The sequence below is a fragment of the Actinoplanes sp. NPDC051388 genome (genome assembly GCF_055586225.1).
The window spans coordinates 268,676-383,473 of record NZ_JBVJIP010000006.1 but is presented as its reverse complement, the minus strand read 5'-3'; the positions used below and the strand labels follow the sequence as shown (position 1 = coordinate 383,473).

Genomic DNA, 114,798 nt, shown 5'->3' with positions numbered 1-114,798 from the left:
CGGGCGGCACCCGGTCGTGCAGGGCGATCAGCGAGCGCATCCCGTCGACCGCTGTGCGCACCGGATCGGACTGCCGGAAGACGTCGTTGAAGACCTCCAGCGACAGCGGTCCGGAATAGCCCGTGGCGAGCACCCGGCGCACGAAATCGGGCAGGTCGAAGGCGCCCTGCCCGGGGAAGAGCCGATGGTGGCGACTCCACTGCAGGACGTCCATGCTCAGGTTGGGGGCGTCGGCGAGCTGCAGGAAGAAGACCTTGCCCGGGGTGATCGCCTCGATCCCGGCGACGCTGACCTCGCGGGACAGCACGTGAAACGAGTCGAGGCAGAGGCCGAGCGCGGGGTGGTCGGCCGCCCGCACGATCCGCCACGAGTGGTCCCAGGTGGACACGTGGCGTCCCCAGGCGAGTGCCTCATAGGCGATCCGCATGCCTCGGCGGTGCGCGCGCTCGGCCAGCAGCGCGAGTTGCTCGGCGGCCAGCCCGTCGTCATCGATCGCCGCGGGCGAGACCGAGGAGCAGACCAGCATCGTGTCCGCGCCCAGTTCGGCCATCACGCCGAACTTGTGCTCGGCCCGGGCCAGGTTGGCCGCCAGCCGCTCGGACGGCACCGCCTCGAAGTCGCGGAACGGCTGGTAGAGGTCGATGGTGAGGCCCAGTTCGGCGCACCGGGCGCGCACCTCGGCGGGCGACCAGGGCGAGACCACCAGGTCGTTCTCGAAGAGCTCGATGCCGTCGAACCCGGCCCGTGCCGCGGCCGCGATCTTGTCGTCGAGCGTGCCCGAGACGCACACGGTCGCCATCGCCCGCTTCATGTGCCGCTCAGGTAACCGGCCACCATGTCGGCGACCATCGTGCGGTAGTGCTCGCGGGTGGCCGGGTCGAGCAGGTCGCGGCCGAAGATCGCGCCGAAGGTGTGCCGGTTCGCCACCCGGAAGAAGCAAAATGCGCTGATCATCATGTGCACGTCGAGCGGGTCGACGTCGCCGCGGAAGACGCCGTCGCGCTGACCCCGGTCGAGCACCTCGCGCAGCATGCCGACCGCCGAGCTGTTCAGGTCGACCAGCCGGGCCACGTGCGTCATGTGCCGGCCCTGCTGCGCGTTTTCCGCGCCGACCAGCTGGATGAAGGACGGATGCGCCTCGTGGTGGTCGAAGGTCACCTCGGCGAGGCGGCGGATCGCGGACACCGGGTCGAGGTGCTCGACGTCGACCGTGCGCTCGGCGGCCCGGATCTCCGCATAGGCCCGCTCCAGCACGGCCAGATAGAGCTGTTCCTTGCCGCCGAAGTAGTAATAGATCATCCGCTTGGTGGTGCGGGTGCGGGCCGCGATCTCGTCGACCCGCGCGCCGCTGAAACCGTGACCGGCGAACTCCTCGGTGGCTACCTCGAGGATGTCCGCCCGGGTACGGTCGGCATCACGACGGCGATCGGTCTGCGCCTCGGCTGCCGCCATGCCGGCCTCCCCCATACAAAACGGTCACTACGAACGTACCAGTCCGTTCATCGGACGCTACGTGGTAGTGGCCGTTCTGGGTTGAACTCTGGGATCGGCGGTCACCGTGCGGCCACGGTGACCGCCGATCTCCCAGGCCGGCGAAATCAGTCGGCCAACGCGCAGGGGGCGAGGGCGTCGAGTCCGACCGGCTTCGCCGCGGTGCGGCCGATGGCGGTGGCGATCCGGTTGATGGTCGCGAACCGCTTGTCCTCCAGCGGTCCGAGGATGGCGTTCTGCACGAAGTTCGGGCCACCCTGGCCCTTGGTGCTGATGATCCGGGCGTTCGCTTCGGCGATCTGGGTGTCGAGCAGCGCGAGGTTGCGCTCGACCTCGGCGGCGGCCGACGCCGGGATGGCGGGCAGCTCGGAGGCGACGTCGGGGCAGGCGATCGCACCTTCGGTGTCCACCTCCTCGGCCGGCGGTGCTTCCTCGGCCGGCGGGGCCTCCTCAGCCGGCGGCGCTTCGGCCGGCGGGGCCTCCTCGGCCGGCGGTGCTTCCTCGGCCGGCGGGGCTGCCTCGTCGCCACCCAGCGAGCACGGCGCGAGTCGTTCGAGGCCCTGCGGGCGTTCCGCGGCCCGGCCGATCGAGATGGCGATCCGGTCGATGGTGGCGGCCCGCTTGTCCTTCAGCGGTCCGAGGATGGCGTTCTGCACGAAGTTCGGGCCGCCCTGACCCTTGGTGCTGATGATCCGGGCGTTCGCCTCGGCGATCTGGGTCTGCAACAGCGCGAGGTTGCGTTCGACCTCGGCCTGGGCCCGAGCCGGAATGGCGGGCAGCTGCGACGCGACGTCGGGGCAGGAGATCGAGCCCGCGGCCGCGCTGTCGCTGCCGCCGTCGTCGGCCAGTGCCACACCGAGCCCGCCACCGGCCATCGCCAGCACCGCGACGCCGACCGTCACCGGCAGCCGCCACCGGCGGGAACTCTGGCTGCGGTTCATGCTCTTCACCTGACTTTCGCTCCGGGGATGTTCACCGGTCGATACGCGCGGCGAGTTCAGGGCCGATCAAGAATTCCCGGACTTTGCGAAGTGCCGCCGAAGGTTGCTCGCGGCTTCCTTAAGTTCGGCTGAAGTTGCCGTTCCAGGCGCCCTCGGACCGGTCCGACGTAGCATCAACCACATAAGAATCGTCCGCTTTGTCGCGGCCGGCCCGGTGCTCGAACTGAGCGGCGAACACCCAGGTGCCCGCCGCCAGCGTCGCGCCGTCCCTCAGCTTGAAGGTGTAGACCAGCGCCTTCGCCGTCTCCCGCACCGATATCTCGAGGTCGGTGTTCGGCACCGTGCTGAAGCGCCCGGCCGGACGCGACTCGCCGGCGCGCGGCACGGTGATCGTAACCTCGACGTCGTCGGCCTTCTTCTTGTTGTGCACCGTCACCGTGTTCTGCGTCCAGGTCGCCACCGAGTTCTTGTCCACCGTCCCGGCACACTCCATGAAGGACGGCCGGACGGTGGTGGCCTTCGACGGCGGCGCCTTGGTCCCGGGGGTCGTCGGCTTCGGCTTCGAGGTCGTCGGCGGCGACTCCGCCGGGGTGGTGGTCGCCGGAGGAGCGATGGCGACCACGGGTGGCGGGTCGGCCTCATCGCTCAGCTGTACGCCGACCACGCTCGCCACCGCGACGCCCAGCACCGCGGCAGCGGCCAGCACCGGGCGCAGCCGATCCCGTCGCTGGGCGGCTGCCCGGCGCGCGGCGGCACGACTCGCGATCGCGCCCCGGTCCGGCTGATAGGCCGACGCGGCCTCCCGCAGCTCGGTGCGCAGCCGATCCGGATCCGTCATCGCCCCTCCAGGGCCGGAACGGATGCCGACCGGAACCGCGGCCGGGTCTCCGGGGCCTGCTCGGACCGGCGGGTCGCCAGGGACTGGGCGAAGCCGGCCGGGGACCCGCCGCTCGGTGGCGTCGTGTCGGTCAGCATCGCCGCCAGTTGGTCGGCGCCACGTGAGGTGTGGCTCTTCACCGCGCCCACCGAGATGCCCAGGATCGCCGCCACCTCCTTCTCCGACACGTCGAACGCATAACGCAGGATCACGCACTCGCGCCGCCGCAGCGGCAACCGGCTCAGGGCCGCCCGCACGTCCAGCACCGCGGGCACGTCCGGGCCGTGGAACTCCTCGTTGCGGAAACGGCTCCGCAGCAGGCCCAGGCGTTCCCGGCGGTCCCGCCGGACCCAGCCGCGGGCGAGATTGGCGAGCACTCCGCGCGCGTACCCGAGGGGGTGCTCGGCCGAAGTGACCCGGCGCCAATGCCGCCAGATCTCCACCAGCGCGTCGGCGGCGAGGTCGGCGGCGACGTTGGGATCGCCGGTGATCAGGTAGGCCAGGCGCGCCAAATCGGCATGGTGCTGCTCGAAGAACGCCTGGTAGGCGGTCTCCTTGTCAGCACGACCGGACATCCGGCTCCTCGGCTCGTTCACCCACGGGACCTGTGACGGTCAGGCTGCCCCGGAGCCGTGGGGGGTTCACCGGGGCAGCCGAACCGTACATAGATAGGTGGCTCGGGGCCCACAAAAGGTTGCTCGATCTTTCGAAGAAATTTGGGCGGGGTGATCACGGACACATTCGATACGAGTCCGTTCCGTATTGGTGGCAGGCGTCGTAGTGTCCTCCGTGATACGGATCAGTTCCGTATCGTAATTGCACGGTCCTTCGGAAGAGAGCATCCACATGGACGCACCCGTCACGCCACAGACCGGCCACCCCCGGCGGTGGGCGATTCTGGGCGTACTCGTCATCAGCCTGCTGGTCGTCGTGCTGGACAACACCGTCCTGAACGTCGCCCTGCGGATCATCGCCGACCCGGAGCGCGGGGTCGGCGCCAGCCAGAGCCAGCTCGAGTGGGCGATCAACTCCTACACGCTGGTCTTCGCCGGCCTGCTCTTCACCGCGGGCGTGCTCGCGGACCGGCTCGGCCGCCGGATCACCCTCATCTCCGGGCTCGCGATCTTCGGGCTCGCGTCCCTGATCTCCGCCTATGCCGACTCGGCCGACCAGCTCATCTGGGCGCGGGCGCTGATGGGTCTGGGCGCGGCGGCGGTCATGCCCGCCACCCTGTCGATCATCGCCAACGTCTTCGACCCGAGCGAGCGCGGCAAGGCCATCGGCGTCTGGGCCGGCGCGGTCGGGCTCGGCGTGGCCATCGGCCCGATCGTCGGCGGCGTCCTGCTCGAGAACTTCTGGTGGGGCTCGGTCTTCCTGATCAACGTGCCCATCGTGATCGTCGGCATCGTGCTGCTCGTCATCCTGGTGCCGGAGTCACGCGACCCGAAGCCGGGCCGCATCGACGTGGCCGGCGTGCTGCTCTCCATCATCGGCCTCTCCCTGCTCACCTACGGCGTGATCGAGGGCGGCGAGGCCGGCTTCGGTGACCCGCGAGCGTGGGGCACCCTGGTCGCCTCGGTGATCGTGCTGACCGCCTTCGTGCTCTGGGAGCGGCGCGTCGCCTTCCCGTCGCTGGACGTGCGGCTCTTCACCAACCGCACCTTCTCGGCGAGCACGGCCGTGATCGGGCTGGTCTTCTTCGCCGCCATGGGCACCATGTTCTTCAGCGCGTTCTATCTGCAGCTGGTCCGCGGCTATGGCCCGCTCGCCTCGGGTGCGCTGTTCGTCCCGTTCGCGGTCGCTCAGATGATCTTCGCGCCACGCAGTGCGGCGATGGTCAAGCGGTTCGGTCCGCGCGCGGTCGGCACCGTGGGCATGCTGCTCGTCTCGGTGAGCATGCTGGCCTGGCTGTGGATCGACGCGACCACGCCGATCTGGATCGTCGGCGCGGTGTTCTTCGTGATCGGCGTGGGCACGGCGAACGTGATGCCGCCGGCCACCGAGTCGATCATGGCGGCGCTGCCGCGGGAGAAGGCCGGCGTCGGCTCCGCGGTCGGCAACACCATCCGGCAGATCGGCGGCGCGCTCGGCGTGGCCGCGGTCGGCGCGGTGACCAGCTCGCTTTACCGGGACAACCTGAACGGCGCGGCGAGTGCTCTGCCCGACGGCGCCCGGGAGACGGCCGAGTCGTCGATCTCCGGCGCCTACGGCGTGGCCGAGCAGGTCGGGCCGGCCGGCTCGGCACTGGTGCAGAGCGCGAACGACGCGTTCATCGTGTCGATGCACTACGCGGCCGTCGGCACCACCGTGATCGCACTGCTCGGAACCCTGGTCGCGGCCTTCTACCTGCCCCGCCTGCGGCCCGCCGCGGCGCCGGCGCCGACCACCGAGGAAGGGCTGGCCGAGGAGCAGGGCGTCGCCCTGGCCGAGGTCTGATCGCTCAGCGACAATGGACGACATGACGACCGTCAGCGCTGCTGCGGGAGGCGACCTGGAGCGAAAGGCTCCGGGTCGCCCCCGCAACGCCAAGGCCGATGAGGCCATCATCAATGCCGTGATCACCCTCCTGCAGGAGGGGCAGAGCGTCGACGCCCTGTCGATCGAGTCGGTGGCGGCGAAGGCGGGCGTCGGCAAGGCCACGATCTACCGGCGCTGGGCGAACAAGGACGCGCTGCTGATCGACACGGTGCGCACCATGAAGGGCCCGCCGCCCGAGCCGCTCGGCGAGTCGGTGCGCGAGGACCTGGTCATGCTGGTGCGCAGCAGCCGTAGCAAGCGCATGGAGCAGTACGGCCGGGTCACCGCCTGCCTGCTGCCCGAGTTGTTCCGCGACGACGAGCTGCGCAAGGCCTTCCAGACCGTGGTCGAGCCGCGCCGCAACGTGATGCGCTCGATCCTGCGCCGCGGCGTGCAGACCGGCGAGCTGCGTGCCGACCTGGACATCGAGCTCACCGTGCTGATGCTGACCGCGCCGGGGATGGCCCAGAACATGCTCAACATGGTTCCGGGCGCGCCCACCGACAACTTCGCCGAGGCCCTGGTGGACGCGGTCCTGGCCGGGGCGACACCTAGGGTTTGACGGCCAGGTTCTCGATGGTCAGGCCGCCCATGGTGATGCTGGTCCGGTTCGGTGTGGCGTCCGGATGCACCAGCGCGGCGTGCGTGACGCCGAGACAGTGCGCATAGGTGAACATCTGATAGACCTCGCCGGTGCTCGGCAGCTTCTTCCACTTCCGATACTTGGCGTCGAACACGGCGACGTTCCGCCCGGCGCGCTGCACGACGAAATCCGCCCGGCCGGTCAAGCCATCGGCCAGCGGCACCGGATACTGCTTCAAGATCAAATGCCCGGGCCATCGGGTACGCAGCCACGCGCCGACGTACTCCTCCCAGATCTGCGTCATGTTGAACAGCACGCTGACTCCCGCCGATCCGGCGCCGGTCGGCAGCACCGTGCGCTCGCCCAGGATCAGCCGTGCGAGCTGGTAGACCTCGCGATACCGGCGTGGCACCGCCTCGACTCGGGGCGGTGGCCCGGTCAGCGGGGTCAGCCGGTGGAAGACCGGGCCGAGCGCCCGCAGCCGCAGTCCGAGCCGCTTGTCGGGATAGCTCAGCGCGGACAGCCGCCGGTGCGCGGCGGCGACGATCCGGTTCACCGCCAGGTCGTCGGTGAGCCGGCTCGCGGTGGTGGCCAGGCGATCCGGCCGGCCGGCGTGCGCGCTGAGGTGGATGGCGGCGGACGGCACCCCGGCGTACGGCGGGCGGGTGAAGGTCCGGCGCTCGTACCCCTTGACCAGCCCCTGACCGGCCACCCGCTCGGCCTCGCGCGTGAAGGCCAGGGCGATCAGGTCGATCAGGCCCGTGCCGTGGTGGCCGGCCGGCGCGGCGGACTGATTGAGCAGCGTGGTGCGTTCGCCGAGCCCGAGCAGCGCGGCCAGATCGTCGAAGGCGAATCGGCTGGCCACGTTCACGATCCGGCCGCTGCGCAGGCGGAAGCGGCCGACATAGGGCCCGGGCTGAATCTCGAAGGCGCCCTTCTGCGGGGTCAGCCTCTCGATCACGCGTGGCCGGTCCTTGCTCGCGGTGGCGCCCTTGGTGAGCTCGCCGAGCTCCGCCGCGTCGTCCTCGCTGAGCACGTGCGAGCTGGTCCGGTATTCGACGAGGTCGATCACCTCAGGTGCTCTCGCCGATCAGGGCGCGGACCTCTTCGTCGAGCCGGGCCAGGTCGCCGGGCTGCTCGAACCAGAACTCCGCCAGATAGGGGTGCAGCTGATAGGCCCAGATCCGCTCGGCCACCGCCGCGTCCAGCCCCTCGGTCATCCAGTAGGAATGGCCCGGACTGACCGGCGCCTCGGGCCCGACCCGGTCCCGGATCAGCCGGAAGATCCCCAGCACGAGTTCGGCGCTGTCCACCGACCGCTGCTCGGCCCAGGCGCCGAGCACCTGCTCGCTGGGCTCCAGCGGGAAGGCGTGGAAGCGCCGCCGCAGCGCGAAGTCCATCAGGGCGAGGCTGCGGTCGGCGGTGTTCATCGTGCCGAGCACCAGCAGGTTCTTCGGCACCGACAGGCGCCGCTGCGAATAGGGCAGCGTGACCTCGGCCGCGTCCCGATATTCCAGCAGGAACAGCAGCTCGCCGAAGACGGCCGCGAGGTCGGCCCGGTTCATCTCGTCGATGATCATCACGAAGGTCTCGTCCGGCGCGGCGGCGGCCCGGGCGCAGAGCCTGGTGAACACGCCCGGCCGCACCTCGTAGCGCAGCCCGCCGTCCCCGGCGACCGGCCGCAGCCCCTCGATGAAGTCCTCGTACGAATAGGCCGGATGGAACTGGGTGATCTCGATGTGGTCCGGCGAGGTGGCCAGGTGCTGGGCGAGGAGCCGCGCGACGTAGGTCTTGCCGGTGCCGGGCGGACCGTGGAACACGGCCTGGCGCATCCCGGTCCGCAGCGCGTCCACCCACTGGTCGATCTGCTCGACCGTGAGATAACAGGCCGCCGCCACCTGCTCCGAGGTCAAGCTCAGCACCGGCGGCGCGATCGCCGGCGTTGTTGCTTTGTTCGCGCGCATGAGGTTGGTCAGGATCGCGTCCGCCTCCTGCGGCGCCACGCCATGCTGTGCGCGCCAGCCGCGAAGATCCGCGCAGAACCGGGCGTAGGCGAGTCCGCTGTTCGCCCGGTAGCGGGTGCCGGTCACCGACTCCAGGCCGCGCATGGTGGCGTTGACGCAGATTCCGAATTGATCGGGATCCCGCAGGTACATCAGGTAGCTCGGCAGCGACGACCCGGCGTGCGGAAACACCGACCGGTCGGCGAAGATGTCGCCGACCAGCGTCAGGGCCTTCTCGATCGACCTGCCCCGCAGGTAGGACACCGCGTCGTCGAACAGCTGCGGGTTGCTGCCCAGCTTGGCCATGATCGCGCCGGTGAACCCCGGGGTGAAGCGGTCGTAGCGGACGCGGCCGGCCTTCTCGTGCCGGTTGATGAGCCGGCCCAGAGCGACGATCTTCTCCGCGTCCATGGCGCCGGCGTTGTCGTCCAGGAACCGCCGCGCATCGGCCTCGGCCTCGACCCGGGCCGGCACGAACCGCGGACCGAAGCTCGCACGGACGTCATCGACGACAGTCTTCGCATCACCGGGCATGCGGGACGTTGTAACAGATCAGCCGCGCGGTGCGCGTGCCGATCTCGGGCCTACGCGGTCGGCGCGGCCTGTTCCGGGGCGCTGACCGCCTCGTCGACCGTCGGGAACGTGTGCAGCACCTCGACCAGGCCGCTCACCTCGAGGATGCGCAGCACCCCGCGCTGCGGGGCGGCGAGCCGCACCACGCCACCGGCGTCGTCCGTGCTGTTCTTCGCCCGGACGAAGACCGAAAGGCCGGTCGAGTCACAGAACGAGACCTCGGCCAGGTCGAACACCAGGCGGTTCCGACCCTTTTCCAGGAGATCGCTGATCTGATCCTGGAGCTGGGGGGCGGTGGCCATGTCGAGCTCGCCCGTGACCGAGACGACGACCATGTCGCCGCGTTGCTCGGTTTGTACCGTCAGGGACATTCAGGACCTCCAGTTATCTGGCAGACGGTACCCCACGGGCGGGCCGGCCTGCAGAACGGGGCGTTAGTTCCTCTACAGCAAGTAATGCGAATGTCCGGTGGTAAAGTCCGCCCGTCGTGCGGGATTTTGCAACAGGGGAGGCACCGATGGCGTTGAGTTCGGACGAGGCGAGCCGCTTCGCCGACCTGCTCAAGGAGCACGCCGACGATCTGGTGCGCACCTGGGCCGAGTCGGTGCAGCCCACGCTGCGCGGACGCCTCAGCCATGCCGAACTGGAACGCCAGGTGGCAGAGCTGCAGCGCGGTTTCGCGGCGGCGGCCAGTGGCGGCGCGCAGGACCTGGACGCGGACTCGGCCGGCGAGCTGCGGGCCCTGCTCGGCGACCTCTCCACCACCCGCGCCCGGCAGGGCTTCTCGGCCACCGAGACAGCGGTCAGCGTGTTCACCCTCAAGGATGCTGTTCTCAAGATCCTGGAGGACGGCCACGGCACCGACCTCGCTACCCTGCGTGACTTCGTCGCGTTCTCCAACTTCGTCGACCGGGCCGCGCTCTTCACCTTCGACAGTTATGTGCGCGCCCGCGAGGCGTTGATCGCCGACCAGGCCGAGCAGCTGCTCGAGCTCTCCACACCGGTGGTCAAGCTGTGGGAGGGCGTGGTGGCCGTCCCGCTGGTCGGCACGCTCGACTCGGCCCGCGCGCAGGTGGTCATGGAACGACTCCTGCAGACGCTGGTGGACACCGGCTCGCCGTACGCGATCATCGACATCACCGGCGTGCCGGCGGTGGACACCCAGGTCGCCCAGCACATCCTCAAGACCGTGGTGGCCGCCCGGCTGATGGGCGCCGAATGCATCATCTCCGGCATCCGCCCGCAGATCGCCCAGACCATCGTGGCGCTGGGCATCGAGTTCGGCGACATCGCCACAAAGTCTTCCCTGGCCGACGCGCTGCGGCACGTGCTCAAGATCAACGACAACAAGCGACAGGCGCGTTGACGTGGAACGCGTCCCGATCCTGAAGATCGGTGACACCCTCCTCGTCTCGATCCAGATCGACATGGAGGACCAGGTCGCCCTGCAGCTGCAGGAGGACCTGGCGGATCGGATCGTCAAGACCGGCACCCACGGCGTGATCATCGACATCAGCGCGCTGGACATCGTCGACTCGTTCGTCGGCCGCACCCTGGCCACCATCGCGTCGATCTCCCGGGTGCTCGACGCCGAGACCGTGGTGGTCGGCATGCGGCCCGCGGTCGCGATCACGCTGGTCGAGCTGGGCCTGTCCCTGCCGGGCATCCGCACCGCGCTGAACGTCGAGCTGGGCATGTCGATGCTCGACCGCGGCACCGACCGGCTCGAGCTGGAGGAAGACGCGGACGAGACGGCGGCGCACGCGCCATGACCGATCGCATCACGGTCGCCACCGACCAGGATGTGGTGCGCGTGCGGCAGCTCGTCCGCACCCTCGCGGTGTCCGTCAAGCTCTCCCTGGTCGACCAGACCAAGCTGGTCACCGCCGCCAGCGAGCTGGCGCGCAACACCCTGGTCTACGGCGGTGGCGGCACGGTCGACGTCAGCCAGGTGGACAACGGCCGGCGCAACGGGATCCGCATCGTTTTCGCCGACCAGGGTCCGGGCATAGCCGACCTGGGCCTGGCGCTCACCGACGGCTACACCACCGGCGGCGGGCTCGGACTCGGGCTCAGCGGCGCGCGCCGGCTGGTCGACGAGTTCGAGATCGACACCGCGGTGGGCCAGGGTACGAGCATCACCGTGACCAAATGGTGCCGATGAACGGAGGCGGGGTTGTCGTCGTTACCGGAGGGATTACTGGACGTCGGCACCTGGTTCCGGGTCGAGGAGGCCGGGTCGGCGTCGGGCGTGCGTCGGGCGGCCGAGCGGCTCGCCACCGAGCTCGCGATGCCCGAGCGACGCCGGGCGGATCTCTCCATCATGGTGGCGGAGGCGGCCGGCAACCTGGTCAAGCACGCCGAGCAGGGCGTGATGCTGGTCCGGGCGGTCCGCGACGTGGAGGTCGCCGGGGTCGAGATCATCGCGGTGGACAGCGGACCGGGCATGGCCGACGTCGCCCATTCGATCGGTGACGGCCACTCCACCACGGGCACGCTGGGCATCGGGCTGGGCGCGGTCCTCCGGCAGGCCAGCTGGTCCGATCTGTACTCCGTACCCGGGAAAGGGACCGTCCTCGCCGCTCAGGTCTGGCCCGCGGCGGCGCCCGCGCCCGCCTGGGCCGCCGGAATGATCCGGCCGCTGACCGGCGAGACGGTCAGCGGCGACGGCTTCGCGATCCGCGCCACCGATGGCCGGCGGCAGGTCATGGTGGTCGACGGGCTCGGGCACGGCCCGCTCGCGGCGGCCGCCGCACAAGAGGCGAGGCGCGTGTTCATGGGCGCCGCACCCGGCACACCCGCCGCCGTCGTCGAGGCACTGCACAAATCACTCGGACACACCCGCGGCGCCGCGCTGGCGGTCGCCGAACTCGATCAGGACAGGGGCATGGTGCGGTACGCCGGGCTCGGGAACATCTCCGGATCGATCTTCGGGCCGGACGGCAGCCGTCGCGGGCTGGTCTCGCTGCCCGGCATCGCGGGCCATCAGCGGCGCCAGATCCGAGCTTACGACTATGCATTTCCACCAGGATCGGTGCTGCTGATGCACACTGACGGGGTGGTGGACCGGTGGCACCCGGAAGACTATCCGGGCTTGCTCGGGCGATCCCCTCAGGTGATCGCGGCCAGCGTCCTGCGCGACGCCGGCATCCGGCGCGACGACGCGGGCGTATTGGTCGCCCACTCATGAACCGGCCGCTGTCGGAGCACCTGATCCGGGTCCGGCTGCGCACCCAGCAGGACATCTTCATGGTCCGGCAGCTCGGTCGCGAGGTGTCCCGCGAGGTCGGGATGGAGTCGCAGGACCAGACCCGGATCGCCACGGCGATCAGCGAGGTGGCTCGGATGATGCTGTCCCCGGGCAAGGACACCGAGGTGGTGTTCGCCGTGGGCCGGGATCGGGTACCTACCCTGCTGGTAGAGATGGTGCTTCCGGCGCCCGGCGACGAGGCCAGGCTCACCCCGAAGCTGGAAGCGGTCGGCCGGCTGGTCGACACGATGGAGGTCGGCGATGTCGAAACGGGAACTGTGGTGCGAATGTCACGGCGACTGCCGACTGGCGCGCAGCCTCTGACACCACGAGCCATGGACGACATTCGCGCACGCCTCGACAGCCATGTGCCGGGAACGCCGCTGGACGAGCTGGCCGTGCAAAATCAACAGCTGATCGCCGCCCTGGACGAGGTGCGCGCGCAGCGTGACGACCTGGCCCGGCTCAACGCCGAGCTGGAAGAGACCAACCGTGGCGTGATGGCGCTCTACCACCAGCTCTCCGACGAGCTGGAGGAGACGAACCGGGGCGTCGTCGCGCTCTATGCCGAACTGGACGAGAAGTCGGTGCAGCTGCGGGCGGCCAGCGAGGCGAAGACCCGGTTCCTGGCCAATGTCAGCCACGAGCTGCGCGCGCCGGTGACCGCGATCATCGGGCTGGGCCGGTTGCTCACCGACGACGGGTCCGACCGGCTGACCGATGAGCAGAGCCGCCAGGTCGATCTGATCCGCACCTCCGCCACCGATCTGCTGTCCCTGGTCAACGACCTGCTCGACCTGGCCAAGGCGGAGGCCGGCCGGCTCGAGCCGGACCTCGCCGACGTCGACCTGCGGGCGGTGTTCGGGCAGCTCCGCGGCACTCTGCGGCCGCTCGCCACCCGCCCCGAGGTGGACTTCGTCGTGGAGGAGCCGGGCATCGCCACGCTGCGCACCGACGAGGTCCTGCTCGCTCAGGTGCTGCGCAATCTGCTGACCAACGCGATCAAGTTCACCGCCGCCGGATCGGTGCGGCTGAGCGTCGCGCGCTCCGGCGACGACGCCGTCTTCGAGGTCACGGACACCGGCACCGGCATCCCTTCCGAGCTGCACGAACGCATCTTCGAGGAGTTCTATCAGGTGCCCGGCAGCACGGCTCTGAGCGGCAAGGGGACCGGCCTCGGCCTGCCCTATGCCCGGCGGCTGGCCGGCATCCTCGGCGGGGCCCTGCACGTCGTCTCGAAGCCCGGCACGGGCAGCACCTTCACCGTCAGCCTGCCGGTCGGGTCGCCATGACAGGCGCCTCGATCCTGGTCGTCGACGACAGCGCCACCAAGCGTTACCTGCTGGTGAGCTGGCTGACGCGGGCCGGTTTCGCGGTGCTCGAGGCGGAGACGGGCACGGAGGCGCTCGCCGTGCTTCCGGGCGCCGACGTCGACCTGGTGGTGCTCGACGTCAAACTGCCCGACATGAGCGGTTTCGACGTCTGCGAGAGGATCAAGACCGATCCGGTGTACGGCGTGCTGCCGGTCATCCACGTCTCGGCGCACGCGGTCGACGTGGTGGACAAGACGCAGGGCCTCAACCGGGGCGCGGACGCCTATCTGGTGGAGCCGATCGAGCCGGACGAGCTGATCGCGACCGTGCAGGCGGTGCTGCGTTACTACCGGGCCCGGCAGCGGGCCGAGTCGCTGGCCGCGCGCATGATCAAGCTGGCCGAGACCACACTGGAGATCAACTCGGCGTCCACCCTGCCCGGCCTGCTGTGCGCCGCCGCCGAGGGTGCGCACGCGATCTTCGGCGGTCCGGTGGTGGTGCTCTCCGAGTCGTCCGACGGCGACAGTCTGGCCGCGGTCGGCTCGCCGCCGACCGTCCGGCCCTGGTCGCTCGACGAGCGCATAGTGGCGGTCGGCTCGCTGGTGCGCACCGACGATCCGGCCGACTGGGACGTCGTCGAGTGGCCGGAGGGCGAGTCGGTGGCGGTCGCGGCCGCGCGTCTGCGCATCGACCGGCCGCCGGTCTATGTGGCCGCGCCCAACAGTGCCCAGAGCCCCGGCCATCCGGTGCTGCGGCAGCTCGCGCAGGCGGTCGCGGCCGCGGTCGAGGCGCAGCGGTCCTATGACGAGGAGCACCGGATCGCGGTCACCCTGCAGCGCAGCCTGCTGCAGTCGCGGCTGCCCGAGGTGCCCGGCATCGAGCTGGCCGTGCTTTATGAGCCGGCCGGCGCGCAGACCGAGGTGGGCGGCGACTTCTACGAGCTGACCATGCTGGACGGCAAGCTGCTGGTGGCGATCGGCGACGTGGCCGGGCACTCACTGCACGCGGCCACGGTGATGGCCGAGCTGCGGCACGCGGTGCGGGCCTATGCGGTGGAGGGTCACCCGCCGGGGGCGGTGCTCGATCTGGCAAACCACTTCATGCGTACGGTGCTGCCGACCGACTCGGCCACCGTCTGCCTGCTCACCATCGAACCGGCGACCGGCAACGTGCGCCTGGCCAGCGCCGGGCACCTGCCGCCGCTGCTGCGCACCATCGAGGGCGTGCGCTACCTGGACGTGCGCGGACCGCTGCTGGGCATCAACGCGAGCCGGCCGATCGATCTGGAGTTCACGCTGCCGCCCGGCGGCACCCTCGTGCTCTACACCGACGGCCTGGTGGAGCGCCGCGACAAGGACATCGACGTGGGTCTGGCCTCGCTGGCCCGATGCACGGTCGATGTCGAGGCCGACCTGAACGCCTTCTGCCGCCGCCTGCTCGCCAGCCTCACCGGCTCGGGCCAGCAGGCCGACGACATCGCGGTGGTGGCCCTGCGCCGGGGTTGACTTCCGCTATTCATTGAGTGAATAGTACCCCGCATGTCCACGCCACATGTGTTGCTCGGGCTGCTCGCCGCCGGTCCCCGGCACGGCTATGACCTCAAGCGCGCCCACGACGAGCGCCTGCCGCGGGCCAAGCCGCTCGCGTTCGGGCAGGTCTATGCGACCCTCGGCCGGCTCGAGCGGGACGGCTTCGTCACGCCCAGCGGGCACGATCGCGAGGGCGGGCCGGACCGCACGTCCTATGCACTGACCGAGTCCGGCCGCACCCAGCTCGACGACTGGCTGACGACGGTGGAGACCCCGGCGCCATATGTGGTGAGCACCCTCTTCACCAAGGTCGTGGTCAGCCTGCTGGCCGCCGACGAGCAGCGCGCCCGGGACTACCTGATCGCCCAGCGCGCCGCACACATGCACCGCATGCGCGAGCTCACCGCGCTGAAGACCACCCCCGGCGCCGGCCTCGCGGACGTCGTCGCCGCGGATTACGCCCTCGCCCACCTGGACGCGGACCTGACGTGGCTGAACACCACCCTGCACCGGGTCGCGGAACTCTATTCGGAGGTGCACGCATGACAGTCCTGCTCGAAGGCTCCGGCCTGATGCGGTCCTATGGCAACACGCCCGCCCTGCGCGGCGTCGACATCGCGATCGGCGAGGGCGAGATCGTCGCGGTCACCGGGCCGTCCGGCTGCGGCAAGTCGACGCTGCTGCACTGCCTGTCCGGCATCCTGCCGGTCGACGAGGGACACGTCCGCTACCGCGACAAGGACATCGCGCTCTGGCCGGAGGCGGCCCGGTCCACGCTGCGGCGCACCGAGTTCGGCGTGCTGTTCCAGTTCGGACAGCTGGTGCCGGAGCTGACCGCTGCGGAAAACGTGGCCCTGCCGTTGTTGCTGGCCGGCGCCCGGCGCAAGCCCGCCCGGCAGGCGGCGCTCGACTGGCTGGACCGGTTCGGCGTCGGCGCGCTGGCCGACCAGCGGCCCGGCGAGATGTCCGGCGGCCAGCAGCAGCGCTGCGCGGTGGCCCGGGCGATGGTCACCGAGCCGGCCGTGCTCTTCGCCGACGAGCCGACCGGTGCGCTGGACGTGCTCACCGGCGAACACGTCCTCACCGAGATCGTGACGGCGGCCCGCGCCCAGCGGATGGCGATCGTGCTGGTCACCCACGAGAGCCAGATCGCGGCGTACGCGGACCGCGAGGTGGTCCTCCGCGACGGCGTGGTCGACCCCAGTGGCCTCGGCGTCGGGGTGCGCTCATGACCCTGGCCACGCTGTTCCGGCTGGGCCTGGCGGGCAGTCGCACCGACCGCCTGCGCACCGTCCTGACCGCCGCCGGCTCGGCGCTCGCGGCCGTGACGCTGCTCGCCGCCGCGACCGTCGCTTCGATCCGGGGCGGCGCCTGGGCCTCCGTCGGCAACGATGGCGCGCAGGAGCTGACGCCCGGCTCGTCGCAGTATTCGAGCGCGCTGCTGGCCGAGTCCGGGCTGCGCCCCGGCGTGGTGGTCGCGCTGATCATGCTGGCTCTGCCGGTGCTGGCGCTGGCCGGTCAGTGCACCCGGCTGGGTGCGCCGGCGCGGGACCGGCGGCTGGCCGCGATCCGGCTGGCCGGCGCGACGCCGCGGCAGGCGGTGCTGGTGGCGAGCGCGGAGACCGCGGTGGCCGGCCTGGTCGGCTCGGTCGCCGGCTTCGGGTTCTTCCTGCTGCTGCGGGTGCTGCTGGACCGCCGTGACAGCGAGGGCAAGCTGGCCCTGCCGACCGATCTGCTGCCGGCGCCGGTGGTCATCGTGGTGCTGCTGCTGATCGTGCCGGTGCTGGCCGCGCTGATCGGCGCCGTGCTGCTGCGCCGCGTGATGATCAGCCCGCTGGGCGTGCTGCGGCGCCACCGCACCGGCTCACCGAAGCCGTGGCCGGGCCTGCTGATCGCCGCCGGCCTGGTGCTCTTCGACGCCCCCTCGCACCTGAAGGAAGGCACTCTCAGCCCGAAGGTAGCCGGCTCGATCATGGGCGTCGGGGTGCTGGCCACCATGATCGGCGTGGTCCTCGGCACCGGCTGGCTGTCCTTCACCGCCGGTCGCATCCTGCACCGCCTGGGCCGCCGCCCGGCGGTGCTGCTGGCCGGCCGGCGCCTCATGTCAGACCCGTGGAACGGCAGCCGCACCATGGCCGCGCTGCTCTTCAGCGTGGTGGCCGGCGGCATCGCGCTGGGCTACCGGCAGAACATGATGACCGAGTTCGAACTCTTCGCGAAGCTCAACGAGATGTCCGCGGCGGACGGCCTGGAGGGCGGCGTCGGCGCCGGCACGGACTCGTCCTTCTATCTGGGAGCGATGCGCCTGGTGCTGGTCGCGGTCGGCATCGGCCTGCTGGTCGCTGCGGCCGGCGTCCTGGTCGCGATGGCCGAGAGCATCGTGGCCCGCCGCCGCGCCTACGCGGCGTTGACGGCGGTCGGCGTGCCACGCCGGGTGCTGTCGGAAAGCGTGCTGTGGCAAACTTTCACGCCGCTGCTGCCGGCGGTGGCGGTCGCCCTGACGGCCGGCATCGGCATGGCCCGCCTCCTGGGCACCGAGGTGACGCATGCCGAGTCGGGAATGGTCTGCCGAGGCACCGAGGCCCGATGCGCAACCCAGGACTCCCAGTTCCTGGACTTCGTCACGATCCGCGAGGTGACGCTGCAGATCCCGGTGCCGTGGTCCGGCTTGATGACATTGGGAGCAATCGCCGTCGGCGCAATGCTGCTGGCGGCAGCCGCCGGAATGCTGGTCCTCAAATCAAGCACCGACCTGGAAGAACTCCGCGCCGGCTAACCCAGCTGCGCTTTTCACACCAGTGGGCACCGTCGAGGCCGGCTGCGCTGTCCGCACTAGCGGTCCCTATCGTGATCCCGCTGCGCCGTCTGCGGCTGTGCCGCCTCGCCCGCCGGGATTTGGTCGGCCGGACCTGCCTGGCGGGCCCGGCGGCCGGATGGCCGCCGGGCTTGGAGCGCGGTGGGTTGGGCGTCGTCAGGCGCGGCCGAGGACGTCCAAGGTCCAGGCCGTCATGAAGGCCTCTTCCTTCCAGGCGTCGTAGCGGCCACTCGGGCCGCCATGCCCCGCGCCCATCTCCGTCTTCAGCAGATAAGAACCCTCGGGCGCCGTCGCCCGCAGCTTGGCGATCCACTTGGCCGGCTCGTGGTACATCACGCGGGTGTCGTTCAGCCCGGTCATCGCCAGGATCTTTGGATAGCGCGCGGCGCGGACGTTTTCATAGGGGCTGTAGGACTTCATGTAGGCGTAGACATCCGCCGACTCGATCGGGTTTCCCCACTCCTCCCACTCGGTGACCGTGAGCGGCAGTGTCGGGTCGAGGATCGTGGTGACCGGGTCGACGAAAGGCACCTGCGCCACGATGCCGGCGAAAGCCTCCGGCGCCAGGTTGGCGATCGCGCCCATCAGCAGCCCGCCCGCCGAGCCGCCGCGGGCGACCAGCTTGTCGGCCGTTGTCCAGGCGCTCTTCACCAGCGCGTCGGCGCATGCCACGAAGTCGGTGAACGTGTTCTTCTTGGCCAGCATCTTGCCGTCCTCATACCACCGGCGGCCCATCTCGCCGCCGCCGCGGATGTGCGCGATGGCATAGACGACGCCGCGGTCGAGCAGCGACAGGCGAGGGATCGCGAAGTAGGGGTCGATGCTGTATTCGTAAGACCCGTAGCCATAGAGCACCAGCGGCGCGGACCCGTCCCGTGGCACACCCTTGCGCGCCACGATCGAGATCGGCACCTTGGTGCCGTCGTCGGCGAGCGCCCACTCGCGGAACTGCTCGTATGCCGACGGGTCGTAACCGCCCAGCACCGGCCGCTGCTTGCGCAACGTCATCTCGCGGGTCACCAGGTCGACGTCGAACACCGAGTCCGGCGTGACCATCGAGGTGTAGCCCAGCCGGACGGTCTGGGTCTCGTATTCCGGGTTGGCGGCCAGCCCGACGCTGTAGAGCGGCTCGGGGAACTCCATGTCATAGGAGTCCGTGGAACCGTCGGCCATCACCCGCAGCCCGGTCAGCCCGTCCGTCCGCAGCGAGATGACCACGTGGCGCTGGAACGCGTCGACCGCCTCGAGCCGGGTGCCCGGCTGCTCGGGGATCAGCTCGACCCAGTCGCCGGGGGCGTCGGCCGACGTGTACGACAGCGCGAAGTCCTCCGCGTTGTCGTTGTGCAGGATCAGGAAGCGGTGGCCGTGGTGCTCCACCGTGTATTCGACACCCTGCCGGCGCGGCGCGATGATCGTCGGCTCCGCGGTCGGGGTGTCCGCGGGAATCACCCGTACCTCAGAAGTGATTTTGCTGTGCGCGTCGATCACGATGAACTTCTCGCTGCGGCTGAGCCCGACGCCGACGAAGAAGCGCTCGTCGGGCTCGTCGAACACGATCACGTCGTCGGACGACGGCCGGCCGACCAGGTGGCGCCACACGCGGTTGGGACGCCAGGCGTCGTCGACGGTGATGTAGAACAGCGCGGTGGCGTCCCGCGACCAGGCGCTGCCATATGCCGTGTCGGACACCTCGTCGGCCAGCACCTCGCCGCTGCGCAGGTCCTTGATCCGCAGCGTGAAGCGCTCGTCGCCCGCGAAGTCGGTGGAGTAGGCCAGCCAGTTGCCGTCGGGGCTGACGTCGAACGTGCCCAGCTGGAAGAAGTCCTTGCCCTCGGCCAGCACGTTGCCGTCGAGCAGCACCTCCTCGCCGACACCGCCCTCGGTCGGCGGATCGGTCTCACCGGGACGGACCGGCACCCGGCACTGGATGCCGTATTGCTTGCCCTCCTCGGTGCGGGTGTAGTACCAGAAACCACCCTTGCGTGCCGGCACCGTCAGGTCGGTCTCCTGAGTGCGCGACTTGATCTCGCCGAACACCGTGTCGCGCAGCGCGGCGAGGTGCTCGGTCGCGCGCTCGGTCCACTCGTTCTCGGCCGTCAGATAGGCAATGGTGTCCGGATTATCCTTATCCGCCAGCCACGCATAGTCATCCGTCACGGTGTCACCGTGGTGGGTCCGCTCGGAAGGCTGACGCGCGGCCGAGGGTGGGCTGTCGGGCAGATTGGTCGTCACCCAGCACACGTTACCGGCGCGTCTGCGCAGCCCGAGTGCCACTGGCGCAAGCACTAGTCCCACGAACAGCCCTCCCCGGCCCCGTTCGAACATGTGTACGATACGCCAGAATGGACGATCTTCGGGATGTGACGCTCGTGTCAGTCTCGAGGGCCTTCGATGTCAGGGGAATGTGGAATGCCCGCGACCAATGGCTCGCCGCCGTTTCCGCCGGGGCCGCCGCTGCCCGGCCGGGAGCCGGTGCAGCGCGCCCTGGCCGACATCTGCGGGCCCGATTTCGCACGCACCGCGCGCTCGGTCGACGCGGTGGCCGGTCGGCGGGTCAGCTTCGTCGCCGTGCCCGCGACCGCCGGCCAGGTCGAGGGCACGATGTGGCTGGCCGCGCAGCGCGGTCTGGCCACGATGGCGCGGGGTTCCGGCAGCAAAATCGATTGGGGCACCCCGCCGCTCGGCGTCGATCTGCTGGTCGACACCGGCCGCCTGGGCGGCATGTGGGGGCACGTCCCGGAGCAGCAGGTGGCCGAGGTCGGCACCGGCACGCCGGTCCGGGCTCTGCAGGCCGCACTCGCCCTGCGCGGCCAGCGCCTGGCCGCCGACCCTCCATCCCGGACGGCGACGGTCGGCGGCATGCTCGCGGTGAACGAGTCCGGTCCGCTGCGCCATCGGTTCGGCGCACCGTCGACCCAGGTCTCCCGGGTGGGCTATGTGGACCTGGAGGGTCGTCGTCGCGAGGCGCCCGCCGCCTCGCTGCCCGAGATCGAGGGCGTGATCATGTCGGCGGCGCTGATCCTGACGCCACTGCCGGCCGCGCGCCGCTGGGTCGCCGTCGCGGTGTCCACCCCACTGCAGGTGCACAACCTGGTCGAGGAGGCGCTGGCCCAGGAGGTCGAGCCGAGCGCGGTCGAGGTCGACCTGCCGACGCCGGCGGCCGGCCGCCTCACCGAGCAGCCGCCGGGCGCCGTCGCGGTGCTGCTCGAGGGCAGCGGCACGTCGGTGGCCGAGCGGGCCGGCCGGCTGGCCAAGGCGCTGGGCAGCGGCGCCGAGATCACCGAGACGGCGCCGGCCTGGTGGGGGCGCTACCCGTTCGGACCCGGGGACGTGGCGATGCGCATCTCGGTGCGGATCGAGGACCTGCACGCGGCGGTCTATGCGCTGCGCGACGCCGCCCGCGGTCCGGTGCCGGTGCGCGGCTCGGCCGGCGTCGGCACGGTGCACGCGGTGCTGCCCGGCACACTCGGGCCGGAGCGCATCGAGGCGATCGTCGACTCGGTCCGCAGCGTGCTGATGGCCCGCAGCGGCCGCGCGGTGCTCATCGCGGCCCCGCCGGAGCTGGCCCGCGACCTCGACATGGCCGGCCGCCGCGAGCTCTTCTAGGGTCTGTTTCAAACAGACCCTAGGCAGCTCAGGGAACGATGAAGGCCGGCTCGGCCGGGTGGTGAGTGGCCAGCAGGTCCGCGGCCTTGTGCCGGCCGAAGGACGCCAGCGAGCCCACGGCATAGGTCAGATAAGCGAACTGGCCCATCTGCGCCACGTGCGTCAACACCATCTGCTGCGACGTCAATCGCCGCGGCAGCAGCGGCGCCCCCGCGCCCAGCGTGACCGGCGCGATGCCCAGGATGATCTCGTCGAGCAGGCCGTAATCGGCGAACTCGCCGACGAACTCGCCGCCGCCGACCAGCCACACGTTCTTGCCCTGTGCCGCGACCACCATCGCCTCGTGCACGCGCTTCACGTCGCCGCTGACGAAGAAGATGTTCGCGTCCGGCACCGGCGGCAGGTCGCGGTGGGTGAAGACCCAGCACGGCACGTTGCCGTACATGTCGAACCAGTTCTGCGGCTCGTCCAGCAGGTTGTCGTTCTGCAGGATCCACTCGTAGGTGGTCGCGCCCATGGCGAAGGCGCCCACTCCGGCGAAGAACGCGCCGAACGGGTTGTCGGTGCCCTCGTCGACCTCGAAGAGCCAGTCGAGCGAGTTGTCCTGGTCGGCGATGTATCCGTCGATGCTGGTCGCCGTGTAGTACTGCGTCTTCACGACGATCACGATGCCACGCGCAGGGGACAAAAGGGGCGGAATCAGCTCACGTCATAGGTCAGGTACGCGAACTGGTGCACCTGCCGAACCCCGGTGAGCGTGAGCCGCGACGACTCCAGCCGGCGGGGGAGCAGCGGCGCCCCGGCACCGAGCGAGACCGGCGCCACGCCCAGCACCAGGCGGTCGAGCAGCCCGGCATCGGCGAACTGCCCGACCAGGTCACCGCCCCCGACCAGCCAGATGTCCTTGCCGCCGGCGGCGGCCGTCATCGCCTCGTGCACCGGCCGCACGTCACCCCGGACGAACCGCACGTCGATCCCGGGGATGGCCGGCAGCGAGCGGTTGCTGAAGACCCAGGCCGGCACGTCGCCGTAGGTGGCGGTCCAGCTCTTCGAGGAGGCCGTGAGCCCTTCGAAATTGACGATCCACTCCCACGTGGTGCGCCCCATCGCGAACGCCCCGATGGACTCGAAGAACGGCGCGAAGTCCTCGTTGCCGCCGGAATCGGCGTCGAAGAGCCACTGCAGCGAATTGCCGGTGTCGGCGATATAGCCGTCGATCGTGGTGGCGGTGTAATAAACGGTGCTGCTCATGCGTCGTTCCGCAGAACCAGGATCGCGATGTCGTCCCGCGGCTCCTCGACCGAAAAGTTGATCGTGGTGGAGCGCAGCCGCGCCGCGATCACCTCCGCCGGATAACCCGCCAGCGGCGCCGCCGCGTCCCGCAGCCGCGCGGTGCCGAACAGCTCCCGTCCGCGCCGCCGCTCGGTCACCCCGTCGGTGTAGAAGATCAGCGAGTCACCCGGCTGCAGCATCACCGCGACGTCCGGTGACGAGATCGTCTCGAGCAGGCCCAGCGCGGTGCCGCCCTCACCGACGAACGACGCCTTGCCGTCCGCCTGCACGAGCACCGCGCGGTCGTGCCCGGCCAGGTGCAGGCAGACGGACAGCACGTTGCCCGGCGCCCGGTTCACCGACGCCATCGCGAGCGTGCAGTAGCGTCCGCCGCCGCGCTGCACCAGCGTGCGGTTGACCCGGCAGAGGATCTCGTCCATCGGCTTGCCGTCGTCGACCAGGATCCGGATCACGTCGCGGACCAGGCCGGTCACCGTGGCCGCCTGCACGCCCTTGCCGGAGACGTCGCCGACCACCACGAGCCAGCCGTCCCCGGAGGGGACCACGTCATAGAAGTCGCCACCGACCTCGGATCCGGTGGGCACGTATTCGGCCGCGAAGCCGACGCCCTCGACATGCGGCAGGGCCGGCGGCAGCAGCGATGCCTGCAGCGTACGCGCGACCTTGTGCCTTTCGTCGTGGATGCGGGCGTTGTCGATGGCCAGGGCGGCCCGCCGCGCCACGTCCTCCAGCACGGCCACCTCGTCGGCGTCGTGCCGGTGCCGGTGATGGCGTCCCACGGCCAGGGTCCCGAGGCGCTCACCCCGGGCCACCAGTGGCACCGCGAAGCCCTCCGCCGGCGCCCCGAACATCACCTGCGTGCCCAGCCGGGACGCCTCCTCGAGCCGGGCCAGTATCGAGTCCGGCCCGGTCTCGGCCAGCGTCGCGTGCAGCTGTGGCACCGCCGTCTCGTCGGCGTGCGTGGCCGCGGCCAGCTGCAGCCGGCCCCACGCGTCGGTGGTGTGCACCGCGCACCACCGGCCCAGCCGCGGCACCACCAGCTGCGGGATCAGCGCCATCGTCAGGTTCACGTCGAGCGACTGGGCGAGCAGCTCACTGGCCTCCGCCAGGAACGTGAGCCAGGTCTGCCGGCGCACGTCGGCCCGGCGCAGGCGGTCGTTTTCCAGGTGCAGCGACAGCCGCTCGGCGACGATCGTGGCCAGCGGCTGACCGTAACCGGTGGGGGACGCGTCGAGCTCGAGCTCGCCCGCGAAGGGCCGGTGCACGGTGAGCGGCACCCGGATGGTCTCCGCGTCGTCGCGGGGCGCGCGGCCGTAGCGGGCCAGGATCTGGCGGCCGTTGCCGTCGCCGCGGTCGAGGCGCACCACCCCGCCGGCCGCGCCGGTCAGCCGGGCCAGCCGGGAGAGCAGATCCAGCGCGAAGTCGCCCAGCCCCTCCTCCGTGGCGCGTTCCGGGCCGGTCTGGAGCAGCGCGGTGAGCGCGCCGACGCTGGGCGCGTCGCCCTCCGGCACCGCGCCGGTCGGCACGCTGGTCGCCATCGGCGTCAGGGTCGCCCGGCGCTCGAGCCGGAACCAGACGCCCTTGCCGCTGCCCTCGTGCACGGTGCCCCAGCGGCTGGCGAAGTGGTCGACCAGGAGCAGCCCCCGGCCACGCTCCGCAACCTCGCCGATGTCCACGCTGTCGTTGCGCGGGCCGACCGCGAGCTGCTCCACCGGGCCGGGCGCGAAGTCGGTGACCGTGACGGTGAGCCCGCCGCGGTCCGCGGTGACCTCGATGTCCAGCTCCGTGTTGGCGTGCACCACGGCATTCGTGGATAGTTCGGTGGTCAGCAGCAAGGCCTCGTTGAGCAGCGCATCGAGACCGGCCTCCTCGAGCACCGAGCGGACCAGGGCGCGGGCGGCGGCGGGGGTGCGGCGATCGTTGGGCAGCCGGACACGGCGCACCAGTGCGCTCGACGCTCCCGCCTCCACAGACACGCCTGCATCCTCTCCTGTCCACCGCTCGATGCACAAAGCCGTGTCTCGCATTGACCCGCTCGGGCGAGGGATGATGAAGCACCTTATGCCTGTCGACAGCGAGTGAGGACAGCATGACTGCGGCCAAACAAGCCAGCACCGCGGACACCGCACTGCTCGGCGAACTCGCCGAGGCTCTGCGGCGGGTGCGCCGCGGCGATCTCAAGGTCCGGCTGCCCCGGTGGTCGAGCACCGCGGGCGAGGTCGCGGATGCGTTCAACGAGGTCGTCGCGCTGCAGGAACGCCAGAACGTGGAGCTGCGGCGGATCGGCCGGATCGTCGGACGTGACGGCCGGCTGACCGAGCGCCTCGACGAGGAGGGTCTGGACGGCGCCTGGGCCGAGTCGGCGCGCTCGGTGAACTCGCTGATCGACGACCTGGGCCGCCCGACGACCGAGATCTCGCGGGTCATCGTGGCGGTGGCGGACGGTGATCTCTCGCAGCACATGGCACTGGAGATGGACGGACGACCACTGCGGGGTGAATTCCTCCGCATCGGCCGGACCGTGAACACGATGGTCGATCAGCTGTCGTCGTTCGCCGACGAGGTCACCCGGGTGGCCCGCGAGGTGGGCACGGAGGGTGAGCTGGGCGGTCAGGCCGACGTACGCGGCGTGGCCGGCACCTGGCGCGACCTGACCGACTCGGTGAACACGATGGCGTCGAACCTGACCCACCAGGTGCGTTCGATCTCGCAGGTGGCGACCGCGATGGCCCGTGGCGACCTGTCCCAGAAGATCACCGTGTCGGCGCGCGGCGAGGTGGCCGAGCTGGCCGACACCATGAACGGCGTGACCGACACCCTGCGGCTCTTCGCCGAGCAGGTGACCAGGGTGGCTCGCGAGGTGGGCACCGAGGGCAAGCTGGGCGGCCAGGCCGAGGTGCCGAACGTGGCCGGCACCTGGAAGGACCTCACCGACTCGGTGAACTCGATGGCCTCCAACCTGACCAGCCAGGTGCGAAACATCGCCCAGGTCTCCACTGCGGTGGCGAACGGCGACCTGTCGCAGAAGATCACGGTGGCCGCGCAGGGCGAGATCCTCGAGCTCAAGGACACCGTCAACACGATGGTCGACCAGCTTTCCAGCTTTGCCGACGAGGTCACCCGGGTGGCCCGCGAGGTGGGCACCGACGGCAAGCTCGGCGGCCAGGCGCAGGTGCGCGGCGTCTCCGGCACTTGGCGGGCGCTCACCGAAAACGTGAACCAGCTGGCCGCGAACCTCACCGACCAGGTGCGGAACATCTCCCAGGTGTCCACCGCGGTGGCCAAGGGCGACCTGTCGCAGAAGATCACGGTGGACGCGCGCGGCGAGATCGCCGAGCTGAAGAACACCATGAACACGATGGTGGACCAGCTCTCGTCCTTCGCGGACGAGGTCACCCGCGTCGCCCGCGAGGTGGGCTCGGAGGGCAAGCTGGGCGGTCAGGCCGAGGTCAAAGGCGTTTCCGGTACGTGGCGTGACCTCACCGACAACGTGAACTACATGGCCACCAACCTGACCAGCCAGGTGCGGAACATCGCCTCGGTCACCACAGCCGTGGCCAAGGGCGACCTGAGCCAGAAGATCACGGTCGACGCCCGCGGCGAGATCCTCGAACTCAAGTCCACCGTCAACACGATGGTCGACCAACTTTCCAGCTTTGCCGACGAGGTCACGCGCGTGGCCCGCGAGGTGGGCACCGAGGGCAAGCTCGGCGGCCAGGCGCAGGTGCGCGGCGTGGCCGGCACCTGGCGCGACCTGACCGACAACGTCAACTCGATGGCGTCCAACCTGACGGCCCAGGTGCGGAACATCGCCCAGGTCTCCACCGCGGTGGCGAAGGGCGACCTGTCGCAGAAGATCACGGTCGACGCGCAGGGCGAGATCCTCGAGCTCAAGTCGACCGTCAACACGATGGTCGACCAGCTCTCCAGTTTTGCCGACGAGGTCACCCGGGTGGCCCGCGAGGTGGGCTCGGAGGGCAAGCTCGGCGGCCAGGCGCAGGTGCGCGGCGTGGCCGGCACCTGGCGCGACCTGACCGACAACGTCAACTACATGGCGTCCAACCTGACGGCCCAGGTGCGGAACATCGCGTCGGTCACCACGGCGGTCGCCAAGGGCGACCTGAGCCAGAAGATCACGGTCGACGCGCGCGGCGAGATCCTCGAGCTGAAGGACACCGTGAACACGATGGTGGACCAGCTCTCGTCCTTTGCCACCGAGGTCACCCGGGTCGGCCGCGAGGTCGGCATCGAGGGCAAGCTGGGCGGTCAGGCCGAGGTCAAAGGCGTTTCCGGTACGTGGCAGGACCTCACCGACAACGTCAACCAGCTCGCCTCCACGCTGACCATCCAGCTGCGCGCGATCGCCGAGGTGTCCACCGCCGTGACCCGTGGCGACCTGACCCAGAGCGTGGCGGTCGAGGCCCAGGGCGAGGTCGCCGAGCTCAAGGACAACATCAACCAGATGATCGTCACCCTGCGCGACACCACCAAGGCGAACGCCGAACAGGGCTGGCTCGACTCCAACCTGGCCCGGATCGGCGGCCTGCTGCAGGGCCAGCGCGACCTCGGCGAAGTCTGCCGGATGATCATGACCGAGGTGACGCCGCTGGTGGACGCGCAGCTCGGCGCGTTCTTCATGGTCGACAACGAGCAGGCGGTGATGCGCCTGCGGCTGACCGCTTCCTACGGCTATGTGGCCCGCAACCACGAGGTGACGTTCGGCCCCGGCGAGGGACTGGTGGGCCAGGCCGCGGTCAGCCGCCGGACCATTCGGGTGCGCGCCACCCAGGACGGCGTGCTCACCATGCGCTCCGGGCTGATGTCGATGCCGCCGAGCGACCTGGTCGTGCTGCCGGTGCTGTTCGAGGGCGAGATGCTCGGCGTGATCGAGTTCGCCTCGGTGGCCGACTTCTCCGGCCTGCACCTGACCTTCCTCGAGCGGCTGGTGGCGGCCATCGGGGTCGCGCTCAACACGATCCAGGCCAACCGCCGCACCGAGGAGTTGCTCTCCCAGTCGCAGCGGCTGGCCCGCGAGATGCAGGACCAGTCGGCCGAGCTGCAGCGCACCAACGCCGAGCTGGAGGACAAGGCCCAGCTGCTGAGCGATCAGAAGGCCAACATCGAGACCAAGAACCGCGAGATCGAGCTGGCCCGGCTCGGTCTCGAGGAGAAGGCGCAGCAGCTCACCCGCACGTCGGCATACAAGAACGAGTTCCTCGCCAACATGAGCCACGAGCTGCGGACCCCGCTCAACTCGCTGCTCCTGCTGGCGCGGCTGCTCGCCGACAACCCGGATGAAAACCTGACGAACAAGCAGATCGAATTCGCCCGTACGATCCACAGCGCCGGATCCGACCTGCTCTCGCTGATCGACGACGTGCTCGACCTCTCGAAGATCGAGGCCGGCCGGATGGACGTCGAGCCCGACCAGGTCGACCTGGAGGGTCTCCGGCTCTATGTCGAGCAGGCGTTCCGCCCGCAGGCCGACGAGAAGGGCCTGGAGTTCCGGGTCGATCTCGCCGCCGACCTGCCCGCGGCGCTGGTCACCGACTCGCAGCGGCTGCAGCAGATCCTGCGTAACCTGCTGGCCAACGCGGTCAAGTTCACCGACAGCGGCGCGGTCACGCTGAGCATCTATGCGGCCGAGCCGGACATCGACTTCGACGTGCCGTCGCTGCGCCAGGCCGGGCAGGTGATGGCGTTCGCGGTCACCGACACGGGCATCGGCATCTCGGACGAGAAGCTCAGCCTGATCTTCGAGGCGTTCCAGCAGGCCGACGGCTCGACCGCGCGCAAATACGGCGGCACCGGCCTGGGCCTGTCGATCAGCCGGGAACTGGCCGCGCTGCTGGGCGGCGAGATCGTGGTGTCCTCGGTGCCCGGTGCCGGCTCCACGTTCACGCTGTTCATGCCGGACTCGTTCGTACCCGATGCCATGACCGCACCCTCGCTGCCGGCCCTGCCGGCGGCAACAGCTCAGCCCCGCACCGCGCCGCCGTCCCTGGAATTTCCGCTGATCCACCAGCGGCCCGAGGAGAACGGCCACGTGGTGACGCCGGCCAGCCGCCAGCTGGACGGCGCCACCGTGCTGATCGTCGACGACGACGTGCGCAACGTGTTCGCCCTGACCAGCGCACTCGAGATGCACGGGCTGAACGTGCTCTATTCGGACAACGGCGTGGACGGCGTGCGCATCCTGGCCGAGCACCCGGAGGTCGACATCGTCCTGATGGACGCGATGATGCCCGATCAGGACGGGTACGAGACGACTCGAGGCATCCGCCGCAATCAGCGCTTTCAGGATCTCCCGGTAGTGTTCCTCACCGCGAAGGCGATGCCCGGTGACCGCGAGTCGGCCCTGGCCGCGGGCGCCAGCGACTACATCACCAAGCCGGTGGACCTGGACGAGCTGATCGAGCTGATGGCCCGCTGGGTGAACGCGGAAACGGAGAAGCAGGATGGCCTTTAGGCCGGTTATGGGTGGCGGCAGGGCGGTGGACGGTGGCTGATCGGGCCAAGGCGTTGCTGGTCGACGACCGGCGCGACAATCTGCTCGCGCTGGAGGCGATCCTGCAGGGCCTGCCGGTGCAGGCGGTGGCCGTGGAGAGCGGTGAGGCGGCGTTGAAGCAGCTGCTCACCGACGACTTCGCGGTGATTCTGCTGGACGCGCAGATGCCCAACATGGACGGCTTCGAGACGGCCAGCCACATCAAGCGCCGCGAGCGCACCAGGCATGTCCCGATCCTGTTCCTGACGGCCGCCGACCGGGACGCCCAGTTGGCACTGCGCGGCTACGCCGTGGGTGCGGTGGACTACCTGACCAAACCCTTCGACCCGTGGGTGCTGCGCGCCAAGGTGTCGATCTTCGTCGAGCTGTGGAGCAAGACCCAGCTGCTCAAGGCCCAGGCCGAGGCGACCCGCGAGCGGGACGCCCAGTGGCAGCGCCTGACCGAGACGGTCGATGAGGCCGCGCGGACGCTGCGCGGTGGCGGCGACCAGGCCGCGGCCGAAGCCCTGGCCCTGCTCGAGAAGGCTCGCTGGGGCACCGGATGATCGTGGTGCCTTTCCACCAGGACACCCGGCTGCCGGAGGGTCAGCTCCCGGTGCACGGCGAGCTGGTCGATCCGGCCCTGCCCGAGGGCGACATCTGGCAGCGGCTGCTCGCCCTGGACTCCGCGGTGGCCGACCGGGTGGCCGCGGAGGTGCGCGCTTCGGGCACGGCCACGGTGTTCTCCGGCGACTGCCTGATCGCGATGGCGACGCTGGCCGGTGTCCAGCGGGTCGGGATCGATCCGGCGGTCGTGTGGTTCGACGCGCACGGTGACGTGCACACGCTGGAGACTTCGACCTCGGGCTACCTGGGCGGCGTTTCGCTGCGCCTGCTGCAGGGCGCCCACGCCGATCTGCTGGGCGACAAGCTCGGGGTGCGCCCGGTCGCGGAGGACCGCTGCGTGCTGGTCGATGCCCGCGACCTGGACCCGGCCGAGGCCGACTTCCTGGCCGGCTCCAAGATCCACCGGACGTCGGTGCTCGATCTGGACGTGGCGTCGTTGCCGGACGGCCCGCTGATCGTGCATGTCGACCTGGACGTGATCGACCCGGCGGATCTGCCGGGGCTGCTCTTCCCGGCGCCCGGCGGCCCGTCCGCCGCCGAGGTGCAGACGGCGATCGCCCGCATCGTCGCGACCGGCCGCGTCGTCGCGCTGGACATCGCGTGCCCGTGGCATGCGGCGGCCGATCAGCAGGCGCAGCGGGCCCGATTCGAACTCTTGGCCTCGATTCACTGAATCGGGTTCTCCGACTCGGCGCGCAGTGCCTCGTTGGCGTAGTCCCATCCGGTCCGCTGTTCGTACTGGTCCCTCGTGCTGAAACGCGGATCGGTGCAGGCGGCGGCAAGCTTCGCGCGGATGTCGGCTCCACGCTCGGGGTGGTGACGGGAGAGTGCGGCCAGCGTGCTGCCTGCGTGTTTCCGCACGTCGTTGTCGTCGTCCTCGAACAGTCCGATCAGAAAATCTTGCAACTCGCCGCTGGGTGCGGCGTGGCGCAGCGCGGCGACCGCGTCGCGGCGCACCAAGAAGATCTCGTTACTGGTCACCACCTCGATCAGCTTGCCGACCACCACCTCGTCAAGCGGTCCACTCGCGCCCAGCGTGGCGGCTGCCTTCACGCGAATCTCCAGCGTGCTGCAGTCGGCTGCGATCTCGAGCAGCGCAGTGCGCACCTGCTCGGTCACTGTGCCGCTGCCGCTCAACGCGGTCGCAGCCCTCACTCGCACTGCCGGGTCGCCGTCGCCAATGGCGATTCCGGTCAAGACTGCGGCGACCGCCTCGTCCAACGGCCCGTTCCGGGCGAGCGCTGTGCCGGCCTCCGCCTGCGCGGCGGCGGAACTGTTGCCGATGGCGATCGGGACCAGAACGATCCTCATGTGCTCGGCCGTCGTCGCACCGTCGGCCAGCGTCGACGCCGCCTCCACGCGGACGTCATCTGCAGGGTCGGTGGACGCCAAGTCGATCAGTGCGCTGATCACCGGGTCGCTCAATGGCTTGAAGGCGCCCAGCATTGACACGGCGAAGTGCCGCACGGATTGGTCCGTCGCGCTGGAAGCGATCTCGATCAGAGCAGTGGCCACCGGGTCTCTCAAAGTGATGCCTGCGGTCAGAGCCGAGATCGCGTTCAACGGCGCGAGACCATCGTCGTCGCCGGTCGCGATCTCGACGAGGGCGGTGATCATCGGCTCGGTCAGGGTTGTCGCCGCGGCCAAGATGCCCGCGGCGCTGATGCAAAGGCCGCGGTTGTCGCCATTAGTCGCGAACCTGGTCAATGCGGTCCTGGCAAACTCAGGAAGGGTCTGACCCGCGCCCAGCGCGGCCATCGCATTTGACTTTGTTTCCGGGTCGTCGTCGCCGGTCGTGGCGACTTCCACCATCGCGGCCACCACCGATTCGCTCAGTGCGCCACGTTCGGCCAACTCGTGCGCCGCTCTCACTCGCACAGCGAGGTCGCTGTGCTCCCTGGCGATCTCGCTCAACGCGGTCACGGTCCGGTCGGCCAAGGTTTCCCCGGCGGCCATGGCCGCCACCGCCGCAAGCCGCACCTCGCGGCCCTCGTCGCGAACGACGATGCCGGTCAGGGCCGTCATCGCGCGGTCGGTCGGAGCTCCGGCCCGGGAGAGCGCCCACACCGCCCGCGCCCGGCCGACCGGATCCGGGTGATTCTCGGCCATGGCGATCAGGGCGTCGATCACGCGGTCCGTAAGTGCCTTGGCCTGCTCCAGCGCGGAGGCCATCCTCTCGGTCACGGCGTGGTCATGATCCCCGACAATGATCTCGGTCAACGCGGCCACAGCCTGCGGGCCGATCTCACCCGTGGCGATGACCAGTTCACACCAAGGCATGACGATCGCGGAATCGAGCTTGGTCGCCCGGTTCTCCAAGGTGGCGCGCAGTCGGTCGCCGGCCTTCGTTCCCTCGAAGGACACCAGTCGTTGCAGAAGCGCATCGCGATAACCCGTGAAGCGGCACCGACTGCGCTCCGGATCCAACCACTCGTCCACCGCTCGATTTACCGCGGCGTCGATCGTCGCCGTCTGCAGAGCCGTGTCGTCGGACAGAATCTGCAGCAGGAAGAGGAAGTCGCGGCCGAGCAACTCCTCATAGGGGCTCGGACTCTGCTCGGCCGGATGGATCGCCTCGGCCACCACACTGTCCACCTGCTCGGCATAGTCGGTGCCGATCATGCCGACCGCGAGCAGGATCGGCTCCTTGTAGCGCGGATCGTGCAGCCGGCTCCGGATCGCCGCGACCCGATCGGCCGCCGACCCGCGGAACGCCAGCGCCCGCCCCGCGTAATACTCCTCAAACGTCAGATGGGCGAAGCCATAACGCCCAGGCGCCCGCTCGACCAAGAGCCCGGTGTGCCGATCGGCCTTCTCCAGAAACTCGATCACCCCCCGCCCGGCATCGGTGTTCAGCGGGTCGGCCGACTCCAGGATGCGGGCATCCCAGGTCACGCCCTGGTGCGCCGCCCAGAGCGGACCGAGCACGGCGAGCAGTTCCTGCTTGCCGGCCGCCCCCTCGGGCCGATGCTCATGCAGCCAGGAGCCCAGCTCGGTCAGCCAGACCGTGAGGATCCGCTCGTCCGGCAGGTCCGTTTCGGCGACGCCTTGCGCGCTGCGCCAAGTGCGGCCGAGCGCGTTGCACACCTCGACATAGGCCTCGACCCGGCGGTGCGGCAACCGTCCGCTGGCCCGGTGCACCAGCACCAGCGCGGTCAGCAGCAGCGGGTTGACGGCGAGCCGGCGCACCCCGGCGTTCTCCGCGAGCGCCTGCCCGATCGCCGCGGCCTCCTGCTCGCCGGCGTGCCGGCTGGCGGCGTCGCCCCGGTCCGGCGCCTCGGCCCGTTCGACCTCGCGGCAGTAGACCTCGAGAAAACGCGTGATCGTCGGGTCGTCCATGTCCTGCAGCCGGACCGCCTGAAACGGTTCCGGCAGCGGCGCGGCCTGATATCCGGCGATCCGGCTGGTCACCACGAAACGATTCCCCTGCCGGGCGTTCGCGGTCACGAAATTGAGCACCGCGGAGACCACTCCGCGGCGGAGTTCGGCCGACGCGACCTCGTCCAGGCCGTCCAGCATGACCAGGCAATTCCCGGCCTCGAGCTGGCGGTGCAGCAGGTCGGCCAATCCGGTGGCGCCGCATTCCAGCCGACGCAGATATGGCGGCAGGAACTCGCTGATGCCGACCTCGGGAAATCCCTGGCGGGCATAGTCACCGACGCGCAGATAGATCGGGAATCGTGCCGGCCGGCCCCGCGCCTCATCGTCGCTGAGCAGCGCATTGGCGTGGGTCAGCGCGAGATAGCGCAGCAGGGTGGTCTTGCCGGTGCCCGGGTCACCCAGCACCAGGACGTGCGCCATGTCGCGGATGCCGTCCAGCACCGGCACCACCTGTTCGGCGTCCTGGTCGCTGTCGGCTCCGAACTTGCGGCCATATTGGGCCTGCAGCCGGTCGAGGGCGGCCTCGAACCCGGTGCGATCGAGTTGACCGGCGTCGGCCCGCGCCGCGAGCTTCGCGCGCTCGTGTTCGAACCAGACCCGGGCGCGGTCGCCGGGGTGCCGGTCCCGTTGCGCCTCCAGGCCGATGAACACCTCGTCCAGCGACAACTGCACAGTGGTCTTTCGCACCACGCCCGCGGTGCGCAGGTAGCGATGCTGGTCCACGAGCCAGCGCAGGTATTCGATCCGGTCGTCGTCGGTCGCCGCCCCGGCGCCGAGATGCTCGGCGAGCCGCGCGGTCGCCCGCGCCGTCGCCGCCGCGTCGGAGCGGCCGAGCAGGGCCTGCAGCGCGGGCTCCCGGCGGACCTCGTCGGCGAGAACCTCCAGCACGGCCTTGAACGCCGGCCGCAACGCGCTGATCCGGTCGTGCAACTCGTCGTCATCCGGTGCTCCACCGATCGCATCGATCGCGCGCCTGGCCAGCCGCACCGCGGACGGCGACCCGCCGGGAACGAGCACCTTGGCCAATTCGGCGGCGCCCTCGAATTGCCAGAAATCGGCGTTGACATCGAAGTCGTCCAGCCGGTCCCGCTGCGGTTTCTCGATCTTCGCGAATGATCGGTTGATCGCCCGCTCGAGCGCCTTCTGCTCCGGATCGCCGAGCACCCGGGCCCGGGCGCCCTTGACCGCGGCGCCGCCCACCTCTTTTCCGACCTGAGACAAGATCGCTTTTGCCAATGGCGCGGCAAACAGGGAGACGGGATCCACAAGCACGAATTCTAGGGCCGGTCGGCGGCCACCTCGTATACGTATTCCAGGCCGTCCTCGTCGTCCCATTGGTCGCCGACCTGCTGGAAGCCGTATTGCAGGGCCAGGTTCAGGGACGGCTGGTTGTCGGGGCGGATGCTGACCCGGACGGTCTTTACCGCCGGCTCGCGGGCGGCCCGGCGCAGCAGGGCTTCCAGCGCGGCACGGGCATAACCGCGGCGGCGCTGCGCCGGGTCGACCGCATAGCCGATCTCCACCATCCCGGCGGCGTCCGGCGGCCCGTGGAAGCCGGCCCGGCCGACCGCCATGCCGCGTTCCACGTCGAAGATGACGCCGGTGACCCAGCCCGCGCTGGCCGGATCCTCCTCGGCCTGGCGGCTGCGCATGCGCCACGTCCCGCGGCACTCCTCGCCGGCCAGATAGGGCGACAACGGCACCGGACTGGCCACGGTCGCCGCCGCCAGGTCGCCGTCGGCCAGAGCCTGGAACGCCGGGCCGTTGAGATGCACGATGCGCACTTCGGTCATGTGTGGAGGTCCTCGATCGGGGCGACCGGCACCACGTCACGGACCGCTTCGGCCAGCTCGGGGTCGAGGGTGATGAAGGCGTCGGCCTGGAGTCGGGTCACCGCGATGTATTCGGCGGTCAGCGTGTCCGGCCAGCCGAGTTGGTCGGCGACCGTCCAGGCGACCCGCTGCGACACCCGGTCGCCGAGCAGCCGGATGCTCAGTGAGCGCAGGTAGTCGAGCCGACGCTCGGCGTCCTTCCTGGTCAGCTCGCCGTCGCGCACCGCTTCGTAGAGCCGGGTCAGCACCTGCGAGCGCAGCAGAGTGGGCGCCACCAGCTTGTGCTCGGCGGGGATCTTCGCCTCGTCGGCGGCCAGCCGCAGGGCGACGTCCGGGCCGATCACAAACCTGGTCATGGCTCGAGGATGCCGTATCGGGCCATGATCGCGGCGCGGCGGGCGCGGTTCACCGAGTGTGCTCGGCGGCCGACGAAGAACAGGTCGAGCAGCGTCCACAGGCCCAGACCGCCCAGGGTGAACAGCATCGCGATCGAGCGGGCGGTGTCGCCGAGATAGAAGCGGTGGCCGCCGAAGATGCCGCAGACGCACCACAGCGCATAGGCCACCCGGGGGTCCTTCCGGACGGACTCGTACTCCGACTCGGCGCGCAACACCTCCAGGTTCACCGGCGCAACGATAGCGCCCGGTTCAGCGGTTGGCGTACGGCTCGAGGGCGTTGTCGAGCGCCTTGCGCAGGGCGGATTTCGGGCGGGCGCCGACGATCGAGATGACCGGGCGGCCGCCGCTGAAGAGCAGCAGCGTCGGCATCGACATCACCCGGTAGGCGCGGGTCGACTCCGGGTTCTCGTCCGCGTTGATCTTGGCGAAGCCGATCCGCCCCTCGAACTCGGGAGCCAGCTCGGACAGGGTGCGGGCCATCGGGCCGCAGGGCGGGCACCACTCGGCCCAGAAGTCGACCAGCACCGGGGTCGGCGACATCAGCACCTCGTCCGGGAAGGACGCGTCGGTGACGATCTTCAGCAGCTCATCTGGCATCGGGCAGTCCGTTCCTCGATCGCGTCCGTGAGCTGCGCCAGCAGTCCGGCCCGCACGGTGTGGAGCTGATCGAGCACGCCGTCCACCTCGGCCAGCTTGCGCCGCAGCACCGCCACCGAGTCGGGGCAGACGTGCCCGGCGTCGTTGCCGGCGCGCAGGCAGGCCACGAACGGCCGGATGTCGTCGAGCCCGAAGCCGGATTCGAGCAGCGCCCGGATCTCCCGGACCACGCGCAGCTCCGCGTCGTCATAACAGCGGTAGCCGCGGGCGTCGCGAGACGCCTGCACGAGGCCGTGCTGCTCGTAGTAACGCAGCGTCCGGGTGCTCGTCCCGGCCCGGGTGGCCAGCTCACCGATCAGCATGAGGGTGACGCTAGGCCTTCACACCGGTGTCAAGGCAAGGACCATGGGGTTGCATTCTGTTTTCCGCCGCGGGTCAGCTCAGCGTTACTGCGCACTGCTGATCATCAGGGCGGATCGCAGGCCGGTGATGTCGAGGACGCGCATCAGAAAGTCGCCCACGTTGGCCAGCGCGAGCACCGAGCGTGCGTGTTGCGCCTTGCGGCTGAGCACGACCAGCGTGCCCAGGCCCTGGCTGTCGCAGAACGTGACACCGGCCATGTCGAGCACCATCCGGGCCGGCGGATCCGCCAGCTCCTCGTTCACCAACGCACTCAACTCGGCCACCGTGAGCACGTCGATCTCACCGACGAGGACATATGTCACCTCGTCGGGAGCACGCTGAACCGTGATGGACAGCTCCGGTCGTTCCACTTCCTCACCCTATCGCGAGCGGTGGTTTCCTTCCTGTTGAGCGGGTGCCGTGCGGGCCCGTGGCGGATCACCCAAGGTGACATGAACAACCCTCTTGCCACTTCCGTCGTAGGCCGCTGCCAGAATGGATGGCGCTGTGACCACCTCATACCACGCCGAGCCGTTCCCCTATCCGGAGGACGCCCCGGCTTCCCAGGCCCTGTTCGACCGCGCCAAGGCCATCGTCCCCGGCGGGGTCAATTCACCCGTGCGTGCGTTCCGTGCTGTCGGTGGCACGCCCCGATTCATGGCGTCCGGCTCCGGCGCCTGGTTGACCGACGCCGACGGCCGGCGTTATGTCGACCTGGTCTCCTCGTGGGGGCCGCTGATCCACGGCCACGCGCATCCCGAGGTGATCGCCGCGGTCCAGGCCGCGGCCGCCAAGGGCACTTCTTTCGGCACGCCGACAGCGGCCGAGGTCGAGCTCGCGACCGAGATCATCGCCCGCACCCCGATCGACGAGGTCCGCCTGGTCAATTCGGGCACCGAGGCGACGATGAGCGCGATCCGGCTGGCCCGGGGTTACACGGGCCGCAGCCGCATCGTGAAGTTCGCCGGCTGCTACCACGGGCACGTCGACGCGCTGCTGGCCGCGGCCGGTTCCGGGGTCGCCACGCTCGGACTGCCCGATTCGCCGGGAGTGACCGGTGCCGCGGCGGCCGAGACGGTGGTGTTGCCCTACAACGACGTGGCCGCCGTGGAGGCGGTGTTCGCCGCCGAGGGGGAGGACATCGCCGCGATCATCACCGAGGCGGCGCCGGGCAACATGGGCGTGGTTCCACCGCTGCCGGGCTTCAACCAGCGGCTCGCCGAGCTGGCCGACGCCCACGGCGCGCTGCTCATCGTCGACGAGGTGATGACCGGCTTCCGGGTCACCCGCAGCGGCTGGCAGGGCCTCGATCCGGTGGACGCCGACCTTTACACCTACGGCAAGGTGATGGGCGGCGGGCTGCCCGCGGCGGCGTTCGGCGGCCGGGCCGACATCATGTCCCGGCTGGCCCCGGCGGGCCCGGTCTACCAGGCCGGCACGCTCTCCGGAAACCCGCTGGCCTGCGCCGCCGGGCTGACCTCGCTGCGGCTCGCCGACGACGGGGTCTACAAGCGCCTGGACGAGTTGTCCGCGACCATCGGTGCACTGGCTTCCACCGCGCTCAACGAGGCGGGCGTGGCGCACTCCCTGTCGTACGCGGGAAACATGTTCTCGATCTTCTTCACCGATGTCCGGGTCACCGACTATGCGACGGCGAAGACCCAGGATGCCGGGCAGTTCAAGGCGTTCTTCCACGCCATGCTGTCCCGGGGTGTCTATCTGCCGCCGAGCGCCTTCGAGTCGTGGTTCGTGTCGACCGCGATGGACGAGCGCGCGCTGGAGACCATTGCGGAGGCACTGCCGCATGCCGCGCGGGCGGCGGCCGAGGCGACGGGGGTGGGGGCTTGAGCGAGCCGACGAAGACGATCGTGCACGTGCTGCGGCACGGCGAGGTGCACAATCCGACGAAGGTGCTCTACGGCCGGCTGCCCGACTTCCACCTGTCCGAGCTGGGCCGGCAGATGGCCAAGGCCGGCGCCCAGGCGGTCGCCGACCGCGACGTCACCCACGTGGTCTCCAGCCCGCTCGAGCGCGCGCAGGAGACGGCCGAGCCGTTCGCCGCGCAGTTCAAGCTCGACATCGCCACCGACGTGCGCCTGATCGAGAGCAGCAACTACTTCGAGGGCAAAAAGGTCGGCCCGGGCGACGGCGGTTTCCGCAGCCCGCGCAACTGGTGGGTGCTGCGTGACCCGATCACGCCGTCCTGGGGCGAGGCTTATCTGGTGATCGCCCAGCGGATGTTCGCGGCGGTGCAGGCCGCGCGGGTGGCCGCCGAGGGCCACGAGGCCGTCTGCATCTCGCATCAGCTGCCGATCTGGACGCTCCGGCGTTATGTGGAGGGCAAGCGCCTCTGGCACGACCCGCGCCGCCGCCAGTGCGGCCTGGCCAGCCTGACCACGTTCCGGTTCGAGGGCGCCAAGGTCGTCGGTGTCGACTACTCCGAGCCGGCCGCGCACCTGGTCGCGCTGTCCCCGGGCGCCCGGACGGCCAAAGGCGCATGACCGTGCGTCGCCTCGCCGCGCTGCTGGCCACCGCCGTCCTGATCGGCGGCGGCATGGCGGGGTGCGGTGGCGACGACAACTGGGCCAAGCAGTGCGTCACCACCAAGGGGGTGATCGAGTGCACGCCGGACAAGCGCCCGCAGGTCAGCGAGGTCACCGGCGAGCTGCTCGACGGCGGCACCTATGACGTGGCCACCGACCGCGGCCGGGTCGTGGTGGTCAACTTCTGGGGCTCGTGGTGCAACCCCTGCCGGGCCGAGGCCGACGACCTGGAGAAGACGTTCCAGGCCACCAAGGACAAGGGCGTCGCCTTCGTCGGGGTGAACACCCGCGACGACCGCGACGCGGCCCGGCAGTTCGAGCGCGGCCGGGTCACCTACCCGAGCGTGTACGACCCGGACGGCAAGGTCGCGCTGAAGTTCGACGTGACCCAGGTGAGCACCCCGTCCACCCTGATCCTCGACCGCCAGGGCCGCATCGCGGTGGCGATGCGCCGCGCGACGGTCGTTGCCGAGCTGCAGCCCCTGGTCGAGCGGGTCGCCGCGGAGCGGAGCGGCTGATGGGCGAGACCTTCGCCGGCGTGGTCGGAGACGGCCCGCTGCTGCTCGCGATCTGCGCGGCCGGGCTGGCCGGGCTGGTCAGCTTCCTCTCGCCCTGCGTGCTGCCGCTGATGCCGGGCTACCTGTCCTATGTGACCGGACTGGCCGGGTCTGATCTGGACGACGCGGAAAGCCGCCCGCAGGAGGACGGCACGGTCCTCACCAGACCGGTCCGGGTCAAGGGCCGGGTGCTGGCCGGCACGGTGCTCTTCGTGGCCGGCTTCGCGGTGGTGTTCACGCTGCTGGCGACGCTGGTGGCGAACATCGGCCGGATGCTGCAGACCTACAAGAGCACCCTCGACATCGTGCTCGGCATCCTGGTCATCGTGCTCGGCCTGGCGTTCATGGGCCTGGTCCCGGGCATGCAGCGCGAGCTGCGCATCCACCGGCTGCCCGCGGCCGGGCTGGCCGGCGCCCCCATCTTCGGCGCGTTGTTCGGGCTGTCCTGGCTGCCGTGCACCGGCCCGACCCTGGCCGCGGTGCTCGGTCTGGCCACCACCAGCGGCGCGACCGGCCGCGCCGTAGTGCTCGCTCTGGCCTACAGCCTCGGGCTGGGCCTGCCGTTCGTGCTGTTCGGGCTCTTCTTCCGCAAGCTGCTCGGAGTGTTCCGGGCGGTCCGCCGCAACAGCCGCTGGGTCACCCGGATCGGCGGCGCGCTGCTGATCCTGGTGGGGCTGGCGCTGGTCACCGGCAGCTGGAACGACTTCCTGATCTGGCTGCTGACCACCTTCAACTTCGACGCCGGAACGCTGCTGTGACGGAGGTCGAGGAGCGCACCGCCGCCGCACCCGCGCCGCCGCCGCGCCGGGTCAACCCGGTGTGGGCGCTGCTGCGCAACTCGTGGCGTCAGCTGACCAGCATGCGCACCGCGCTGGTGCTGCTCTTCCTGCTGGCGGTCGCCGCGATTCCCGGCTCGGTGCTGCCGCAGCGCTCGGTGAACATCGAGCGGGTCGCCGAGTACTTCGACGCACACCCCGAGCTGGCGCCGTTCCTGGACCGGCTGGGCATGTTCGACGTCTATGCGTCGGCCTGGTTCGCCGCGGTCTACGTGCTGCTCTTCACCTCGCTGATCGGGTGCGTGGTGCCCCGGCTCGCGGACCACGTGCGCGCGCTGCGATCCACGCCGCCGGATGCACCGAAACGGCTGGACCGCCTGCCGCAGCACGCCGCGCTTGCGCAACAACCGGGCGAGTCCGCGGCCGTGGCCGCCACCGTGGCGCAGATCTTGCGCAAGCGGCGGTGGCGCACCGTCACCCGCGAGCAAGATGACGGCACGTGGACGATCTCCGCGGAGAAGGGCTTCGTCAAGGAGACCGGCAACCTGCTGTTCCACTTCGCGCTGCTGGCGGTGCTGATCGGCGTGGGCTTCGGCGCCTGGTACGGCTGGCACGGCAACCGCCTGCTGGTGGAGGGTCCGGACAAGGGTTTCTGCAACTCGGTGACGCAATTCGACGAGTCCTCGCTCGGCGCCCGGGTAACCGCTGCCGACCTGCCGCCGTTCTGCCTGCAACTCACCGACTTCCGGGCGCAGTTCCAGGAGACCGGGCAGCCCAAGTCGTTCCGCGCGACCGTGCTGGTGGACGAGGACGGCAGGCAGGAGTCGCGAACGTTCACGGTGAACGACCCGCTGCGATTGTCCGCGGCCAACATCAACCTGCTGGGCCACGGATACGCGCCGGTGCTGCGTTACACCGACCGGTTCGGCGCGCAGCAGACCAAGGTCGTGCCGTTCCTGCCGCGCGACCAGATGTTCACCAGCGAGGGGGTGGCCACCTTCCCGGACGTGAACATCGACCCCAAGACAGACAAGCGCGACGAGAACCTGCAGGTCGGCTTCGAGGGCGTCTACCTGCCCACGGTCGGCGCCGACGGCCGGCCGACGTCGTCCTTCCCGGCCGAGCGCAACCCGGTGCTGTTCCTGACGGCCTATCGTGGCAATCTCGGGGTGGACGCCGGGCTGCCGGGCTCGGTCTACGCGCTGGATCGCGGCCAGATCGCGAGCGGCAAGCTCAAGCAGGTCAGCGGCGACGGGCGGCCGCACGAGCTGCGTCCCGGCGAGACCTGGACGCTGGACGACGGCACCAAGCTCGAGTTCCTCGGCACCCGGCCGTTCGCCACGCTCGCCGTGCGGCACGACCCGACCCAGCCGCTGGTGCTCGGCGGTGCGGTGCTCGGCCTGCTCGGGCTGATGGCGTCGTTGTTCGGGCACCGCCGGCGAGTGTTCTTCCGGATGTCGGCCCTGGGCGCCGGCGAGGGGGCGAGCGACGGTACCGTGATCGAGGCAGGTGGCCTGCCGCGGACCGACTATCCGGGCTTCGAGGACGAATTCCAAGCTCTGGTCACGGCCGCGCAGGGGGACGAGGAGGCCGCGTGATGGCGGAGTTGTCGAACCAGTTGATGGCGCTCACCGTGCTGGCCTACCTGGCCGCGATGGTGTGTTACGCGGGGGAATACGCGTTCGGCACCCGCAGCCACATCGCCCGTGCGGCGACGCGCGAGCTGGTGGGCGCGGGCGGGCCGCCCGCCGTCGAGCCGGTCATCCAAGAGACAACGCCGACGCGCAGCAAGGGCAACCTGCTCGGCATGATCGGCGTCGGCATCAACGTCCTCGCGCTCCTGCTGCATCTCGGCGCCCTGGTCACCCGCGGGGTCGCGGCCGACCGGATGCCCTGGGGCAACATGTACGAGTTCATCCTGTCGGTGTCGTTCGTCGGCTCGGCGGCGTGGATCGGCGTGCTCAGCCGCAGGCCCGGCATCCGCCACCTCGGGCTTTTCGTCGCCCTGGTGATGGTGGTGCTGCTCGGCGCGAACGGGCTGATCGCCTACACCCCGGTCGGGCCGCTGGTGCCGGCGCTGAATTCATACTGGTACGTCATCCACGTGGCGACGATCATCCTGGCGTCCGGCATCCTGCTGTTCGGCGCGGTGCCGGCCATGCTGTTCCTGATCAAGTCGGGCTGGGACCAGGGCAAGCGCGGTTTCCCCTACACCTTGGGCAAGCGGGTGCCCGCCGCCGAGACGCTGGAGCGGCTGACCTTCCGGCTGCACGCGTTCGCCTTCCCGCTGTTCACCTTCGGCGCGCTGATCGCCGGTCCGCTGTGGGCGGAGGCGTCCTGGGGGCGTTACTGGGGCTGGGACCCCAAGGAGGTCTGGGCGTTCATCTCCTGGATCGTCTATGCGGGCTACCTGCACGCCCGGGCCACGCCCAGCGTGAAGCGCACGACGGCCACCTGGATCGCGCTGATCGGCTTCGCGACGATGCTGATGAACCTGTTCGGCGTGAACCTGTTCTTCGAGGGCCTGCACTCGTACGCCAACGCCGGCTGAAAACAGGCGTTTGCACAACTCTTGCAAGGATTTGCATGGCGCGTAACCTCGAACCGTGACGAGCAGGCTGGCGGCGGTGGCCGCGTATGCGGGGGTTTCGGAAGCGACCGTCAGCCGGGTGCTGCACGACAAGCCGGGCGTCTCGCAGGCCACCCGCGACACCGTGCTGACCGCCCTGGACGTGTTCGGTTATCCCCGCCCGCAGCCGGTGCGCGGCGCCCGCGCCCGGCTCATCGGCCTGGTGCTGCCGGATCTCTCCAACCCGGTGTTCCCGGCCTTCGCCGACGTCCTCGGGGTGTCGCTGGTGCAGCGTGGGCTGATCCCGGTGCTCTGCACGCGCACTTCCGACGGGGTGTCCGAGGCGCACTACATCCAGATGCTGCTGGCCAGTCAGGTCGGCGGCATCGTCTTCGTGGGCAGCAGCTTCGCCGATGCCGGCCCGGAGCAGGCCCGCCAGCTCACCGAGCGCCGGCTGCCCATGGTGCTGATCAACGCGGCCGACGAGAACCTGGGCGTGCCGCAGGTCAGCATCGACGACCGGGTCGCGGTCGAGCAGGCGGTGGGCCACCTGACCGGCCTCGGCCACGAGCGGATCGGCCTGATCGTCGGCCCCTGGGGACACGTCCCGTCGATGCGCAAGCTGGCCGGCTTCAAACGCTCGGACGATCTGGTGGAGCACACCGTCTTCAGCATGGAGGGCGGCCGGGCCGCGGCCGGGCGGCTGCTCGGCCGCGGGGTCACCGGTCTGATCTGCGCCAGCGACGCGCTCGCCCTCGGCGCGATCCGCGCGGTCCGGCGCAAGGGCCTCGAGGTGCCCGCCGACGTGTCGGTGGTGGGCTTCGACGACTCCACCTTCATGAGCGTGACCGATCCGCCGCTGACCACGATGCGCCAGCCGGTGCGTGAGATGGCCGCGGCGGCGGTGTCCTCGCTGCTCGCGCAGCTGGACGGGCGGCTGCTGGTCAGCGACGAGATCACCTTCGATCCGGAGCTGATCGTCCGCGGCACCACCGGACCCTTGCGGGTCCATGCAAACGAATGACAATCTCCGTACCCGAATCTTGCATGAAGTTATGGACTTCGTCACATCGACGGTCCTAACATCGGCCTACGCCGCGGCGACCGCAATCGATCCGTAACACGATCGAAACGGCCTCCGCTCCGATGGAGGGACACCCCGCGATGAACCGACGCTTACTGATCACCGCTGCGGCGACACTGTTGCTGACCGGCGCCTGTTCCAGCACCGACGACAGCTCGACCGGGGCGGCCGATGGCCCGGTGACCATCGTGGTCAACGGCCTGCCGCCGGACACCGACCCGGTCAACCGGGCCAACTTCGAGAAGGACGTCCAGGCGTTCCAGGCGAAGTACACCAACATCAAGATCGACGCCCGCGAAGGCATGATGGACCCGCAGACCTTCGCCGCGAAGCTGGCCGGCGGCCAGCTCGAGGACGTCTTCTATGTCTACTTCACCGACCCGCAGGGCCTGATCCGCAAGCGCCAGGTCGCCGACGTCAGCAAGCAACTCGGCGACTTCCCGGCGCTCAAGGAGATCAAGCCGGAGCTGATGCGGATCTTCTCCGACGAGGCGGGCAAGACCTATGGCCTGCCGTCGCAGAACTACTCGATGGGCCTGGTCTACAACCGCGAGCTCTTCGAAAAAGCGGGCCTCGACCCGGCCAAACCGCCGACCACCTGGGCCGAGGTGCGCGAGGCGGCCAAGAAGCTGACCGCGCTGGGCGACGGCGTGGTCGGTTACGGCGACTACAGCAAGTCCAACACCGGCGGCTGGCACTTCACCGCGGAGACCTATTCGCTCGGCGGCGAGGTGGCCACCCAGGTCGGCGAGACCTGGAAGGCCTCCTTCAACAACGCGACCGGCAGGCAGGTCCTGCAACAGCTCAAGGACATGCGTTGGGTCGACAAGACGATGGGAGAAAAGCAACTTCTCGAGTACGCGGACCTGCTGCGCATGATGGGCGGCGGCAAGCTCGGCATGTACCTGGGCACCGGCAGCGACATCGTGAACATCGTCAACCAGTACAAGGGATCGTTCGAGAAGTTCGGGCTGGGCTCGATGCCGGACGGCAAGGCGACCCTCGGCGGCGGCGACGGCTACATGTTCAAGGCCGGCCTCAGCCCCGAGAAGATCAAGGCGGGCCTGACCTGGCTGTCCTACAAGGGCCTCGACCCGTCCCGGATCACCGAGACCACTCGGCGGGCCAGCACCAACAAGGAGCCGGTCGGCCTGCCGCAGCCCAACGTCTGGGTGCCGGGCTCGGCGGCGGACCAGGCGCTGATCGCCGCGCGCAAGGAGTTCGGCAACGTGCCGGCCGAGAACTTCGCGCCGTTCGCGGCCGCTGTAGGGTCGATCCCGCTGAAGCTCGAGCCGCCACTGGCGCAGCAGGTCTACGCGGTGCTGGACGTGCCGATGCAAAAGGTCCTCACCGACCGGAACGCGAACGTCGACCAGCTGCTGACCGAGGCGGAGACCCGGGTCAACGGCGTGCTGGGCACAGCGAAATGAACGCGCTCCTGGCCGCCATCCTGCTCGTCCCGGCCGCCGTGGCGCCAGCCGCCGCCACCACGCTCGAAGCCGAGTCCGCCCAGCTCAGCGGCGGCACCCGGGTCGAGACCGAGCACGCCGGTTACCACGGATCCGGCTACGTCGGCGGCTTTGTGGACGGCAACCGCGGCAACGCGACCGCCACCTTCGCGGTCACCGGCGCGACAGCGGGCAGCAACACCGTCACCTTCCGATACGCCAACGGCACCGGCAGCACCCGGACCATGTCGCTGATCGTCAACGGCGCGACGCGGCAGTTCGCATTGCCGGCCACCTCGGGCTGGGCCGGCTGGGGCACCACCACCCAGCCGGTCACGCTCAACGGCGGCAACAACACCATCGCGGTCAAGTTCGGCGCGAACGACAGCGGCAACCTCAACCTCGACAACATCGCGATCACCCCGGCCTCGGCACCGCCCCCGGGCACACTCGAAGCCGAATCCGCCCAGCTCAGCGGTGGCGCGGCCGCCGAGACGGAACACCCCGGCTTCACCGGCTCCGGCTACGCCGGCGGCTTCACCGACGGCAACAAGGGCAACGCCACCGTGAGCTTCGCGGTCAGCTCACCCTCCGCGGGCACCGCGCCCATCACCCTCCGGTACGCGAACGGAACGGGCGCCACCCGCACGATGTCCCTGGTGGTCAACGGCAGCACGCAGCAGATCAGCCTCCCGGCCACGGCCAACTGGGACACCTGGGGCACCGGCGTCGCGTCCGTCAGCTTGACCAGCGGCGCCAACTCCGTGGCCGTGAAATACGGAAGCGCCGACAACGGCAACATCAACCTCGACAACATCGTCGTCGGGACCGCGACCCCGCCGACCGAGCCCCCGCCCAGCACGGGCCTCGAACTCGAAGCGGGATTCGTCGCGGGCGCCACCGTCGCCACGGATGTCGCCGGATACACGGGTTCCGGCTTCGTGACCAATCTGGCCGGCGGCGCGCGGGTCATCCGTACCGTCAATCAGACCGCGGCCGGGACCGCGACGACCACCTTGCGTTTCCGCAACTCCACCGGCTCTGCCCGCACGCTGTCCGTCTATGCCAACGGCCTCAAACAGGGCCGGCTCAGCTTGCCAGCCGGGGACGGCTGGCAGACCGTGCAGCGCGATCTGCCGCTGCGGGCGAACGTCAACATTGTCGGTTTCCAGGTGGACTCCGGTGACTCCGGCGGCGTGCAGCTGGACAACATCGCGGTGGCCGGCAGCACCCCGCTGGCGGCCCGCGGCGCGACGCTGCCCTTCACCACCTATGAGGCGGAGGCCGGGCAGACGAACGGCTCGGTGCTCGCGGCCGGCCGCGAATACACCACCGAGCAGGCCGAATCGTCCGGACGGCGCGCCGTCAAGCTCACCGGCACCGGACAGTATGTGCAGGTCACGCTCACCAAGCCGGCCAACGCGATCACCGTGCGGGCGAGCCTGCCGGACAACAGCACCAGCCCGCTGGCCGTCCTCGTCGGCGGCACCAAGGTCACCGACCTCCAGCTCACCGCCAGATACAGCTGGATGTACGGCCCGTACCCGTTCCAGGGCCAGCCCGGCGGCGAGAGGCCGCACCGGTTCTTCGACGACGCCCGCGCGCTGCTCCCGCAGACCTATCCGGCGGGCACCGTGCTGCGGCTGGTCAAGGAGTCGTCCGCGGCGTCCTCCATCACCGTGGACCTGGTAGACGGCGAGGTGGCCGACCCGGCCCAGACCGCACCCGCGGGCTACGTCAGCGTCATCTCGCACGGCGCGGTCGCCAACGACAACGGCGACGACCTCAACGCCTTCCGCGCGGCCGTCTCCGCCGCACAGGCGAGCAGCAGCAGGGGATTGTGGATCCCGAGCGGCCGGTTCGTGCTCAGCGGCCTGGTCAACGTGGCCGGCATCGACGTGCGCGGGGCCGGCCTGTGGCACACCGTCCTCACCGGACTGAACCGGCGCGGCGGCATCTATGTCACCGGCGGCAACACGCAGCTCGGCGACTTCGCCTTCGACGGCGACGTGACGGACCGCGACCCGGACTGCTGCGCCAACTCGGATGCCGCGATCGAGGGCGACTTCGGCACCGGCTCGCTGATCCGCAACGTGGCCACCAACCACGCCAAGGTCGGCCTGTGGGTGAAGCAGGCCACCGGGCTCCACGCGGTCGGACTGCGGATCCGCAACACCATGGCGGACGGCGCCAACATCAACGGCTACGACGGCGCGACTTCGAACGTCCGCATCGAACAGTCCAGCACCCGCAACACCGGCGACGACGGCCTGGCCATGTGGTCGTGGAGCGCCGGCGCCGGGCCGGTCAGCAACTCGGTCTTCGCGTTCAACACGCTGGTGCTGCCGATCCTGGCGAACGGTGCGGCGATCTACGGCGGCACCGGCAACCGGATCGAGGACAGCCTGATCACGGACATCGTGTTCCAGGGCTCGGGTGTGGCCGTCTCCAGCTGGCACGATCCGTACCCGTTCGGCGGCACCACGGTGGTGCAACGCAACACGCTGACCCGGACCGGCTCGTACAGCCTGGACTGGGGCAGCGCGATCGGGGCGCTCTGGGTCTATGCGCCGGCCAACGCGATCACGGCGCCGGTGGTGTTCCGGGACCTTCAGGTGAACGACAGCTCGTACCAGGGCTTCCTGGCGAGTTGGCAGGTCAACGTGGGCAACCTGACCTTCGAGCGGGTGGCGTTCAACGGCGCCGGCACGATCGGCCTGGAGTTCAACGCGCCCGGCACCGGCACGTTCAGCTATGTCACCGTCGCCGGCACGGGTGGCCCGGGGCTGGCGAACAACGCCGGCTTCCAGATCGTCCGCGGCCCCGGCAACAGCGGATTCTAGGGGGAAGCTCATGCGGCAGTGGTGGCGTTCAGCGGCCATCTACCAGGTCTATCCACGCTCGTTCGCGGACTCGAACTCCGACGGCATCGGTGACCTCGCGGGCGTCCGCGCCCACCTGGACCACCTGGTCGACCTGGGAGTGAACGCCATCTGGTTCAGCCCGTTCTACCCGTCGCCGATGGCCGACGCCGGGTACGACATCAGCGACCACCGCGACGTCGACCCGATGTTCGGCACCCTCGACGAGGCGACCCGGCTGATCGCCGACGCGCACGACCTCGGGCTGCGGACCATTGTGGACGTCGTCCCGAACCACTGCTCCGAGGCGCATCCTTGGTTCCGCGAGGCCCTCGCGGCACCGCCCGGCGACCCCGCCCGGGACCGATTCTGGTTCCGGGCGGGCCGCGGCCCCGGGCTGCCACCCAACGACTGGCAGTCGACCTTCGGCGGCCCGGCCTGGACCCAGGTCCCGGACGGCGAGTGGTACCTGCACCTCTTCGCCCGCGAACAGCCGGACTTCAACTGGTCGTCCCCGGCCGTGCGGGCCGAGTTCGAGGACATCCTGCGCTTCTGGTTCGACCGCGGCGTGGACGGCGTACGAATCGACTCGGCCACCATGTGCGTCAAGGATCCGGCGCTCGGCGAGATCGTCCCGGACGCGCCCCACCCGTTCCTGGACCACGACGGCATCCACGACATCTATCGCGACTGGCGGCGGGTGGCCGACTCCTACGACCCGCCCCGGGCACTCATCGGCGAGGTATGGCTGGGCGACCCGATCCGGTTCGCGGCCTACCTGCGTCCTGACGAGATGCACACCGCCTTCAACTTCGACCTGCTCTGCTGCCCGTGGGACGCCAAGGCGCTGCGCAAGTGCATCGACGACACGCTGGCCGCGCACAGCGACGTCGGCGCGCCCAGCACCTGGGTGCTGTCCAATCACGACGTCACCCGGCACGTCACCCGCTATGGCCGCGCGGACACCGCGTTCGACTTCCCGCTGCGGGGCGCGCGGCACGGTTCGCCGGTCGACCTCACGCTGGGCACGCGGCGGGCGCGGGCGGCCATCATGCTCACCTGCGCGCTGCCCGGTTCGGTCTACGTCTACCAGGGCGAGGAGTTGGGTCTGCCCGAGGTCGAAAACCTCCCTTCTTCGGTACGCGACGACCCGATGCACACGCGCTCCGGCGGTTCGGATCCTGGGCGGGACGGGTGCCGCGTACCGATGCCGTGGTCGTTGTCCGGTTCTTCGCTCGGCTTCAGTCCCGCGGGCGCGGCGCCGGCGTGGTTGCCGCAGCCGGCCGACTGGGCCGCGGCGACGGTCGAGGCGCAGGCGGCCGACCCGGCTTCGATGCTGTCCCTCTATCGCCGGGCGTTGCGTCTGCGCGGCACGCTGGACGGCCCGATGGAGTGGTTGCCGCTGGGGGACGAGGTGCTGGCCTTCCGGAGAGGCCCCTTCACCTGCGTGGTCAACCTCTCCCCGGCACCCATCGATCTCCCGCCGGGCGATCTCATCCTGACCAGCGAGCCGGCATCCGCGACGGCCTCGCTCTCCGACGAGGCGGGCCCGCTCCCCGATGGGACGGCGTCGCTTCCCGAGAGGGAGCAGAGGGGCTCTGCTTCCTCTGAGGCCGCGCCGCCTGGCTCGGGGTCGCTTGGCTTGGGGTCGCTTGGCTTGGGGTCGCTTGGTATGGGGTCGCTTGGCTCGGGACCGCTTGGCTTGGGGTCGCTTGGCTCGGGACCGCTTGGCTTGGGGTCGCTTCCGGAGAGGGAGCAGAGGGGCTCTGCTTCCTCAGAGGCCGCGCCGCATGGCACTGGATCGTTTGGCTCGGGCCTGCTTGGCTCGGGGTCGCTTCCCGAGGGGAAGCAGAGCGGCTCTGCTTCCGCAGAGGAAGCGCCGCGGCGGCTGGCGCCGGACACCGCCGTCTGGCTTCTAGACTCGGAACAATGAGCAGCCGCCGCCTCGCCGACATCGCCCAGCACGTCGGGGTGAGCCAGGCGACGGTGTCGCGGGTGCTCAACGACAAGCCGGGCATCTCGCAGGCCACCCGCGACGCGGTGCTGACCGCGCTCGACGTGCTCGGCTACGAGCGGCCCAACAAGCTGCGCGGCGAGCGGGCCCGGCTGGTCGGCATCGTGCTGCCCGAGATGACCAACCCGGTGTTCCCCGCGCTGGCCGAGGCGATGGCCGGCGCCCTGGCCAAGCGCGGGTTCAGCACGGTGCTGTGCACCCGCACGGTCGACGGCGTGTCCGAGCCGGAATATGTCCGCATCCTGCTCGACCAGCAGGTGTCCGGGGTGCTCTTCGGCGGCGGGCTCTATCAGGAGGCAGACGCCGACCACGGGCACTATGCCGCCCTGCGCGAGCGTTCGCTGCCGACGGTGCTGGTCAACGCGGCGGTGGAGGGCCTGGGCTTCCCGCAGGTGTGCACCGACGACGGGCACGGCGTCGAGATGGCCCATCAGCACCTCGCCGCCCTCGGGCACGAGCGGATCGCCCTGCTGCTCGGGCCGGCCGACCACGTGCCGTCGGCTCGCAAGCTGGCGGCCTACCTGACCGTCCAGGACACCCCGATGGTCGGGCGCGCGCCGTTCGCGATGGCCGAGGCGCAGGTCGCCGCCGGGCGCCTGTTCGGGCAGGGCGCGACCGCCCTGATCTGCGCCAGCGATGTCACCGCGATCGGCGCGGTCCGCGCCGCCCACCGGATGGGTCTGTCGGTGCCGGCCGAGGTCTCCATCATCGGGTACGACGATTCCCCCGTGATGGCCTGCACCGACCCGCCGTTGACCACCATCCGGCAGCCGGTGGACGCGATGGGCCACGCGGCCGTCTCGCTGCTGTTGCAACAGATCGAGGGCCGTCCAGCCCGAGGCGAAGAGCTCCTCTTCGAACCCGAACTGGTCGTCCGTAACACCACCGGCGCCCGCCGCCGAACGGCCCCCGTCTGATCCCAGCCCCCTCCGAGCCGGTGCCGCCCGCGACTCAGTCGCCTGCGACTCAGTCCTTTCTGCGGGGGAGCGCGTCGCGGAGGCTTGCCCAGTGGTGGGCGTCCGTCGGCGCCGTCTCCATCCGGCCGTGCCACAACTGATGCACCTGTGGATCCGCCACCCAACTGCCGCACTGCGGGCACTCGTGCCGGCCAGACGCCGGTTCGGTCTCGCCCTGACGCTGCAGCCGGCGCAGCTCGTCGGCGTCGACCCACAGCGGGTGCCACACGTCCCGGACGACCTCCGGCGGGACGCTCAGCGCATGGCCCAGCTTGCGGACCAGGTGCCAGACCGGCGCCATCTTGCCGGACAGCACCTTGGAGATCGAGGCTTTGCTGTAGCCGACCTTGTCACCCACCTCGGCCATCGTCGGCCGCCCGGCGGAGATCCACGCCCGCTTGAGATGGTCCGCCAGCAGCGCCCGTGGATCCGCGGGTGGGGTCACCCCCGGACCGCTCAGCAAGGTGGCCGGATCGATCGGCACGACGCCGCGACCGTCGGCCGGGCCGGCCGCGTGATTGCGTCCTGCAAAAGGGTCATAGTCGTCCCCTCGTGGAGTGCGCGCCGCCGGCTTCATGCGTCATCTCCGGCCGGCCGCGCCTCACGACCGCCGGGCTGCACCTCACGACCGCCGGGCTGCGCTTCACGACCGGCGGGCCGCGCTTCACGACTGGCAGGCCGCGCTTCACGACCGGCCGGCTGCGCCTCACGACCCGCGGGCCGCGCTTCGCTCGCGGAAGGTCCGGGGGCAACCGGTGCCTCGCTGGCCGACGCGCCGATGGCCAGCCGTGCCTCGCTCACGAAATGCCCCATGGCAAGCCTTGCCTCGTTCCCGGAAGGGCCCGTGGCAGGTCGCATCTCGTTCCCGGGAGACCCGGCAGGTCGCGCCTCGCTTGCGGAGGACTGGGGAGGTCGCATCTCGTTCCCGGGCGACCCGGCAGGTCGCACCCCGCTGCCGGAGAACTCGGCAGGTCGGGGAGACCCGGCAAGCCGCACCCCGCTGCCGGAAAACTCGGCACGTCCCACCCCGCTCCCGGAAGCCCCGGCAAGTCGCACCCCGCTCTCGACAAACTCGGCAGGTCGCGCCTCGCTCCGCGGCGGCCAGACGGCGCCCTCGACCTCCGACCCGCCCTCCTCAGCCAGCACCCCGGCAGGAGGCCAAACGGCAGGCCGCGCGATCGCATTGCGGCCGACCGCCACCACAACCAGAGCGAACCCACACAACGCCGTCACGATCAGCTCCGGCGGCAGCCCGATGCTACGCAGCGTGGCGCCGAGCGCGATGACGACGACCACCAACAGGACGCGCCACCGCGTCGCGGAAAAGTCCCGCCCACCGGCCGGACGGACTCGATTGATCACGGAGATTTACTCCATTTCCTGAATGCTGCCGGCGGCCCTCGACAAAGGATCTTCGTGTGCCCCCGTGGAGCTCGTTCATCGATCTCCGCCGCTCATTGTGCAGCAGTCGGCCTACCTCTCCAACCGTCTTCGTGACGCTCTGAAGTTTCCGTTCCGGAAACCCGATCTCCGTCGCGCCCGATCGGCAACCGACCTGCTGATCGAATTCGATCTTGCGAATTACCGGCCCTAATAGCGCTGTCCGACAACTCGATAAGTCTGCGGAATGGAAGATGAGTTCGATGTGCAATGACGACGCACGTCCTCATTTACTGACCTGGGCGGCCCGGTGGCCCCAGGTCGGTGCCATCGACCTGTGTCAGGCACCCGACAGAAGCCCGTCCAAGTGGCGCGGCCGTCCCGGTTGCGGTGTGGATTCGCAGGTCCGACAGGGCGTAGCGGCATGGCCCGAGCACTCATCAAAGAGGCCCCGATTCTTCATGATCGGAACCGGACAACAACGCGGCTGCGCACTTGCACGAAGCCGTCGAGCATGATCCCGATGACCGCGACGAGAACATGGGGAGCGCTCTCGACCAAGAATCGATCTACCCGCAAATCAGAAAACAATGCGGTCCACATCAGATCGTCGATTGCGTGCATTCGAAGTGCCGATTCCCGGCGCCAAATGACGTTACCGCCAAGTAGCCACTCGGGCGACGAATAACCCTGCGTAATGAGCCGTCAGCGACTGGTGACGGGATCGCGTGTTTCTTCAACATCACGACGCCGCCGTCGCCACCCGATTCATCCCGATTAGGGCTTTCTCCGCATGGTGCGATCGGGCGCGCCGGTCACCAACCGTGACGCCTAGGTCGACGGAAGCAGCCCGAGCCCGGGGCAGTCCCCGGCCGTCCAGGTGTCGTACTTGTTGACCCAGTCGAGGCAGAACCCGCCGGCCCGCTGCTGCGCGGCGGCGTCCGCGGTCAGCGTGCTCACGTCGCCCCGCCAATACCGAGCTTCGCCGCCACCCGCCGGACGCAGCTGAACGTTGTCCACGGTCACCTTCGGCACGTCGATGCGGGCGTTCCGGCGCGGGTCGACGTGCACCTCGACGTACTGCTCCACATAGGCACGGTCACCGATCGGCAGGCGCTGCGCGGTGAGCAGGTTCCAGCGGTTGTTCCACCAGAGCCACGCCTGCCACACGCCCTGGCCGTCGGTGTGCAGGTCGAGCCACGCCTTGTCGCCGGGCCGCAGCGCGTACTGGTCGTAGAACTGCCAGGTCTTGGTGTTGGTGTTGAAGGTGTAGATGTGCTGCCGGCCGCCGCCGGCCCACCCGGTCTCCGCCCACCCGGCCTCGAGCCACGCGATGCTGCCGCCGCCGAGGTCGCGCTTGACCATGAAGCGCCCGGCCACGAAGTCGTAGGTGTTCGCCCGGATGCCGCCGTCCACGACGGAGATCCGCCCGGACACGCCGCTCCACTCGCCGGCCGTGCCCGCGCCGAGGTGGTGGTAGCCGCTGGCGGTGGCTTCCCGGTGGAAGCGGAAGCCGGACTCGGGCGTGCGCGCGCGGCACGCGCCCGGTGTGCGCGGCCCGGCCGGCGCGGTCGGGGCGTGCGTCGAGGCGGTGCCGCCGGTGCAGGCCGGGAGGTCGCGCGCGACCGCGGGATCGGCCACGGCGATGGCCGCGAGCAAGCCGGCGAGACCACACCATCGAGCCACGGTACGAATCTTCATGCAGCACCTCGTCGCCAGAGGGGAATCCCGACCGCACCTTCAACGCTTGATCGGCATCGCGGGTGACGAGCGGCGGCGACGGGCTAGGAATTGTGCGCGGTGTAGAAGTCCTCGGGGACGTTCTGGGTGTTCTTCTTCGACGGCGGCTTCTGCGGCATCGACTGGCCGTAGTTGGTGACGGTCAGGATCCAGCGCGCGGCCGGGGCGGCCGTCGTCTCCGGCACCTTCAGCACGATGCGGGCCAGCCGCCCGGCGCCGTCGAACGACACCTCGTACTCCACCGGCGTCGAGCCCAGCGCCGCCACCTGGGCCCGGTCGAACGTCGCCACCGGGCGGCGCAGACCGGACATGTCCAGCCGGCCGAAGATCCGTCCACTGACGAGCTCCGCCGACCGCACCCCGGCGATCAGGTCGGTCGCGCCGGTCACGTCCGGGTTGTCGAGGTTGACGTCCGGGTCGCGGCCGGGCGCCAGGCGCGCCAGCACGGTTCGCTCCCAGCGCTTCGGCGTCAACGGCTGCACGGTGAGTGGTCCACCCGGTCCGGCCGGCGCGAGCCGGGTCGCGGTCGTCGAGGTGTAGCGGTAGGGCCCGTCCAGCCGGGTGGTGTCGATCACCGGCGGCGAACCGGGCTGGATCGTGGCCCGCTGCACATATGCCGACCGGCTCGGCAGATGCACGACGCCCTTGGTGCGGCCGTCCGCATAGATCGCCGAGAACGAGAAGTTGCCGAAGCGCAGGTCGGCGACCGCGGTGGTCAGCAGCGGGCGCGGATCGGGCGTCTCCGGCTGCCCGAGCGGGAAGTCGACGTGTAGGAAACGGGCCGCCAGCAGAGGCCACGAAAGGCACAGCGGCAGCGCCAACAAGACGACGATGAACCGCACCCGCATGACGCACGAGCGTAGCCGAGAGGCCACAGCGCAACTCGTGCCAGACTGGACTCCATGGCCGCGCGTGGATTTCCGTACCCTGACCTGCAGTCTTTCATCTCTGCTCTGGAAGCGGCCGGTGAACTGCGGCGGATCTCGGTGCCGGTCGATCCGACGCTGGAGATCAGCGAGGTGGTGACCCGCACGGTGCGAGCCGGCGGGCCGGCGTTGCTGTTCGAGCGGCCGACCCGTGGCGAGATGCCGATCGTGGTCAACCTCTTCGGCACCGAGAAGCGGATGGCGATGGCGCTGGGTGTCGAGGCGCTGGACGAGGTGGGCGACCGGATCGGCGCGATGATCAAGCCGGAGCTGCCGATCGGGTGGTCCGGCATCCGCGAGGGGCTCGGCAAGGTGCTGCAGCTCAAGTCGCTGCCGCCGCGCAAGGTGAAGTCCGCGCCCTGCCAGGAGGTCGTGCTCAAGGGCGACGAGGTGGACCTGGGCCGCCTGCCCGGCCTGCAGGTGTGGCCGGGCGACGGCGGCATCTTTCACAACTACGGCCTGACGCACACCAAGGACCCGGAGACCGGCAAGCGAAACCTCGGCCTCTACCGCCTGCAGCAGCACTCGCGGAACACCCTGGGCATGCACTGGCAGATCCACAAGGACTCGACCGCGCACCACGCCATCGCGGAGAAGCGGAACGAGCGCCTGCCGGTGGCCATCGCGATCGGCTGCGACCCGGTGGTGAGTTACGCGGCCAGCGCGCCGCTGCCCGGCGACATCGACGAATACCTGTTCGCCGGGTTCCTGCGCGGCGAGCGCGTCGAGATGGTCGACTGCGTGAGCGTCCCGCTGCAGGTGCCGGCACAGGCGCAGATCGTGCTGGAGGGCTACCTGGAGCCGGGGGAGCGGGCGCCGGAGGGGCCGTTCGGCGATCACACCGGCTTCTACACGCCGGTCGAGCCGTTCCCCGTGCTGCACGTCGAGGTGATGACGATGCGCAAGAAGCCGATCTACCACTCGATCATCACGTCCAAGCCGCCGCAGGAGGACCACGGACTCGGCAAGGCGACCGAGCGGATCTTCCTGCCGCTGCTCAAGATGCTGATCCCGGACATCGTCGACTACGACATGCCGGCCGCCGGGGTGTTCCACAACTGCGTGATCGTCTCGATCCGGAAGCGCTACCCGAAGCATGCCCAGAAGATCATGAACGCGGTCTGGGGCGCTCACCTGATGTCGCTGTCCAAGCTGATCGTCGTGGTGGACGAGGACTGTGATGTGCACGACTACGCGGAGGTGGCGTTCCGGGCCTTCGGCAACGTCGACTACGACCGCGACCTGCTCGTCACCCAAGGCCCGGTGGATCACCTCGATCATGCGTCCTACCAGCAGTTCTGGGGTGGCAAGGCGGGCCTCGACGCGACCCGTAAGCTGCCCGCCGAGGGCTACACGCGCGGCTGGCCGGAGGAGATGACCATGTCGCCCGAGGTCGTGAGCCTGGTCGACAAGCGTTGGAAGGAGTACGGCATATGACCGAGCTGGCCGAGCGCCCGGGCCGGGTCAAGTCGTTCCTGCGCCTGGTGGCGATCGAGCACTCGGTCTTCGCGCTGCCGTTCGCCTATCTGTCGGCGTTCGTGGCCATGTGGCCGAGTTTCAGAGGCTGGGACCTGCTTCTGGTCACGATCGCCATGGTGTCCGGGCGCACCTTCGCGATGGCGGCCAACCGGATCCTCGATCGCCGGATCGATGCGCTCAATCCGCGTACCCAGCAGAGAGAGCTCGTCACCGGGGCCGTGAGTGTGCGCACGGCCTGGACCGGCGCCGTGATCTCCCTGGTTTTCCTCTTCCTGGCGGCCGGCCTGCTGAACTGGCTCTGCCTGGTGCTGGCGCCGCTGGCGGTCCTCCCGCTGATCGTGTACCCCTACGCCAAGCGATTCACGAACTACCCGCACTACGTGCTGGCTCTGGCCCAGGCGGTCGCGCCGGTGGGCGCTTGGATCGCGATCACGGGTACGTTCGCCGGCTCCGGCCCCGCCTGGGTGCTGGGCGCCGCGGTCGGCCTGTGGATCGGCGGCTTCGACATCATCTATGCCTGCCAGGACGTCGACGTCGACCGGCAGATCGGCGTGCACTCGACCCCGGCCCGGTTCGGCGTGCGCACCGCCCTGCACATCTCCACCGTCACGCACGTGGTGACGTTCGCGCTGTTTGTCTGGTTCGGCGCCCTGGTCGGCCTCGGCTGGCTGTGGTGGATCGGCCTGGCCCTGACCGCGGCCGCCTTCGCCTACCAGCACGTCGTCGTCACTCCTAGTGACCTGTCGAAGGTTAACCGAGCGTTCTTCACCGCCAACGGCTTCGTCGGGATAGCACTCTTCGTGTTCGCCCTGCTGGATCTTCTGATCTGACCTATAACCTCCGGCCCGTCGCTACCGTCCTATCACCGTGAGGGACACCGACCGCGAGTTCCGCGACTTCGTAGCGGCGCAGATCGAGCCGCTGCGGGCGCTCGCCTACGTCACCTGCGGGGACTGGCAGCTGGCCGAGGACGCGACGGTGAACGCGCTGCTCAAGATGTATCCGAAATGGCGGAAGATCGACCGGCCCGCGTTCTATGCCCGGCGCGCCGTGATCCGGTCGGCGCTCGACGAGGTGCGCCGGCCCTGGCGGCGCCGCGAGCGCTCGGCGAGCGACGCCTTGCCCGAGGTCAGCACCCCGGACCGGGCGGCCGCCGTGGACGATCGGCTCGAGCTGCACGCCGCCCTGCAACGCATCCCGATCAGCCTGCGTGCCGTCCTGGTGCTGCGCTTCATCGAGGGTTTCAGCGTGGCCGAGACGGCCGAGGCGCTGGGCCGGGCCGAGGGCACCGTCAAGAACTACACCTCGCGCGGCCTGGACGCGATGCGGCAGGTGCTCGGCGTCAACGTGATCACCGAGGAGGATTCCCATGTCGGCACGACTGCGCGACCTGCTGCCCGCGATTGAGGCGACCGCGCCTCCGCTGCGGCGCACCGCCGACGATGTCCTGAGCCTCGGCCGGCGCCGGCAGCGGAGGCGCCGCACGGCCCTGGCCTGCGGCGCCGTCGTGGCGGCCGTCGTGGCGATCGCCGGGACGGCCACCGTGCTCACCCGTCCACCGGAGGTCCCGGCGGCCGCGATCGCCGACGCGCGGCCCTTCTCCGGGAACATCGCCCCGGTCACGGTCGGCGGCCGGGACATCACCGGCACCATGCATGTGACCAGGAGCAGCCAGATCGCGATGATCATCGATCCGGCGAACAGCGAAGGCCTGCCGGACGAGCTGAAGCCGGGTGAGCGATTCGTCGCCGCGGTCGGCCTGGTCACCATCTTCCGGAGCGGCGTCGTCGACGGCGCCCGGTACGCGGGTGGCGAACCGGTCTCCGTCAACGGACACCCCGGCCACTATGTGCGCGCGGTCGATTCCGGCCGTCCCGCGGTGATCTGGGAGTACGCGGACGACGCGTTCGCCGAAGTGCAGGCCGAGATCTCGAAAGCCCAGCTGGTGGCCACCGCCGAAGCGGTTCGGACGGGTGTCGAGCAGCCGTTCACGGTCGGTTTCAAGCTGGCCGGGCCGCCGCCCGGATACGAGCTGGACGCCGCCGGCACCATCGACCAGACCTTCCGCATGACCGCGGAGGGCATTTCGAATCTGCGCCTGATCAAGGGCGCCGGGCAGGCCGGATCACCGACGATCGACGTGTCCGTGCGCCCAGGCTGGTGGGTCAAGCTCGATCGGGTCGAGGCCGGCACGTTCTGTCCCGCCCGCAACCTCTGCTACCGGTCCACTCCGGACGGGCGCTACATCGCGCAGGCGAGTGGCGTGGACGGCGCCGACGGCAAGGATCTGCGCGCGGTGCTCGACGGTTTGACCTTCGCCAACCCCGATGATCAGTCGACCTGGTTCAAAGCCACCGACTCCGGAGCGTGACGGGGCATCCTTGAGGTATGCGCACCCCTTGGATCGTCGGCGTCTCCGGCGCCTCCGGCACGCCCTATGCGAGGGCGGTGCTCGGCGCGCTCCTGGATGCCGGCGAGCCGGTGGATCTGGTGATCTCCAGGGCCGCCCGGCTCACCATCCTGGACGAGACCGGGGCGACCGTCCGGGACGCCCACTGGAAGGACGACGTGACCGCCTGGCTCGGTCGTGACCTGACTGACCTGGTCTATTGGCCGGCCGGCGATCTCGCCGCGGGCCCGAGCAGTGGGTCCTACCCGGCCCGGGGGATGGTCGTGGTGCCGGCCAGCACGGCGGCCTGCGCGGGCATCGCGATCGGCCTGTCCAAGGACCTGCTGCAGCGCGCCGCCGAGGTCAACCTCAAGGAGCGGCGGCGCGTGGTCATGGTGCCCCGCGAGACCCCGGTCACCCGGAGTCACTTGGAGCATCTGATCTCGCTGCATGATGCAGGCGCGGTCGTGCTGCCGGCCAGCCCTGGTTTTTACGGTTCCGGGGCTGCCGCGACTGCTCAGCAGCTGATCGACTTCGTGGCGGGCAAGGTGCTCGATGCCCTGGGTGTGCCGCACACCTTGCTCACCCGCTGGACGGGAGAGCTCGGTGCTCAGCGCAGTCCGTTGGGCGGTCCGTAACTCGAACCAGGGTTCGACGGACCACTGTTGCGCGGCCGGTTGTTGGCGTCGTCCTCACGCATCTCCTCGATCACGCCATCGCCCTCGAGCAATGCGCGGACCTCGGACTCGCGAAATCTTCGATGTCCACCCGGCGTCCGGATGCTGCCGATACGTCCGGCGGCGGCCCAGCGCGTGACCGTTTTCGGGTCGACGCGAAACAATGCGGCCACCTCGCCCGGCGTCAGCAGACGGTCTCCCGTGTCCACAACCCCCTCCTCGCGTCGGTCTGTTGGAGCGGCCGTGGTCACGGTGAGTGGCGGCGAGCTCGATCGGGACGTACAGCCATTAGAGCACCGCCCCAGAACCAAGTCCGTGAAATGCGGAAAAAGCCCCGATTGCGACAGTGATCATTATCCTGGCTCTGTTTCTTCGCTACCAGGCGTGAGATGACCTTAGCCACCCGATCGGGGCCGGGCCGCTCAAGGCCGGTCCAGAGCCGCCATTAGGGTCTGATCTCATGGACGCCATCGACCTCCGGCTGATCGATCTGCTGCGGGAGAACGCACGCTCGTCGTACGCCGAATTGGCCCGCCAGGTCGGGCTCTCCGCCCCGGCCGTGCACGAGCGGGTCGGCAAGCTGGAGGCGGCCGGGACCATCCGGGGTTACCGCGCCGAGGTCGACCACGAGGCGATCGGGCTGGGCGTGACCGCGCTGATCGGCATCGTCGAGGACTCCGGCGCGGACACCGACGACGTGCTGGCCGCGGTGCGAGGGATGCCGGAGGTGGAGTCGTGTTACTTCATGGCCGGCGTGGAGTCCTACCAACTGACCGTGCGGGTCGGCACGATCGCCGAGCTCGAGCAGCTGATCGTGCGGATCAACCGGACGCCGGGTGTCGCCTCCACGCAGACCGCGATCGCGCTCTCCACCAAATGGGAGAACAGGCCACAGCCCGGTCTGGGCTAACGTGCGTTCATGAGCCAGCTCGACCGATGTGACGACGCCGCGCGGGCCTGGGCCCGGGACGCCATCGGGCTGGTCGAGGCGGATGCCAACCGGTCCGCCGACACCCACCTGCTGCCCTTCCCGCTGCCCGCATCGTGGGGCGTCGACCTCTACCTCAAGGACGAGTCGTCCCACCCGACCGGTTCGCTCAAGCACCGTTTGGCAAGATCCCTTTTTCTGTACGCGCTGTGCAACGGCTGGATCGGCCCGAGCACCACGGTGGTCGAGGCCTCCAGCGGCTCGACCGCGGTCAGTGAGGCGTACTTCGCCCGGATGCTCGGCCTGCCCTTCATCGCGGTGATGCCGGCCCGCACGTCACCGGAGAAGGTGTCGCTGATCGAGTTCCAGGGCGGCAAGTGCCACCTGGTAGACGATCCGACCGCGGTCTCGGCCACCGCCAGACAACTGGCCCACGACCTCGGTGGGCACTTCATGGACCAGTTCACGCACGCCGAGCGGGCCACCGACTGGCGGGGCAACAACAACATCGCCGAGTCCATCTATGCGCAACTGTCCCTCGAACGGCACCCGGTGCCGGCCTGGATCGTGGTCGGCGCGGGCACCGGCGGCACCAGTGCGACGATCGGCCGCTACGCCCGCTACCGCCGCTTCCCGACCAAGCTGTGCGTGGTGGATCCGGAAGGGTCGGCGTTCTGGCCCGCGTACCTGTCGGGGGACTTCAGTCTGTCGTCGGCGACCGGCTCGCGCATCGAGGGCATCGGCCGGCCCCGGGTGGAGGCCTCGTTCCAGCCGGCCGTGGTCGATCGGATGGTCCAGGTGCCGGACGCCGCGTCGCTGGCCGCCATGCGCGCGGGCTCGGCGATTCTCGGCCGGCGGCTGGGCGGCTCGACCGGCACCAACCTGTGGGGCGCCTTCGGGCTGATCTCCGCCATGCTGGCGACCGGCCGGCAGGGCTCGGTCGTCACGCTGATCTGCGACGGCGGCGAGCGCTACGCGGACACGTACTACGCCGACGAGTGGGTCGCCGCCCAGGGCCTCGACCTGGCTCCGCACGAGGCGGTGATCGACCGCTTCCTGCTGGACGGAACATGGTCACCGTCTCACATCGTGGACTAGTCGGACAGCCGACCGAACGGCCGGGAGGCATCTGGTCGTATTCACGCCCATGAGGATGCGGCACGCGGTTCTGATCCCGGTCGCGATTCTCGCGGCGGTCGTCCTGGCCTTCGGGGCCGTGATCGTGGTGCTCAACCAGGGCGGGAAGGCGCAGGGGTCGCTATCCTGGCTGGCCCGCGGCGAGCTCGGTCAGGCCGAGGACACGCTCGCCGCGCAGGCCACCGCGCTGCTGAACGAGGACCAGCGCGGCTGGCTGGCCGCCGTCGACCCCGACCAGCCCAAGCTCCAGCAGCGGTACGCGGCCATGTACCGGGCGCTGCGCGGCCTGGACGTGACCCACTTCGAATACCAGGTCTATCCGGTCGAGCAGGACAGCAACGTGCTCTTCGCCGTCGACGTGGTGATCGCCTACTGCTTCAGCGTGCCGTCCTGCCCGCAGCCGACCCGGGCCGGCGACCTGAGCGGCCCGTGGATCGGGCAGGTCCTGCGGTTCCGCCAGCAGGGCGACCGGTTCGTGATCGCCGAGGTGGACGAGTCGGCCGAACCGAACCAGGCCCAGCCGGTCCCGTGGGAGACCGACGAGCTCTTCATCGCCCGCGGCGACCGGGTGATCGTGGCCGCCGGGCGCGAGGGCCGGGCGCAGCTCGACAACGTGCTGCCCATCGCCGAGAAGGCCGCCAGGATCGCCGACCGGTACGGCGCCGAGATCGGCAACTCGCAGCCGCGCTACCGGGTGCTGCTCGCCGACCCGAAGTCCTGGGCCGGCTGGTACGGCGGCTCGATGGGCGAGGACACCGTCGGCTACACGGTCTTCCTCAACGACGCCGGCGCGGACGTGGTGCTGCGGCTCGACGAGCTGACCGATCGCGACGAGCTGGGCCAGACGATCCAGCACGAATTCGGCCACGTGGTGATGTCCAGCGGGCCGATCGAGAACGACGACGCCGAGGACGGCTGGCTCGAGGAGGGCCTGGCCGAGTACATCGGGTCACAGCCCAAGCGGGCCACCGACAGCTGGCGCCGCACCTCCGTGCACGCGATGATCCACGACAGCAGCACCACCCCGGCCTCGATCGTGCTGCCGGCGCTCGCCGAGGACGCCTCGACCGACGCGATCGACGCCTATTACGGGCACGGACACTTCGCCGCCGACTGCCTGGCCGACAGGTTCGGCGAGGAGAAGCTGATCGAGTTCGGCCGCGGTGTGCTGCGCGCCGGCGACTCCTATGACACCGCCTCGCGGACCGCTTTCGGCAAGCCCTTCACCGAGGTCGACGAGTTCTGCGTGGACCGGATCCGCGACCGCGTCTAGTGCTGGAAATCCGACCGTGGGAAGGGGCAGCGCGAAGGGCCGCGAACTGGTTGGATCTCCGATTGTGGAGGACGTTTCACCTTTGCCGGGTCGACGGCAGTCCCGGCGCGCGTGGATCGTCTCCGCCGGGGTGCTGGCGGTCGCCGTCGCCGTGTCCACCGGCATCGTCGCGTTCGCCCCCGACCGGAAACCGCCGGCCGTCGTGCCGGCCGCCGAAGCCAAGGCGCCGAGCACCGCGCCGAGTGCGCCGCCGACCCCGATGGAGCAGGCCGAGCAGTCCCTCGACCAGCAGGCGGCCGCGCTGCTCAAGGGCGACGAGAAGGGCTGGCTGGCCGCTGTCGATCCGCGGCAGAGCAAGCTCCAGGCGCGTTACCGCAGCATGTTCCGCTCGCTGCGCGGTCTCGACGTCAGCCAGTTCGACTACCGGCCCTTCACCCGGCCCGGCAGCAAGGGCGCCATGCTCGCGGTGGGCGCCGAGATCACCTACTGCTTCAGCCTGTCCACCTGCCCGGCGTGGTCCACCGGCGAATACACCGGCCCGCCGCGCATCATGCAGGCGCTCACCCTCAAGCCGATCGACGGTCGTTATGTGATCACCGGTCTCGGCAAGGTGGCCGAGCCCAACCACCTGCAGCCCACCCCGTGGGAGACCGGCGACCTGGTCTTCGCGCAGGGCCCGCGGGTCACCGTCGCCGGGCCGAAATCGCAGCGGAAGAACCTCGAGCGGGTGCTCGCCATCGCGGAGAAGTCCGCCAAGATCAACGACAGGTTCGCGGGGTACATCCTCAACCCGCAGAAGCGCTACCGCATCTTCCTGGCCGACAGCAAGGCATGGAAGACCTGGTACGGCGGCATCGACGGCGACTGGACGGTGGGCTACGCGATCCCGCTGAACAAGGCCGGCACCGACGTGGTGCTGCGGATGCCCGAGCTGACCGGCGACCGCGAGCTGCTCGCCACCACCATCCAGCACGAGCTGGGCCACGTGGTCACGCTCAGCGGCGCCTATGACGACGAAGAGGACCAGTGGCTCAGCGAGGGCATCGCCGAATACATCGGCTGGGCCCCGCGGCACGCCACGTCGAGCTGGCGCCGCAGCAGCGTGCGGGCCGCGATGCGCGGCAGCAAGCGACCCAAGACCCTCGCCGCCAAGCCGCTGAGCGCCGACTCGAGCGACTCGTCCAGCGACCGGTTCTACGGCCTCGGCCACTTCGCCGTCGACTGCATGGCCCAGCAGTACGGCGAACAGAAGCTTTTCACCTTCGTGCGGCTGGCGTTGCGCGCGGACAACACCTATGACCAGGCGTCGCGGGACGCGTTCGGCAAGCCCTTCGCCGCCGTGGACAAGGCCTGCCTGGCCTGGATCAGGAAGACCGCGTGACCAGCCTCGCCAGTCCCGGGTAATCGGCCACGAAGCCCTCGTCGTCCACCACCAGGTCGGCGCTGAAGGTCTCCGTCGCGAATCGCACGACCCCATCGCCCAGCGGTGTGTAGATCTGGTCCGCCTGCACCACCTCGAGGCTCGGCACCAGCACCCACGCCACACTGATCCGGTGCGCCACCCCGGCCTCCGCCCCGAGCAGGCCGAGCCGCCGGATCGGCAGCGTGTTGGTCAGCGGCGAGCCGGTCAGATCGACGTCGAACGCGCCATAGAGCAGGTCCGGGTCCTCGGTGCCCGGCAGCCCGGCGCCGGCGTGCCCGGCCGCGGCCAGCACCGCGTCGAGATTTCCCTGCTCGGAGGTGGTCACCCGCCAGCGCCCAGCGGCCAGCTCGAGGCGGATGGTCCGCGCCCAGCCGGTCCCCTCGGCGCTCACCTCGACCCGGCTGGTCCCCCAGCCCGGGTCGGTCTGCACCTCGTAACGGCAGGTGTAGGGGATCGGGTCGACGGCCAGCTGCGTGCCGCGGGCATAGAGGCCGGTGCGGGTCTCGATCAGGACGTGCTCGGTTCCGACGAGATCCCGGCGTTCCCAGAACCGCGAGGCGGGCAGAGTGGGCATGACCGGCAGGTTACAGCCGAAGAGCCGGGCCCGCAGTGGGCCCGGCTCCTCGTCAGTCGGTCGATCAGTAGTTGCTGGTGCGCGCCGGACGCGGCGAGCTGAACCGGCGGTCGCCGTTGCCGGCCTCGCGCCGGTCGTTGCGCCGGAAGTTGCCGGTGCGCTCGGTGCTGCGCGCTGCTCCGAAGTTGCGCTCGCCGCCACCGGTGCGCCGCGGCTCGCCGCCGCCCGCATAGGTGGGACGGTCGCCGGTGGCCGGGCGGTCGCTGCTGGTGCGACGCTCGCCACCGAAGCTGCCGCGGTCACGGTCGCCGCGGTAGCCGCCGCGCTGCGGCCGGTCGCCGAAACGCTTCGGGCGGTCGGACCGCTCACGACGGGGCTCGGGCTCGGGCGGCACCGGGATGCCGCTGGGCTCGCGAGCGCCGGTCACCTCGGCCAGCTTCTCGTCGCCCAGGCGCACCCGCAGCTCGGCCGGGGCCACGCCCGCCTTGGACATCATCGCCTGGGTGCTGCGGCGCTGCTTGGGCAGCACCAGCGTGACCACGGCGCCGGACTCGCCGGCCCGGGCGGTGCGACCCGCGCGGTGCAGGTAGTCCTTCGGGTCCTTCGGCGGGTCCACGTGCACCACGAGCGAGATGCCGTCGACGTGGATGCCGCGGGCGGCGACGTCGGTGGCGACCAGCACGTTGGTGCGGCCTTCCTTGAACTCGGCCAGCGTGCGCGTGCGCACCCGCTGCGTCTTGCCGCCGTGCAGAGCGCCGGCCCGGACGCCGACCGCCGCGAGCTGCTCCTGCAGCCGGTCGACACCCATCTGCGTGCGCGCGAACACGATCGTCTTGCCCGTCCGGTTGGCGATCGACGCCGTGATCGGGAACTTGTCGTGCGGCGGGATCAGCAGCAGGTGATGATCCATCGTGGACACGCTGGCCTCCGACGGATCGGTGGAGTGCGTGACCGGGTCGGTCATGAAGCGCTTGACCAGCGCGTCGACGTCACCGTCGAGGGTGGCCGAGAAGAGCAGCCGCTGGGCGTCCGCCGGGGTCTTGGCCAGCAGGTCGGTGACCTCGGGCAGGAAGCCCATGTCGGCCATCTGGTCGGCCTCGTCGAGCACCGACACCTCGATCTGGTCGAGCTTGCAGGCGCCCCGCTCGATCAGGTCGGCGAGCCGGCCCGGGGTGGCGACCATGACCTCGACGCCGCGGCGCAGCGCGTCCATCTGACGGTCGTAGGGAACCCCGCCGACCGCGGTCTTGAGGAACACGCCGACCGAGCGGCCGAGCGGCATGAGCGCGTCGGCGACCTGCATCGCCAGCTCGCGGGTCGGCACCAGGATCAGCGCCTTGGGGTGGTGCGGCAGGGCGCGCGGGCCCTGCGAGATGCGGGCCAGCAGCGGCAGGCCGAAGGCCAGCGTCTTGCCGGAGCCGGTCTGCCCGCGGCCGAGCACGTCGCGACCGGCCAGGGCGTCCGGGATGGTCGCGGTCTGGATCTCGAACGGGGTGGTGATGCCCTCGCGGGTCAGCACCCGCACGAGCTCGACGGGGAGGCCGAGGTCGGCGAAGGTGGTGGTCGCTGCGGGGATTTCGGTGTCGTCAGTGGCCGGGTCAACGGTCACGGCACTGTCCACCTTGGGGGCTTCGGCCACCTTGGGGGCTTCGGCCACCTTGGGGGCTTCGGCCACCTTGGGGGCTTCGGCCACCTTGGGGACTTCGGCCACCGTGGGGATTTCGGGGTTTTCGAAGACGGACGGAAACGTGCTGGGGTCGGCGAAAGTGGTCAAGAGAACCTCTCTACGGGGGCGCATGCTCGCGAATGGCCCGCCGCGGTCTCCTCCCGATGGGGATTTCCTCCCTCTGGGATCGACCGACCGCCGTCATGCCTGCAAGAACGCCCGTGGCGTGCACCGGGTGACACGCCGCGTCAAATTACTGCTATCAGTGTACGGGTCAACATTTACGATGCCGCCCGCATTCCGCACCGGTAGTGGGCAGACTCACCCTCGGAACAACCGCGCCAGCTTAGGGCGTCACGGTGCGTGGCGGCAAATCACAGCAATCGGCGGAGTGTCACTTGTTGCCGAAGACTCCGTTGACCATGTCGGTGAACGCGTCGCCCGCGGTGAACAGGAACAGCAGGCTCACCCCCAGCAGGACCACCAGCACCACGGCCATCGCGACCGCCACCTTGACGTTGCTGCGGCGGTTGGTGTCCACGCCGCGATCCCAGCCCTGGGACAGGATGTGGCCGGTCAGCGATCCGGAGTTGTCGATGGAGTTCATCGTCACCGGCATGGTCATGTCGATCGGCGACTCGCCTCCGTAGACCGTGCCCTCCATCCGCTGCTGCGGCACGTTCTGTCCGGACGCGGGCTGACTCGGTGCGGCATCGGACACCTGGGCGGGCGCCCCGCCGAACGGGCGGCCGGAAGCGTCCGGAGCGCTTACCCCGTATGGGGACTGCGTGCTCGGCCGGTTCCAGGTCGGCGGATAAGCCGGGCCGCCGCTGGACGGCGGCGGGTAGGCCGGCCCTCCACTGCTCGGCGGCGGGTATGCCGGCGCGCCGCTGGAGGGCGGGTATGCGGGGGCGCCGCTGGACGGCGGCGGGTATGCGGGGGCGCCGCTGGATGGCGGCGGGTATGCGGGGGCGCCGCTGGACGGCGGCGGGTATGCCGGCGCGCCGCTGCTCGGCGGCGGCGGGGGTGCGTAGGCCGGGCTGCCGCTCACCGGTGGGTGCATGCCCGCCGGGCCGCCACTGGTCGGCGGCGTGGTGTAGGCCGGCAGGCCGCTGCCCTGGCCGATGGTCGGTGGCGGCGGGACGATCGGCTGCGGCGGGCCGGGGATCGGGCTCGGACCGGGGCCGGGCGGCACGGGGCTCGGACCGGGACCGGGCGGCACCGGGCTCGGACCCGGGCCCGGTGGCACCGGCGACGGGCCGGGGCCGGGCGGCACCGGGCTGGGGTAGGGGCCGGGCTGCGGCGGGCCGGGCACCGGCGACGGGCTCGGCGGCAGCGGCGACGGACCCGGGAACGGCGACGGGAACGGGCTCGGCGGGTCGGTCGGCCGCTGCGGGTCGAAGGGCTTGAACGGCTCCGACGGCCGGCTGGGCTCGCCCGGACGCGGGATCGGCGTCGGAGCCGGCTGCGGCTCGGGCTCGCCGGGCTCGGGCTTCTCGGGCCGGGGCTTCTCGGGCTCGGGTTCGGGCCGGTGCGGCTCGGGCTGCGGATCGGGCTCGTCCGGCTCCGGATCGGTGGCCTTGCGCCCGCCATAGATCTTGGACGGTCCGGACGGCCAGGTGGCGGCGCGCACGGCGCCCGGGTCCGGGGTCATCATGCCCGGGACCGAGGCGCGGGCCGCGTGGGCGCCGGGCATGGCCGAGATCGGGCGGGTGCTGCCGCCGACCGAGTCGGGCAGCCGGGTGGGCACCCCGGGCACGGTCGCGCGCCCGGTCGGCCCGGCGGGCGGGGTCGAGATCGGGCGGTCAGCGGCGGGTGGCGCCGACGAGACCGGAGGCGCGGACGCCGGGCCGTTCGCCGCGGCGGGCGCTCCCCACAGGGCACCGGGGGCCGGTGGCGGCGGTAGTTCGTACCCTTTGTCCTCGCTGTCGGCTGACATCCGCGCAGCGTGCGGCGTTTTGCCGGCGCTGTCCGGTGGCGCCTGTCGCTCGTCCATTGGGTCCTCCCGCTCGCCGCGTGCCGACACCGGTGGAGACGTCGGGCGCTGTTCTTACCGTGCCACATCGGCGCGCGTCCGCGCACCCGGCGTCGGCCGGGCTGGCGATGAGAGTCAAACGTCCGGATTACTCCGGATCGGAACCGGCGCTCGCGGACGCGCTCTTGGACTCGTTTGCCGCCGAGGACTGGTCCGCGGCCGCCGTCTGGGAGGCCGAGCCGGTCGGCGAAGCGCTGTCGCCGCCGCCCGGCGACTGACTCTCGCCGCCGTCTCCGGCGTCCGAGGTCGGCGGGTTGGACGGCGGGGTCGAGCTGCTGCTCGGCGGGTTGGACGGCGGGCTGGAGCTGCTCGACGGCGGCGTGGACGGCGGCTTCGTGCTGCTCGACGGCGGGTTCGACGGGCTGCTCGGGTCGGTCGGCGGCGTCGTCTTCGTCGGGCCGGGCGTGGCGCTCGGCTTCGGGTTGGTTTCCTTCGGCGGCAGGTTGTCCAGGTCCGGCGACTCGGTCACGTGGTCCACCGAGCCCCAGATGCGGGTCGCCTGGAACAGCCGGCTCCACCGCACCGGGGTGAGCCGCACGTCGAGACCGGTGCGCGGCGCCTCGACCATCATGCCGTCGCCCGCGTACATCGCCACGTGGTGGATGCCTGTCCAGCTGTTGCTCGAGCTGAAGAACAGCAGGTCGCCGGGGACCAGCGAGTAGCGGTCGACGGCGTTGCGGCTGGTTTGTGAGTATTGATCACGGGAGACCCGGTTGAGCGGGTAGGCCCCGGCCTTCTGGTTGCGATAGGCATAGAACATCAGGCCGGAGCAGTCGAACTTGTCCGGGCCCTCCTCGGACCAGACATAAGGGTCGCCGATCTGGGCCAGCGCGATCTTCAGCGCCTCGATCGCCCGCGGGTCGGCGCCCCGGCCCTGGTCGGTGCCGTCGAGATAGTTTTCCCCGAGCCGGCGGTCCGCGGCGCTCTGTGCGGCCTCGGCGGCGGACAGCTCCTCGGCGTGCTTCTGCTCGTCCTTCTGCAGCGCCGCCTGCTTCTTGGCGATCTCGCCGTTCAGCTTGTCGTATTGCCGGGAGAGGTCGCCCGCGTTGGTGGTGGCGGTGGCCTGCTCGGCGAGGGCGGCGGTGAGCGCGGCCTGCACCAGGGCGAGCTGGCGGTCGGCGGCCTGCTCGGTGCTCGACTCGCCGCGCTGCATCTGCGACAGCCGGTCGAGGTCGGCGAGTCCGGAGCCGAGCGAGCCGGGCGGCAGGGCGGCCTGGTCCCGGATCGCCGCGGCGGCGGCCGCGGTTGCGTCCTGCTCGGCGACGACGAGCGCGGCCTGGGCGTCGGCGACCTTCTGCGAGCCGGTCGCGGCCTGCTGCCGGGCGAGGTCGCGGTCCTCACCGAGCTTGATCAGCTGGTCGCCGAGGGCGGCGATCGCGGCGCGCTGCTTCTCGATCTTCTGCAGCAGCGGCGTCATCACGACGCCGGGCAGGGTGGAGGCGGGAGCGGTCGGCGAGCCGGTCGACTGGCCCGGCATCAGCAGCGTGCCCAGCGGCACGGGACGGGAGCCCATGTCCGGGACGGCCGGGGCGACCGGCGGCGGTGGGACGTTGGGCGCGGCGGAGGCCGGCAGCGGATGGAACAGCATGGCGATGGCAGCGAAGGAGGCGGCCGAGTAGGCCACCGGACGCCACCAAGGGCGTATCCAGCGGGCCCGACCTGCCACTCTGCTAGCCATCTGCTCCCCGTCCGCTTCGGGCCACTCGATCGGAGGCACCCGAAGCTGTCAGTTCCCCCATAAAGGGTTTACCCCACCGAGTGCATCCCTGTCGATTGATCACAGATGAAAGGAACCTGAGAATCCGTGATCCGTCATGGTGACCTACGGCTCCCTCGGCCATACGGTTCAGGTTTCTGTCGGAGGCCGGACGTAGGCTCGGTTGGTCGGTGACGGAAGGGGTACAGATGGACGCCGGACTCAAGCGTGAGCTGGAGGACAAGGTCTATGCGGGTGAGCGGCTGACGCGCGCCGACGGCGAGGCCCTCTATGCCTCGGACGACCTGGCCTGGCTCGGCCGGCTGGCCCATCACAAGCGCACCGAGATGAACGGTGACCGGGTGATGTTCAACGTCAACCGCCACCTCAACCTCACCAACGTCTGCTCCGCGAGCTGCGCCTATTGCTCCTTCCAGCGTAAGCCGGGGGAGAAGGCGGCATACACGATGCGCATCGACGAGGCCGTCCGCAAGGCCAAGGAGATGGAGGACGAGCAGCTCACCGAGCTGCACATCGTCAACGGCCTGCACCCCACGCTGCCCTGGCGTTATTACCCCAAGGTGCTGCGCGAGCTCAAGGCGGCGCTGCCCAACGTCAAGCTCAAGTGCTTCACCGCGACCGAGGTGCAGTGGTTCGAGAAGATCAGCGGTCTGGGCGCCGACGAGATCCTCGACGAGCTGATGGACGCCGGGCTCGAGTCGCTGACCGGCGGCGGCGCCGAGATCTTCGACTGGGAGGTCCGGCAGCACATCGTCGACCACAACTGCCACTGGGAGGACTGGTCGCGCATCCACCGGCTGGCGCACAGCAAGGGCATGAAGACCCCGGCCACGATGCTCTATGGGCACATCGAGGAGCACCGGCACCGGGTCGACCACGTCCTGCGGCTGCGCGAGCTGCAGGACGAGACCGGCGGCTTCGCGGTCTTCATCCCGCTGCGTTACCAGCACGACTTCGTCGACTCGCAGGACGGCATCGTCCGCAACCGCATCCAGGCGCGCACCACGATGGCGGCGCCGGCCGAGTCGCTCAAGACGTTCGCGGTGTCCCGGCTGATGCTCGACAACGTGCCGCACATCAAGTGCTTCTGGGTCATGCACGGGCTGTCGGTGGCCGGGCTCTCGCTCAACTTCGGCGTCGACGACCTGGACGGCTCGGTGGTGGAATACAAGATCACCCACGACGCCGACTCCTATGGCACGCCGGCCACCATGCATCGCGACGACCTGCTCAACCTGATCTGGGACGCGGGCTTCCAGCCGGTCGAGCGCAACACGAGATACGAGGTGGTCCGGGAGTACGACAAACCGACCACATTGGCCGAGCGCCGCAGCGAGCCGCAGCAGGTGTGGGCGTAAGGAGTCGCGGGCCGGCAGCGTAGCCTGGGATTGCCATGACCGAGACCAAGAGTGAGCGCCGTCCGCGGCGCAACCCCGACGGGCGCCTGGCGACCTTCCCCGACCTGGTCGGGACGGCGGTGGCCGGGCTGGTCTGCGGGTTCGTGGTTCTGTTGATCTTCGAGGGCGCGATGTCGCTGCTGCGGCTGTCCGAGTTCGGCGGCGCGAGCGGCTGGATCGCGATCGTGCTGCCGGTGTGGCTGTTCACCGAGGAGTTTCGCGCGGCGGGCTGGGGGGCCGGCCGCATCGTGGTGGCGATCCTCGGCGCCGGCTTCGGGGTGGCGGTCGGCATGACGCTCGCCGGACTCGCCTCCGGCCCGTTCCCGTCGCTGGTCAGCGGCGTGATCGGCGCGCTCGCTCTGACCGTGGTCTATTGCGCGGTGTGGTTCTACGGTCTGCGGTGGCTCAACCACCGCGCCGGTTAGGGGATCGGTGTGACTCCCGCTTACAAATACTCGCTCGGGCGTCTCGGGCTGTTCTTCCTGTGCATGGTGTTGGTCCTGCCGGTGCCACTGAACTTCCTGGTCAAGGCCATGGTCGCGCTGTTGCTGTCGGCGGTGGCGTCCTATTTCGTGCTGGCCAAGTGGCGCACCGAGATGGCCGAGCAGCTCGGCGAGTCGGTGGAGCGGCGGCGCGAGGAGAAGGCGCGGCTGCGCGCGGCCCTGGCCGGCGACGAGACCGCCGCCGCGGCCGGCGACCGCGCCGCCCAGCCCGCGTCGGCCCAGCCCGCGTCGGCCCAGCCGGCGTCGGCCCAGCCCGCGTCGGCCCAGCCCGCGTCGGCCCAGCCCGCGTCGGCCCAGCCCGCGTCGGCCCAGCCCACGGCCGTCGAGCCCGCGGCTGTCGAGCCCAAACAGGCGAAGAGCAGCGGCGAGTAAGGGCATCACGCTGGGGTAGGGGGCGGATTGGCATGCCCTCGACACATTGCCAACCATCTATTCCGGGTGGTGGGGTGACGGAAACCCGAACCCCCCCGGAGGTCGTTCATGAGACGACGCATCACCGCGACGGTCGCCGCCGCTCTGGCCGGCATGACCCTGATCGCGGCCCTCCCGGCGGCCGGCCCGGCCGCCGCCGAGCCCGGCCTCGACACATCCGCGCAGTACGAGGTCCATGACGTTCGCAATGCGGCCCGGCGCAGCCTGGTGGCGAGCACCGGCGCGGCCATCGACGGCGCCGAGCACGCCGTCGTGACGGTCACCGCCACCGGCGCCGAGGTCAAGTCGCTGCGCGCGCTCGGCTTCCGCGTCGAAAAGGTGCAGACCGGCGGCGCAGTGGGCACGATGGACTTCCCGTCCGCCGACGCGGCCTACCACAACTACAGCGAGATGATCGCCGAGGTGAACCGCGTGGTCGCGGCGTTCCCGGCGATCGCCCGCAAGCAGGTGCTCGGCACGACGTACGAGGGCCGGCAGATCGTTGCCGTCAAGATCTCGGACAACGTCGCGACCGACGAGAGCGAGCCCGAGGTCCTCTACGACGCCAACCACCACGCCCGCGAGCACCTGACCGTGGAGATGGCCCTCTACCTGCTCAACGAGTTCACCTCGGACTACGCGAGCGACACCCGGGTCCGGAACGTCGTGAACAGCCGGGAGATCTGGATCATCCCGTCGGTGAACCCGGACGGCTCGGAGTACGACGTGGCCACCGGCCGTTACCGCTCATGGCGCAAGAACCGGCAGCCCACCAGCGGCTCCAGCTACATCGGCACCGACCTGAACCGGAACTACGGGTTCCGCTGGGGCTGCTGCGGCGGCTCGTCCGGCAGCCCGTCGTCGGAGACCTACCGAGGGCCGGCCGCGTTCTCCGCGCCGGAGGCCGCCGTGGTGCGCAATTTCGTGAACAGTCGCGTGGTGGGCGGAGTGCAGCAGATCAAGGCGGCGATGGACTTCCACACGTACTCGGAACTGGTTCTCTGGCCCTTCGGGTACACGACCGCGAACACCGGCACGGGGATGACGGTGGACCAGAACGCCACGTTCTCGACGCTGGGCCGGCAGATGGCCGCGACCAACAACTACACCCCTGAGCAGTCCAGCGATCTCTACATCACCGACGGTGACCTGCTGGACTACCTGTGGGGCACGCACAAGATCTTCGCGTACACCTTCGAGATGTATCCCCGTAGTTCGTCGGGTGGTGGCTTCTATCCGCCGGGCAGTGTGATCACCCGCGAGGTGAGCCGGAACCGGACCGCGGCACTGCAGCTCGCCGAGGTGGCCGACTGCCCGTACCGGGTGATCGGCAAGGAATCGACGTACTGCTGACTTGATCGGCAAAGCTACCTGTCGTAGCCTGATAGCTATGACAGGTAGTTTTCATGCCTAGGGCCGGACTCTCCCGCGACGCGGTGGTCGACGTGGCGCTCGCACTGGTCGACGAAAAGGGCCTCGACGCACTCAGCCTGGCCGCGGTCGCGGACCGGGCCGGGGTGGCGGCGCCATCGCTCTACAAGCACGTCGGCAGCCTCGGTGAGCTGCGCGATCTGATGGCCGAGAAGGCGCTGCGGCAGATCACCGCGCTCTTCGCGGGCGAGGTGATGGGTCGCAGCCGGGACGACGCGGTCGCCGCGCTGCTGCGCGCCTATCGGGCCTATGTGCTGGCGAACCCCGGACGCTATGCCCTGATGCCGCTCGACCCGCTGCGCAACGAGAAGCTGGCAATGCCGAGCGCGGAGCTGATGGACGTGTTCGCCGCCGTGATGCGCGGCTACGGCCTGGAGGAGTCGGCGGCCACCCACGCGATGCGCCGGCTGCGGGCCGCCGTGCACGGCTTCGCGACGCTCGAGGTCGGCGGCGGGTTCGGGCAGCCGGAGGATGTGGACGAGTCGTTCCGGCAGCTCATCGACATGTGCCTGGGGAGCCTGCGATGAGCGCGCGGGTGCGCTGGGGTGCGGTCGCGCTGGCCTTCGCCGGCCTGATGTTCGTGCTCTATCCGGCGGTGCGCCCCTGGCACGACGAGACCACCCGGGCCGGCGCGCTGGAGTCGATGGCGTCGAATGCCTGGGTCGCCTCGCACTTCTTCGCGATGCTCGGCTTCATCGCCGTGCCGCTGGGCCTGCTCGCGGTGCGCTCGGTGGCGCCGGGCCGGCTGACCGCTGCGGCCTTCGTGACCGGCTGGATCGGCGCGGGCCTGACTCTGCCGTACTACGGCGCCGAGGACTTCGGGCTGCACGGCGCGGCCCGCTCATCGGTGCCCGACCTGGTCGCTCTGGCCGATCAGGTCCGCTATGCCCCGGTCGCGGCGACGACCTTCGCGCTGGGCCTGACCCTGCTGGGCGTGAGCGCGGTGCTGGCCGCGGTGGCGATCTGGCGCTCGGCGGTGCTGCCACGCTGGTCGGGCATCCTCTTCGGGCTGGGCTTCGCCCTCTTCATCCCGCAGTTCTATCTGCCCCCGGCGGCTCGCATCGGGCACGGCGTCCTGCTCGCCGCCGGCTGCTGGCTCCTGGCCTGGTCGATGTGGCGGCAGAGGAGTTATCCACAGGTTGAACACGGGGCTCGGAGCCTGGCTCGGGAGATGGGATAGCGTGCGGGGGACCGCGTTTCAGCGAAGCCGGTGGGAAACCGGCGCTGTCCCGCAACTGTGATGCTCCCGCGCGAGAGGTGCGGAGGGTCTAGCCAGGTCGCCTGGACGTCGGTCGCGATCTAGCGCTCTCGGGGAGGGGCGCCTCGCGGACGGGACGTCACTCGCGCAGTGCCTGTCGGCGAAGCACCACATGCCCGGCCGACAGGAGGAATTGTGCAGAGACGTGTGTTGACCGCGGTGCTTGCCGCCGCCGCCCTGATGCTCGGTGGCTGTGCCGGGGGCGACGAGCCCGCCGCCAGTGGGCCGGCGCCGAGCGCGAGTTCGGCGTACCCGGTGACGGTCGGGACCTTGACCTTGGAGAAACGGCCCGAGCGGATCATCTCGCTCTCGCCGACCGCGACCGAAATGCTCTTCGCCATCGGCGCGGGACCGCAGGTCACCGCCGTGGACGACCAGTCGACCTTCCCGGCCGAGGCGCCGCGCACCGACCTGTCCGGCTTCAAGCCCAACGCCGAGGCGATCGCCGCGAAGAACCCCGACCTGGTGGTGCTCTCCGACGACCTGAACAAGATCGTCGACCAGCTCGGCAAGCTCGAGATCCCGACGTTCGTGACGCCGTCGGCGACGGATCTGGACCAGACCTATGGCGAGATCGGCCAGCTCGGCACGCTGACCGGGCATCGGGACGAGGCCGGCGCGCTGACCGCGCGGATGACCGCCGACATCGACAAGATCGTCAAGAGCGTGCCGCCGCGCAGCCTCTCCTATTACTACGAGCTCGACCCGACGCTCTACACGGTGACCTCCAAGACGTTCATCGGCTCGGTGTTCGCGAAGTTCGGGCTGACCAACGTCGCGGACACGGCCGACCCGGACGGCGCCAAGGGCGGTTATCCGCAGCTCTCGCAGGAGGCGCTCGTCAAGGCCAACCCGGACATGATCTTCCTGGCGGACAGCAAGTGCTGCGCGCAGTCGGCGGCGACGGTCAAGGCGCGCACCGGCTGGGCGGACATCGCGGCGGTCAAGGGCGGGCAGATCGTGGCGCTCGACGACGACATCGCCTCCCGCTGGGGGCCGCGGGTGGTCGACCTGGTGCAGGCGGTCGCGGACGCGGTGGCCAAGGTCCCGGCGTGACCTCGGCGCCGCCCGGCGGCGCCCCGGCCGGCCTGCGGGTGGGATGGCTGGCCGGCGGGCTGGTCGCGGTGCTGATCGCGCTGGTCGCCGGGGTGGCGTTCGGGCCGGTCAGCCTGCCGCCGGGCAGCGTCGCGGCCGAGCTCCTCAACCTGATTCCCGGGGTACGCCTGGACAGCGGCCTGTCCGAACGCGAGGTGGCGATCATCACCGAGCTGCGGCTCCCGCGCGTGGTGCTCGGGCTGCTGGTCGGGGCGATGCTTGCGCTGGCCGGCGCGGCATACCAGGGGGTGTTCCGCAATCCGCTCGCCGACCCCCACCTGCTCGGCGTCGCGGCCGGCGCCGGGCTGGGCGTGACCGCGGTGATCGCCACCCGCGCGGCGACCGGCGACGCCACCGCCAACCTGCCGATCGGCGTGCCGCTGGCCGCCTTCCTGGGCGCGTTGATCGCGGTGGCGCTGACCTGGACTCTGGGTGCGGCGGGCGGGCGCGGCCGCACCCCGGCGACGCTGATCCTGGCCGGCGTGGCGGTGTCGGCGTTCCTGTCGGCGGCGCAGACCTACCTGATGCAGCAGCAGGTCGACACCCTGCGCCAGGTCTACAGCTGGTTGCTCGGCCGCTTGGCGACCGCCGGCTGGCACGATGTGCTGCTGATCCTCCCGTACGCGGTGATCACCGGCCTGATCGTGCTCTCCCAGCGGCGCGCGCTGGACGTGCTCACGGTCGGTGACGAGGAGGCGAGCAGCCTCGGACTGCACCCGCAGCGCAGCCGCTACCTGTTGCTGGTGGCGGCATCGCTGGCCACGGCCGCGGCGGTGTCGGTGTCCGGCCTGATCGGCTTCGTCGGCATCATCGTGCCGCACACGTTGCGCCTGCTGGCCGGCGCCAGCTACCGGGCCTTGCTGCCGCTGTCCGTCCTGTTCGGAGGCGCGTTCCTGGCCCTGACGGACGTGGCGGCGCGCACGGTCGCCGGCGAGGCCGAGATCCCGATCGGCGTGGTGACCGCGTTCTTCGGGGCCCCGTTCTTCATCCTCGTGCTCCGCACCAACCGCTCGGTCGCACCATGATCGGGGTGCGCGGGCTGAGCGTCCGGCTGGGCGGGGTGCTGGTGGTCGACGACGTCGATCTCGCGGTCGGTGACGGCGAGTGGGTCACCGTCATCGGGCCCAACGGGGCGGGGAAGTCGACTGTTCTGCGGGCGGTCGGCGGGCTCGTGGCGTACCGCGGGGAAGTGGAATTCGATGGGGTCTCGATCTCGTCGCTGTCGCGGCGGGCGCGGGCCAAGACCGTGGCCACCGTGGCGCAGCAACCCGTGGTGCCGCCCGGCATGCGGGTGATCGATTATGTGCTGCTCGGCCGCACGCCCTACATCGCGCCGCTCGGCAAGGAGTCCGCCTCCGACCTGGCCGCGGTGGACGAGGTGCTCGGCTCGCTCGATCTGGCGGGGTTCACGGATCGGCGGCTCGACACGCTTTCCGGAGGCGAACGGCAACGGGTCTTTCTGGCCCGGGCGCTCGCCCAGGGCGGTCGGATCCTGCTGCTCGACGAGCCGACCAGCGCGCTGGACATCGGGCATCAGCAGGAGGTGCTCGACCTGGTCGATCGGCTGCGCGCCGAGCGCGGGCTGACCGTTCTGTCCACGATGCACGATCTGTCCATCGCGGGGGAGTACGCCGACCGGATGGTGCTGCTCGACGGCGGGCGAGTGGTCGCCACCGGCACGCCGCGGCAGGTGCTGACCGAGGAGCGGCTGGCGCGGCACTACCGGGTGCGGGTCAAGGTGATCGACGGCGAGCACGGGCCACTGGTCGTGCCGGTGCGCGCCAAAGGCTAATGGTTGCCCTCGAGCACTGAGAACGTGCCGCCCTGGGCATCCTCCAGGACCGCATAGCGGCCCAGGGAGAAGTTCGTCGGCGGCTGCACGACCCGGCCGCCCAATGCCCGCGCCGTCTCCGCGGTCTCGTCGCAGTGCCGCACCGCGAAATAGAGCATCCAGTGCGGGGCCAGGTCGTCCGGCCACGCGCCGCCGACCATCGGCTGCATCCCGCCGATCATCCGGCCGTCGAGCTCCCACACCACGTAGGGCATGCCGGGCGCCGTGCTCTCCCGCGGGGTCCAGCCGAACACCCGGCTGTAGAAGGCCATCGAACCTTCCGCGTCCCGGGTCGTCAGCTCGCTCCAGGTGAGCGCGCCGGGCGTGTCGAACACCTCGGCCCCGACCATCGTGCCGGCCTCCCACACGGTGAACGGCGCACCCGAAGGATCCAGGCACGCCGCCATCCGGCCCTGCTCCATCACGTCGAACGGCGGCACCAGCACCTTGCCGCCGGCCGCCTCGACCAGCTCGGCGGTGGCATCCACATCGGCCGCGGCGATATAGGTGCTCCAGGCCGTCGGCTGACCCTCACCGAACAGCGGGCCGGCCCCGGCGGCGGGACGTCCATCCAGGTTGAAGACGGTGTAGCCGCCGTAGTCCGCCCCCGACTCGTGTGCCGTCCAGCCGAACAATTCGGTATAGAAGCGCCGCGCGGCGGCCACGTCGGAGGTGCCGAGGTCTACCCAGACGGGCATTCCGGGGGTCGGTGCGGTCACGTCCGCATGGTCGCACCGGACCCCCTTTGGTCGGGCTTAAGTGTCGAATTTCTAGCTGAACCGCCGACCTTCGTCCCGTCGATAGGCCCATACAGCGAAGGCCGCGAGTGCCGCCGTCCAACCCACCAGCGCCAGAGTGGACCAGACGTCGAACCTGAAGTCGCCCACTGCCGCCCACATCAGTCGGACGGCCCCACCGGTGGGCAAGTAGGGCGCGACGGCCTCGACGAAACCGGGCGCGGTGCCGGGCGGCGTCATCAGCCCGCCGCCGAACGCCAGCGGGAAGAACAGCACCTGGGCGACCACGATCGCGGCCTTGGACGGCAGCGAATAACCGATGCCCAGGCCCATCAGCGTGAACGGGATCGCCGCCACCGCGGTGGTGCCGATCGCCAGCAGGAACGCGGGCGCGGTGATGGTCGCCTCGGTGAGGAACGCCGCGATCAGCACCACCGGGATCAGCGACACGACCATCAGCACCAGGCCGGCCAGGATGCGCCCGAGGAACCGCGGGCCCGGGCCGGCCGGCAGCGTGCGGGTGAACGGATCCCACGGCTGGGCGCGGTCCTCGGCGACGCCCACCCCGTACTGGAAAAGGTTTGTCGTCATCACGGCGAACGTGACCATCGAGGCGGTGGCATAGGTGCTGGCCACCGGATCGTCGCCGGTGAACGGCACCACGAAGAAGAGCATCGACGCGGCCGGGAAGAAGGCGCTGCCGATCAGCGCGATCGGGATCCGGATCGTCTCGGTCAGGTGGTAGCGGGCGTGGGTGAGGGTCAGGGTGGTCATCGTCGCTCCTCAGGCGTTCGTCAGCGTCAGGAACGCTTCTTCGAGAGAGGTCGGCCGGACCTCGAGATCCGCGAACGGCACGTCGTGCGAGACCAGGTCGCGGACCAGGCGGTCCGCGTCGGGCGTCAGGAGATGGGTACGAGAACCGTCCAGCTCGCGCCCGACGATCCCCGGCATCTCCGGCACCGGCCCGGCGGTCGTCACGCTGACCCGGCGGATGGCGACCAGGCCGCGCACCGCGTCGACGGTGTCGTCGGCGAGCACGCGGCCTCCCCCGATCACCACCACGCGCTCGGCCAGCGCCTCGATCTCCTCGAGGTAGTGGCTGGTGAGCACGACCGTGCCGCCGTCGCGGTGGAAGGCCCGCACGCCCTCCCACAGCGCGCGGCGCGCCTCGACGTCGAGCCCGGTCGTGGGCTCGTCGAGGAACACGATGCGCGGCCGCCCGGCGAACGCCAGGGCCACCGCGAGCCGCCGCTTCTGCCCGCCGGAGAGCCCGCCGGTCTGCCGCTTGACCAGGTCGGCCAGCCCGAACCGGTCGAGCAGCTCGGCACTGTCGAGCGGGTGCGGAAAATGCGCCCGGGTGAAGTCGACGACCTCGCCGACCCGCAGCGCGCCGGGCAGCCCGGTCTCCTGCGGCGTGACACCGAGGCCGATCCGGCGAGCCGGGTCACGCGGGTCGCCGCCACACAGCTCGACCCGCCCTTCGTTCGGCCGGCGCAGCCCGGTGAAGAGGTTGACCAGGGTGCTCTTGCCGGCGCCGTTCGGGCCGAGCAGCCCGACCAACTGCCCCTGCGGCACATCGAGATCGAGGCGGTCGAGGGCGACCACATCGCCGTAGCGCCGGGTCACGCCGATCGCACGGGCCAGCATCATGACTCCTCCGTGGGGTTGAGCAGTGCGCGCAGCGCGGCCGTGTAGACCTCGAACGCCAGCCGGCCGCGACGGGTGAGCTGGACGAGGGTGGCCGGGGTGCGGCCGTGATGGGTCTTGGTGACCTCGACATATCCCGCGTCCTCGAGCTTGCGCAGGTGGACCGAGAGGTTGCCGGCCGTCATCTTGAGGATCTCCTGCAGGCGAGGGAACGCGAGCCGGTCGCCGTCGCGCAGCATCGACAGCGCGGACACCACGCGGAGCCGGGCCTGAGCGTGGATCACCGGGTCGAGCTCGGGCAGTCCGACCTCGGTCACTTCGGGAGCCTCGCCTTGCCGATCACGCCGGCCACGAGCATGCCGCCGCCACCCAGCACCGCCAGGATCAGCGAGTGCCAGCCCGCCCCGGCGAACACCGCGGCGATGTTGATCGCGCTGATGAAGACCCCGAGGAAGAAGAAGGTGTTGTCCTTGTAGAGCACCCCGCCGGCCATGTGCAGAGCCCCGGTCAGCGCGACCATGGCGCCCGACCACATGAGGTTGAGCTGGTTGTCGGGCAGGATGTCGCTCACCTGACTGAGCACAACGGACATGCTGGTGAACGCGACCGCCCAGGTGATGCCGTAACGAGCGCCCTGCGCGCTGGACGGCCCGCTGATGTCGCGCCCGGTGCGGGCGCCGGCGATGCCGGTGAACGCGCCGGCGCTGATCATGGCGGCGGCCAGCACGACCATGGGCAGCCACTCGGGCAGGTCGACGAAGACGCGGCCGTCCGGGCCGTAACGCAGGAAGAAGAGCGTGAAGCCGAGCACCCAGGCGAAGCCCCACGGCCAGAGGAAGAGGCGCGGGTCGGGGGTGAGGTTGCGCTCGGCTTCGGCGCGCTCGCGCGCGATCAGGCGCAGCGACTCGGCCGGGTCCATCGGAGCGTCGTCATCGATCTCGTGAGGTGCCATGCAAAGTACTTTACAACACAAAGTCAAAGAAGTTTATGCCACAAAGATGAACGCGGTGTTCTTGCTCTGCTTACTCATAGGCAACACCTGGGCTGGGGTGTGCTTGCTCTGCACACGTATACGCAGCACCCGGGCTGCGGTGTGCCAGCTCTGCACACATATGTGCAACACCCCGGGCCAGGCCCGGGACCAAGGCCGGCTGGGGGTGGGGGCCTCGGGGATAGGGTCGGGCGATGCCGCTCGGCGTGACGTTGGCGCAGGTCGCGACCCGATCCGGGTACGGTCCGGACGACCCGATCGTGATCGGCGTGCGCCGCGGTGGAAGTCGCCCGGCCTATCTGACGCGGGGCTGCCTGCCGCCCACGTCCGGGGCCGAACGACGTGCCGGGCCGACCCGGAACACCCTGATCTACGTGGCTTCGCTGGCCAAGCAGGTGACGGCCGCCTGCGTCGCGCTGGCCGGGCTCGACCCGGAGTCACCGATCGCCGATCACGTGCCGGGGCTGCCGGAGTGGGCGCGGCCGATTCGTCTGCGACACCTGCTCCACCACACCGGCGGGCTGCCTGGGGAGAGTGACCTGCCGGACGGCGAAGACCGCACCACGGCCGGACTGCTGGCCGCCCTGCGGAACTCGCCGTCCGACGCTGCGCCGTCCGACGCTGCGCCGTCCGACGCTGCGCCGTCTGGCACTTCGCCGTCCAACGCTTTGCCGTCCGACGCCTCGCCGGCGGACATTTCCTCGGCTCTCGCCCCGCCGACGGCCCTCCCCGCGCCGCCCGCTCCCGTCTCCGCGCGGTCCAGCGCCATCCACAAAGGACCAGGAGTGGAGTTCGCCTACTCGAATGTCGGATATGTGCTGCTGGCGGAGGCGGTTGCCGGTGCGGTGGGGGAATCGCTTGGCGGGTTTGCTCGGCGGCGGGTGTTCGGGCCGTTGGGCATGACTGACACCGTCTTCTGGGATGGGCCGGCGCCTGCCCCGGTCGGCGCTGTGCCGCTCGAACCGGTGCATCCGTCTCCACTGTCCATCGGGGACGGTGGGATGTGGAGCACGACGGCGGATCTGCTTCGGTGGGCGGTCGGGCTGGATGACGATCGGCTGGGGGTCACCGGGGTTCTGCAGACGCCGGGGCGGCTCGATGACGGGACGGACCTGGACTACGCGTGGGGGATGGGGGTCCGGGAGTTCGCGGGACGTCGCGTCTATCGGCACGGCGGGTCGTTCGCGGATGTGCGGGCGGTGCTGGTCCGCGTACCGGAGGAGGGTTTTGATCTTGTTGTGCTGGCTGCGGGCGATCACACTGAGCGTTGTGTTGGACTTGCCGATCGCCTCCTTGACGCGTTGCTGAAGCACGATGGCTGACCTGGTGTTGCGCACCGCCGAGGCGGCCGACCTTCCGCGGGTGCTGGCCTTCTGGCGGACCGCGGCCGAAGACTCGCACCGGCCGCCGGACACCGCAGGCGCCCTGGCCGCGCTGCATTTGCGCGACCCGGACGCACTGATCCTCGCGGTGGCCGGCGACCACATCGTGGGCACCGTGATCGCCGGGTGGGACGGCTGGCGCTGCCATCTCTATCGGCTGGCGGTCGCGCCGAGCCGCCGCCGTTCGGGCATCGGCAAAGTGCTGATCACGGCCGCCGAGGAGCGTTTCCGGGTGCTCGGTGGCACCCGCGCCGACGCCATGGTGCTCGACGACAACGAGCGCGCACACGGCATCTGGCTGGCCTGTGGATATCGCCGCCAGGCCGAGTGGTCGCGCTGGACCAAGCCCCTCTAGGCGAGCAGCGCCGGCGGCAGGGGCTGGGCGTGGACCACGGAGAGGCGGGAGACCGCCCGGGTCAGCACCACATAGAGCCGGTGCAGCCCGCGGGCCTCGGCCGCCACGATCTCGGCCGGCTCCACGACGATGACGTGGTCGTACTCCAGGCCCTTGACCAGCGTGGCCGGCACCACCGTGACGCGCGCCTCGGAGTCGACGTCGTCGGCGGTCGCGGCCTCGATGCCGGCCGCGGTCAGATGCTTGCGCAGGCGGTCGATGGCGTCGTCCGCCGCGATCACCGCCACCGAACCCTCGTGCTCCAGCGCCGCCGTGACCTCGACCAGCGTGCCGGCGTCCACGTCCTCGTCGTGGGTGATCGTCAGATCGCCGTCGCGGCGCAGCGACACCGCCTCCGGCACGCCCACCCCGAGGGCGGGGAGCAGGCGATTCGCCAGCTCAATGATCATTTCCGGTACGCGGAACCCGATCGTCAACGGCACCACGGCGGCCTCCGGCTTGCCCAGATGCCCGAGCGTGTCCCGCCAGTCCGCGGCCGCCCACGGCGCCGTGCCCTGGGCCAGGTCGCCGAGCAGCGTGATCGATCCGTGCTCGCTGCGCCGCGCGATCGCCCGCGCCTGCATCGGCGACAGGTCCTGCGCCTCGTCCACCACCACGTGCCCAAAGCTGGTCTCCCGCTCGAGCAGTCCGGCCGCCTCGTCCAGCAGCACCAGATCGGCGGCGCTGAACCGGGCCGACTTCGCTGTTTTCGGGGGTTTCGTCCAGCGGATCGCGTCCTGTTCGTCCGGGGTGAGGACGTCGTCGACGGGCTCGGTCAGCACGCCCACCACCAGCTCGGCGGGCGTCACCTCGGGCCAGGACGCATCCATGAACTCCTTCACCGGCCCGATCCGGCTCATCTTGCGCAGCCAGCCCTCGCCCGGCGAGTTGCCGGTGCGATATTCCGACTGGCGCTGCAGCAACCCGACCACCCGGGCCCGCACCCGCTCGCGCCCGACCGCATAGGGCAGACCTTCGCGCCGGGCCTCGTCCACGATCCGGCGCAGCGGCTCGGCGTCGATCCGCCACCGGTACGAGCCGTCCGACACCATGATCGGCTCGGTGGGCTTGCCCAGCCGCCGCCACAGCGCCCTGGCCAGCACCTGGGCCATCCGCGGATCGTGCTTGACCAGCGTCGCTGCCTCGGAGTCGACCGCGCGCACCGGCGCCCGGGCGATCAGCTCGTCGATCGTCGCCTGCTGCACCTCGACCTCGCCGAGGGCCGGCAGCACCGCCGAGATGTAGGACATGAACGCCGTGTTCGGGCCGACGATCAGCACGCCGGACCGGCGCAGCCGCTCGCGATGCAGATAGAGCAGGAAGGCCGCCCGGTGCAGCCCGACCGCCGTTTTTCCGGTGCCGGGCGCGCCCTGCACGCAGATCGAGGTCTCCAGGTCGGCGCGGACCAGCTCGTCCTGTTCCGGCTGGATGGTCGCCACGATGTCCCGCATCGGCCCGACGCGCGGCCGCTCGATCTCCGCGGTCAGGATGCGGCTCTTGGTGCCGAGCTCCTCGCCGCGGTCGAGGTGCTCGTCCTCGAAGCTGGTCAGTTCGCCCTTGACGAACCCGAACCGGCGCCGCACCGCGACCCCCTGCGGGTCTCGCACGCTGGCCCGATAGAACGATCGGGAGAGCGGCGCGCGCCAGTCGAGCACCATCGGCTCGCCGGCGTCGTCGGTGACGTGCCGCCGGCCCACGTGGTAGGCCGACTCGTCGATGTCCAGCCGCCCGAAGAACAGCGGCGTGCTGGGGTCGTCGGCCAGCTCGGCGACCCGCCGGCGCAGGGTGCGGCCGAGCGCTTCCGCGCCGTACGGATCCCCGGCCACCTCGCTGCCGGCGGAATAGAGCGCCTCGGCCCGGCCACGCATGCGGCGCAGCGCGGAGCGGGATTCGGTCAGATGGGTGCGTTCGGCTAGGAGTTCGCTGTCGAGGTCAGGTGCGGACACGCTGATCTTTCCTATCGCTCACCTGCTGCTCGCTCGCGTGTCCGGGGGCGGATGGCCGCCAGACCCGGCGCGTGGGACGTCCGCTTCGGTGCTTTCACCGCGGCCGTCGAGCGGCCAACCAGAATATGTGGAGTGTCGCCCAACTACCACCGATTTACGCGCCGCAGGCGCTGCGAACGCTGGATCGCGATGTTTGCGAGAGCCGCGAATCGTTTCCTCAAGTCGTTTGTTTGCTGGAATGACGAGTTTGCGGATGTTGCAAACACTTACTTGTGGCAAACCTGGACGTCAGCGTGGCGCCCTTCACTACTGATGCGGACCTGACCCTCGATCCGCGAACCCTGGGCCGCGAGCCGGACGTCAAGCGAGCGATGCAGGATGCCGGGTTCGCGCTGACCGGCGAGCCCGGCATCTGGAACAAGTCAGTCGTGGTGGCCGGTGCCCCCGAGCCGATCCTGGTGCCGGTTGACCTGCTGGTACCGGCGGCATTGGCCGGTCGCGGCCGCCGTTCGGCGCGATTGGCGGACCACGGCAAGAATGCGGCCCGGCGTACGCCCGGGTTGGAGGCGGTGGCAGCCGACTTCAGCGATGTGTCGATTGCCAGTCTCGAGCCGGACGTCGACCGGCGGGTACTTACCGTCCAGGTGGCCGGCTCGGCGGCATTGTTCGTTGCCAAGTCGGTCAAGCTGAGCGACCGCTTCCGGGATGCCGACGCGGGCCGGGTCGGCCGGCTCAAACCGAAGGACGCGAGCGACGTGTTCCGGCTGATGCAGGTGGAGCCCGCCGATCAGGTCGGCCGGCGGTTGCGGGAGCTCGCGCGAGACGAGACCGCAGGTCCGAGCGTCCGCGAAGGCGTGGAAGGGCTGGCGGGGATGTTCGGCAGACGTCGATCTCCGGGTGTCGACCTTGCCGTCCGGGCGCTGCAAGGCGCGGTGCCAGAGGAGCGCGTGCGGGCGCTGACCACGGCGTACATGAGTGTTTTGATGACCAGCTATGGCGAGTGATGGTGCGATCTGGGCCACCCGCGCGCCGGGGGCGCGGCGGCGGGAGACGGCCGGGGATAGCGTCGGGGGATGAGTGAGAGCGTGCGGCGTCCCCGGGTCGGGCACATCCAGTTCCTGAACTGCTTGCCGATCTACTGGGGTCTCATGCGGTCCGGCGCGCTCCTCGACGTCGACCTTCGTAAGGACACCCCGGATCGGCTCAATGCCGCGCTCGTGGCCGGTGACCTGGACATCGGGCCGATCTCGCTGGTCGAATATCTGCGGCACGCCGACGACCTGCTGCTCCTGCCGCATCTGGCGGTGGGCAGCGACGGGCCGGTGCTGTCGGTCAATCTGGTGACCACCCGGCCGCTCGCCGAGCTGGACGGCCGGCCCGTCGCGCTCGGGTCGACCTCGCGCACCGGCGTGCTGCTCGCGCAGATGCTGCTCGCCGAGCGCTACGGCGCCGATCCCGAATACTTCCGCTGCCCGCCGGACCTTGCCCAGATGCTGATGGAGGCCGACGCGGGGGTGCTGATCGGTGACCCGGCGTTGCGCGCGATGCACGAGGCGCCGAGTCGCGGCCTTCAGGTGGTCGACCTGGCCGAGGAGTGGCGCGACTGGACCGGCCTGCCGATGGTGTTCGCCGTCTGGGCCGTGCGCCGGGACTTCGCCGCCGCGCACCCGGGCACCGTCAAGGAGGTGCACCAGGCGTTCCTGCGCTCGCGTGACCTCTGCCTCGACGAGCTCGACACGGTGGCCGAGGCGGCCGCGCGCTGGGAGCCGTTCGACGCCGCCACGTTGGCCAACTACTTCCGTACGCTCGATTTCTCGCTGGGTGAGCGGCAGGTTTCCGGTCTGCGCGAGTTCGCCCGCCGGGCCGCCGCCCGCGGCGAGGCGCCGCCGCTTCCGGAGGACGGCCCGGAGTTCGCCGCGGTGTGAAGCCACGGCGGGCGACGAGAACTCAGGACAGGATCGAATCCAGCGCCGCGATGTCCTCGGGGCTGAACTGCCACGCCCCGGCGGCGGCGTTCTCGCGCACCTGTTCGGGCGTCGTCGCCCCGGCGATCACGCTGGTCACCGCGGGCCGGGACGCCAGGCCGGCGATCGCCACGTCGAGCAGGCTGTGCCCGCGTTCCCGCCCGAACTCCGTCAACGCCTCGATCGTGTCCCAGTCCGCGCCGTCCAGCCAGCGCTGGTAGCGGGGCAGTGCGAGCCGCGTACCCTCGGCGGGCTTTTGATCGCGCGAGTACTTTCCGCTGAGCAGGCCGCTGTCCAGCGGGAAGAACGGCAGCAGCCCCAGCCCGAAGTGCTCGCAGGCGGGCACCACCTCGGCCTCGACCTCGCGGTGCAGCAGGCTGTACTGATTTTGCGCGCTGATGAACGGGGTCAGGCCGCCGGCCCGCGCGGTCCAGTCGGCGTCCGCGATCTGCCACCCGGCGAAGTTGGAATTGCCCAGGTAGCGCACCTTGCCGGCGCGGACCAGGTCGTCCAGTGCGGCGAGGGTCTCGTCGATCGGCGTCACCGGGTCGGGCACGTGCAGCTGGAAGAGGTCGATGTAGTCGGTCTCCAGCCGCCGCAGCGACGCCTCGACCGCCCGGATGATGTAGGACCGCGCCCCGCGGGCACCCCGGTCGGCGCCGTTCATCCCCTCCATGTCCATGCCGAACTTGGTGGCCAGCACGATGTCGTCGCGACGGCCCTTGAGCGCGGCGCCGAGCAGTTGCTCGGACGCGCCGTGCGGGGCGCCGTAGATGTCGGCGGTGTCGAACAGCGTGATCCCGGCGTCGATCGCGGCGTCCACGACCGCGGTGGTGCCGTCGGCGTCCAGCTTGCGGCCGAAGTTGTTGCAGCCGATGCCGATCGTCGAGACCACGAGTCCCGAGTTCCCCAGCCGGCGATAGCTCATCTCACTCATGATTCGACCGTATGCCCACGGGCCCGGACGGCATGCATCAGCGCTTATCTATTGACACAGCTTGTTAACAGATTGAAGCTGTGAGAGCGCTCTCCATCCCCCGTCCCCGTGGAGGCTCTCGTGAGAAGAAAGCTCCTTGCAGTACTTCTGTCCCTGGCCGTCATCGGCATCGCTTCCCCAGCTCAGGCCATCGGACCGGCGATCTTGCCGGTCACCGTGACCAACAACACGGGCCGCGGCGAAGCGGTCTACCTCTACGTCATCGGCATCCAGCTCTCCACCGGCCGCCTCGGCTATGTGAACCAGGGCGGCGCGTTCACTCCGTGGAGTGGCGGGCAGCTCCCGCCGTCGCCCGCACCGGACGTCTCGATCGGCGGACCCGGCAACGGCGGCACGGCCACGATCAACTTCCCGCGTGGCTTCTCCGGCCGGGTCTACTTCGCGATGGGCGAGAAGCTCCGGTTCTTCCTCACCCCGGACGGGTTGGTGCAGCCCGCGCCCTGGGCCGGCGGCGACGCCAACCGGGACATCCTCTTCGACTGGAGCGAGTTCACCTACAACGACGCCGGGCTGTGGCTGAACAGCTCGCAGGTGGACATGTTCGCGATCCCGCACGCGGTCACCGTGACCGGAGCGAACGGCGCCACCAAGCGCACCGGCGACGTGGTGAACAACGGGCGCAACGCGATCATCGACGGCATCCGGTCGCAGGCCGGATGGGGCAACACCGTCTACACCCGCGGCGACGGGACCGTGCTGCGCGTGCTGGCGCCCGGCAAGGCGGTCGGCGCGGGGCTGCTGTCCTCGAGCTACTACAGCGGTTACATCAACTCGGCGTGGAGCGCGTACGCCAACAAGACGCTGACCGTGGTGCCGTTCGGCGACCAGCCCAACAACAAGTTCTTCGGGCGCACGTCCGGCAACGTCATGAACTTCACGAACACCGCGGGGCAGCAGGTGGCGTCGTTCAACCGCCCGTCCGACGGCAGCGTCTGGGGCTGCGCCGGTGACCTGCCCGCACCCAACGACCCGGTCGTCGGCCCGATCTCGCGGACCCTGTGCGCGGCGCTCAACCGCGGCACGCTCGGCACCCTGGACACCCAGCCGACCCTGAACCCGGCGCAGTTCTACCAGAACAGCCCGGCCAACCAATACGCCAAGGTGATCCATGCCAACATGGTGGACGGCAAGGCGTACGCGTTCCCGTTCGACGACGTCGGCGCGTTCGAGTCGCTGGTGCACGACGGCGACCCGCGCGGTGCCGGCGTGATCCTGAGCCCGTTCGGCGCCGGTGGCACCACGCCGCCGCCCACCGGCGGGGCGGTCCCGATCGTCAGCAACTGGAACAACAAGTGCATCGACGTGCCGGCCGCGAACTTCTCGGACCGCGTCCCGCTGCAGACGTACACCTGCAACAACACCAACGCCCAGAAGTGGACCTTCGAGGGCAACGCGATCAAGACCCAGAACAACAAGTGCATGGACGTCGCCGACGGTTCGACCGCGAACCTGGCGCGGATCCAGATCTACACCTGCAACGGAACGGGCGCCCAGCAGTTCGTGCTGAACGGCGCCGCCGACCTGGTCAACCCGCAGTCCGGCCGATGCGTCGACATCGACGGCTGGAACGGCAACGACGGCGCCGCACTGATCCTCTGGGACTGCGTCGGCGGCGCGAACCAGAAGTGGCGTAAGGGCTAGAAACTCAGAACAACGCGCGGGCCTGGGCCGGGGACATTCCCCGGCCCTCGCCCTGCAACTCGGCGAGGCGCTCCGCACCGAGAGCCACAGCCAGGCGTTCGGTCACCCCATCGATCTCGTCACGCTCGGCCGGCGCCGCGCTCAATTCCATCCGGGTACGTTCGCCCGCCGCCGCCCCGAGCACCCGGGCCGCCACCTCCGGATCCGCCGCCGCCGAGGCGATGCCCTCCATGGCGGTCATCAGGTCTCGAGGCGCACCCATCCCGTCGGCCACGTCGAACGCGCGCAACTGCATCGCGAGAGCGGCCGCCCGGTCGCCGGCCGACGCGGTCGCGTACCCCAGCTCGGTGAGCACCATCGGCAGGTAGAGGGCCGGTTGCTCCTCACGCTCCGCCGCGGCCACCAGGCGTTCCAGGTGGGTTACCGCCACGTCCAGCTTGCCGTCGCGCCGGGCGGCGAACCCGATGCTCAGCTCGGCGAACACCGCGGCGGCCGGCAGGTCGCTCTCCTCGGCCAGCCGCAACGCCCGCTCACCCAGCTCACGCGCCTGCCCGTAGTCCCGGGTCTGCACCGCGATCCAGGCCAGCCAGGAGATCTTGCTGCCCACCTCGATCCACAGCGACAGCTCCTCGGCCCAGCGCAGCCCCTCCCGATGCAGGTCGGCGGCCCGGTCGTAGTCCCCGACGATCTCGGCGAGGCCGCCCAGCCAGTCGGTGGCCTGCAGCCGCCCCCAGCGGTCGCCCAGCTCGGCGAAGAGCGCCGCGCAGCGCTCGCCGTCGCGCTTCAATGCGGCCAGGTCGGCGGCGGCGTGCGCCAGTTTGGCCCGCGAGCCGAGCGCGGCCGCTTCGGTCCACCGGTCGCAGTCGGCCAGCACGCGGTCCAGCAGGGCGGCGGCCGAGGTCAGCTCGCCGCGGTCGATCAGGGCGGCCGCCACGAACCAGGCCGCTCGCGGATCCGCGGGCTCGGGAAGTTCCGTCACCGGGGCGCCCTGCAGCAGCGCGAAGCCGGCCAGCCAGACCGGATCGCCGCCATGCGCGGCCAGCGCCGTGCGGGCCTCGGTCAGCCGGCCGCGGAGGAACCAGTACCACGCCAAGGCCTGGGCCAGCCGGGCGCCGCCGCCGTGGGTCAGCGCCGCGCGCAGGTTCGGCGTCTCCGTGTCCAGCCTGGTCAGCCACTCCTGCTGGGCCGGGCCGCGCAGCTCGGGATCCGCGCGCTCGGCCAGTGCGGTGAAGAACGCCGCGTGCCGGGCCCGGGTCTCCTCGGGGTCGGCCAGGTGCTGCAGGCAGAACTCGGCGACCGACTCGAGCAGCCGGTAGCGCGGCGCCGGCCCGTCGTCCACCGCCACCAGCGAACGGTCGACCAGCCGGGTCAGCACGTCCGGGTCGGCCAGACAGACCGTTTCGGCGGCGTCCAGCGTGCAACCGCCCCGGAAGACGGCCAGCCGGGCCAGCACCGCACGGTCGGCCTCCGCCAGCAGGTCCCAGCTCCAGCCGATCACGGCGGTCAGCGTGCGCTGCCGTTCGGGCCGGTCACGTTGCTGCGTGGTGAGCAGCCGGAAGCGGTCGTCCAGCCGTTCGACGATGCCGGTCACGCCGAGCGCGCGGACCCGGGTGGCGGCCAGTTCGAGGGCGAGCGGCAGGCCGTCCAGGCGGCGGCACAGCTGGGCCACGGCGGGGGCGGTGCGGTCGTCGAGGTGGAAGGTGCGGTGGTGGGCTGACGCGCGTACCGCGAAAAGGCGTGCCGCGGCAGATCGCCGCACCGCGTCGACGTCCTGCTCGTCGGCCGGCAACGCCAGCGGCGGCACCTCCCAGACCACCTCTCCGGCCAGCCCCAGCGGTTCCCGGCTGGTGGCCAGCACGGTGACTGCGTCGGCCTCCCGCAGGATCCGCCCGGCCAGGGCAGCCGCCCCCTCGATCACGTGCTCGCAGTTGTCCAGGACCAACAAGACCGATCTGTTGCGTACGGACCCGAGCACCCGATCCACCGCGGTGACGGTGACCCCGGCCGCCTCCCGCAGGTCCAGCGCGGCGAGAACCCGCTCGGCAACCGCCTGGTCATCGGCGCCCGCCGCCAGCGCGGCAAGCTCGACCAGGAGGGCCTCTCCTTGCTCTGCACACATATACGCAACACCCGGCGCCGCTTCGCGACGCTGAGCCGACTCGCGGCTTTGGGTCGGCTCGCGGGCGACCTCGACCGCCAGCCGGGTCTTGCCCACGCCGCCCGGACCCACCAGCGTGACCAGCCGCCGCTCACCGATCAGCACGCGCACCTCGGTGACCGCCTCGGCCCGCCCGACCAGCTCGTCCAGCCGCGCGGGCAGGCTGTTGCGCACCCGGGCGGCGGTCGGCGGCGCGCTCAGCCCGGTGTCCTGCGCCAGGATCTGCCGGTGCAGTGCGACCAGCTCGGGCCCGGGATCGAGGCCGAGATCGTCGGCCAGCCGGGCGCGCAGCTCGGCATAGCTGTCCAGCGCCTCGGCCTGCCGCCCGCCCGCATAGAGCGCCCGCATGTGCAGCCCGCGCAATCCCTCCCGCAGCGGATGCCGCTCGATCAGCTCGGCCAGCTCCGCCGCCACCAGATCGTGCTCGCCCCGGGCCAGCCGGGCGTCGGCCAGCCGCTCGCGCACCGCCAGCCGCTGCTCGGCCAGCCGGGTCGCCTCGGCCCGCACGAACTCGGCGTCCGCCACGTCCGCATAGGCATCCCCGCGCCACATCGCCAAAGCCGCGCCCAACCGGTCGGCGTCGGTGGCCTCGGCCAGCGCGGTGAACCGGTCGGCGTCCACCTCCGCGGGCGATGTCCGCAGCAGGTAGCCCGGCGCACGCGACTCGACCAGATCACGGGCGCCCGGCTCGGCGTCGTTGAGGGCCTTGCGCAGCTGGGACACCCGCACCTGCAGCGCGCCGGCCGCGTTCGCCGGCGCGTCCTCGCCCCACAGGTCGTCGATGAGCCGATCGGCGGACACCACCTGGTTACGGTTCGCCAGCAGGTCGGCGAGCAGTACCCGCACCTTGGCGCCGGGCACGACGACCGGCTCGCCGGCGTTCGTGGTGACGGCGAGCGGCCCAAGGACCCCAAACTGCATCGGGCCACCGTAACCGCGCCTGAAGCAACCCGTAAGCGCTGCCGCGCAGGGTGTGGGCATGACTTACGCAACCGTGAACGGCCTGGACATGTATTACGAGGACCACGGGACCGGGGAGGTGCCGGTCGTGCTGATCCACGGCGCGCTCTCCGCCATCGGCACCTCGTTCGGCGACGTGCTGCCGCTGCTCGCCAAGACCCGCCGGGTGATCGCCGTCGAGCTGCAGGCGCACGGCCACACCGCCGACATCGACCGCCCGCTGACCGTGCGGAACTTCGCCGCCGACGTGGTCGCGCTGCTCGACCACCTGGGCATCGCGGTGGCCGATCTGTTCGGCTGGAGCATGGGCGCTGCCGTCGCGCTGGAGATCGGCGCCCGGCATCCCGGGCGCGTCGGCCGTCTCGTGCTGGCCTCGATCAGCTTCACCGCGGACGGGCTCTACCCGGGCCTGCTGGACGGCATCCAGGACCTGCAGCCGGAGCATCTGCACGGCTCGGAGTTCCACGAGGAGTTCCTGCGCACCGCGGCCGACCCGGTAACCGGCTGGCCGGCCCTGGTCGCCAAGGTCAAGGACTTCGACGCGAACACCCCGGAGTGGTCCGCGGACGAGATCCGCGCGCTGGCCGCACCCACGATGATCATCCTGGGCGACTCGGACATCATCCGCCCGGAGCACGTGATCGAGATGTTCCGCCTGCTCGGCGGCGGCGTCCCCGGCGACCTCGAAGGCCTGCCCAGCTGCCGGCTGGCGATCATCCCCGGCACCACGCACACCACGATCCCGCAGCGCGCCGAGTGGATCACCCCGATGGTCGAGGAATTCCTCGCCGGATGATCGCCGTCCACAGTAGAAGTCCCTTACGATCACTTCCGCATCCTGTTGCGGTACGGAAGTCGAGGACCGCGTGCCCACTGTGTCCGTCAGACGGCCGACCAGCGACGACGTGACCTGGCTCCTGGTGATCGGGGGTCTCGCCGCGGTCGTCGCGCTGGTCGTCATCATCGTCTCCGACCGTCCGCCGGCCGAGGAGGGTCCGCCCGCCCGCAGCGCGATCGCTCCGGCCCCGACGTTCCCCGACCCGCCGCCGGCGCCCACCTATGTCCCGCCGCCGTCCGTTCCGGCGCCGCCGACCACCGGCGTGCGGCACCGGCCGCCGGCCACCGCGACACGCACGTCCCGGCCGCCGGCCTCCCCGTCGGCCACCGCGAAGCCGTCCACGCCCCCGGTGTGGGCCGCGATCGGCACGGTCATCGGTCTGGAGCCGGTGGGCGAGCCGGGCCTGCGGGTGCGGCATCGCGGGTCCCGGGTGTGGGTCGGCCGGCCGGACGGTTCGGCGTCCTTCCGGGTCGAGCCCGGACTGGGCGCCGCCGGCTGCCTCTCCCTCGAGTCGGTCAGCTCCCCGGGCCACTACCTGCGGCATCAGAACTTCGCGCTGGTGCTGCACGCCCGCGACGAATCCGCGCTGTTCGCGGCGGACGCGACCTTCTGCCCGGTGCCCACCGGCGCCGGCCGGACCGCGCTGCTGCGCTCGATCAACTACCCGGATCGCTATCTGGTGGTCGATGACCTGCGGCTCTATCTGCGCTCGACGGGAAGTGAGTTCATCGCACGATCTTGACGGAGATCGATCTCTTAGCTTTATTGTTCATTGAAGCTGGAGAATTTCTCGCGTTCGGGGGTTGCGGATGTCCACTGCGCGGCGCTTTGCCGAAATCTCGACGGATGTTCCGCCGAGCGGGCAACGGGTGCTGTTCCGGCGGGCGGTCGTGCTCGGCGGCAGCATCGCCGGCCTGATGGCCGCGCGCGTGCTCAGCGACCACGCCGACGAGGTGCTGATCATCGAGCGCGACGACCTGGCCGCGCTCGACGTCTCCGACGCGGAGATCGCCGCCGATCCGGCCGGTGCGGTGGGTCCCCGCCCGGGGGTGCCACAGGGCAGCCAGGTGCACGCGCTGCTGCCGTCCGGGCAGATCCAGTTGGAGCGCTTCTTCCCCGGATTCGTCGACGAGGCGCTGGGCACCGGCGCGGTGAACCCGCCGGCCGACGGCGCCCGGTTCTACATGGACGGCGCCCTGCGGGACGAGTCGCCGCAGGGCACGACCGGAATGGTCGGCCTGATCTCCAGCCGCCCGTTCCTCGAAGCGTTGATCCGCCACCGCGTGCTGGCCCTGCCCAACGTCAAGACGGTCTCCGCCACGGTGACCGGCCTGACCATCGAGAACGGCGCGGTCACCGCGGTCCGGCATGGCGACACCGACGTGCCCGCCGATTTCGTGGTGGATGGGACCGGCCGATCGAGCCGGATCGGCGACTGGATCGCCGAGTACGGCTTCCCGCGCCCGCCGATGCAGCGGATGGGCATCAAGCTGAACTACGCGACGGCCCTGTTCAAGCGCCCGCCGGACCCGGACGTCTGGACCACCATCTCGATCACCACCCCGGCGCCCGGGCGGGTGGCCCGGATCGGCGGCTTCACCCCGATCGAGGGCGACCGGTGGACGATGCTGATCTCCGGCTATGCCGACGACCGGCCCAGCCGGGACGCCGACGACTACGTGCGCCGCTGCACCGAGGACTTCCCGCCCGAGTTCGGCGCGGTGGCGAACGGCGCCGAGCGGGACGGCGACGTGATCACCTATCACCAGGCGGACAGCCGGCGCCGCGACTTCCACCGGCTGGACCGTTTCCCGGCCCGGTTGGTCGCCGCGGGTGACGCGGTGGCCTCCTTCAACCCGGTCTACGGCCAGGGCATGACCTCGGCCATGCTGCACGCCTCGTGCCTGTCCGCCTATCTGCGCGGCGAACCCGACCTGAGCCGTGCGGCCAGGTCCTATTTCGCCGACGTGAAGGTCGTCGTGGACGCCGCCTGGCAGGTCTCCACCCTGCCGGACCTGGGCCTGCCGCACGTCGACGGGCCCTACCCCAAGGGATACAAGGCGATCCGCTGGGCCAGCGGCATCGTCTTCAAGGCCTCGCAGAAGGACCGCGACCTCAACCGCGCGATCGGCCGGGTCACCACCATGCTGGCCCACCCGAGCGAGCTGACCCGCCCCCGCAACCTGCTACGAGCCGTCACCGCCGGCGTCCGAGGCTAGGGGTCTGTTTTAGAAGGGATGGCCGGGCTGCGGCGTGGCCCAGCCGCCGGACGACACCTGGACCTCGCCTCACTCCGACCCCCCTTTTGAAACAGACCCCAGATCCCGGTAGGCCGGTCGCAGCAGGTCGGTCAGCGGGATGTGCCGGACCCGGATCGGGGGTGCGTCCAGCGCCCGCAGCAGCAGTTCCGGCGGCGCGGTCACCCGGGCCGGACGCTCCCGCAATCGGCTGAGCGAGATGGCCGGGGAGTAGAAGTCGGCCAGGCGGGCGTCGAGCGGGGTCTCCTCGATCGCCAGCGGGTCGATCGCCTCGGCCGGCTCGGGGGTGGCGCGCAGCGCGTCGAGCAGTTCGTCCCGGTTGCGCCCGCGCCAGGCCAGCACCAGGAACGGATCGTCGTCGAAGGCCTCCGCCAGCACATAGAGCACCGCCGAGGCGTGCTTGCAGGGCACACTCCAGTCCGGGCAGCTGCAGGCCATGTCCAGGCGCGCCGGAAACAGCGGAAGGTCGACGTCGTCGAAGAGCTCGACCAGCTCGTGCGGCATGTTTCCGGCCAGCAGCGCGGCCCGATAGAGCGCCTGCGCGGCCAGGGACTCGGTGATCACCGTCCACTGTGCGGCGTCATAGGCGCTGATCTGGAGGGTGACCTGATAGGGATCCGGCCGCGACCCCTGCACCCGGCCCACCACCCGGCCCGGCGTCAGGGTGAAGTCGATGACCTGCCCCTTGCGGGCATAGGTGCGGCCCCGCGCGAGCCGGCCGGGTGGGCAGATCTGCTCGAGGATGTCCACGAACCGCCGCGACCACCACTGAGCGCCGATGTTGCCGCGCTGCGCCCGCACCGCGAGACCGCCGTCCACCCGGATCGGCTGCCCGCCCTCGAAGAAGCGCCCCTCGGGATCGACCGGCACGTCAGCTCACCGCCACCGGGTCGAGCGAGAACAGCTCGCGCAGCTGGGTGGTGGACAGGTCGGTGACCCAGTCCTCGCCGGTGCCGACCACCGACGCGGCCAGCGCCTTCTTACGCTCGATCATCGCGTCGATCTTCTCCTCCAGCGTGCCCGCGCAGATGAACTTGCGGACCTGCACGTTGCGGGACTGGCCGATCCGGAAGGCGCGGTCGGTGGCCTGATTCTCCACCGCGGGGTTCCACCACCGGTCGTAGTGGATCACGTGGTTGGCCGCGGTCAGGTTGAGCCCGGTGCCGGCCGCCTTGAGCGACAGCAGGAACAGCATCGGCTCGTCGTCGGTCATGAACCGCTCGACCAGCGCGTCGCGCCGCGCCTTCGACAGCCCGCCGTGCAGCCACAGCACCGGCCGATCGAGGTGCGCGGCCAGATAGGGCTGCAGCATCGAGCCGAACTCGCTGTATTGCGTGAAGATCAGCGCCTTGTCGCCGTCGGAGATGATCTCCTCGGTCAGCTCCTCGAGCCGGGCCAGCTTGCCGGACCGCCCGGGCAGCCGGGATCCGTCCTTGAGCAGGTGCGCCGGGTGGTTGCAGACCTGCTTGAGCTTGGTCATCGCGGCGATCACGTTGCCCCGCCGCTGGATGCCCTCGCTGCCCTCGATCACCGCCATCATGTCCTCGACCACGGCCTGGTAGAGCGTCGCCTGCTCGGCGGTCAGCGTGCACCAGGTCTTCATCTCGTCCTTCTCCGGCAGGTCCGAGATGATCGACTTGTCGGTCTTCAGCCGGCGCAGCACGAACGGCCCGGTGGCCCGTTTCAGTGCCGCGGTGGCATCGGCGTCCTGCCGGATCTCGATCGGCTCCTGGAACCGCCGCCGGAACCGCTTGGCCGGCCCGAGCAGCCCCGGATTGCAGAACTCCATGATCGACCAGAGCTCGGCCAGGTGGTTCTCCACCGGGGTGCCGGTCAGCGCCAGCCGGGTGCGGGCCGGGATCGCGCGCACCGCCTGCGACTGCCGGGTGCCGCTGTTCTTGATCGCCTGCGCCTCGTCACACGCGACCCGGCCCCACGCGATGTCGCGCAGCGCACTCAGATCGCGCAGCGCGGTGCCATAGGTGGTGATCACCAGGTCGGCGCCGGCCACCGCGGCCAGGAAATCGTCCTCGCGCTTGCGGGTGCCGCCGTGATGCACATAGACCCGCAGGCTCGGCGCGAATCGGGCCGCCTCCTTTTGCCAGTTGCTGACCAGCGACATCGGGCAGATCAGCAGCGTGGGCAGCACGTCGGTGGCGTCGGCCCGCTCGGCCAGCAGCAGCGACAACGTCTGCGCGGTCTTTCCCAGCCCCATGTCGTCCGCCAGGATTCCGCCCAGCCCCAACTTCGCCAGAAAGTGCAACCAGGACAAACCCCTTTCCTGGTACGGCCGGAGCACGCCCTGGAACGACGGCGGTGTGGGCACCGGCGTCAGCCGTTCGGCCGCGCCCCCGAGCAGGTCGCCGAGCATGCCGTCGGCGTCCACCTCGATCAGCGGCAGATCCTCGTCGCCGCCGTCCACCACCTGCTGCAGCACCTCGCCCGCGGTGAGCTCGCCGGAGCGCCGCCGGTCCACCGCCCGCAACGCGGCCTTGAGCTGCCGGTCGTCGAGCTCCACCCACTGCCCGCGGATGCGGACCAGCGGCACCTTGAGCCGGGCCAGCTCGGCCAGCTCCTCGGCGGTCACCACGCCGTCGCCGACCACCAGGTCGATCCGGAAGCTGACCAGCTGGTCCAGCCCGAAGCCGGAGTCGGCGACCGCCCGGGACGCGTCCTTCTTGCTGCGCGTGCGCGTGGTGAGCTTGAGCCCGACCCCCTTGCGGCCGGCCCACTTGGGCAGCTGCACCCCGAAGCCGGCCGCCTGCAGCAGCGGCGCCGCCTGCCGCAGGAACTCGTGCGCCTCGCCGGTGTCCAGTGTCATCGCGGCCGGCGCCGGGTCACGCAGCCCGACGTGCAGCAGTGGGAACAACCGCACGGCCCGGCCCAGCCCGGCGAGCAGCGTCTCGTCGGGTCGCTGCGGCAGGCCGGGCATCCGGCCGCCCTCCCACAGCGCCGCGGCGGTCAGATAGAGGCTGGGGTCCTCGGCCGACTGCAGCGCGAACTCGAGACCCCAGTCGTCCTCGCCCGGCGGCGGCTCGCTGAGCCGGAAGCTGACCCGGATCGGACCGTTCGCCTCGTGCGCCGCGCGCAGCCAGTCGGCCAGCGTGCGGCGCAACTCGGCGATCTCCTCCGGCCGCGCGCCGGGCAGCGCCGGGTCGGCCTCGGTGAGCGCGAGCGCCCAGCGGTCGGGCAGCGGCGCCTTTGGCCCCGGCCGGTGCCCGAGCAGCAGCCGCTCCGGCATCATCGCCCGGGCGGCGGCGTCGACCATCGCCTCGATCGCGTCCCGCAGGGTCGTCGCGACACCCCCGCCGCCACCACCGTCGTCGGCGGCGTGGCAGACCGGGGGCATGGCCTCGGCGAAGTCGCGCCAGGATGCGGCGTCGGCGCCGGTCAGCACCGGCCGCCAGCGGGCCGCGGCCTCGCCGGCCTCGGTCACCAGCTGCGGCAGCATCCGCCCGCGCCGGGCCAGGTCACAGCAGTGCCCGGCCAGCACGCACAGATAACGCAGTGACGCGGCGGCGCTCCACGGCCCGTCCGGCGCGGGCTCGGCCAGGGCGCCCAGCGCGGCCAGCGCCGCCTCGCCCGGCACCAGCAGCGCCGGGGTCTGCCAGCTGGTGAGCCTGATCCCGCGGCCGGGCACCTCGCTGCCGGTCTCCGGCGACGGCAGCGGCCCGCCGCCGGTGCCCGGGAGCCGCAGGGTCAGCGTGCCGTCCATCGCCTTGACCAGCGCGTCGCGCACGTCGTCGGACGAGCCCTCGAGGGCGGCCAGCAGGGTGGCCGCGGACACCGCGAAGGGATGCGCCCGCTCCCGGGCCCGCGACGCCGTGGTCAGCGGCAGCGCGGGCTCCTCCGCCCACAGGGCGAGCTGCCCCGGGGCGCCGTCGCCCGGAAGCCAGCAGGCGTGCACGACCAGCACTGTTTCTCCGATCTGAGGATGGCGTCGAGATTAGCCAAGCCCACCGACAAAACCGGCCCGGCGGTGACACGCGCCGCTGACGAGCCGCGGAATCGGCACGTACGCTCGGAGGCGTGACTGGGACGACGGAGATCGACAGCATCCTGCAGCGCGCCGCCGACGGGGGCCGGATCAGCCCCGAGGAGGCGCTGACGCTCTACACGGATGCGCCGTTCCACGCGCTGGGCGAGGCGGCCGACGCGGTGCGCCGGCGTCGATACCCCGACGGCATCGTGACCTATCTGATCGATCGCAACATCAACTACACCAACGTGTGCGTCACGGCCTGCAAGTTCTGCGCCTTCTATCGCGCGCCCAAACACGCCGAGGGCTGGTCGCACTCGATGGAGGAGATCCTGCGGCGCTGCGGCGAGGCGATCGACCTCGGCGCCACCCAGGTGATGCTGCAGGGCGGCCACCACCCGGACTACGGGGTGGAGTACTACGAAAATCTGTTCTCGTCGGTCAAGCAGGCCTACCCCGACCTGGTGATCCACTCCATCGGGCCGAGCGAGATCCTGCACATGGCCAAGGTCAGCGACGTCTCGATCGAGGAGGCGGTGGTCCGGATCAAGGCGGCCGGCCTCGACTCGATCGCCGGCGCGGGCGCCGAGATGCTGCCGGACCGGCCCCGCAAGGCCATCGCGCCGCTCAAGGAGAGCGGCGCCCGGTGGCTCGAGGTGATGGCGACCGCCCACCGTCAGGGGTTGTCCAGCACGGCGACGATGATGATGGGTACGGGGGAGACGAACGCCGAGCGGATCGAGCACATCCGGATGATCCGTGACGTGCAGGACCTGGCCGTGGCGAACGGCTATGTCGACTCGCCGGTCGAGCAGCAGGGCGGCGTCGGCGGCTTCCGGGCCTTCATCCCGTGGACCTATCAGCCGGAGAACAACCACCTCAAGGGCCGCACCCAGGCGACCAGCATGGAATACCTGCGGTTCATCGCGCTCTCCCGGCTGTTCTTCGACAACGTGGCCCACCTGCAGGCGTCCTGGCTCACCACCGGCAAGGACGTCGGCCAGCTGTCGCTGCACCTGGGCGTCGACGACCTGGGCTCGATCATGCTCGAGGAAAACGTGATCTCCTCGGCCGGCGCCCGCCACCGCTCCAACCTGCACGAGCTGATCTGGATGATCCGCACCGCCGACCGCACCCCGGCGCAGCGCGACACGCTCTATCGCCACCTGGCCGTGCACCACACCCCGGCGGACGACCCGTCGGACGAGCGGGTGGTCTCGCACTTCTCCTCGATCGCGATGCCCGGCGGCGGCGCCGGCCGCACGGAGCTCCCGCTCGTCGAGGCGTCGAAGGGATAACGGGCACGACCATCGCCCTGGGCACGTCCACGGTCAGGTCGCGAGCGGCGACCTCACGATCACTCTGTCCGTCGACGGCGGACCCGGGCTCGATCATCCTGACCGGCGAGCCGCTGCAGCCGGGCGAGCGCAGCTGGGCGCTGGCCTATGCGGGCAACTGGGGCAACCGGGCGGCGACCAGCATCGAATACCAGGTGCGGCTGCCGGAGCACGTCACCTACGTGGACAGCCGCGAGGGGCTGCGCCGCGGACTCGTCCGGCCGCAACGTGACCCTGCACCGCCGAGGACATCTACATCCCGTCCTGGGACGAGGCCCCGTTCGAGGCGCAGTTCTACATCCCGCTCGAGGTCGAGCTGTCGGTGGACGCCACCGGCCCGGCCACGCTGACCGGCGGCTCCTGGGCGGTCGTCGCCCGCACCTGGGCCGAGCAGCCCTCGGCGGGCCAGCGGCGGAAGGCGACGGCGGTGCTGCCGAAGTTCGCCCAGGCGCTCACCCCCGAGGAGATCGAGGAGTTCGACGCCGGTCCGGTCGCCGCGTCGATCGGGCTCGGCGGGCTCGGCGGGCTCGGCGCGCTCGCGGTCGGGGCCTTCCTGGTGCTCTCGGCTCGTCGCCGGCGCTTCGTGCTGGTCACTCCGGGTGACGAGAAGTGGAAACTGGCGAGGGGGCCGGCACCCCCCGTGGGGGGGCGGGGCGCCCCCCTCCGGACAACAAACAAACACCCCCCCCCCCACCCTTGCGCGACTCCCCCTTTTTTCGATCCCCCCCCCCCTTCTTCCCCGTTCTCCCTTTTCGCCCCCGCCGGGGCGAACCCACACCCCCACCCCCCCCCCCCCCCCCCCCCCCCCCCCCCCCCCCCCCCCGCTTCCGTATGGACGAAACGCAACCGTCCCGTCGCCCGTGTTCGCGATATCACGTTCTGTCGAGATCAACTCATCCGTTCGTACCGGTTGACCCACCGTCTTAAAGGTTCTTTAAGAGAAGCCAAATAGGACACATCCGGGTCAATGGCTCCAATCGACGATCATCACCGTCTTGAGGGGTCGCGCACCAACAAGATCAATAGCTAGCCTTCGCTCCTTGACTTATCCGTCCACGGGGAGCCACCTTCATGACGATTCGTAACCTGGTGCGAGTGTCCGCCACCGGACTGCTCGCCGCCGGTGCTCTTGCGGTCGCCGCGACGCCGGCGCTGGCCGCCGACGTCGACTTCGGCCTCGAGCTCAAGGGCACGACCATTGCGCTCGGTGCCAGTGAGAAGCCGGCCACGGTCAGCTTCGCCAACAACGGCACCAGCAAGCCCGCGGAGGTCGTCGTGCTCTTCGACGCGACCGACCTCAGCCCGGCCGTCGGCGTCGACCTCGGTGAGTGCACCTTCGACGAGGGTGTGGCCGCCTGCACCATCGACGAGGGCTTGATCCCGGGCCCGGGCGAGACCGCCGACATCGACGTCCCGCTGGTGGTCAAGGACGGCAGCGTCCGCGGCAACCAGGGCACGCTGACCATCACGGTCGCCGTCGAGGGCGACACCAACGACGCCAACGACAGCAAGACCGTCGACGTGGTCCTCTCCGAGGAATCCGGCGCCGACCTCCGGGTCGTCGCGCTCGACGTGACCGAGGTGGACGCCAAGGGCAACCTGACCGGCGCGCCGGTCGCGCCGGGTGCGAAGAGCCTGGCTTATGGCTACCTCGCCAACCACGGTGACCTGCCAGCCGGTGACCTGTCGGTGAGCGTCAAGCTGCCGGCCGGCGTGACTTTCGCCAGCAAGGACCAGGGCTGCGAGTACAGCACGGACAACCGCTCGGTGACGTGCACCGACGACTCGATCGTGCTGCTGCCGTGGGACCAGGACGACACGGAGAACAAGGAGAACTCCGCGTTCTACGTGCCGTTCGAGGTCGTCGTCTCGGCGGACGCCAAGGGCCCGGTCTCGCTGGCCGGTGGCACCTGGACCGCGGTCGCGCACACCTCGATCGACGTCACCAAGCAGCGGTCGGCGGCTCCGATCTCGGCGAACCTGCCGGACAACGCCAAGGAGCTCACCAAGGCGCAGGTCGCCGAGTTCGATGTGGACGCCTCGGACAACAGCGACGGCTTCAACGTGCTGGTGGCCGGCGAGGGTGGCGCCGGCGGCGGTGGCGGCGACGACGACCCCTCGCTGCCGGTGACCGGTCCGGTCGCGGCCGGTGCCGCGGGTGCCGGTGTGGCCGTCCTCGGGATCGGCGCGTTCCTCTTCATCTCGGCGCGTCGCCGCCGGGTCGTGCTGGTCACGCCCGGCGACGGCAAGTAAGTCCCGCTCCGCGTCATCTGAACAACCGAACCGGCCCGGCGCTCCACACGGAGTGCCGGGCCGCTCGCGTCGAGAGGATCATGATCATGCGTGGCCCGACTCAGGGCGTCGTCACGGCGTTTCTGGCAGTGAGCACCGCCCTCCTCACCATCGCGCCGGCTCAAGCCGCGCCCGCGGAGGAGAACAAGACCAAGGTTGAGATCTCCAGCAGCACCGTCGCCGTCGGCGCCGGCTACAAGGAGATCACCTTCACCGTCACCAACCTGGGCGACGAGCCGCTGGCCGAGCCGGTCCTCGCCTTCGACCGCGACTCGTGGGACACCGACCAGGTCACCTTCGAGTTCGACGGGCCCTGTGCGAGCGGCGCCGACACTGTGGAGTGCGAGCTGAGCCCGGCTCCGCTGCCACCGGGCCGGACAGCCGAGCTCGTCGTGGGCCTCGAGGTCGGTGCGGCGGCGACTCCGGGACCGGCCGGCACGCTGGTTGTGCACACCCGCCACCAGGGCGGCGACGACGAAGCCTTCGAATTCCCGCTGACCGTCTCGGGCGAGCAGGGCCCGGATCTGTTCATCCGCGCGTCCGACGTCCCGAGCCGAGGCACTGTCGAGCCGGGTGCGGGGGCCCAGGCCTGGTATGTCTTCGGCAACCACGGTGACGTTCCGGTCAAGAACGTCGAGGTGACGATCAACCTGCCCGAGGGCGCCCTGGTGGACACGTTCTCGATCATCGAGTCCCCGCCGCTGTTCCAATACTGCTTCGCCGGGCCGGTCACCCGGACCGCGGTCTGCGATTTCCCCAACAACGTGTTCGCGCCGCACTCGGGTGCGACGGCGTACTTCCCGATCATCGTGGACAAGGACGCCAAGCACGGGGTGGACCTGACCGGGTCGATGACGGTCACCGGCCAGGTCGCGACGGAGGAGGAGCTGGCCGCCTCGCAGCGCGCCCGGAAGGCTTCCCTCGCGCCGGTGCCGGAGATCGACGACGCGGACAACACCGACGAGTTCCAGATCCTGGTGGCGCCGAAGAAGCCCGACACCACCCCGCCGACCGGCGGTGGCGGTGGCGGGCCGGGTCTGCCGGTTACCGGGCCGGTGGCGGCATCGGCGGCGGGGATCGGCGTGGGCTTCCTGATGTTGGGCGGGCTGCTGGTGTTCGCGAGCCGCCGGCGGCGTGTTTGAGGGGGTCGAGTGGCCCGTACAGCCGGGTGGGTCAGCCGTTCAGACAGGCCGGGTTCGCCGGGTCGGTGAGGGGCGGATTGCTCCTTCGTAACGAGCCGGGTGTCCGTCTGTACCGGGCCGTTTCAGCTGGATATGTTGCTGCCGTAAGACCTAGTGATGCCTATCGCCGCCGGTTGCCATCAACCACGGGGGCGACTTTTGGACCCGACCGATGGCGGTCGTATATATAACGCAACAAAGCACGGGCGAGATGGGCGACCATCTCGCCCGTTCTCATGTCCCGGCCTGGCACAGTTAGGCGCGTGACGCGCGCAGATCTGGACAAGCAACCGCACGAGGTCGCCGAGATGTTCGACGGCGTGGCCCAACGATACGACCTGACGAACACGGTCCTGTCGTTCGGGCAGGACCGGGGCTGGCGGCGGGCGACCCGGGCGGCGCTCGCGCTGCGGCCGGGCGAGCGGGTGCTCGACGTCGGGGCCGGCACCGGCGTCTCCACCGAGGAACTCGTCCGCTCCGGCGCCTGGGCGGTGGGCGCCGATCTGTCCACCGGCATGCTGGCGGTCGGCCGGCGCAGTGGGCGCACGGTGCCGCTGGTGGCCGGCGACGCGCTCCGGCTGCCGTTCCCGGACGACGTCTTCGACGCGGTCACCATCTCCTTCGCGCTGCGCAACGTGGTGGACACCGGCGCGGCGCTGCGCGAGCTGGGCCGGGTCACGCGCAAGGGCGGCCGCCTGGTGGTCTGCGAGTTCAGCCATCCCACCAACCCGATGTTCAGCCGGGTCTACCTGAACTATCTGATGCGCTCGCTGCCGGCCGTCGCGCGCGGGGTGAGCAGCAATCCCGATGCGTACGTCTATCTGGCGGAATCGATCCGCGCCTGGCCGGACCAGCAGGGTCTGTCGGCGCGGATCGCCGAGTCCGGGCCGTGGGACCGGGTGGGCTGGCGCAACCTGACCGGCGGCGTGGTCGCGCTGCACCGCGCGACCAAGGTATGAAAACCCGCGAAACCGCCTAAACGGCCTCAACCGCGTGCTTAGCGTACGAAGGTATGCGGACACTCGGGAACATCGAAGACACCGACATCGACATCGCGATCGACGACCGTGATGAGGGTGAGCGCCGTGCGCTGGAGCTCGCCAACCGCATCAGGCTGGTCGCGGCCGAGGATCCGGGCTTAGCCCAGGACCTGGTGGATCAGCTGATCGTCGCGCTTGATCGGGCAATGGGCGGTACGTTTCGGAAACACCTGGACGGAGCCGCCCGGCATGTCGCAGACCGGGCGTTGGGGAACGGGATAACGGCCTGACGCCCGGTTAGGGTCGCCTAACCGGCAAGCGTTTCGATGGCCGTCCTAGACTCCGACTGGGCTGGCTTGTGAAGTGTTTCACGAGCCCGCGCGAGACGGAGGTGAGGCCGTGAACGAGCAGCTTACGACGATCGCTGACGAGGCCGACGTGATCGTGGTCGGCGCCGGACCGGGCGGATCCGCCGCGGCGTATCACATGGCTCGGCACGGCCTCCGGGTCCTTCTGCTGGAGAAGACCGAGTTTCCCCGCGAGAAGGTGTGCGGCGACGGTCTCACCCCGCGGGCGACCCGGCAGCTGATCCGGATGGGTGTGGACACCTCGGAAAAGGCCGGCTGGCTGCAAAATCGTGGCCTGCGGGTGATCGGCGGCGGTGTCCGGCTCGAGCTGGACTGGCCCGAGCTGGCGAGTTTCCCCAGCTACGGCCTGGTCCGCACGCGCCTGGACTTCGACGACATGCTGGCTCGGCGCGCGGTCGAGGCCGGCGCCCTGCTGCGCACCAACGTGACCGTCACCGGCCCGGTCCTCGACGAGGACGGCCGGGCGATCGGCGTGACCGCCAAGGCCGGTCCCGGCAAGGAACCCGTCGAGTATCGCGCGCCGCTGGTGGTGGCCGCGGACGGCGTGTCCGGCAAGCTGCCGCTCGCGATGGGCCTGACCAAGCGCGACGACCGGCCGATCGGTGTGGCCGTGCGACGTTATTACCACTCGCCGGCCCGGGCCGACGACGACTACCTGGAGTCCTGGCTGGAGCTGCGCAGCGCGCAGGACCCCAACCGGCTGCTCCCGGGGTACGGCTGGATCTTCGGGCTGGGCGACGGCCGGGCCAATGTGGGCCTGGGCATCCTCAACTCGTCCAGCGCGTTCGGCAAGACCAACTACCGGGCGATGCTCACCGACTGGCTGGCGACGACGCCGGCCGACTGGGGCATGCGCGACGAGGAGAACGCGGCTGGCCCGATCCTGGGCGCGGCGCTGCCGATGGGCTTCAACCGGGTGCCGCACTACACGCGCGGCGTGCTGCTGGTCGGCGACTCGGGCGGCATGGTCAACCCGATGAACGGCGAGGGCATCGCCTATGCGATGGAGTCCGGCGAGCTGGCCGCCGAGGTGGCGGTGCAGGCGCTGGCCCGGCCGGCGGGCGCCGACCGGGAGCGGGCACTGCAGGCCTATCCCGCGGAGTTGAAGCTGCGTTTCGGCGGGTACTACCGCCTCGGTGGCGTGTTCGTGAAGTTGATCGGCAACCCGCAGATCATGCGGATCGCCACCAAGCACGGCATGCCGCACCCGACCCTGATGAGATTCGTCCTGAAGCTGCTTGCCAATCTGACCGACCCGCGTGGCGGGGACGCGATGGACCGCGTGATCAACGGTCTGACCAAGGTGGCGCCCGCGGTATGAGCGCTCCGCAGGACACCCCGGTAAACCTCTGGTCAACTTGGATCAATACTGTGATCTGGGTGACAGTCGAGCAGGAGAGAGCATGACGATCAATCCGTACGTCCCGATCGTCGGGCTGCTGATTCTCGGCGCGTTGTTCGCGTTGTTCTCCGTGTCGATCGCGCCGATCGTGGGCCCGAAGCGTTACAACCGGGCCAAGCTGGACGCATATGAGTGCGGCATCGAGCCCGCGCCGCAGCCGATCGGTGGCGGCCGCTTCCCGGTCAAGTTCTATCTGACCGCGATGCTCTTCATCATCTTCGACATCGAAACCATCTTCCTCTACCCGTGGGCAGTGTCCTTCGAGGCGCTGGGCGTCTTCGGGTTCGTCGAGATGGTCCTCTTCATCGTCACCGTCTTCATCGCCTACACATATGTGTGGCGGCGTGGCGGCCTCAACTGGGACTGATGTGCCATGGGAATCGAAGAGAAACTTCCTAGCGGGATTCTGCTGACCTCGGTCGAGAAGCTCTCCAACTGGGCGCGTAAGTCGTCGTTCTGGGGCGCCACGTTCGGCCTGGCCTGCTGCGCGATCGAGATGATGGCGGCCGGTGGACCGCACTACGACCTGGGCCGTTGGGGCATGGAGGTCTTCCGCGCCTCGCCCCGCCAGGCCGACCTGATGATCGTGGCCGGCCGGGTGAGCCAGAAGATGGCGCCCGTCGTCCGGCAGATCTACGACCAGATGCCGGAGCCCCGCTCGGTGATCTCGATGGGCGTCTGCGCGTCGTCCGGCGGCATGTTCAACAACTACGCGATCGTGCAGGGCGTGGACCACATCGTGCCGGTGGACATCTACCTGCCCGGCTGCCCGCCCCGGCCGGAGATGCTGATCGACGCGATCCTCAAGATGCGCGAAAAGGTGATGGCCGCGCCGCTCGGCCCGAACGGCATCAAGATGCTCGAGGCGCGCCGGGCCGCGGGCAAGCTGCCGATCGTGGCGCCGGGCGCGATGCCGTCGTCCTACCGGGCCGACAAGACCCGTCGCGCCGAGTGGACGCAGGCCGTCAAGGAAGGGCGCGAGGAGCAGCTGCGCATCGAGAACTGGATGAAGCTGCAGCCGCACATGCGGGAGGACGGTAAGTGAGCATCGAGCCCAACGCCAACGCCACCGGTGGCGTGCCGGTCAACGCGCAGCCGACCGGCGCCGACCTGGACGCGCCGGCGCAGAGCCCGGCCAGTCCGGAAAAGGGCATGTTCGGCATCACCGGCAGCGGCGACGTCTCCGGCTTCGGCGGCCTGGTCCGCAAGCGGCCCGAGGTGGTCGGCACGCCGAAGCCGTACGGCGACTACTTCGACGAGGTCACCGACGCGCTGGAGGAGGCCTACCCGGGCTTCGCCGACGCGGTGGAGAAGGTGGTCGTCGACCGCGGCGAGCTGACCCTGCACATCGTGCCGGAGAAGATCGCCGAGGTCGCCCAGATCATGCGGGACGACGAGTCGCTGCGCTTCGAGCTGTGCTCGTCGGTGTCCGGGGTGGACTACCTGGCCTCGGACGCCCGCCGCCTGCACGTGGTCTACCAACTGACCTCGATGACCTACCGGCGGCGGGTCCGCCTGGAGGTCTCCGTCCCGGCCGGGGTCCCCGTGCCGAGCGTGACCGGCGTCTACCCCACTGCCGACTGGCAGGAGCGGGAGGCGTACGACATGTTCGGGATCGTCTTCACCGGACACCCCAACCTGACCCGGATCCTGATGCCGGACGACTGGGAAGGGTTCCCGCAGCGCAAGGACTACCCGCTCGGCGGCGTGCCCGTCGAGTACAAAGGCGCCGAAATTCCGCCGCCGGACCAGCGGAGGGTTTACCAGTGACTACCTCTGGATACGCAACCGAGCGCGAGACCACCGAGGGCCGCGTCTTCACCGTCACCGGCGGCGACTGGGAGACGGTCACCGGCAGCATCGACCCGCTGAGCAACGAGAAGATCGTCGTCAACATGGGTCCGCAGCACCCGTCGACCCACGGCGTGCTCCGGCTCGTGCTGGAGCTCGAGGGCGAGACGGTGACCGAGGTGCGTCCGGTGGTGGGCTACCTGCACACCGGCATCGAGAAGAACCTCGAGTACCGGAACTGGACGCAGGGCACCACGTTCGTGACCCGGGCGGACTACCTGGCGCCGATGTTCAACGAGGCCGGCTACTGCCTCGCGGTGGAGAAGCTGCTCGGCGTCACCGATCAGATCACCGAGCGGGCGAACACGATCCGGGTGCTCATGATGGAGCTCAACCGGATCTCGTCGCACCTGGTGTGGCTGGCCACGACGGGCATGGAGCTCGGCGCGATCTCGATGATGCTCTACGGCTTCCGCGAGCGTGAATACATCCTGGACGTCTTCGAGGAGACGTCCGGGCTGCGGATGAACCACGCGTACATCCGCCCGGGCGGGGTCGCGCAGGACATCCCGGCGTCGGCGATCCGCAAGATCCGTGACTTCTTGAAGTACATGCCCAAGAAGCTCAAGGAATACGAGGACATGCTCACCGGCCAGATCATCTGGCAGGAGCGCACGCAGGGCGTCGGGGTGCTGGACGTGACCGGCTGCCTGGCGATGGGCGTGACCGGCCCGGTGCTGCGCTCGGCCGGCCTGGCCTGGGACCTGCGCAAGACGATGCCCTACTGCGGTTATGAGACGTACGAGTTCGACGTGCCGACCGCGCAGACCGCCGACGTGTGGGGCCGCTACCAGGTGCGGATCGCCGAGATCCGCGAGTCCCTGAAGCTGGTCGAGCAGGCGCTGGACCGGCTCAAGCCCGGCCCGATCATGATCGCCGACAAGAAGATCGCCTGGCCGGCCCAGCTTGCCGTGGGCGTGGACGGCATCGGCAACTCGCTCGAGCACGTCGCCAAGATCATGGGTCAGTCGATGGAGTCGCTGATCCACCACTTCAAGCTGGTCACCGAGGGCTTCCGGGTGCCGCCCGGCCAGGTCTACGTGTCCATCGAGCACCCGCGTGGCGAGCTCGGTGTGCACGCGGTCTCGGACGGCGGCACGCACCCCTACCGCGTGCACCTGCGTGACCCCAGCTTCGTCAACCTGCAGGCCATCCCCGCGATGGCCGAGGGCGCTCTGCTCGCCGACGTGATCGCCGGCGGTGCCTCGTTGGACCCCGTGATGGGTGGGTGTGACCGATAGATGTCCGATACCACGGTGGAGTTCTCCCCCTCGGCCGCGCCGCTGGCGGAGAAGCTCCTGGAACCCGCGCTCGAGATCATCGCCCGCTTCCCCGCGGGCCGTGGCCGTTCCGCGCTGCTCCCGCTGCTGCACCTGGTGCAGACCGAGGAGGGGCACGTCAGCCCCCGCGGCGTGGCGTTCTGCGCCGAGGTCCTGGGGATCAACAAGGCTCAGGTCGGCGCGGTCGCCACGTTCTACACGATGTACAAGCGCCGGCCCACCGGTGAATACCTGGTCAGCGTCTGCACCAACACGCTGTGCAACGTGATGGGCGGCCAGGAGGTCTACGACGAACTGTCCGAGCACCTCGGTGTCGGGCACGACGAGACCACCGCCGACGGCAAGATCACGCTGGAGCACGCCGAGTGCCTGGCCGCCTGCGACTATGCGCCGGTGGTCACGGTCAACTACGACTTCGCGCTCGACGAGGCCACCCCGCAGGGCACCATCGGCATGGTCGAGCAGCTGCGCAACGGCGAGCGGCCGACGCTCGGCCGCGGCGCCCGGATCTGCTCGCTCAAGGAGATGCAGGTGCAGCTCGCCGGTTTCGCCGACGAGCGCGACGGCGCGGTGGCCGACGGACCGGCCGGTGCGCCGACGCTGCGCGGCGTGACGCTGGCCCAGCAGCACGGCATCGCGGTGGCCGACTTCAACCTGGACAGCCCGATCACCAGGACCAAGGACGCCCGCGACGACTCGGCCAAGGCGGTCAGGGACGCCGAGCCGGCGGTCTCGCCGATCGCGCCCGACCGGGTGCCGAAGAAGCGGACCGCGGCCAAGCCGGCCGAAGGCCCGGTCAAGCGCGCTGTCAAGAAGGCGGCCGGCGCGGTCAAGGCCGCCGCCTCGACCGTCAAGACGGGTGACGGCAACGACGCCAAGGACCCCGAGGTGCGCACGGCGGAGGAGCGGCACGGCCCCGACGCCAAGTCAGCCGAGAAGACGCCGGACACTCGGGCGGTCCCGGGTGAGAACGCCCCCGCGAGCGACGGCAAGCCGGCCGGCGACGCCCGGCCCGCCGCCGCGTCCGACGTCGAGGAGAAGAAGTGACCCAGCCACGGCGTGAGGTGCTCCAGAAGCTGACCCCGGTGCTGACCAAGCGCTGGCTGTCGCCGGACGCCTGGAAGATGGACGTGTACGAGCGCCTGGACGGTTACGCCGCCCTGAAGAAGGCGCTGGACGTGCACCCCGACGATCTGATCCAGCTGATCAAGGACTCCGGTCTGCGCGGCCGTGGCGGTGCCGGCTTCCCGACCGGTCTCAAGTGGGGCTTCATCCCGCAGGGCGACGGCAAGCCGCACTACCTGGTGATCAACGCCGACGAGGGCGAGCCGGGCACGTGCAAGGACCTGCCGCTGATGACCTACGACCCGCACTCGCTGATCGAGGGCGCGATCATCGCGTCCTACGCGATCCGGGCCAGCCGCGCCTTCATCTACATCCGCGGCGAGGCGGTGCACGCCGCGCGCCGGCTGCGCCACGCGGTCGACGAGGCCTACCGCAAGGGCTACCTGGGCGAGAACATCCTGGGTTCGGGCTTCGACCTGGACCTCGTGGTGCACAGCGGCGCGGGCGCATACATCTGCGGCGAGGAGACGGCGCTGCTCGACTCGCTCGAGGGCTTCCGCGGCCAGCCCCGGCTGCGCCCGCCGTTCCCCGCGATCGCCGGCCTCTATGCCAGCCCGACGGTGGTCAACAACGTCGGCACCATCGCGAGCGTGCCGTACATCGTGCTGGGCGGCGCGAACTGGTGGAAGAGCATGGGCACGGAGAAGTCGTCCGGCCCGATGATCTATTCGCTGTCCGGCCGGATCGCCAACCCGGGGCAATACGAGTGCGGCCTCGGCATCACGCTGCGCGAGCTGATCGAGCTGGCCGGCGGCATGAAGCCCGGGCACGAGCTGAAGTTCTGGACCCCGGGCGGCTCGTCCACGCCGCTGCTCACCGCCGAGCACATCGACACCCCGATGGACTTCGAGGGGGTCGCCGCCGCCGGGTCCATCCTGGGCACCACGGCCATGCAGATCTTCTCCGACAAGGACTGTCCGGTGTACGCGACCTGGCGGTGGCTGGAGTTCTACCACCACGAGTCGTGTGGCAAGTGCACCCCGTGCCGCGAGGGCAACTACTGGATGGTGCGCACGTACCGCCGGATCCTCTCCGGCCAGGGCACCGTGGGTGACCTGGACACTCTGCAGGACACCGCGGACAACATCTTCGGCCGTTCGTTCTGCGGCCTCGGCGACGGCGCGGCCACCCCGGTGGTGTCCACGCTCAAGTTCTTCCGCCAGGAGTACCTGGACTACATCGAGGGCCGGACTCCTCCGCGGTTGTCGGAGAAGGCCCTGGTAGGAGCGCACTGATGACCGACGTGGCGAAGAAGACCGACACCGTCACCTTGACGATCGACGGGGTTCAGGTCGAGGCCGAGAAGGGCGAGCTGGTCATCCGCGTCGCCGAGCGGATGGGCACCGCGATCCCGCGGTTCTGCGATCACCCGCTGCTGGCTCCGGCCGGCGCCTGCCGGCAGTGCCTGGTCGAGGTGGAGGGCCAGCGCAAGCCGGTCGCCTCCTGCACCCAGGCGGTGGCCGAGGGCATGGTGGTCAAGACCCAGCTCACGTCCGAGGTGGCCGACAAGGCGCAGCACGGCGTGATGGAGCTGCTGCTGGCCAACCACCCGCTGGACTGCCCGACCTGCGACAAGGGCGGCGAGTGCCCGCTGCAGAACCAGGCGATGTCGAACGGCCGTGCCGAGTCGCGGTTCCACGAGCACAAGCGCGAGTACGAGAAGCCGATCCACATCTCCAGCCAGGTGCTGCTGGACCGCGAGCGGTGCATCCTCTGCCAGCGCTGCACCCGGTTCTCCGAGGAGATCGCCGGGGACAAGTTCATCGACCTGATGGACCGCTCGTCCGGCGAGCAGATCAACGTCTACCGCGACGACTTCTTCGGCGGCGAGCTGACCGGTGACGGCCAGGTCGGCGACGGCGAGGGCGACGTCGCGTTCAACTCGTACTTCTCCGGCAACACCATCCAGATCTGCCCGGTCGGCGCGCTCACCGGCGAGCAATACCGGTTCCGCGCGCGCCCGTTCGACCTGGTCTCCTCGCCGAGCGTCTGCGAGCACTGCGCGGGCGGCTGCGCGAGCCGGGTCGACCACCGGCGCGGCAAGGTGCTGCGGCGGCTTGCCGGCGACGACCCGGAGGTGAACGAGGAGTGGAACTGCGACAAGGGCCGCTGGGCCTTCCGCTACGCCACCGCGTTCGACCGGATCACCGAGCCGCTGGTCCGCGACCAGGCCACCGGCGAGCTGCGGGTGGCGTCCTGGAGTGAGGCGCTGCTGGCCGCGGCCGAGGGGCTGCAGGCGGCGAAGGGCACGGGCGTCGGCGTGCTGACCGGCGGCCGGCTCACCGTCGAGGACGCGTACGCGTACGCGAAGTTCGCCCGGGTCGCGCTCGGCACCAACGACATCGACTTCCGGGCCCGCCCGCACACCGCCGAGGAGGCCGACTTCCTGGCCTCGTCGGTCGCCGGCCTGACCGACGTGACCTACGTGGACGTGGAGAACGCGACCTCCGCGGTCATCGTCGGCCTCGAGCCGGAGGAGGAGGCGGCGATCCTCTTC

The 114,798-nt window shown here is 70.4% G+C and carries 102 protein-coding genes, 1 pseudogene and 1 riboswitch (2 of these 104 only partly in view); of the genes and pseudogenes, 65 read left to right on the top strand and 38 right to left on the bottom strand.

The genetic code is table 11. The features are described 5' to 3' along the window. From ACZ6TI_RS18325 to ACZ6TI_RS18305, 5 genes are all read right to left on the bottom strand, one after another. On the bottom strand, positions 1–799 hold the 5' portion of the coding sequence (locus tag ACZ6TI_RS18325) for a bifunctional sugar phosphate isomerase/epimerase/4-hydroxyphenylpyruvate dioxygenase family protein (protein ID WP_465346242.1). Its footprint begins 989 nt before the window's first position; the window shows 799 of its 1,788 coding nt (coding positions 1–799); its start codon is at positions 797–799; its stop codon lies off the left edge, out of view. Between the two features lie 8 nt (positions 800–807). Beyond that, a complete protein-coding gene (locus tag ACZ6TI_RS18320) occupies positions 808–1,452 on the bottom strand; it encodes a TetR/AcrR family transcriptional regulator (protein WP_465346241.1) in 645 nt (214 codons plus the stop codon). Positions 1,453–1,598: 146 nt separating this feature from the next. Continuing rightward, positions 1,599–2,432 carry a hypothetical protein gene (locus tag ACZ6TI_RS18315; protein WP_465346240.1) on the bottom strand — a complete coding sequence of 278 codons (834 nt, stop codon included), beginning with the start codon at positions 2,430–2,432 and terminating at the stop codon, positions 1,599–1,601. Between the two features lie 118 nt (positions 2,433–2,550). Continuing rightward, positions 2,551–3,270 (bottom strand): hypothetical protein, encoded by a 720-nt coding sequence (locus tag ACZ6TI_RS18310; RefSeq protein ID WP_465346239.1) that lies wholly within the window; start codon positions 3,268–3,270, stop codon positions 2,551–2,553. Further along, entirely contained in the window at positions 3,267–3,884 is a 618-nt protein-coding gene (locus tag ACZ6TI_RS18305; protein WP_465346238.1) for a SigE family RNA polymerase sigma factor, read from the bottom strand. Before ACZ6TI_RS18305 ends, ACZ6TI_RS18310 begins: the two co-directional genes overlap by 4 nt. 271 nt (positions 3,885–4,155) lie before the next feature. Here ACZ6TI_RS18305 and ACZ6TI_RS18300 point away from each other — a divergent pair, with 271 nt between their 5' ends. Both ACZ6TI_RS18300 and ACZ6TI_RS18295 read left to right on the top strand, forming a co-directional pair. Then, positions 4,156–5,745, top strand: coding sequence for an MFS transporter (locus ACZ6TI_RS18300; protein WP_465346237.1), 1,590 nt, complete (start codon positions 4,156–4,158; stop codon positions 5,743–5,745). A 22-nt stretch (positions 5,746–5,767) separates the two neighbouring features. Next, entirely contained in the window at positions 5,768–6,388 is a 621-nt protein-coding gene (locus ACZ6TI_RS18295; protein WP_465346236.1) for a TetR/AcrR family transcriptional regulator, read from the top strand. Here ACZ6TI_RS18295 and ACZ6TI_RS18290 read toward each other — a convergent pair. From ACZ6TI_RS18290 to ACZ6TI_RS18280, 3 genes are read right to left on the bottom strand one after another with little or no spacing between them, the layout of a single operon-like run. Beyond that, entirely contained in the window at positions 6,378–7,481 is a 1,104-nt protein-coding gene (locus ACZ6TI_RS18290) for a 5-methylcytosine restriction system specificity protein McrC (protein WP_465346235.1), read from the bottom strand. The two genes, ACZ6TI_RS18295 and ACZ6TI_RS18290, sit on opposite strands and share 11 nt — an antisense overlap. Position 7,482: 1 nt before the next feature. Beyond that, complete coding sequence (locus ACZ6TI_RS18285) at positions 7,483–8,946, bottom strand: McrB family protein (protein WP_465346234.1); 1,464 nt, start codon at positions 8,944–8,946, stop codon at positions 7,483–7,485. A 50-nt stretch (positions 8,947–8,996) separates the two neighbouring features. Further along, a complete protein-coding gene (locus ACZ6TI_RS18280; RefSeq protein ID WP_465346233.1) occupies positions 8,997–9,356 on the bottom strand; it encodes an STAS domain-containing protein in 360 nt (119 codons plus the stop codon). 146 nt (positions 9,357–9,502) lie between these two features. On the opposite strand from ACZ6TI_RS18280, the gene ACZ6TI_RS18275 reads away from it, so the two are divergent. From ACZ6TI_RS18275 to ACZ6TI_RS18235, 9 genes are read left to right on the top strand one after another with little or no spacing between them, the layout of a single operon-like run. Next, positions 9,503–10,351 carry an STAS domain-containing protein gene (locus tag ACZ6TI_RS18275; RefSeq protein ID WP_465346232.1) on the top strand — a complete coding sequence of 283 codons (849 nt, stop codon included), beginning with the start codon at positions 9,503–9,505 and terminating at the stop codon, positions 10,349–10,351. 1 nt (position 10,352) lies between these two features. Then, positions 10,353–10,757, top strand: coding sequence for an STAS domain-containing protein (locus ACZ6TI_RS18270; protein ID WP_465346231.1), 405 nt, complete (start codon positions 10,353–10,355; stop codon positions 10,755–10,757). Next, entirely contained in the window at positions 10,754–11,149 is a 396-nt protein-coding gene (locus ACZ6TI_RS18265) for an ATP-binding protein (RefSeq protein WP_465346230.1), read from the top strand. Before ACZ6TI_RS18270 ends, ACZ6TI_RS18265 begins: the two co-directional genes overlap by 4 nt. 12 nt (positions 11,150–11,161) lie before the next feature. Continuing rightward, positions 11,162–12,175 (top strand): SpoIIE family protein phosphatase, encoded by a 1,014-nt coding sequence (locus ACZ6TI_RS18260; RefSeq protein WP_465346229.1) that lies wholly within the window; start codon positions 11,162–11,164, stop codon positions 12,173–12,175. After that, the gene (locus ACZ6TI_RS18255; RefSeq protein WP_465346228.1) at positions 12,172–13,527 is read left to right on the top strand and encodes a sensor histidine kinase; all 1,356 of its coding nucleotides are present in this window, start codon (positions 12,172–12,174) and stop codon (positions 13,525–13,527) included. Before ACZ6TI_RS18260 ends, ACZ6TI_RS18255 begins: the two co-directional genes overlap by 4 nt. Beyond that, positions 13,524–15,053 carry a SpoIIE family protein phosphatase gene (locus tag ACZ6TI_RS18250; protein ID WP_465346227.1) on the top strand — a complete coding sequence of 510 codons (1,530 nt, stop codon included), beginning with the start codon at positions 13,524–13,526 and terminating at the stop codon, positions 15,051–15,053. Before ACZ6TI_RS18255 ends, ACZ6TI_RS18250 begins: the two co-directional genes overlap by 4 nt. A 33-nt stretch (positions 15,054–15,086) precedes the next feature. Continuing rightward, complete coding sequence (locus tag ACZ6TI_RS18245) at positions 15,087–15,623, top strand: PadR family transcriptional regulator (RefSeq protein WP_465346226.1); 537 nt, start codon at positions 15,087–15,089, stop codon at positions 15,621–15,623. Beyond that, entirely contained in the window at positions 15,620–16,309 is a 690-nt protein-coding gene (locus ACZ6TI_RS18240) for an ABC transporter ATP-binding protein (protein WP_465346225.1), read from the top strand. Before ACZ6TI_RS18245 ends, ACZ6TI_RS18240 begins: the two co-directional genes overlap by 4 nt. Next, complete coding sequence (locus ACZ6TI_RS18235; protein ID WP_465346224.1) at positions 16,306–17,853, top strand: FtsX-like permease family protein; 1,548 nt, start codon at positions 16,306–16,308, stop codon at positions 17,851–17,853. The genes ACZ6TI_RS18240 and ACZ6TI_RS18235 overlap by 4 nt, the downstream gene beginning before the upstream one ends. Positions 17,854–18,048: 195 nt before the next feature. Here the strand turns inward: ACZ6TI_RS18235 and ACZ6TI_RS18230 are convergent, their stop codons facing one another. Next, positions 18,049–20,124: a S9 family peptidase gene (locus tag ACZ6TI_RS18230; protein ID WP_465346223.1), complete on the bottom strand. Its 2,076-nt coding sequence runs from the start codon at positions 20,122–20,124 to the stop codon at positions 18,049–18,051. A gap of 177 nt (positions 20,125–20,301) precedes the next feature. Between ACZ6TI_RS18230 and ACZ6TI_RS18225 the strand changes: the two genes are divergently transcribed. Then, positions 20,302–21,498: an FAD-binding oxidoreductase gene (locus ACZ6TI_RS18225; protein ID WP_465346222.1), complete on the top strand. Its 1,197-nt coding sequence runs from the start codon at positions 20,302–20,304 to the stop codon at positions 21,496–21,498. Positions 21,499–21,526: 28 nt separating this feature from the next. On the opposite strand, the gene ACZ6TI_RS18220 is transcribed toward ACZ6TI_RS18225, so the two are convergent. Genes ACZ6TI_RS18220 through ACZ6TI_RS18210 form a run of 3 tightly spaced genes read right to left on the bottom strand, consistent with a single transcriptional unit; the run spans position 21,527 to position 24,767 of the window. Further along, positions 21,527–22,156 (bottom strand): dihydrofolate reductase family protein, encoded by a 630-nt coding sequence (locus ACZ6TI_RS18220; protein WP_465346221.1) that lies wholly within the window; start codon positions 22,154–22,156, stop codon positions 21,527–21,529. Positions 22,157–22,197: 41 nt separating this feature from the next. After that, positions 22,198–22,749, bottom strand: a complete 552-nt coding sequence (locus ACZ6TI_RS18215; protein ID WP_465346220.1) for a dihydrofolate reductase family protein — start codon at positions 22,747–22,749, stop codon at positions 22,198–22,200. Further along, complete coding sequence (locus tag ACZ6TI_RS18210; protein ID WP_465346219.1) at positions 22,746–24,767, bottom strand: SpoIIE family protein phosphatase; 2,022 nt, start codon at positions 24,765–24,767, stop codon at positions 22,746–22,748. Before ACZ6TI_RS18210 ends, ACZ6TI_RS18215 begins: the two co-directional genes overlap by 4 nt. Before the next feature lie 113 nt (positions 24,768–24,880). Between ACZ6TI_RS18210 and ACZ6TI_RS18205 the strand changes: the two genes are divergently transcribed. From ACZ6TI_RS18205 to ACZ6TI_RS18195, 3 genes are read left to right on the top strand one after another with little or no spacing between them, the layout of a single operon-like run. After that, positions 24,881–29,260 carry a hybrid sensor histidine kinase/response regulator gene (locus ACZ6TI_RS18205; RefSeq protein WP_465346218.1) on the top strand — a complete coding sequence of 1,460 codons (4,380 nt, stop codon included), beginning with the start codon at positions 24,881–24,883 and terminating at the stop codon, positions 29,258–29,260. A gap of 32 nt (positions 29,261–29,292) precedes the next feature. Then, positions 29,293–29,844 carry a response regulator gene (locus ACZ6TI_RS18200; protein WP_465346217.1) on the top strand — a complete coding sequence of 184 codons (552 nt, stop codon included), beginning with the start codon at positions 29,293–29,295 and terminating at the stop codon, positions 29,842–29,844. Beyond that, a complete protein-coding gene (locus ACZ6TI_RS18195; RefSeq protein WP_465346216.1) occupies positions 29,841–30,578 on the top strand; it encodes an arginase family protein in 738 nt (245 codons plus the stop codon). The genes ACZ6TI_RS18200 and ACZ6TI_RS18195 overlap by 4 nt, the downstream gene beginning before the upstream one ends. On the opposite strand, the gene ACZ6TI_RS18190 is transcribed toward ACZ6TI_RS18195, so the two are convergent. From ACZ6TI_RS18190 to ACZ6TI_RS18160, 7 genes are all read right to left on the bottom strand, one after another. Then, positions 30,572–34,507, bottom strand: coding sequence for an NACHT domain-containing protein (locus tag ACZ6TI_RS18190; RefSeq protein WP_465346215.1), 3,936 nt, complete (start codon positions 34,505–34,507; stop codon positions 30,572–30,574). The two genes, ACZ6TI_RS18195 and ACZ6TI_RS18190, sit on opposite strands and share 7 nt — an antisense overlap. 56 nt (positions 34,508–34,563) lie before the next feature. Continuing rightward, a complete protein-coding gene (locus ACZ6TI_RS18185) occupies positions 34,564–35,079 on the bottom strand; it encodes a GNAT family N-acetyltransferase (RefSeq protein ID WP_465346214.1) in 516 nt (171 codons plus the stop codon). After that, positions 35,076–35,474, bottom strand: coding sequence for a hypothetical protein (locus ACZ6TI_RS18180; protein WP_465346213.1), 399 nt, complete (start codon positions 35,472–35,474; stop codon positions 35,076–35,078). The genes ACZ6TI_RS18185 and ACZ6TI_RS18180 overlap by 4 nt, the downstream gene beginning before the upstream one ends. After that, entirely contained in the window at positions 35,471–35,743 is a 273-nt protein-coding gene (locus ACZ6TI_RS18175) for a TM2 domain-containing protein (protein ID WP_465346212.1), read from the bottom strand. The genes ACZ6TI_RS18180 and ACZ6TI_RS18175 overlap by 4 nt, the downstream gene beginning before the upstream one ends. 22 nt (positions 35,744–35,765) lie before the next feature. After that, entirely contained in the window at positions 35,766–36,113 is a 348-nt protein-coding gene (locus ACZ6TI_RS18170; RefSeq protein WP_465346211.1) for a thioredoxin family protein, read from the bottom strand. Next, positions 36,095–36,475 carry a MerR family transcriptional regulator gene (locus tag ACZ6TI_RS18165; RefSeq protein ID WP_465346210.1) on the bottom strand — a complete coding sequence of 127 codons (381 nt, stop codon included), beginning with the start codon at positions 36,473–36,475 and terminating at the stop codon, positions 36,095–36,097. Before ACZ6TI_RS18165 ends, ACZ6TI_RS18170 begins: the two co-directional genes overlap by 19 nt. Positions 36,476–36,559: 84 nt before the next feature. After that, positions 36,560–36,886 (bottom strand): STAS domain-containing protein, encoded by a 327-nt coding sequence (locus tag ACZ6TI_RS18160; RefSeq protein WP_465346209.1) that lies wholly within the window; start codon positions 36,884–36,886, stop codon positions 36,560–36,562. Positions 36,887–37,010: 124 nt separating this feature from the next. On the opposite strand from ACZ6TI_RS18160, the gene hemL reads away from it, so the two are divergent. The 11 genes from hemL to ACZ6TI_RS18105 all read left to right on the top strand — a co-directional run bounded on the left by hemL (position 37,011) and on the right by ACZ6TI_RS18105 (position 51,284). After that, positions 37,011–38,363, top strand: a complete 1,353-nt coding sequence (hemL, locus tag ACZ6TI_RS18155; protein ID WP_465346208.1) for a glutamate-1-semialdehyde 2,1-aminomutase — start codon at positions 37,011–37,013, stop codon at positions 38,361–38,363. Next, positions 38,360–39,016, top strand: coding sequence for a histidine phosphatase family protein (locus ACZ6TI_RS18150; RefSeq protein WP_465346207.1), 657 nt, complete (start codon positions 38,360–38,362; stop codon positions 39,014–39,016). The genes hemL and ACZ6TI_RS18150 overlap by 4 nt, the downstream gene beginning before the upstream one ends. Next, entirely contained in the window at positions 39,013–39,576 is a 564-nt protein-coding gene (locus ACZ6TI_RS18145; RefSeq protein ID WP_465346206.1) for a TlpA family protein disulfide reductase, read from the top strand. The genes ACZ6TI_RS18150 and ACZ6TI_RS18145 overlap by 4 nt, the downstream gene beginning before the upstream one ends. After that, complete coding sequence (locus ACZ6TI_RS18140) at positions 39,576–40,373, top strand: cytochrome c biogenesis CcdA family protein (RefSeq protein ID WP_465346205.1); 798 nt, start codon at positions 39,576–39,578, stop codon at positions 40,371–40,373. Before ACZ6TI_RS18145 ends, ACZ6TI_RS18140 begins: the two co-directional genes overlap by 1 nt. Then, positions 40,370–41,989 carry a cytochrome c biogenesis protein ResB gene (gene resB / locus ACZ6TI_RS18135; protein WP_465346204.1) on the top strand — a complete coding sequence of 540 codons (1,620 nt, stop codon included), beginning with the start codon at positions 40,370–40,372 and terminating at the stop codon, positions 41,987–41,989. The genes ACZ6TI_RS18140 and resB overlap by 4 nt, the downstream gene beginning before the upstream one ends. Next, positions 41,989–42,942 carry a c-type cytochrome biogenesis protein CcsB gene (ccsB, locus tag ACZ6TI_RS18130; RefSeq protein ID WP_465346203.1) on the top strand — a complete coding sequence of 318 codons (954 nt, stop codon included), beginning with the start codon at positions 41,989–41,991 and terminating at the stop codon, positions 42,940–42,942. The genes resB and ccsB overlap by 1 nt, the downstream gene beginning before the upstream one ends. 55 nt (positions 42,943–42,997) lie before the next feature. Further along, entirely contained in the window at positions 42,998–43,984 is a 987-nt protein-coding gene (locus tag ACZ6TI_RS18125; protein WP_465346202.1) for a LacI family DNA-binding transcriptional regulator, read from the top strand. 140 nt (positions 43,985–44,124) lie between these two features. Further along, positions 44,125–45,474: an ABC transporter substrate-binding protein gene (locus tag ACZ6TI_RS18120; RefSeq protein WP_465346201.1), complete on the top strand. Its 1,350-nt coding sequence runs from the start codon at positions 44,125–44,127 to the stop codon at positions 45,472–45,474. Further along, positions 45,471–48,335 carry a CBM35 domain-containing protein gene (locus ACZ6TI_RS18115; RefSeq protein WP_465346200.1) on the top strand — a complete coding sequence of 955 codons (2,865 nt, stop codon included), beginning with the start codon at positions 45,471–45,473 and terminating at the stop codon, positions 48,333–48,335. Before ACZ6TI_RS18120 ends, ACZ6TI_RS18115 begins: the two co-directional genes overlap by 4 nt. A 10-nt stretch (positions 48,336–48,345) precedes the next feature. Beyond that, the gene (locus ACZ6TI_RS18110; protein WP_465346199.1) at positions 48,346–50,286 is read left to right on the top strand and encodes a glycoside hydrolase family 13 protein; all 1,941 of its coding nucleotides are present in this window, start codon (positions 48,346–48,348) and stop codon (positions 50,284–50,286) included. Then, a complete protein-coding gene (locus tag ACZ6TI_RS18105) occupies positions 50,283–51,284 on the top strand; it encodes a LacI family DNA-binding transcriptional regulator (RefSeq protein WP_465346198.1) in 1,002 nt (333 codons plus the stop codon). The genes ACZ6TI_RS18110 and ACZ6TI_RS18105 overlap by 4 nt, the downstream gene beginning before the upstream one ends. A gap of 49 nt (positions 51,285–51,333) precedes the next feature. On the opposite strand, the gene ACZ6TI_RS18100 is transcribed toward ACZ6TI_RS18105, so the two are convergent. From ACZ6TI_RS18100 to ACZ6TI_RS18090, 3 genes are all read right to left on the bottom strand, one after another. Next, positions 51,334–51,807, bottom strand: a complete 474-nt coding sequence (locus ACZ6TI_RS18100) for a helix-turn-helix domain-containing protein (protein WP_465346197.1) — start codon at positions 51,805–51,807, stop codon at positions 51,334–51,336. A gap of 1,727 nt (positions 51,808–53,534) precedes the next feature. Next, positions 53,535–54,404 carry a hypothetical protein gene (locus tag ACZ6TI_RS18095; RefSeq protein ID WP_465346196.1) on the bottom strand — a complete coding sequence of 290 codons (870 nt, stop codon included), beginning with the start codon at positions 54,402–54,404 and terminating at the stop codon, positions 53,535–53,537. Positions 54,405–54,487: 83 nt separating this feature from the next. Next, the gene (locus ACZ6TI_RS18090) at positions 54,488–55,291 is read right to left on the bottom strand and encodes a hypothetical protein (RefSeq protein ID WP_465346195.1); all 804 of its coding nucleotides are present in this window, start codon (positions 55,289–55,291) and stop codon (positions 54,488–54,490) included. A 54-nt stretch (positions 55,292–55,345) separates the two neighbouring features. On the opposite strand from ACZ6TI_RS18090, the gene ACZ6TI_RS18085 reads away from it, so the two are divergent. From ACZ6TI_RS18085 to ACZ6TI_RS18065, 5 genes are read left to right on the top strand one after another with little or no spacing between them, the layout of a single operon-like run. Further along, a complete protein-coding gene (locus tag ACZ6TI_RS18085) occupies positions 55,346–56,806 on the top strand; it encodes a menaquinone biosynthesis decarboxylase (RefSeq protein WP_465346194.1) in 1,461 nt (486 codons plus the stop codon). Beyond that, positions 56,803–57,678: a menaquinone biosynthesis prenyltransferase MqnP gene (gene mqnP / locus ACZ6TI_RS18080; protein ID WP_465346193.1), complete on the top strand. Its 876-nt coding sequence runs from the start codon at positions 56,803–56,805 to the stop codon at positions 57,676–57,678. Before ACZ6TI_RS18085 ends, mqnP begins: the two co-directional genes overlap by 4 nt. Positions 57,679–57,715: 37 nt before the next feature. Then, the gene (locus tag ACZ6TI_RS18075; protein WP_465346192.1) at positions 57,716–58,255 is read left to right on the top strand and encodes a sigma-70 family RNA polymerase sigma factor; all 540 of its coding nucleotides are present in this window, start codon (positions 57,716–57,718) and stop codon (positions 58,253–58,255) included. Beyond that, positions 58,218–59,219, top strand: coding sequence for a hypothetical protein (locus ACZ6TI_RS18070; protein WP_465346191.1), 1,002 nt, complete (start codon positions 58,218–58,220; stop codon positions 59,217–59,219). The genes ACZ6TI_RS18075 and ACZ6TI_RS18070 overlap by 38 nt, the downstream gene beginning before the upstream one ends. 17 nt (positions 59,220–59,236) lie before the next feature. Continuing rightward, positions 59,237–59,875 carry a UbiX family flavin prenyltransferase gene (locus tag ACZ6TI_RS18065; RefSeq protein WP_465346190.1) on the top strand — a complete coding sequence of 213 codons (639 nt, stop codon included), beginning with the start codon at positions 59,237–59,239 and terminating at the stop codon, positions 59,873–59,875. Here ACZ6TI_RS18065 and ACZ6TI_RS18060 read toward each other — a convergent pair. Then, a complete protein-coding gene (locus ACZ6TI_RS18060) occupies positions 59,848–60,123 on the bottom strand; it encodes a BldC family transcriptional regulator (protein WP_465346189.1) in 276 nt (91 codons plus the stop codon). The genes ACZ6TI_RS18065 and ACZ6TI_RS18060 overlap by 28 nt on opposite strands. 251 nt (positions 60,124–60,374) lie before the next feature. Between ACZ6TI_RS18060 and ACZ6TI_RS18055 the strand changes: the two genes are divergently transcribed. From ACZ6TI_RS18055 to ACZ6TI_RS18040, 4 genes are all read left to right on the top strand, one after another. Continuing rightward, entirely contained in the window at positions 60,375–60,824 is a 450-nt protein-coding gene (locus ACZ6TI_RS18055) for an Lrp/AsnC family transcriptional regulator (RefSeq protein WP_465346188.1), read from the top strand. Positions 60,825–60,833: 9 nt separating this feature from the next. Further along, positions 60,834–61,940: an L-cysteine desulfhydrase Cds1 gene (gene cds1 / locus ACZ6TI_RS18050; RefSeq protein WP_465346187.1), complete on the top strand. Its 1,107-nt coding sequence runs from the start codon at positions 60,834–60,836 to the stop codon at positions 61,938–61,940. 55 nt (positions 61,941–61,995) lie between these two features. After that, positions 61,996–63,252 carry a hypothetical protein gene (locus ACZ6TI_RS18045; RefSeq protein WP_465346186.1) on the top strand — a complete coding sequence of 419 codons (1,257 nt, stop codon included), beginning with the start codon at positions 61,996–61,998 and terminating at the stop codon, positions 63,250–63,252. 82 nt (positions 63,253–63,334) lie between these two features. After that, a complete protein-coding gene (locus ACZ6TI_RS18040) occupies positions 63,335–64,633 on the top strand; it encodes a hypothetical protein (RefSeq protein ID WP_465346185.1) in 1,299 nt (432 codons plus the stop codon). Here the strand turns inward: ACZ6TI_RS18040 and ACZ6TI_RS18035 are convergent. The 4 genes from ACZ6TI_RS18035 to ACZ6TI_RS18020 form a co-directional block, all read right to left on the bottom strand. Continuing rightward, positions 64,617–65,249 (bottom strand): putative glycolipid-binding domain-containing protein, encoded by a 633-nt coding sequence (locus ACZ6TI_RS18035; protein WP_465346184.1) that lies wholly within the window; start codon positions 65,247–65,249, stop codon positions 64,617–64,619. The two genes, ACZ6TI_RS18040 and ACZ6TI_RS18035, sit on opposite strands and share 17 nt — an antisense overlap. Positions 65,250–65,313: 64 nt before the next feature. After that, a complete protein-coding gene (locus ACZ6TI_RS18030; protein ID WP_465346333.1) occupies positions 65,314–66,858 on the bottom strand; it encodes a DEAD/DEAH box helicase in 1,545 nt (514 codons plus the stop codon). 451 nt (positions 66,859–67,309) lie between these two features. Continuing rightward, on the bottom strand, positions 67,310–68,854 hold the full coding sequence (locus tag ACZ6TI_RS18025) for a hypothetical protein (protein ID WP_465346183.1): 1,545 nt from the start codon (positions 68,852–68,854) through the stop codon (positions 67,310–67,312). Positions 68,855–69,038: 184 nt separating this feature from the next. Further along, positions 69,039–70,574 carry a C40 family peptidase gene (locus tag ACZ6TI_RS18020; RefSeq protein WP_465346182.1) on the bottom strand — a complete coding sequence of 512 codons (1,536 nt, stop codon included), beginning with the start codon at positions 70,572–70,574 and terminating at the stop codon, positions 69,039–69,041. Positions 70,575–70,855: 281 nt separating this feature from the next. Between ACZ6TI_RS18020 and mqnE the strand changes: the two genes are divergently transcribed. From mqnE to ACZ6TI_RS17975, 9 genes and pseudogenes are all read left to right on the top strand, one after another. Then, on the top strand, positions 70,856–72,025 hold the full coding sequence (gene mqnE / locus ACZ6TI_RS18015) for an aminofutalosine synthase MqnE (protein WP_465346181.1): 1,170 nt from the start codon (positions 70,856–70,858) through the stop codon (positions 72,023–72,025). 35 nt (positions 72,026–72,060) lie between these two features. Continuing rightward, entirely contained in the window at positions 72,061–72,489 is a 429-nt protein-coding gene (locus tag ACZ6TI_RS18010; RefSeq protein WP_465346180.1) for a hypothetical protein, read from the top strand. A 9-nt stretch (positions 72,490–72,498) separates the two neighbouring features. Continuing rightward, entirely contained in the window at positions 72,499–72,939 is a 441-nt protein-coding gene (locus ACZ6TI_RS18005) for a DUF4229 domain-containing protein (protein WP_465346179.1), read from the top strand. Positions 72,940–73,047: 108 nt separating this feature from the next. After that, positions 73,048–74,328 (top strand): annotated as a pseudogene (locus ACZ6TI_RS18000) (M14 family metallopeptidase); the annotation flags it as partial. Positions 74,329–74,384: 56 nt separating this feature from the next. Next, the gene (locus ACZ6TI_RS17995) at positions 74,385–74,936 is read left to right on the top strand and encodes a TetR/AcrR family transcriptional regulator (protein WP_465346178.1); all 552 of its coding nucleotides are present in this window, start codon (positions 74,385–74,387) and stop codon (positions 74,934–74,936) included. Beyond that, positions 74,933–75,589, top strand: coding sequence for a hypothetical protein (locus ACZ6TI_RS17990; protein WP_465346177.1), 657 nt, complete (start codon positions 74,933–74,935; stop codon positions 75,587–75,589). The genes ACZ6TI_RS17995 and ACZ6TI_RS17990 overlap by 4 nt, the downstream gene beginning before the upstream one ends. A gap of 26 nt (positions 75,590–75,615) precedes the next feature. Further along, positions 75,616–75,686, top strand: a riboswitch (cobalamin riboswitch). 161 nt (positions 75,687–75,847) lie between these two features. After that, positions 75,848–76,723 carry an ABC transporter substrate-binding protein gene (locus ACZ6TI_RS17985; RefSeq protein WP_465346332.1) on the top strand — a complete coding sequence of 292 codons (876 nt, stop codon included), beginning with the start codon at positions 75,848–75,850 and terminating at the stop codon, positions 76,721–76,723. Next, positions 76,720–77,787: a FecCD family ABC transporter permease gene (locus ACZ6TI_RS17980; RefSeq protein ID WP_465346176.1), complete on the top strand. Its 1,068-nt coding sequence runs from the start codon at positions 76,720–76,722 to the stop codon at positions 77,785–77,787. Before ACZ6TI_RS17985 ends, ACZ6TI_RS17980 begins: the two co-directional genes overlap by 4 nt. Further along, entirely contained in the window at positions 77,784–78,554 is a 771-nt protein-coding gene (locus tag ACZ6TI_RS17975) for an ABC transporter ATP-binding protein (protein WP_465346175.1), read from the top strand. Before ACZ6TI_RS17980 ends, ACZ6TI_RS17975 begins: the two co-directional genes overlap by 4 nt. Here the strand turns inward: ACZ6TI_RS17975 and ACZ6TI_RS17970 are convergent. Genes ACZ6TI_RS17970 through ACZ6TI_RS17950 form a run of 5 tightly spaced genes read right to left on the bottom strand, consistent with a single transcriptional unit; the run spans position 78,551 to position 81,929 of the window. Beyond that, positions 78,551–79,312: a VOC family protein gene (locus ACZ6TI_RS17970; protein ID WP_465346174.1), complete on the bottom strand. Its 762-nt coding sequence runs from the start codon at positions 79,310–79,312 to the stop codon at positions 78,551–78,553. The two genes, ACZ6TI_RS17975 and ACZ6TI_RS17970, sit on opposite strands and share 4 nt — an antisense overlap. Positions 79,313–79,363: 51 nt before the next feature. Then, the gene (locus tag ACZ6TI_RS17965; RefSeq protein WP_465346173.1) at positions 79,364–80,104 is read right to left on the bottom strand and encodes an ABC transporter permease; all 741 of its coding nucleotides are present in this window, start codon (positions 80,102–80,104) and stop codon (positions 79,364–79,366) included. Positions 80,105–80,113: 9 nt separating this feature from the next. After that, the gene (locus tag ACZ6TI_RS17960; RefSeq protein WP_465346172.1) at positions 80,114–80,980 is read right to left on the bottom strand and encodes an ABC transporter ATP-binding protein; all 867 of its coding nucleotides are present in this window, start codon (positions 80,978–80,980) and stop codon (positions 80,114–80,116) included. After that, positions 80,977–81,294: a transcriptional regulator gene (locus ACZ6TI_RS17955; protein WP_465346171.1), complete on the bottom strand. Its 318-nt coding sequence runs from the start codon at positions 81,292–81,294 to the stop codon at positions 80,977–80,979. Before ACZ6TI_RS17955 ends, ACZ6TI_RS17960 begins: the two co-directional genes overlap by 4 nt. After that, the gene (locus ACZ6TI_RS17950; protein ID WP_465346170.1) at positions 81,291–81,929 is read right to left on the bottom strand and encodes a transporter; all 639 of its coding nucleotides are present in this window, start codon (positions 81,927–81,929) and stop codon (positions 81,291–81,293) included. The genes ACZ6TI_RS17955 and ACZ6TI_RS17950 overlap by 4 nt, the downstream gene beginning before the upstream one ends. Before the next feature lie 233 nt (positions 81,930–82,162). On the opposite strand from ACZ6TI_RS17950, the gene ACZ6TI_RS17945 reads away from it, so the two are divergent. Next, positions 82,163–83,290 carry a serine hydrolase domain-containing protein gene (locus tag ACZ6TI_RS17945; RefSeq protein ID WP_465346169.1) on the top strand — a complete coding sequence of 376 codons (1,128 nt, stop codon included), beginning with the start codon at positions 82,163–82,165 and terminating at the stop codon, positions 83,288–83,290. Further along, positions 83,283–83,705, top strand: coding sequence for a GNAT family N-acetyltransferase (locus ACZ6TI_RS17940; RefSeq protein ID WP_465346168.1), 423 nt, complete (start codon positions 83,283–83,285; stop codon positions 83,703–83,705). The genes ACZ6TI_RS17945 and ACZ6TI_RS17940 overlap by 8 nt, the downstream gene beginning before the upstream one ends. Here the strand turns inward: ACZ6TI_RS17940 and ACZ6TI_RS17935 are convergent. Further along, positions 83,702–85,696 carry a HelD family protein gene (locus tag ACZ6TI_RS17935; protein WP_465346331.1) on the bottom strand — a complete coding sequence of 665 codons (1,995 nt, stop codon included), beginning with the start codon at positions 85,694–85,696 and terminating at the stop codon, positions 83,702–83,704. The genes ACZ6TI_RS17940 and ACZ6TI_RS17935 overlap by 4 nt on opposite strands. A 266-nt stretch (positions 85,697–85,962) precedes the next feature. On the opposite strand from ACZ6TI_RS17935, the gene ACZ6TI_RS17930 reads away from it, so the two are divergent. Both ACZ6TI_RS17930 and ACZ6TI_RS17925 read left to right on the top strand, forming a co-directional pair. Further along, the gene (locus tag ACZ6TI_RS17930; protein WP_465346167.1) at positions 85,963–86,694 is read left to right on the top strand and encodes a hypothetical protein; all 732 of its coding nucleotides are present in this window, start codon (positions 85,963–85,965) and stop codon (positions 86,692–86,694) included. A 69-nt stretch (positions 86,695–86,763) separates the two neighbouring features. Further along, on the top strand, positions 86,764–87,615 hold the full coding sequence (locus ACZ6TI_RS17925) for a menaquinone biosynthetic enzyme MqnA/MqnD family protein (protein WP_465346166.1): 852 nt from the start codon (positions 86,764–86,766) through the stop codon (positions 87,613–87,615). A 22-nt stretch (positions 87,616–87,637) separates the two neighbouring features. On the opposite strand, the gene ACZ6TI_RS17920 is transcribed toward ACZ6TI_RS17925, so the two are convergent. Next, complete coding sequence (locus ACZ6TI_RS17920) at positions 87,638–88,582, bottom strand: aldo/keto reductase (protein WP_465346330.1); 945 nt, start codon at positions 88,580–88,582, stop codon at positions 87,638–87,640. A 129-nt stretch (positions 88,583–88,711) separates the two neighbouring features. On the opposite strand from ACZ6TI_RS17920, the gene ACZ6TI_RS17915 reads away from it, so the two are divergent. Then, on the top strand, positions 88,712–90,292 hold the full coding sequence (locus ACZ6TI_RS17915; protein ID WP_465346165.1) for a beta-1,3-glucanase family protein: 1,581 nt from the start codon (positions 88,712–88,714) through the stop codon (positions 90,290–90,292). A gap of 4 nt (positions 90,293–90,296) precedes the next feature. Here the strand turns inward: ACZ6TI_RS17915 and ACZ6TI_RS17910 are convergent, their stop codons facing one another. After that, positions 90,297–93,371 (bottom strand): AfsR/SARP family transcriptional regulator, encoded by a 3,075-nt coding sequence (locus ACZ6TI_RS17910; RefSeq protein ID WP_465346164.1) that lies wholly within the window; start codon positions 93,369–93,371, stop codon positions 90,297–90,299. A 58-nt stretch (positions 93,372–93,429) separates the two neighbouring features. Between ACZ6TI_RS17910 and ACZ6TI_RS17905 the strand changes: the two genes are divergently transcribed. From ACZ6TI_RS17905 to ACZ6TI_RS17895, 3 genes are all read left to right on the top strand, one after another. Continuing rightward, entirely contained in the window at positions 93,430–94,206 is a 777-nt protein-coding gene (locus tag ACZ6TI_RS17905) for an alpha/beta fold hydrolase (protein ID WP_465346163.1), read from the top strand. Between the two features lie 79 nt (positions 94,207–94,285). After that, positions 94,286–94,990: an AbfB domain-containing protein gene (locus ACZ6TI_RS17900; RefSeq protein WP_465346162.1), complete on the top strand. Its 705-nt coding sequence runs from the start codon at positions 94,286–94,288 to the stop codon at positions 94,988–94,990. A gap of 67 nt (positions 94,991–95,057) precedes the next feature. Next, a complete protein-coding gene (locus ACZ6TI_RS17895) occupies positions 95,058–96,467 on the top strand; it encodes an FAD-dependent oxidoreductase (protein WP_465346161.1) in 1,410 nt (469 codons plus the stop codon). Positions 96,468–96,536: 69 nt separating this feature from the next. Here the strand turns inward: ACZ6TI_RS17895 and ACZ6TI_RS17890 are convergent, their stop codons facing one another. Continuing rightward, on the bottom strand, positions 96,537–97,376 hold the full coding sequence (locus ACZ6TI_RS17890) for an SWIM zinc finger family protein (protein WP_465346160.1): 840 nt from the start codon (positions 97,374–97,376) through the stop codon (positions 96,537–96,539). A gap of 1 nt (position 97,377) precedes the next feature. Then, on the bottom strand, positions 97,378–100,422 hold the full coding sequence (locus ACZ6TI_RS17885) for an SNF2-related protein (RefSeq protein WP_465346159.1): 3,045 nt from the start codon (positions 100,420–100,422) through the stop codon (positions 97,378–97,380). 113 nt (positions 100,423–100,535) lie between these two features. Between ACZ6TI_RS17885 and mqnC the strand changes: the two genes are divergently transcribed. Continuing rightward, positions 100,536–101,783 (top strand): cyclic dehypoxanthinyl futalosine synthase, encoded by a 1,248-nt coding sequence (gene mqnC / locus ACZ6TI_RS17880; protein WP_465346158.1) that lies wholly within the window; start codon positions 100,536–100,538, stop codon positions 101,781–101,783. A 333-nt stretch (positions 101,784–102,116) separates the two neighbouring features. Here the strand turns inward: mqnC and ACZ6TI_RS17875 are convergent, their stop codons facing one another. Next, positions 102,117–102,416, bottom strand: a complete 300-nt coding sequence (locus ACZ6TI_RS17875; RefSeq protein WP_465346157.1) for a hypothetical protein — start codon at positions 102,414–102,416, stop codon at positions 102,117–102,119. Positions 102,417–102,893: 477 nt separating this feature from the next. Here ACZ6TI_RS17875 and ACZ6TI_RS17870 point away from each other — a divergent pair, with 477 nt between their 5' ends. From ACZ6TI_RS17870 to ACZ6TI_RS17815, 12 genes are all read left to right on the top strand, one after another. After that, positions 102,894–104,075 carry an LPXTG cell wall anchor domain-containing protein gene (locus tag ACZ6TI_RS17870; RefSeq protein ID WP_465346156.1) on the top strand — a complete coding sequence of 394 codons (1,182 nt, stop codon included), beginning with the start codon at positions 102,894–102,896 and terminating at the stop codon, positions 104,073–104,075. A gap of 86 nt (positions 104,076–104,161) precedes the next feature. Further along, complete coding sequence (locus tag ACZ6TI_RS17865) at positions 104,162–105,256, top strand: LPXTG cell wall anchor domain-containing protein (RefSeq protein WP_465346155.1); 1,095 nt, start codon at positions 104,162–104,164, stop codon at positions 105,254–105,256. 275 nt (positions 105,257–105,531) lie between these two features. Continuing rightward, positions 105,532–106,254 carry a demethylmenaquinone methyltransferase gene (locus tag ACZ6TI_RS17860; RefSeq protein WP_465346154.1) on the top strand — a complete coding sequence of 241 codons (723 nt, stop codon included), beginning with the start codon at positions 105,532–105,534 and terminating at the stop codon, positions 106,252–106,254. Positions 106,255–106,307: 53 nt separating this feature from the next. Continuing rightward, positions 106,308–106,565, top strand: coding sequence for a hypothetical protein (locus ACZ6TI_RS17855; RefSeq protein ID WP_465346153.1), 258 nt, complete (start codon positions 106,308–106,310; stop codon positions 106,563–106,565). Between the two features lie 109 nt (positions 106,566–106,674). After that, a complete protein-coding gene (locus ACZ6TI_RS17850; RefSeq protein WP_465346152.1) occupies positions 106,675–107,964 on the top strand; it encodes a geranylgeranyl reductase family protein in 1,290 nt (429 codons plus the stop codon). 82 nt (positions 107,965–108,046) lie between these two features. Beyond that, complete coding sequence (locus ACZ6TI_RS17845) at positions 108,047–108,412, top strand: NADH-quinone oxidoreductase subunit A (RefSeq protein ID WP_364295106.1); 366 nt, start codon at positions 108,047–108,049, stop codon at positions 108,410–108,412. A 6-nt stretch (positions 108,413–108,418) separates the two neighbouring features. Beyond that, positions 108,419–109,090 (top strand): NuoB/complex I 20 kDa subunit family protein, encoded by a 672-nt coding sequence (locus ACZ6TI_RS17840; RefSeq protein ID WP_465346151.1) that lies wholly within the window; start codon positions 108,419–108,421, stop codon positions 109,088–109,090. Next, complete coding sequence (locus ACZ6TI_RS17835) at positions 109,087–109,815, top strand: NADH-quinone oxidoreductase subunit C (protein WP_465346150.1); 729 nt, start codon at positions 109,087–109,089, stop codon at positions 109,813–109,815. Before ACZ6TI_RS17840 ends, ACZ6TI_RS17835 begins: the two co-directional genes overlap by 4 nt. Further along, a complete protein-coding gene (locus ACZ6TI_RS17830) occupies positions 109,812–111,137 on the top strand; it encodes an NADH-quinone oxidoreductase subunit D (protein ID WP_465346149.1) in 1,326 nt (441 codons plus the stop codon). The genes ACZ6TI_RS17835 and ACZ6TI_RS17830 overlap by 4 nt, the downstream gene beginning before the upstream one ends. Next, on the top strand, positions 111,138–112,223 hold the full coding sequence (nuoE, locus tag ACZ6TI_RS17825) for an NADH-quinone oxidoreductase subunit NuoE (RefSeq protein WP_465346148.1): 1,086 nt from the start codon (positions 111,138–111,140) through the stop codon (positions 112,221–112,223). Continuing rightward, positions 112,220–113,536, top strand: a complete 1,317-nt coding sequence (gene nuoF, locus ACZ6TI_RS17820) for an NADH-quinone oxidoreductase subunit NuoF (protein WP_465346147.1) — start codon at positions 112,220–112,222, stop codon at positions 113,534–113,536. The genes nuoE and nuoF overlap by 4 nt, the downstream gene beginning before the upstream one ends. After that, positions 113,536–114,798, top strand: partial view of an NADH-quinone oxidoreductase subunit G gene (locus ACZ6TI_RS17815; protein ID WP_465346146.1) — the 5' portion only. 1,215 nt of this gene lie beyond the right edge of the window; 1,263 of the gene's 2,478 nt are visible here — the first part of the coding sequence; its start codon is at positions 113,536–113,538; its stop codon lies off the right edge, out of view. The genes nuoF and ACZ6TI_RS17815 overlap by 1 nt, the downstream gene beginning before the upstream one ends.

Bases quoted from the DNA above. Each gene is read 5' to 3' on its own strand.
- ACZ6TI_RS18195 (WP_465346216.1), top strand. From the start codon at position 29,841: ATGATCGTGGTGCCTTTCCACCAGGACACCCGGCTGCCGGAGGGTCAG.
- ACZ6TI_RS18315 (WP_465346240.1), bottom strand. From the start codon at position 2,432: ATGAACCGCAGCCAGAGTTCCCGCCGGTGGCGGCTGCCGGTGACGGTC.
- ACZ6TI_RS17845 (WP_364295106.1), top strand. From the start codon at position 108,047: ATGACGATCAATCCGTACGTCCCGATCGTCGGGCTGCTGATTCTCGGC.
- ACZ6TI_RS17945 (WP_465346169.1), top strand. From the start codon at position 82,163: ATGCCGCTCGGCGTGACGTTGGCGCAGGTCGCGACCCGATCCGGGTAC.
- ACZ6TI_RS18165 (WP_465346210.1), bottom strand. From the start codon at position 36,475: ATGCTGATCGGTGAGCTGGCCACCCGGGCCGGGACGAGCACCCGGACG.
- ACZ6TI_RS17910 (WP_465346164.1), bottom strand. From the start codon at position 93,371: ATGCAGTTTGGGGTCCTTGGGCCGCTCGCCGTCACCACGAACGCCGGC.
- ACZ6TI_RS18305 (WP_465346238.1), bottom strand. From the start codon at position 3,884: ATGTCCGGTCGTGCTGACAAGGAGACCGCCTACCAGGCGTTCTTCGAG.
- ACZ6TI_RS18275 (WP_465346232.1), top strand. From the start codon at position 9,503: ATGGCGTTGAGTTCGGACGAGGCGAGCCGCTTCGCCGACCTGCTCAAG.
- ACZ6TI_RS18310 (WP_465346239.1), bottom strand. From the start codon at position 3,270: ATGACGGATCCGGATCGGCTGCGCACCGAGCTGCGGGAGGCCGCGTCG.
- ACZ6TI_RS18250 (WP_465346227.1), top strand. From the start codon at position 13,524: ATGACAGGCGCCTCGATCCTGGTCGTCGACGACAGCGCCACCAAGCGT.
- ACZ6TI_RS18170 (WP_465346211.1), bottom strand. From the start codon at position 36,113: ATGCCAGATGAGCTGCTGAAGATCGTCACCGACGCGTCCTTCCCGGAC.
- ACZ6TI_RS17870 (WP_465346156.1), top strand. From the start codon at position 102,894: ATGACGATTCGTAACCTGGTGCGAGTGTCCGCCACCGGACTGCTCGCC.
- cds1 (WP_465346187.1), top strand. From the start codon at position 60,834: ATGAGCCAGCTCGACCGATGTGACGACGCCGCGCGGGCCTGGGCCCGG.
- ACZ6TI_RS17920 (WP_465346330.1), bottom strand. From the start codon at position 88,582: ATGAGCTATCGCCGGCTGGGGAACTCGGGACTCGTGGTCTCGACGATC.
- mqnP (WP_465346193.1), top strand. From the start codon at position 56,803: ATGACCGAGCTGGCCGAGCGCCCGGGCCGGGTCAAGTCGTTCCTGCGC.
- ACZ6TI_RS17940 (WP_465346168.1), top strand. From the start codon at position 83,283: ATGGCTGACCTGGTGTTGCGCACCGCCGAGGCGGCCGACCTTCCGCGG.
- ACZ6TI_RS18235 (WP_465346224.1), top strand. From the start codon at position 16,306: ATGACCCTGGCCACGCTGTTCCGGCTGGGCCTGGCGGGCAGTCGCACC.
- ACZ6TI_RS17975 (WP_465346175.1), top strand. From the start codon at position 77,784: ATGATCGGGGTGCGCGGGCTGAGCGTCCGGCTGGGCGGGGTGCTGGTG.
- ACZ6TI_RS18245 (WP_465346226.1), top strand. From the start codon at position 15,087: ATGTCCACGCCACATGTGTTGCTCGGGCTGCTCGCCGCCGGTCCCCGG.
- ACZ6TI_RS17995 (WP_465346178.1), top strand. From the start codon at position 74,385: ATGCCTAGGGCCGGACTCTCCCGCGACGCGGTGGTCGACGTGGCGCTC.
- ACZ6TI_RS18035 (WP_465346184.1), bottom strand. From the start codon at position 65,249: ATGCCCACTCTGCCCGCCTCGCGGTTCTGGGAACGCCGGGATCTCGTC.
- ACZ6TI_RS18280 (WP_465346233.1), bottom strand. From the start codon at position 9,356: ATGTCCCTGACGGTACAAACCGAGCAACGCGGCGACATGGTCGTCGTC.
- mqnE (WP_465346181.1), top strand. From the start codon at position 70,856: ATGGACGCCGGACTCAAGCGTGAGCTGGAGGACAAGGTCTATGCGGGT.
- ACZ6TI_RS18185 (WP_465346214.1), bottom strand. From the start codon at position 35,079: ATGACCGAAGTGCGCATCGTGCATCTCAACGGCCCGGCGTTCCAGGCT.
- ACZ6TI_RS18065 (WP_465346190.1), top strand. From the start codon at position 59,237: ATGCGCACCCCTTGGATCGTCGGCGTCTCCGGCGCCTCCGGCACGCCC.
- ACZ6TI_RS18285 (WP_465346234.1), bottom strand. From the start codon at position 8,946: ATGCCCGGTGATGCGAAGACTGTCGTCGATGACGTCCGTGCGAGCTTC.
- ACZ6TI_RS18045 (WP_465346186.1), top strand. From the start codon at position 61,996: ATGCGGCACGCGGTTCTGATCCCGGTCGCGATTCTCGCGGCGGTCGTC.
- ACZ6TI_RS17990 (WP_465346177.1), top strand. From the start codon at position 74,933: ATGAGCGCGCGGGTGCGCTGGGGTGCGGTCGCGCTGGCCTTCGCCGGC.
- ACZ6TI_RS18095 (WP_465346196.1), bottom strand. From the start codon at position 54,404: ATGAAGATTCGTACCGTGGCTCGATGGTGTGGTCTCGCCGGCTTGCTC.
- ACZ6TI_RS18215 (WP_465346220.1), bottom strand. From the start codon at position 22,749: ATGAGCAGCACCGTTTATTACACCGCCACCACGATCGACGGCTATATC.
- ACZ6TI_RS18025 (WP_465346183.1), bottom strand. From the start codon at position 68,854: ATGTCAGCCGACAGCGAGGACAAAGGGTACGAACTACCGCCGCCACCG.
- ACZ6TI_RS17895 (WP_465346161.1), top strand. From the start codon at position 95,058: ATGTCCACTGCGCGGCGCTTTGCCGAAATCTCGACGGATGTTCCGCCG.
- ACZ6TI_RS18265 (WP_465346230.1), top strand. From the start codon at position 10,754: ATGACCGATCGCATCACGGTCGCCACCGACCAGGATGTGGTGCGCGTG.
- ACZ6TI_RS18240 (WP_465346225.1), top strand. From the start codon at position 15,620: ATGACAGTCCTGCTCGAAGGCTCCGGCCTGATGCGGTCCTATGGCAAC.
- ACZ6TI_RS18225 (WP_465346222.1), top strand. From the start codon at position 20,302: ATGCCCGCGACCAATGGCTCGCCGCCGTTTCCGCCGGGGCCGCCGCTG.
- hemL (WP_465346208.1), top strand. From the start codon at position 37,011: ATGGATGGCGCTGTGACCACCTCATACCACGCCGAGCCGTTCCCCTAT.
- ACZ6TI_RS18300 (WP_465346237.1), top strand. From the start codon at position 4,156: ATGGACGCACCCGTCACGCCACAGACCGGCCACCCCCGGCGGTGGGCG.
- ACZ6TI_RS17905 (WP_465346163.1), top strand. From the start codon at position 93,430: ATGACTTACGCAACCGTGAACGGCCTGGACATGTATTACGAGGACCAC.
- ACZ6TI_RS18255 (WP_465346228.1), top strand. From the start codon at position 12,172: ATGAACCGGCCGCTGTCGGAGCACCTGATCCGGGTCCGGCTGCGCACC.
- ccsB (WP_465346203.1), top strand. From the start codon at position 41,989: ATGGCGGAGTTGTCGAACCAGTTGATGGCGCTCACCGTGCTGGCCTAC.
- ACZ6TI_RS18115 (WP_465346200.1), top strand. From the start codon at position 45,471: ATGAACGCGCTCCTGGCCGCCATCCTGCTCGTCCCGGCCGCCGTGGCG.
- ACZ6TI_RS18140 (WP_465346205.1), top strand. From the start codon at position 39,576: ATGGGCGAGACCTTCGCCGGCGTGGTCGGAGACGGCCCGCTGCTGCTC.
- ACZ6TI_RS17960 (WP_465346172.1), bottom strand. From the start codon at position 80,980: ATGATGCTGGCCCGTGCGATCGGCGTGACCCGGCGCTACGGCGATGTG.
- ACZ6TI_RS17840 (WP_465346151.1), top strand. From the start codon at position 108,419: ATGGGAATCGAAGAGAAACTTCCTAGCGGGATTCTGCTGACCTCGGTC.
- ACZ6TI_RS17950 (WP_465346170.1), bottom strand. From the start codon at position 81,929: ATGGCACCTCACGAGATCGATGACGACGCTCCGATGGACCCGGCCGAG.
- ACZ6TI_RS18070 (WP_465346191.1), top strand. From the start codon at position 58,218: ATGTCGGCACGACTGCGCGACCTGCTGCCCGCGATTGAGGCGACCGCG.
- nuoE (WP_465346148.1), top strand. From the start codon at position 111,138: ATGTCCGATACCACGGTGGAGTTCTCCCCCTCGGCCGCGCCGCTGGCG.
- ACZ6TI_RS18120 (WP_465346201.1), top strand. From the start codon at position 44,125: ATGAACCGACGCTTACTGATCACCGCTGCGGCGACACTGTTGCTGACC.
- ACZ6TI_RS18090 (WP_465346195.1), bottom strand. From the start codon at position 55,291: ATGCGGGTGCGGTTCATCGTCGTCTTGTTGGCGCTGCCGCTGTGCCTT.
- ACZ6TI_RS18180 (WP_465346213.1), bottom strand. From the start codon at position 35,474: ATGACCAGGTTTGTGATCGGCCCGGACGTCGCCCTGCGGCTGGCCGCC.
- ACZ6TI_RS17865 (WP_465346155.1), top strand. From the start codon at position 104,162: ATGCGTGGCCCGACTCAGGGCGTCGTCACGGCGTTTCTGGCAGTGAGC.
- ACZ6TI_RS18055 (WP_465346188.1), top strand. From the start codon at position 60,375: ATGGACGCCATCGACCTCCGGCTGATCGATCTGCTGCGGGAGAACGCA.
- ACZ6TI_RS17965 (WP_465346173.1), bottom strand. From the start codon at position 80,104: ATGACCACCCTGACCCTCACCCACGCCCGCTACCACCTGACCGAGACG.
- ACZ6TI_RS18205 (WP_465346218.1), top strand. From the start codon at position 24,881: ATGACTGCGGCCAAACAAGCCAGCACCGCGGACACCGCACTGCTCGGC.
- ACZ6TI_RS18320 (WP_465346241.1), bottom strand. From the start codon at position 1,452: ATGGCGGCAGCCGAGGCGCAGACCGATCGCCGTCGTGATGCCGACCGT.
- ACZ6TI_RS17860 (WP_465346154.1), top strand. From the start codon at position 105,532: ATGTCCCGGCCTGGCACAGTTAGGCGCGTGACGCGCGCAGATCTGGAC.
- ACZ6TI_RS18085 (WP_465346194.1), top strand. From the start codon at position 55,346: ATGGCCGCGCGTGGATTTCCGTACCCTGACCTGCAGTCTTTCATCTCT.
- ACZ6TI_RS18110 (WP_465346199.1), top strand. From the start codon at position 48,346: ATGCGGCAGTGGTGGCGTTCAGCGGCCATCTACCAGGTCTATCCACGC.
- ACZ6TI_RS17925 (WP_465346166.1), top strand. From the start codon at position 86,764: ATGAGTGAGAGCGTGCGGCGTCCCCGGGTCGGGCACATCCAGTTCCTG.
- ACZ6TI_RS17855 (WP_465346153.1), top strand. From the start codon at position 106,308: ATGCGGACACTCGGGAACATCGAAGACACCGACATCGACATCGCGATC.
- ACZ6TI_RS17985 (WP_465346332.1), top strand. From the start codon at position 75,848: ATGCTCGGTGGCTGTGCCGGGGGCGACGAGCCCGCCGCCAGTGGGCCG.
- ACZ6TI_RS18145 (WP_465346206.1), top strand. From the start codon at position 39,013: ATGACCGTGCGTCGCCTCGCCGCGCTGCTGGCCACCGCCGTCCTGATC.
- ACZ6TI_RS18295 (WP_465346236.1), top strand. From the start codon at position 5,768: ATGACGACCGTCAGCGCTGCTGCGGGAGGCGACCTGGAGCGAAAGGCT.
- ACZ6TI_RS18105 (WP_465346198.1), top strand. From the start codon at position 50,283: ATGAGCAGCCGCCGCCTCGCCGACATCGCCCAGCACGTCGGGGTGAGC.
- ACZ6TI_RS18010 (WP_465346180.1), top strand. From the start codon at position 72,061: ATGACCGAGACCAAGAGTGAGCGCCGTCCGCGGCGCAACCCCGACGGG.